The following is a 114,599-nucleotide window of genomic DNA, read 5'->3' on the forward strand; positions in this document are numbered from 1 at the left end:
GTACGTCAGTGGCCGCCCCGGCCGTACGTCAGTGGCCGCCCCGGCCGTACGTCAGTGGCCGCCCCGGCCGTACGTCAGTGGCCGCCCCGGCCGTACGGCAGTGGGGGCCTGGTCGTACGCCGTGGTGCACACGGCGGGTGAGGGGGTCAGTCGGCCGACGGGGCGGGGGACTGGTCCGGGCGCGGTGCCGCTTCGGCATCCGCCTGCGCCCGCTTGATCGCGGCGTCGCGCTTGCGGACGTACCAGATGCCTATGAAGCCGAGCCCGCCGCCGGCCAGGCAGGTCCACAGCCACCAGGTGTGACCGTGGTCGTCGAACCAGCCGTAGAACGGCAACTGCGCCAGGAACAGGGCGAACCAGACGATCGTGCCGCCGATGACGGTGGCGACCACGGGGCCCTCCAGGGGCTCCGGCGCTTCGTGCTGGGTGGGTTCCGAGAAAAGCCCTGTCATGCGGACAGCTTACGAGGGACGGGCCGCGTGAGGTGAGTCGCATCGGCCACACCGGTCTACGCGCGGAGATAGCGGAGTCACTGCTATATGTTCATACTGAAACCGTTTGTCTCTGACCACTTCTGTTCGTAGAAAACACCAAAGGGTTTCGGGGGAGGCCCGCCGGTGATGAGGTCCCTGCATGTCCACGTCGGCCCCCGCCAAGGCCCCCACCCCTGATCAGCCGGGGTCCGGCGCCGCGTCCGGCCTCGACCGCTACTTCCGGATCTCCGAGCGCGGCAGCACCCTGTCCCGTGAGATCCGTGGCGGCTTCGCCACCTTCTTCGCCATGGCCTACATCATCGTGCTGAACCCGATCATCCTGGGCAGCGCGAAGGACATGTACGGCAACCAGCTCGACAACGGTCAGCTGGTCACCGCGACCGCCCTGACCGCGGCGTTCACCACGCTCCTCATGGGAGTCATCGGCAACGTCCCGATCGCGCTCGCCGCCGGCCTGGGCGTGAACTCGGTCGTCGCGCTCCAGCTCGCGCCGCGCATGTCGTGGCCGGACGCCATGGGCATGGTGGTGCTGGCCGGTTTCGTGGTGATGCTGCTGGTCGCCACCGGGCTGCGCGAGCGCGTGATGAACGCCGTCCCGCACGGCCTGCGCAAGGCCATCGCCATCGGCATCGGCCTGTTCATCATGCTGATCGGCCTGGTCGACTCCGGTTTCGTCTCCCGTATCCCGGACGTCGCCCAGACCACCGTCCCGCTCCAGCTCGGCGGCGACGGCCACCTCAACGGCTGGCCGGTCCTCGTCTTCATCCTCGGCGCGCTGCTCACCCTGGCGCTGATCGTGCGCAAGGTGCCCGGCGCGATCCTCATCTCGATCGTCGCGATGACGGTCGTCGCGGTGGTCATCAACGCCGTGGCGGACGTCCCCTCCTGGGGCCTGACCACCCCGAAGTGGCCCGGCAACCCGGTGGCCACCCCCGACTTCGGCCTCGTCGGCGAGGTCAGCCTGTTCGGCGGGTTCGCCAAGGTGGGCGTGCTGACCGGCATCCTGTTCGTCTTCACCGTGCTGCTGTCGTGCTTCTTCGACGCGATGGGCACGATCATGGGCGTCTCGGACGAGGCCAAGCTGACCGACGCGCAGGGTCAGATGCCCGGCATCAACAAGGTCCTGTTCATCGACGGTGTCGCGGTCGCCGCGGGCGGTGCCAGCTCCTCCTCGGCCACCACCGCCTTCGTGGAGTCCACCGCCGGGGTCGGCGAGGGCGCGCGCACCGGCTTCGCCAACGTCGTCACCGGCGGCCTGTTCGCGGTGGCGCTGTTCCTCACGCCCGTCGCCACGATGGTCCCGTCCCAGGCGGCCACGCCGGCGCTGCTCGCCGTGGGCTTCCTGATCCTGGCGGGCTCGGTCAAGGAGATCGACTGGGCGGACCACACGATCGCCATTCCGGCCTTCGTGACGATGGTGATGATGCCGTTCACCTACTCGATCACCAACGGCATCGGCATGGGCTTCATCACCTTCGTGGTGCTGCGCCTGGCGGCCGGCCGGGGCCGGGAGGTCCCGCCGGCGATGTACGTGGTGGCGGGGGTCTTCGCCTTCTACTACCTGATGCCGGCGCTGGGCCTGACCTGACCGCGCTCGCCAAGGGGCTGGGCTCAGGTGACCCCGTAGAACTTCTCCGTCTCCTCGACGGCGGTCCGGAACCGCTGGTCGAAGTCATCGCGCATGAGCGTCCGGACGACATAGTCCTGGACGCTCATGCCGCGTTGGGCGGCATGATGCCGGAGTCGTTCGAGCAGTTCGTGGTCCATCCGCAGGCTGAGCACGTCGGTCCCCATGCGCACGAGCGTTGCCGCACGCTGTGGTGCGGCGTGGGGCGTTTCGCGTACGGATCACTCGTATGGGTGATCTGATGTGACAGTGGCGGGGTTCATGGCGCTGATGCGCACCCCGAGTGGTCTTTAGCGAGAGTAATGAGTTACGCTAAAGAACATGTCGGACCTCAGCCATGGCGACGACGCAGCCGCCGTGAACGCCCTCCGCTCCGCCGTGATGCGACTGTCCCGTCGGCTCAAGCACCAGCGTGTCGACGAGTCGCTCAGCCCCACCGAGATGTCGGTGCTCGGCACCCTGGCCCGCTGCGGGCGGGCCACCCCGGGCGAGCTCGCCCGCAAGGAACACGTCCAGCCGCCGTCGATGACCCGCATCGTGGCCCTGCTGGAGGCCAAGGGACTGGTCCGGCTGGAGCCGCACCCGGACGACCGGCGCCAGAAGGTCGTCACGCAGACCGAGCGGGCCGAGGCGATGCTCGAGGAGAGCCGCCGCAAGCGGAACGCGTTCCTGGCCTCGCTGGTCGAGGAACTCGACGAGGACGAGTGGGCGACACTCCGCGCCGCCGCCCCCGTGCTGGAGAAACTCGCGCACGTCTGACCACGCAGCAGCAGTGACAAGGAGGCGACCCCTTTGAGTTCGGGAACCGGAGCAGCTTCCGCCCCCGCACCTGACCCCCACGACACCGCGTCCGCCCCCGACACCACAGCCCCCAAGAACTCGATGTTCTCCTCGCTGAGGATCAGGAACTACCGCCTGTTCTTCCTCGGCCAGGTGGTCTCCAACACCGGCACCTGGATGCAGCGCATCGCCCAGGACTGGCTGGTGCTCAGCCTCACCGGCTCCTCGGCCGCCGTCGGCATCACCACGGCCCTGCAGTTCCTGCCCATGCTGCTGTTCGGCCTGTACGGCGGCGTCCTCGTCGACCGTCTGCGCAAGCGCCCCACACTGCTCGTCACCCAGACCGCGATGGCCCTCACCGCGATCGCGCTCGCCGCCCTCACCCTCACCGGCCACGTCCAGGTCTGGCACGTCTACCTCGCCGCCTTCGCCGTCGGCCTCGCGACCGTCGTCGACAACCCGGCCCGCCAGTCCTTCGTCTCCGAACTGGTCGGCCCCGGCCAGCTGCAGAACGCGGTCAGCCTGAACTCCGCGAACTTCCAGTCCGCCCGGCTGGTCGGCCCCGCCGTCGCGGGTGTGCTGATCACCGGCGTCGGCACGGGCTGGGCGTTCCTCCTCAACGGCCTGTCGTTCATCGCGCCGCTGACCGGCCTGATGCTGATGCGCGGCCGGGAGCTGCACGCCGTCGAGCGCGCCCCGCGCGGCAAGGGACAGCTGCGGGAGGGCCTGCGCTATGTCGCCGGGCGGCCCGAGCTGATCTGGCCGATCGTCCTGGTCGGCTTCATCGGCACCTTCGCCTTCAACTTCCCCGTCTACCTGTCGGCCTTCGCCGACGACGTCTTCGACGGGGGCGCGGGCGCCTACAGCCTGTTCAACACGCTGGCGGCGGTCGGTTCCGTGTCCGGCGCCCTGCTCGCCGCCCGGCGCGGCACGGCCCGGCTGCGCCTGCTGATCCTCGGCGCGCTGGCCTTCGGCGTCGTGGAGATCGTGGCCGCCGTCTCCCCGGCCCTGTGGATGTTCGCCCTGCTGATGATCCCGCTGGGCCTGTTCGCGATGACGGTCAACGTCACCACCAACACCAGCCTGCAGATGGCGACGGACCCGGCGGTGCGCGGCCGCGTGATGGCCCTGTACATGATGGTCTTCCTCGGCGGTTCCCCGGTCGGCGCCCCGATCGTCGGCTGGATCACCGACACCTACGGCGCCCGGGTCGGCCTCGCGGCGGGCGGCGCGATCGCCGCCCTCGCCGCGGCCGTCATCGGCCTGATCCTCGCCCGGGTCGGCGGCCTGCGCCTGTCGGTCGGCTGGCACGGCGGCCATCCGCGGGTCCGGTTCGTCCCACGGGAGCGGCAGGAGGCGCTGGTGCCGGTGGCGTAGCGGGCTCCGGCAGGCCCGGTCGCCGGGGAACGCGGCCGGTCCTGCGGCCCCGGCCGCCGCTCCATGCCTGCGACCGCGCGGCACCACGACGCGCACGGTGGTCGGGACGTGCGGGAGCGTCCGTACGTTCCACGGTGACACTGGACCCATGAGACTCTTCGCCGCCGTGCTGCCCCCCGACGACGTGGTCCACGAGCTCGCCGTCGAGGTGGGGCGGCTGAAGAAGCTGCCCGGGGCGGAGGGGCTGCGGTGGACCGGGCGGCCCGGGTGGCACTTCACGCTCGCGTTCTACGGCGAGGTCGACGACGGGCTCGTACCGGCGCTGACGACACGGCTGGCGCGGGCCGCGTCCCGTACCGAGCCGTTCGAGCTCGCGCTGCGCGGCGGCGGCCAGTTCGGGCGCGGCAGGGCGCTGTGGGCCGGGGCGGAGGGGGACCTGCGCACGATGCGGCTGCTGGCCGAGCGGGCCGAGGCGGCGGCGCGGAAGGCGGGCGTGCCGATGGAGGAGCACCGCCGCTACAAGGCCCATCTGACGGTGGCCCGCAGCCGGGACGCCGTCGACGTGCGGCCGTATCTGGACGCCCTGGACGGGTTCCGGAGCCGTACCTGGACCGTGGGCGAGCTGGTGCTGGTGCGCAGCAACCTGCCGGCGTCGGGGGTTGTGGGCGAGCAGCCCCGTTACGAGGCGGTCGCCCGCCGGGCACTGGGGGCGGCCGGTTAGGCTCGAAGGCGTGGACCCGAAGACCCGGAACCGGATCATGGCCGGTGCGCTCGTACTGATGTTCGTCGTGGTGGCGCTGGCGGCGGCGCTAGGACCTGTCTGACCATCCGCGTCGTCGCCCGCAGGGCGGCCTCGCGGTGTCAGGTGCGTGCTCTCGGCGTGCCGGGCGTAGAGCCTCGTACGGGATGTACTCGGCTCTGCGCCCGGTGCGGCGAGAGTGCCTGCATGGCGTGGCGTCGCGCGGCAGGCGGGAATTGTCGGACAGGCCCTCTAGGGGGTGGCGCCGCCGCCGGCCGTCGCGGCATGCCCGCTCCTACCAGGCGAACGCCTCCGGGGACGGCCCGGGGCCCGGGAAGATCTCGTCCAGCGAGGTCAGCAGCTCCTCGCTGAGCTCCAGTTCGACGGCCCGGAGCGCGGAGGCCAGCTGCGCGGCGGTGCGGGGACCGACGATCGGGCCGGTCACCCCGGGCCGGGTGAGCAGCCAGGCCAGCGCGGCCTCGCCGGGCTCGATGCCGTGCTTGTCGAGCAGATCCTCGTACGCCTGGATTTGGGCACGGGACGAGGGGTCGGCGAGGGCGTCGGCGGCCCGGCCGGAGGCGCGGCGACCGCCCTCGACCTCCTTCCTGATCACACCGCCCAGCAGACCGCCGTGCAGCGGCGACCACGGGATGACCCCGAGTCCGTAGTCCCGCGCGGCCGGGATGACCTCCATCTCGGCGCGGCGCTCGGCGAGGTTGTAGAGGCACTGCTCGCTGACCAGCCCGATGGTGCCGCCGCGCCGGGCCGCGATCTCGTTGGCCTGGGCGATCTTGTAGCCGGGGAAGTTGGAGGAGCCGACGTAGAGGACCTTGCCCTGCTGGACGAGGACGTCGATGGCCTGCCAGATCTCCTCGAACGGGGTGTTCCGGTCGACGTGGTGGAACTGGTAGACGTCGATGTAGTCGGTCCCCAGCCGCTTGAGCGAGGCATCGACCGCCCGCCGGATGTTCACCGCGGACAGCTTGTCGTGGTTGGGCCAGGCCTCGCCGTCGGCGCCCATGTTCCCGTACACCTTGGTGGCCAGCACGACCTTGTCGCGCCGTCCCTCGCCCTTGGCGAACCAGCTGCCGATGATGCTTTCGGTGCGGCCCTTGTTCTCGCCCCAGCCGTACACGTTGGCGGTGTCGAAGAAGTTGATCCCGGCGTCCAGCGCCGCGTCCATGATGGCGTGACTGTCGGCCTCGTCGGTCTGCGGGCCGAAGTTCATCGTCCCGAGGACGAGCCGGCTGACCTTGAGTCCCGTGCGTCCGAGCTGCGTGTACTTCATGGTCATCCAGCCAACGGCTTGGAGTGCGCTCTATGCAAGTGGTCGGTCTGCCGTGCCCGCGGGGACGACCCCGGCCATCTGCTGTCCGGTGGCCGAGGCGATCATGCCGAGGTCACCGTCGTCGTGCGGGACGACGGCGCCGTGGCGCTCGGCTGTCGCCGCGATGATCAGGTGGAATTGCCCTCCGTTCGCTATCGAGGGGTTTGTTCCCCCTGGCCTCCCCGCGGGCCGCTACGTCCCGTACGGCCCGCCCAGGTCCCAGCCCTGCCGCAGCGCCTCCGCGAAGGCCGCCGCGATCTTGTGTTCGCCGCTTTCGTTGGGATGCGTGCCGTCGTACGTGTCGGTGTGGAAGTCGTACGACGGGGGCGGCGGGACGAGCAGCAGCGAGGAGCCCGGTTCGTCCAGATCGGTGAGGGTCTTCGCCAGCAGTTCGTTGAAGTGGGTGACCTGCTCGGCGAAGGACGGATCGGCCTCCACCCGGATGTTCGGGAGCACGGGCAGCACGGCCACGCGGATGCGCGGGTTGGCCTCCCGCGCCCCGGCGACGAAGGCGCGGACGTTGTCCGCCGTCTGCTCGGCGTTGGTGTAGAAGCCCAGGTCGATCAGGCCCAGCGACACGAGCAGCACGTCCGCGCGGCAGGAGCGCACGGTCCCACCGATCAACGGGGCCATGTGCTGCCAGCCCTCGCCCCAGCCGGCCAGGTGGGAGCGGGGGAAGCCGGGGTCCGCGTACGCGTACGAGGTGGGGGCGTCCGTCGACCGGTCGTGCAGCGCCTCGCGCGGGCCGACCAGCGTGAAGGGGCGGCCGTACGCGGTGTTCAGGTGCTGCCACAGCCGGTAGCGCCAGGTGTGTTCACCCGCGCTCCCGATCGTCATCGAGTCACCTACGGGCATGAACCTGAGCACCCGATCATCATGGATGATCGGCCCCGCCACCGCGATGTGAGTCCCGACACCCGCCGTGAAGTGCGCTGAGTAGTGGCACTCTTGGCTCATGCGCCGACCCTTCGCCCTGATCGCCGCGGCCCTTCTCGTGGGCGCGCTCGCCGTACCCGCCTCCGCAGCCGACGGGGACGAGGGGTTCGCGATCAAGGACCCGCGCATCACCGAGTCCAGCGGTCTCGCCGCCTCCCGCCTCCACCCCGGCATCTACTGGACCCACAACGACAGCGACGACGGCCCCTACCTCTACGCCGTCGACGGCGCGACCGGCGAGACCGTCGCCCGGCTCACCCTCACCGGTATCGGCACGCCCCGCGACGTCGAGGCCGTCTCCATCGGGCCCGGCGACAGGATCTTCGTCGGGGACATCGGGGACAACCTCGGGGGCTCGTGGCCGTACGTCTGGATCTATGAGCTGCCCGAGCCGAAGGAGCTCGAGGACGCGACCGTGCGGGCCACGCAGTACGTCGTGAAGTACTCCGACGGGGCGCGGGACGCCGAGTCCCTCGTCGTGCACCCGAAGACCGGCCGCGTCTACATCATCGACAAGAAGGAAGAGGGCGGGCACCTGTACGAAGGACCCGCCGAGCTCTCGGCGTCCGGGAGCAATGTGTTCCGGCCGGTCGCCCCCGTCGAGCTGTGGGCCACCGACGCCGCGCTCTCCCCGGACGGGCGCCGGCTGGCTGTGCGCGGCTACTTCGGCGGCATCCACTACGCCTGGAACGGCGGGAAGCTCCGGCGCGAGGGCCGGCTGAGCGTGCCGCTCCAGGGGCAGGGGGAGTCCGTGACCTACTCCGCCGACGGGTCCCGGCTCATGTACGGCAGCGAGGGCGCGGAGAGTCCGGTCGAGGCCCGGGACGTGCCCGGCGGCGACGGCGGAGGCGGCGAACGGGGGGCCGGCGCGAAGGGCGGGGAGAACAGCGCCGGTGACGGCGACGGGGACGGCGTCGGTACCGGCACCCTCGTCGCCGTGGCGGTCGTCGTCGCGGCGCTGTTCGGGCTGGGGCGGCTGCGCCGCAGGCGGTGAACCGGCCGGCGGTCACGCCGGCGCAGGTTCCCCACGCGGGCTGTCACCCCGTGGTCCGCCGGGCGACGAACTCCTCCAGCCCGTCCAGGATCCGCTGCAACCCGAACTCGAAGTGGTCGAAGTCGGATCCGAAGGTGTCCTCGGAGAGGCCGGCCAGGATCGGGTAGCGCCCGCTGTTCATGGCCTTCTCCAGGGCCGGCCGCTGCGCCTCCCAGAACCGCGCGTCCGTCAGCCCGGAGCTGCGTTCGGCCTCCTCCTGGTACAGCTGCGTGCGGGCGGCCCCGACGACATATCCGTCGATCATGATGACCGCCGACACCAGCTCGGGGTCGGACAGGCCCATCGGCTTGATCCGGGAGAGCACCTTCTCCATGCCGTCCAGTGCGGAGGGGCCGAGGATCGGGCGGGACTGGTTGACCTGGAGCAGCCAGGGGTGCCGCCGGTACAGGGCGAGGGTGGCCCGGCCCAGGGCCTCCAACGCCGAGCGCCAGCCGCCGTCGCCGAGGTCGGCGGGGTCCTCCGACGGCCGCTGCACCCGGTCCAGCATCAGGTCCAGCAGCTCGCTCTTGCCGGGGACGTAGCGGTACAGGGACATCGTGCCGGTGCCGAGCTCCGTGGCGATCCGGCGCATCGAGAGCGCGCCGATCCCCTCCCGGTCCGCGACCTCGATGGCCGCCTCCACGATGCGGTCCAGCGTCAGGCCCGGTTTCGGTCCCCGGCTGGGCCGCGGGCCCGTGTCCCACAGCAGGTCGAGGGTGCGGGTGATGTCGCCGCTGCCACTGGTCTCCGTGCCGCCCGTACCGCTGCTCATGGGGGCAGTGTAGATCCGCGCGCGAAAAACTGGGTACGACGTACGCGTAATCGGGTACGGTGTACTCGGTTACGTGAGAAGGGGGATCCATGAACGACGGATACGCGGTCCGGGCCGAGGGCCTGGAGAAGCGCTACGGCGAGAAGCGCGCCCTGGACGGCTTCGACCTCGCCGTCCGCGGGGGCACGGTGCACGGACTGCTCGGGCCGAACGGCGCAGGCAAGACCACCGCCGTACGCATCCTGTCGACGCTCGTCCGGCCGGCCGGGGGACGTGCCACGGTGGCCGGACTCGACGTGGCCCGGCAGGCGCGTGAGGTGCGGGCGCGGATCGGGCTCACCGGGCAGTACGCGGCCGTGGACGAGGTGCTCACCGGCCGGCAGAACCTGGAGATGTTCGGCAGGCTGTTCCACCTGGGCGGCAAGCGGGCCAGGGAGCGGGCGGTCGAGCTGTTGGAGCAGTTCGACCTCACCGACGCCGGGGACAAGGGCGTCGACGGCTACAGCGGCGGCATGCGGCGGCGCCTCGACCTCGCCGCCTCGATGATCCTCGCGCCGGCCGTGCTCTTCCTGGACGAGCCGACGACGGGGCTCGATCCCCGCAGCCGGGGTGAGGTCTGGGAGTCCGTACGGGCGTTGGTGGCGGACGGGACGACCGTGCTGCTGACCACGCAGTATCTGGAGGAGGCCGACAAGCTGGCCTCCCGGATCACCGTCATCGACCAGGGGCGGGCCATCGCCGACGACACCCCGGACGGGCTGAAGAACCTCATCGGCGGTGACCGTATCGAGGTCGTGGTCGCCGAGCGCTCCGAGATCCCGCGCGTGGTGAAGGCGGTCGCCCGGGTCGCCGACGGCGAACCCGAGGCGGACGAGACCGAGTTGCGGGTGCACGCCCCCGTGACCGACCGGGTGGCCGCGCTGACCGACGTGGCGCGCACCCTGCAGGACGAGGGCGTGCGGGTGGAGGACATCGGGCTGCGCAGGCCGAGCCTCGACGACGTCTTCCTGCGCCTGACCGGACACCGCACGGAGAAGGAGGCGGCGGCGTGAGCGCCCTCGACCCGACGACCGGGCCCGACGGTCGCGGACGGCTGTACTGGCTGCTCGCCGATGTCGCCAACATCGTCCGCCGCGGCCTGACCCACTACCAGCGCCAGCCCGTCAACATCGCGTGGCAGCTGGGCTTCCCGATCCTCTCCGTGCTGCTCTACGGCTATGTCTTCGGCAGCGCCATGACGGTGCCGGGCGGCGGGGACTACAAGGACTTCCTGATGCCGGGCATGTTCGTGATGACCATGGCGTTCGGCTTCATCAACACCGCGACCGTCGTCGTCCACGACTCCACCAAGGGGGTCATCGACCGATTCCGCTCCATGCCGATGGCCTCCTCGGCGGTGGTGGCCGGCCGCGGTGTGACCGATCTGCTCGTCTCCTGCGCGGAGTTGGGGATCATGATGCTGACCGCGCTGGCCATGGGCTGGCGGCCGGACGGTGGCTGGGGGTTCCTGGCGGCGTTCGGGCTGCTGCTGTGGCTGCGGTTCGCGCTGATCTGGATCGGCGTCTGGCTGGGGCTGCTGGTGCCCAACCCGGAGGCGGCGGGCGGGCTGTTCGCGGTCGCCTTCCCGCTGACGATGATCTCCAGCATCTTCGTCGCCCCCCAGCTGATGCCGGACTGGCTGGGCTGGGTGGCCGCCTGGAACCCGATCTCCTCCACCGCGGCGGCGGCCCGCGACCTGTTCGGCACGCCGGCCGGCGGCGGCGACTCCTGGGTCGAGCAGCACGCGCTGCTGATGGCGGGGGTGTGGCCGGCCGTCCTGACGGTGATCTTCCTGCCGCTCGCGGTGCGGAGGTTCCAGCGGCTCAGCCGGTGAGCTGCGAAGTCCCGGGGTGTGCCCGGGGTATCGCGTCGCGGACTGTGCCACTTCCCGGAGAAGCGTCACGTTCGTGGCCGGGGTACCCCGGGTTTCCGGCCGGCATGTCGACGCCGACGGAGCGTCAAGGTCTCAGGACGTACGGCTGGAGGACGACGCGACCCATATCCGAGAGTGGCAGCCAGTGCTGGTACCCGGCCTGCTGCAAACCCCTGCTTACGCCGAGGCGGTCACCGTCGAGGGCCCCGACTACGTGTCACCTGAGCGCATCGCCCAGTTGGTGAAGATCCGGGAGAGTCGTCAGACGAAGATCCAGGAGGGTGGGGCAACTTACACCGCCATCGTCTGGGAAGCGGTCATCACCCACCCGTTGGTGAGCGTCGACGTTCATCGTGAGCAGCTGTCCGCGATGCTTGCGATCGGGACGCGGAAGAACGTCACGATTCAGGTGTTGCCCTTCGGCGCCGGACTCATGGCCGCTGCGAGCTCGGCATTCTCGACGTTCAGCTTCGACTCGGAGCCGACTGTCGAAGCGGTGACGCTCGAGAATTTGAGGGGCGCATCCGTCCTCGAAGCAGCTGAGGATCTGGCCGCTTACGCACATGTGTACGACCTACTACGATCGTCTGCAATGGCCCCGGAGGAGAGCGCAAAGCTTATCCGGAGCTCACTGGAGACCATCAAGGAAGACACGTCATGACTGAGGTCGTAGGCACGTTCCGCAAGTCGTCGTACTCAGGTCAGGAAAGCAACTGCGTCGAGGTTGCCGATACCGCTGGCAACGGCCGGGCCGTCCGCGACAGCAAGCAGCAGGACGGTCCGCTGCTCACCGTTTCCCGCGACAGCTGGCAGGCGTTCCTGCGCCAGTTCGCGTAGGCGGCGCGCAAGTGAGAGGGCGCCCGGCGGATCACCGCCGGGCGCCCTTCGCTGGCGTGTCGACTGCTCAGAGCTGTTCGATCACGTAGTCGACGCACTTGGTCAGCGCCTCGACGTCCGCCGGGTCGATCGCCGGGAACATCGCGACACGGAGCTGGTTGCGGCCGAGCTTGCGGTAGGGCTCGGTGTCGACGATGCCGTTGGCGCGCAGCACCTCGGCGACGGCGGCGGCGTCGACCTCGTCCGTGAAGTCGATGGTGCCGATGACCTGGGACCGCTTGGCCGGGTCGGCGACGAAGGGGCTCGCGAACTTCACGTCCTCCGCCCAGCCGTACAGCGTCCGGGCGGACGTGGCCGTACGGCGGACGGTGAAGTCCAGGCCGCCCTGGCCGTTCATCCACTCCAACTGCTCGTTGAGCAGGAACAGGGTGGCGAGGGCCGGGGTGTTGTACGTCTGGTTCTTGCGGGAGTTGTCGATCGCCGTGGGGAGCGAGAAGAACTCCGGGACGTGGCGGCCGGACGCGTGGATCCGCTCGGCGCGCTCGATCGCGGCCGGCGAGAACACGCCGATCCACAGGCCGCCGTCGGAGGCGAAGGACTTCTGCGGGGCGAAGTAGTAGACGTCCGTCTCGGCGATGTCGACCGGCAGGCCGCCCGCGCCGGAGGTGGCGTCCACGAGGACCAGGGCGCCCTCGTCGGCACCGGCCACCCGCTCGATCGGCATGGCGACACCGGTGGAGGTCTCGTTGTGGGTGAACGCGTACACGTCCACGCCCGCCTCCGCCTCGGCCTGCGGGTGGGTGCCCGGGTCGGCGGAGATGACGGTGGGCTCGGCCAGCCAGGGAGCCAGCTTGGCGGCCTTGGCGAACTTGGAGCTGAACTCGCCGAAGCTGAGGTGCTGCGACTTGTTCTCGATCAGGCCGTGGGTCGCGATGTCCCAGAACGCGGTGGAGCCGCCGTTGCCGAGGACGACCTCGTAGCCGTCGGGGAGCTGGAACAGCTCGCGCACGCCCTCGCGCACCTTGCCGACCAGGTTCTTCACCGGGGCCTGGCGGTGGGAGGTGCCCAGCAGGGACGTACCGGTCGCGGCCAGCGCGTCCAGCGCTTCCGTCCGCACCTTGGAGGGGCCCGCACCGAAACGACCGTCGGCGGGCTTGATGTCAGCAGGAATCCGGATCTCAGCCACGACGGGAGCCTAGCGGCTGAGTGAAACCGGGGCGAAACATCGTCCGTGCTCTGAGACGGGCGCGTCACCCGCCCCGGCGGCCGTCAGACAGTCCCTGTGGCGGGGGTGGGGGTGAAGGTGACCGGGAGGGCGGACAGTCCGCGCATGAACGGCGACGGGCGGCGGACCAGTGACTCGGCCGGCACCGCCAGGTCGATGTCCGGCAGCCGGTCCAGTACGACCTCGATGCCGGTCCGCGCGATCACCTCGGCGATCTCCTGCGCCGGGAAGGGGCAGCGGTGCTCCCCGTGGCCGAAGGAGAAGTGGGCGTTGTTGCCGCCGGTCAGCGCCGAGCCGTCGGTGCGGATCTGCGGGTCGGAGTTGGCGCCCTGCAGGCCGAGCAGCAGCAGGTCGCCGGCGCCGATGCGGCGGCCGCCGAGCTGGGTGTCGCGGGAGGCCCAGCGGCCGGCCACGTTCTGGTTGGGCGTGTCCTCCCACAGCACCTCGTTCATCGCCTCGGCGACGCTGTTGCGCCCGCCGAACAGGGAGGCGGCGAACCGGCTGTCGGTCAGCATCAGGCGCAGGGAGTTGCCGATCCAGTCGGCGGTGGGCAGGTGACCGGCGCCCAGCATCACCGTCAGGTCGTGCATGACCTCCTCGTCGGTGTAGCCGGCGGGGTCGGCGAGCATCCGGGAGACCACGTCGTCGACGGGCTTCGCGCGCCGGTCGGCCACCAGCCGCGCCATCGAGGTGAGCAGCAGCATCTGCCCCGACTGGTCGTGGTCACGGGCGTCGGCGATGTCGTTGAGGGCGGTGACCAGGCCCGGCCCCTCCTCGTCGGAGAAGCCGTAGACCCAGGCCAGCACCCGCACCGGGAGCCGCATGGCGTACTCGGCGATGATGTCGGCGGCACCCCGGGGGGAGATGGCGTCGATCAGCTCGTCCGCGAACCGTTCCGTGCGGGCGCGCAGTTCGAAGGGGTTCACCGACTCCAGCGCGTCGACGAGCATCGCGGCGCGCCGCCGGTGGCTCTCGCCGACCGTGTGCATGATCGACGGCTGCCTGCGGCCGATCATCGCCAGCAGCGGCCAGTCGTCGGGGATGGCGTCCCACTGGTTCCACAGCTCGGAGTCGCGGCTGAACAGCTCCGGGGCGCCGGTGATCTGGTGCAGTTCGCGGTAGCCGAGCACCAGCCAGGCCGGTATGCCGCCGTCGAGCAGCACCGGGACCACGCTGCCGTGCTCGCGCCGCATCTCGCGGTAGGCCCTGATCGGGTCGTCCTGCAGCAGGGGATCGTTGAGGGGGACGGGGGCGGACGTGGGGGCGGTGCTCACACCAGCTCCTGACGGGGGGCTCGGGCGGGATCGGCGTACAGGGCCCGGAGGTGTTCCACCAGCGTGATCAGGACCAGCTTGCTGGACTCCCGGGACCGCGCGTCGCAGGTGATCAGCGGTACGTGCGGGTCGAGGTCGAGGGCGTCGCGGACCTGCTCCGGGGCGAAGGCGGGGCCGCCGAAGTCGTTGCAGGCCACGATGAAGGGCGTGCCGTTCCGCTCCAGGCGGTCGATGGCGTACCAGGAGTCGTCGATGCGGCGGGTGTCGACGAGGACGACCGCGCCGAGGGTGCCGGAGAACAGCTGGTCCCACAGGAACCAGAAACGTTCCTGTCCGGGTGCGCCGAACAGGTACAGCACGTTGTGCGCGTCGAGCGAGATGCGGCCGAAGTCGAAGGCGACGGTGGTCGTGTGCTTGCCGCGGACCCCGCGGACGTCGTCGACCGCCTCCCCGGCCCGGGTCATCAGCTCCTCGGTGTTGAGGGGACGGATCTCGCTGACCGAGCGGACCAGCGTCGTCTTGCCGGCGCCGAAGCCGCCCACGACCACGATCTTCAGGCCGTTGTCGGCGGACGCGCCGAGCGGTGTGCGCGTCTCAGAGGTTGCGGAGTCCAACGAGCACCTGCTCCAGGATGTCGGGGTCGTACACGGCGGCCTTGCGGGGGTGGCGGGCGCTGACCCGGCCCGCCGCGAGGAGGTCGGACAGCAGGATCCGGGTGATGTTCACGGGCAGCTTCAGTTCGGCGGCGATCTCCACGACGGCCGTGGGGCGTTCGGTCATCCGCAGGATCGCCACGTGCTCGGACTGCATGCCGGGCACCGGATCGCACTCGGCGACCACCAGGGTCACCAGGTCGAAGGGGTTGTCGGGACCGGACCGGCTGCGTCCCTGGGTGAGGGTGTAGAGCCGGTCCGGGGAGTCGTCCCGTCCGGGCCTGCTCATGCGGTGCGCGGCGGGGCGGTCAGGTGTTCGCCGAGTTGCTCCACGAGTTCGCTCATGTTGTGCCCGACGAGGCCGGCGTCCGCGTCGTCGGCGGTGACGACGGCCAGGTGGGCGCCCTCGCCGGCCTCCACGATGAACAGGATGCCGCCGTAGAACTCGGCCATCGCCGAGCGCACGCCGCCGGTGCCGTCGCCGAACTCCACGGAGGCGCCGTGCGACAGCGACTGGATGCCGGCGGCGATGGCGGCGAGCTGGTCGGCCTGGTCGGCGGAGAGCTCCGGGGTGCGGCACAGTTTCAGGCCGTCGCGGGAGAGCACGAGCGCGTGGCGCGCGCCCGGCGTGCGCTCCAGCAGGCCCTCTATCAGCCAGGTGAGCTTCTCGTCGGCGGTCATCGTGCCGGTCATGAGGTGGTGTCGCCTTCCGGGTTCGTGGGGTGGGACTGGGGTGCGGGGGCCTGGCCGGCGGACGCGGTGTCCTTTCCGGTGGACCGGACGGCCTGGCGGAAGCTGCTGAGCCGGGCGGTGCGGGCCCTGGTCTCCTCGGCGGTGGGGGCCGGCCGGCGCGGTGCGGCGGCGCGGTGGCCGGACTGGCCGCGCTCGGCCTCGGCGAGGGTCCGGCCCCTGCGTCGGCGGGGCAGTACCAGCGGGTCCGCCGCGTCGGGGTCCGGGGCAGGGTCCGGGGACTCGTGCGGGGGCACCGGCCCGGAGCGCGGACCGGCCGTGGCGCGGCTTCCCGTGGCGGTGGGGGCGGCGGGACGCGTCGGGGCGGGGACCGCCGGGGTGGTGCGGTCCGGGGCGACCGGGGCGGTGTCGTCGGTGGTGCGGTGACTCGTCTCCGGTTCCGTGCCGGCGGGCACCGTTTTGGCCTTGGCACGGCCGCTCCGGCGGCGCGGCAGGACGGGGGCCGTCGGCTCACCGGGGGCGGGGGTCGCGTCGGCAGCGGCGGTCTCGGGAGCGGCGGGCGTCTCGTCGGCGGCGGGAGCGGTTCCCGACGTCCGGGGCGCGGCGGGGGGTCCGGCCGGGGCGGGCGTCTCGGTGGGCGGGGCCGGGGTGGTGGGGACGGGCGGCGCGGTGCGCGGTGCGGTGGCCGGGGCGGCGGAGCCGGTGGCCGGTGCCGCGGACGCGGCCGGCGGGGCGGTCGTGGGGGCGGCGTCGGTGTCCGGCGTGGTGCCGGCGGACGGGGGCGCGTCCTGCGGTACGAGGATCTCCTGCGGGACGAGCATCAGCACGCCCGTGCCGCCGCGCGCCGAGGGACGGTAGGAGATCTTGAGTCCGTACCGCCGGGCCAGCCGCCCGACCACGGCCAGGCCGAGCCGGGTGCCGGTGAGGCCGCCGAGCTCGGTGGCCTCGCCGGAGACCGCGCGTTCGGCGCGGCGGAGCTGGACCTCGCCCATGACGAGTCCGCTGTCCTCGACGGACAACAGGACGCCGGAGGGGACGTCCTCGACGTAGACGTGCACCTCGGCGGTCGGCGGCGAGAAGTTCGCGGCGTTGTCGAGGAGTTCGGCGAGCGCGTGCATCACGCCCTCGGCGGCGTGTCCGGCGACGGCGGCGTCACTGGTGTGGTGCACGCGGATGCGCTGGTAGCCGCTGATCCGGCCCATGGCGCCGCGCAGAATCGATTCCATGGCGATCGGCCGTGCCCAGCGGCGGCCCGAGCGGGCCCCGGTGAGGACGGCGACGGAGTCGGCGAGCCTGCTTGCCTGCGCGGTGCGGTGGTCGAGGTGGAGCAGGTCGGTGAGGACCTCCTCGTCGTGGTGCTTGTCCTCCATGGCGCGCAGGTCGGCGAGCATGCCGGTGGCCAGGGCCTGCATGCGGCCGGCGGCGTTGGCGGTGGCGGACAGGGCGGCGGCGCGGGCGCCGTCGGCCTCGCGCAGCCGGGCTTCCAGCCGCGCGACGCGGGTGGCGTGCTCCTCGGTGAGACGGGCGGTCTCGGCGGCGTGCGCGTCGGCCAGGCGGGCGGTCTCGGCGGCGTGTTCCTCCGCGAGCCGGGTCCGTTCCCGCAGCAGCCGGCCGTGGTTCTCGGTGACGGTTTCCAGCCGCGTCCGTGCGGTGCGCGCGGACAGGACGGCCCGGGCCGCCACCGTGGCCGCGGCGCACAGCAGCAGGCCGGCGCCCGCCCCGGTCACCGCGAGGGCACCGCGCGCGGAGTCGGGGCCGAGAACCACGGCGGCGGCGACCGCGAGCGCGGCGGTCACCGCGGTGAGCAGCGGCACGGGCAGCAGTCTGCGGAAGGTGATGCGGTCACCGGGGAGCGGGGGAGAGTTCATCGATCAGGTCCTCGGTAGGGTCCGCGGGCATGCGCCGTCGTCCGCACGGCCCGGTGTGTCCTTGCATGGCCGAATCTGTATCCGGGCGCTTTTCGCACGTGGGCCGACAACTACGCGCAACTCGCGGTCACTATATGTGAGTCCCTGATCATCTTGGCAGGGGTCGTGTGGCTGGAATTCTGTCCTCGCCTGTGCGCGCCTTCTGCGACGGGTGCCCTCCCCGGCGGTCCGCGGCGCCGGCGGGGGCATCCTGAGGGCATGACGGATCTCCGGGAACTGCGGGCCGGACTGCGGGCGGCCGTGCGCGGCGACGTCGACTTCGGCACCACCGCACGGGCACTGACCACCATGGACGCCTCCAACTACCGCCGGGTACCGCTCGGTGTGGTGGCGCCGCGGGATGCCGACGACGTGGCGGCGGTGCTGTCGGTGTGCCGCTCCCAGGGGGTGCCCGTGGTGCCGCGCGGCGGCGGGACCTCGATCGCGGGGCAGGCGACCGGCACCGGTGTGGTGCTGGACTTCACCCGGCACATGAACCGTCTGCTCTCCCTCGATCCGGAGGCCCGCACGGCGGTCGTCCAGCCCGGCCTGGTCCTCGACCGACTCCAGGAGGCCGCCGCCCCGCACGGTCTGCGTTTCGGCCCCGACCCCTCCACCCACAGCAGGTGCACCCTCGGCGGCATGATCGGCAACAACTCCTGCGGCTCCCACTCGGTGGCGTGGGGCACGACGGCCGACAGCGTGCGGGAGCTGTCGGTGCTCACCCCGCGCGGGGAGCGGCTACGACCGGGCCGGGGCTGGACGGGGGCCCCGGCCGGCCTGCGCGACCTGGTGGACGGCGAACTCGCCCGCCTGCGCACCGGCTTCCCGGAGCTGCCGCGCCGGATCTCCGGATACGCCGTGGACGCCCTGCTGCCGGAGAAGGGCGCCGACGTCGCCCGCTCCCTCTGCGGTTCGGAGGGCACGCTGGGCGTGCTCACGGAGGCGGTGGTGGACCTCGTACGGGCGCCACGCGCGCGTGCGCTCGCCGTGCTGGCGTACGCGGAGGAGAGCGGGGCGGCCGAGGCGGCAGCGGGCTTGTTGCCGTACGGCCCGCTGACGGTGGAGGGCATGGCGGCGGACCTGGTGCCGTCGGCCGCCGCCGCGGACCTCCCGCGCGGCGGGGCCTGGCTGTTCGTGGAGACGGGCGGGGACACGGAGGGGGAGGCACGCGCGCGTGCGGAGACGATCGTCCGCGCGGCGGACGTCGTGGACTCCCTGGTGGTCACCGACCCGGCCCGGCAGCGCGCGCTGTGGCGGATCCGGGAGGACGCGAGCGGGACGGCGACCAGGATGCCGGACGGCACGGAGGCCTGGCCCGGCTGGGAGGACTGCGCGGTGCCGCCCGCCCGGCTGGGCGCGTATCTGCGGGACTTCCGGGGTCTGCTGGCCGATCACGGTCTGCGCGGCACCCCGTACGGGCACTTCGGGGACGGCTGCATCCACGTCCGGATCGACTTCGACCTGCTGACCGGGCCGGGCGTCGCCCGCTTCCGGCGCTTCTCGGAGGAACTGGCCGACGTGGTCGTGGCCCACGGCGGCTCCCTCTCCGGGGAACACGGGGACGGACAGGCCCGCGCCGAGCTGCTGCCGCGCATGTACGGCGCGGAGACGGTCGCCCTCTTCGCCCGCGTGAAGGGCGTCTGGGACCCGGACGACCTGCTCAACCCGGGCATGCTGGTCCGCCCGGCGCCCCTGGACGCCAACCTCCGCTTCTCCGTCCTCCCGCGTGAACCGGTCGACGTGGCCTTCGGATATCCCGCCGACGGCGGTGACTTCTCGGCCGCGGTGCGCCGCTGTGTGGGCGTCGCCAAGTGCCGTACGACGTCCGTGTCGGGGCCGGCGGTGATGTGCCCGTCGTACCGTGCGACGGGCGAGGAGGAGCACTCCACGCGCGGGCGTGCCCGCCTGCTGCACGAGATGCTCGCCGGTGAGCTGGTGACCGACGGCTGGCGGTCGACGGAGGTACGGGACGCGCTGGACCTGTGTCTGTCCTGCAAGGGCTGCCGCTCGGACTGCCCGGTCGGGGTCGACATGGCCACGTACAAGGCGGAGTTCCTCCACCACCACTACGCGGGCCGCCGCCGCCCGGCGGCGCACTACGCGATGGGGTGGCTGCCGGTGTGGCTGGGGTGGGTGGCGCGGACGAGGTCGGCGGCGGTGGTCAACGGCCTGGCCTCCGTGGGGCCGCTCGCGCGGGCGGCGAAACGGCTGGGCGGGATCGCGGGGGAGCGGGAGATCCCCCGGGTGGCCGGGGAGACGTTCACGCGCTGGTGGCGGGGACGGCGAGTGCCTGACGGCGACGGCGACGGCACGGTGGTGGTCCTCTGGCCGGACACGTTTACGGAGCACCTGTCGCCGTCGGTGGGCCGGGCCGCGGTACGCGTGCTGGAGGCGGCGGGACTGCGGGTGGCGCTGCCTCCGACGCTGCGGCTGGCCGGGCGCCCGGTGGGCGACGCCCGCTCCCGCTCGGCGCTGTCCCTGCTGGCGGCCCGCAGGGGCCGGGTCTGCTGCGGCCTGACGTACATCTCGACGGGCCAGCTCGACCGCGCCCGCGCGGTGCTCCGCCGCACGCTGGACCTGCTGGAACCGGTGCTGGCCACCGACGCTCCGGTGGTCGTCCTGGAACCGAGCTGCGCGGCGGCCCTGCGCGCGGACGCCCCGGAGCTACTGCACGACGACCCCCGCGCCGCACGCCTCGCCTCACGGGTGCGCACCTTCGCGGAGACCCTGGAGCAGTACGCCCCGGACTGGACCCCACCGGCCCTGAACCGCCCCGTCGTCGGCCAGACCCACTGCCACCAGCACGCGGTGCTGGGCGAGGCACCGGACCGCCGGCTGCGCGAGGCCGCCGGCCTCACCGGCGACCTGAGCGGCGGCTGCTGCGGCCTGGCGGGCAACTTCGGCTTCGAGAGGGGCCACTACGAGGTCTCGGCCGCCTGCGCGGAGGACCAGCTCCTGCCGTCGGTGAGAAACGCACCGGAGGACGCGGTCCTCGTGGCCGACGGCTTCTCCTGTCGCACACAGGTGGAGCAGCTGGCGGGGGCGCGGGGGCGGCACCTGGCGGAGGTGCTGGCGGCTGCTCTGGACAACGAGTGAGCAGTCGCCGCCCTCCTGTCTCCCTCGCGCTCAGATGAGCCCCCGCGACCACCGCGACCACCGCGACCACCGCGACCACTGGGACCGCCGCGACCACTGGGACCGCCGCGACTGCCGGGACTGCCGGGACCGCCGTGGCCCCGTGGCCGCTGAAACTGCTGGGACCGCCGCGACCGCCGCGACCGCTGGGACCGTCGTGATCGCCGGGACCGGGGACCGCAGCGACCGCCGGGGCTGCCGGGACCGCCGCGACCCCCGGGGCTGCCGCGACCGCTGGGACCCCCGGGGCTGCCGCGACCGCTGGGACCGCGGGACTGCCGTGATCGCCGGGACCGCCGTGGCTGCTGGGACCGGGGACCGCAGCGAGCGCCGGGACCGCTGGGACCGCTGGGACCGCTGGGACCGTCGTGGCCCCGTGGCCGCTGAAACCAGCCGTGGCCCCCGGGCCGCCGAACCCCCCGCCCCGGCGCTCCGCCACCCGCAGCGCATCCGCATCCGCGTCCGCATCGGCGAGGGCGCTGCGGACGAGCCGGCAGCCGTTTCCCGCGTCCGGCTCAGCAGGGATGCGGGGTAGTCACTCCCTGCCCCTCAGATACTCCACGGCCCTGCGCGCCGAGGCACCGATCACCGCGTCGGCGCGGGGCAGCCGACGGTCGGCGCGGGCGGCCTGGGTGAAGACGGCAGCCGTGTAGGCGCGGCCACCGGCGAGTTCGACCACCCCCACCTCGTGCCGCATGACGCCGAACGTACCGGTCTTCCCGTACACCGCCACGTCGTCGTAGGGGAAGCCCGCCGCGAGCCGGTGCTGCCAGGGCTGGAGTCCCATGGTGCGACGGATGAACGCGCAGCTGTCGGGGGAGGCCGCCGTGTCCGTCCAGATGGCGCGCAGCAGACGCCCCATCTCGGCCGGGGTGGTCGAGGCCACCCACGCGGGGTCGTAGGTGCCGGGCGGCACCTCCTGGTCGTTGTCCGCGATCCGCGCCATCGCCGCGTCCACGGACTCGGCCCCGGTCACCTTCAGCAGCCGGGCCAAGGTGCCCGCGGCACCGTCGTTGAGGTGCGTGCGCAGCAGACCGAGGGCGCGGAAGGTGTCGTCGACCGCCTCGGCGCCCACGTGGTGGAGCACCGCGTCGGCGGCCGCGTTGTCGGAGATGCTCATCATCATGACGACCAGGTCGCGCAGGGACATGGACACCTCGTCGCGCAGTTGTGAGATGCCGGTGGGCCCGGGCAGCCTGCCCCCGGGCGGCAGGGTGACCCGCTGCCGCGGGTCGAGAACGCCGGCGTCCACCTGTCTGCAGTAGGCCACCGTCAGCGGCACCTTGTAGACCGAGCCCATCAGCACCGCCTCGTCCGCGTCGACCACCACCGCCGCCGCGGGTCGGTGCAGTTCGGCCACGTGGAGCCGGCCGTGCACGCCGGCGTCGTCGAACATCGCGCGCAAGGCGCCCTCTATGCCCCTGCCGGGGGCCGTCGCGTTCACCGGGCTGCCCCTGCGCCCGGGAGATGCTCCGATGCCAGCGCGCCGACCAGGACCTCGGCCGCTTCGGCGGCGTGCGCGGCGGCGAGCCGCCGGGCGTCCCACACCACCCGCAGTCGCAGCGGCAGCTCCGGGGCGGTGGTCTCGTGCCGGGTGACACCGTCCGCCGCGAGCGACTCGTCCGCGGTGACGAGCACGGCCTGACCGGCGGCGACGAGGGCCAGTCCGGAGCGCTCGTCCGAGACCACCACCGTCTCGACCCGCCGCCCGCGCCCCGCGAGCGTGTCCAGGAACAGGTCGTGCGCCGCGGGCGCCTCGGCACGCGGCCGGACCGCGTACGGCAATCGCCGCCCCGCCTGCGCCCCGCCGGAACGCGGGCTCGGCCTGCCCGGCCTGTCCTGCGGACGGTTCGGAGCACTCCGGCCGGCGCCCGCCTCGCTCGGCGAGGACCGCCCCGCCCCGGCGCCCACCGTGCCGTCCGGTACCAGCAGCCACGTCGGCAGCAGCGTCACGGGTCCCGCGGACAGGCCGTGCAGTACGGCGGGGTGGCGGACGACGGCCAGGTCGAGCCGTCCCGCGGAGACCTCCGTCAGCAACGTCGCCGTCGGTGCTGTCACCACCGAGACCCTGGCCCGGATGCCGGCCCGGACGGGTGAGGCGGCGACGGTCGCGCCGAGCCGGGGTGGCAGCTCGGGCGGCAGGCCGAGCCGGAGGCGCTGTCCGTCCGCGCCCTCCCTGGTGCCGGTCTCCCGCAGTTCGGCCAGTGCGGAGAGCGCCCGGCGGGCGTGCGGGAGCAGCGCTGCGCCCTCTTCGGTGAGGGAGACCCCGCGTTCCCGGTCGAACAGCCGCACTCCCAGCAGCGCCTCGAGTCGTCGCAGTGCCTGTGAGAGGGGCGGCTGAGTGATGCCCACGCGCTGTGCGGCGTCGCCGAAGTGCCCTTCCTCCGCGATGGCGACGAAGATCTCCAGATGCCGCTCGGTCAGCATGCGTCCCCTGTGGTCTGCGGTGATATGCCGAACGAATCGGCACGCGGCCGAGAGTGTATTCGACACAGGACGGGCGCCGAGGTTTGACTCCTGGCTCAAGGGCCGTGCCGGAAAAGGCAGTTGAGGCCCGCATAGGGTGAAGGAGTCCGTCATGTTCTCTCAGCAGTCCCCAGCCGCCCCGCGACCTGTGAGCCGGCGCAGTGTCCTGAGGACGAGCGTCGTCGCGGGCGCGGCAGGAGTCGCGGGGGCAGCCGGGACCGCCTCGGCCGCAGTGCCGCGCGGCGGTCCTGCCCGGGACGGGGTCCGCCCGGGGCGCAATGGTGTGCGGCTGCGCTGGCTCGGCGTCGCGGGCTGGGAGCTGAGCTTCGATGGTCACCGGGTCCTGATCGACCCGTATCTCACCCGGCAGCCCTACACGGACTCGGACGGCAAGGCCGACATGACGCGGGAACTGCGGGTGAACCACCGGATCATCGACTGGGTGCTGCGCGAACACCTCACCTCGGCGCCCGAGTTCATCCTGCTGACCCACGGACACTGGGACCACCTCGCCGACGTGCCGTACCTCCTGGATCACCCCGCCTGGCGGGACCGGGAGATCAACATCCTGGGCACCGAGACGCATCTGCACCTGCTGACCGCCATGGGCGTCCCCGGCACAGGGCGCAAGCACCGTCTGGTGGCGGTCTCGGGGGACGAGGTGCTGCGCCATCCCCTCCAGTCGTCCAGCAAGCCGTCCCGCCCCGACTACACCATCGAGGTGGTACGCAGTCTGCACAGCCAGCTCGGCGGCTACGGCTTCGACCCGTACGGCACCCTGACCGCACCCCCGGCCCGGCCCCGGTCGCTGGGCGATCTGGTGGAGGGCGGCACGCTGGGCTACCAGGTCACGGTGAGCGACCGGTTGAGCGTCATGTTCCTCAGTGGATCGGCCAACTTCGCGGCCCGCGAAGTCGCCGGAGCCACCCCCGACGTCCTGGTGCTGGGCGCCAGCGGACACGCAGCCGTACACGACTACTTCGAGCGCGCCGTCCGCACGCTGGGCCGGCCCCCGGTCATCGTCCCGAGCCACCACGACGACTTGGTCACGGCCCTGGACGACCCCATGCTCCACGACACGGTGAACCGCGGCGTGGTCGACCGGCTCCAGCAGGTGATCGGGGCCGACGGCCGTGTCCTGGACCCCCGCCATCTCGAACAGCTGGAACTCTGACCCCCGGCGCCTCGGCCTGCCGTGCGCCACGTGTCGCACATCCGCCTCCGCGGCGGGGCCGGCCGGGGCGCGGCGCCCGACTACGGTGAGTGTCGGTCGGGCGACGCGGCGCATCATGCATTCCTCGCAGACCCGCCCCTCCCACGTCCCCCACGGTGCCGCCGGTTCGGCTCCCGGCCGTTCTCGGGATGGCTGCCGGGTGCCGTGCTCTCCCGGAGCCAGTACGGATCGCTCCGGTCGGGCCCGGTCCGCCGATCGGGAGGGGGCGCGCGAGCCCGTGGCTCATGGGCGCACCTCGTGAGGTTCACAGGTCATCTCGCCGGCGCGCCACGCGGTAGCGGAGGTGGACGACTTTCGAGCCGAAGGTGCGGGTGTCGACGAGTTCGAGATCCACCCGGCGCTCGTCCCGGGGGAAGAACGGAATGCCGCCGCCGACCAGCACCGGGTGGACCATGGCCCGGTACTCGTCGATCAGACCCGATGCGGCCGCCTCGGCGGCGAGAGTCGCGCCGCCGATCGCGATGTCGCCCTCCCCCGGCGCGGCTCGCAACCGCTCGATCTCCTCCGCCAGGCCGCCGGAGGCGAGGCGGGCATGGCCCTGCACCGCCGACAGCGTGGTGGAGAAGACCACCTTCGGGAGCGGCTTCCAGAGCGCGGTCCACTCGAGCTTGGCGTCGTCGAGCGAGGGGTCCTGGTCGGCGGTCTCCCAGTACAGCATCGTCTCGTACAGCCGTCGTCCCATCAGGTGGACGCCGACCTCCCGGATATCGTCGATCCAGAAGCGAAAGACGTCGTCGTCGGGTGCCGTCCAGTTGAAGTCGCCGTCCGGCCCGACGATGTAGCCGTCGAGTGAGATGTTCATCGAATAGGTCACGCTGCGCATCAGAGGTCCTCCTCGTCCGGGTTCGACAGAACGACCGCCGGACGCCGCGAAACTCATCGCGGCTCGCGGGATCCCCTGGGCGAGTGGCCTCACGAGCCCCTTGCGTCGGGAATCCCGGCCGCCGGAAGAAAGGCTGTCGGTACCGTCTTCGGCAGCGGAGGTGCCGAAGCGGAGCGCGCGGCGCCGATCGGCCCTGGTTCCGCCCCGAGGCCGGACAGAACAGAATCGTTTCGCCTGTGTACGTTTCGCCCGCGTACTTCGAGGCGGGCGCGGTGGTGCGCCGCCTCCCCGCCCGGACTCGTTCCGCCAAGCCGGGCGACGGACGCGGACGCGCCGGGTGGTGTGCGGTCCACGTGACGGACGGACATTGACCGTGGCGGGGCGCGGATCGCATGGTCAGGCATATGAGTGCTTCACGGTACTGACCAAGTCCACTATGATGGACTGGACAGTGCATCACGATGCACAATTCGCGTACAGGTCAGTTCTCGCACCCACGTCCCTGGAAGGCCCCGTGACCACCCCCAGCGCCGCCACCCCCTCCACCGCACCCGGTACGGGGCACGGTCGGACGCCGCCGGCGGGCGCCTCGCGCGGGCGGGGCTCGCTCGGGCCGGTGGGTCTGGTGCTCGCCGGCGGGATCTCCGTGCAGTTCGGCGGGGCACTGGCGGTGACGCTGATGCCGCGGGCCGGTGCGCTCGGGGTCGTCACGCTGCGGCTGCTGGTGGCCGCGCTCGTGCTCATGGTGCTGTGCCGGCCCCGGCTGCGGGGGCACTCGCGCGCCGACTGGGGCACGGTGATCGTCTTCGGCATCGCCATGGCGGCGATGAACGGCCTCTTCTACCAGTCCGTCGCGCGCATCCCGCTCGGCCCGGCGGTCACGCTGGAGGTCCTCGGACCGCTCACGCTGTCCGTGCTGGCCTCCCGGCGCGCCGTCAACCTCGTCTGGGCGGCCCTCGCCCTCGCCGGCGTGTTCCTGCTCGGCGGCGGAGGCTTCGGCAGCCTCGACCCCCTGGGCGTCGCCTTCGCCCTGGGCGCGGGGGTCATGTGGGCGGCGTACATCCTCTTCAGCGCGCGCACGGGCCGCCGTTTCCCCCAGGCCGACGGACTCGCCCTCGCGATGGCCGTGGCGGCGGTGCTCTTCCTGCCGCTCGGCGTCATCGAGTCCGGTACGAAGCTCATCGACCCGACGACGCTCGCCCTGGGCGCGGCGGTCGCGCTGCTGTCCTCCGTGCTCCCGTACACCCTCGAACTCCTCGCCCTGCGCCGCCTGCCCGCCTCCACCTTCGCGATCCTGATGAGCCTGGAACCGGCCCTCGCGGCCACCGCGGGCTTCCTGATCCTCGACCAGGCCCTCTCCGCCACCGAGGCCGCCGCCATCGCCCTGGTCATCGGGGCGAGCATGGGTGCGGTACGGACCCAGGTGGGGCGGGGGCGCGCGAAGGGGCCGGCGGCGGCCTCCTGACCGTCGTCGGCGTGGCGCGGCGCGGGCCGGTGCCCCCCACCGAGCACTCCGCCCGGATCGCCACCACGGCCGATGAGGCACGCAGGACCACGAGCACGGCGGGTTCCCCCTCCCGCGACGCCGCCCGGGCGGCGTCCCCGAGGTCCCGCACCGCGTGAGGACGTCGTCCCGTACCCGGAGGCCGTGGTGATGCGGAGGGCCGGGCTGCGGCGGAACGGGCGGCGGGTGTCCCGCCCCGGCGGCTGCTGCCGCGGCGAGTACGGAACGTGCGCATCAGTGAGTGCGCGGAGCACCGGCGGCACCTCCCCCGAATTTCATGCAAGCACGCTTGCTTGTTTCTGGGCCCGCTGCCATGCTCCGAACAACCGCGCCACACCGCCGTGTCCGTGTCCCGAGGGGAGCGCCTCGTGTCCGATCCGACGCCCGTGATCGACGACCTGCGTGAGGAGAGCGAGGAGCTCGACCGGCTGGTGGCCGGGCTGAGTCCCCAGCGGTGGGCGCTCGCGACGCCCGCCCCCGGCTGGACCGTGGCCCACCAGATCGCCCACCTCACCTGGACCGACCGCGCCGCGCTGGTCGCCGTCACCGACGCGGACGGGTTCCGGGCGCTGGTCGAGAGGGCCCTCGCCGCCCCGCACACCTTCGTGGACGAGGGCGCCGAGGAGCAGGCCCGGCTCACCCCCGCCGAACTCCTCACGCGGTGGCGTGAGGGGCGTGCGGCGCTGGAGAAGGCGCTGCGGGAGGCTCCGTCCGGCGCGCGCTTCCCCTGGTACGGGCCACGCATGTCCGCCGCCTCCATGGCCACCGCCCGTCTCATGGAGACCTGGGCCCATGGACTGGACGTGGCGGACACGATCGGTGTGATGCGGCCACCCACCGACCGGCTCAGGCATGTGGCCCGGCTCGGGGTGCGCACCAGGGACTTCGCCTTCGGGGTGCACGGGCTCACCCCGCCCGCCGACCCCTTCCGGGTCGAGCTCGTCGCACCGGGCGGCGGCGAGCCGTGGGTCCACGGCCCCGAGGACGCCCCCCAGCGCGTCACCGGCCCCGCCCTCGACTTCTGCCTCCTGGTCACCCAGCGCGCCCACCGCGCCGACCTCGCCCTCACCGCCGAGGGCCCCGACGCCGACCGCTGGCTGGACATCGCCCAGGCCTTCGCCGGCCCGCCCGGCGACGGACGGACGCCGAAGGGGGACACCGCGCGGTGACCGCCTCGGCCCTGCGCGTCGGCAACGCCTCCGGCTTCTACGGCGACCGCTTCGACGCCATGCGCGAGATGCTCACCGGCGGCCCGCTGGACGTCCTCACCGGCGACTATCTCGCCGAGCTGACCATGCTGATCCTCGGCCGTGACCGGCTGAAGGACCCGAACGCCGGGTACGCCCGCACCTTCCTGCGCCAACTGGAGGAGTGCCTCGGCCTCGCCCACGAGCGGGGCGTCAAGATCGTCGCCAACGCCGGCGGGCTCAACCCCGCCGGACTCGCCGACGCCGTGCGTGCCCTCGCCGACCGGCTCGGCATCCCCGTACGGGTCGCGCACGTCGAGGGCGACGACCGCACCACCGCCCACCCGGGCAGCCTCGCCGCCCACGCCTACCTCGGTGGCTTCGGCATCGCCCAGTGCCTGCGCGCGGGAGCCGACGTCGTCGTCACCGGGCGGGTCACCGACGCGGCCCTGGTCACCGGGCCCGCCGCCGCCCACTTCGGCTGGGCGCCCACGGAGTACGACCGGCTCGCGGGCGCGGTCGTCGCCGGGCACGTGCTGGAGTGCGGGGCGCAGGCGACCGGCGGCAACTACGCGTTCTTCGGCGAGGGCGGGGCCGTGCGGCCCGGCTTCCCCCTCGCCGAACTGCACCAGGACGGCAGCAGCGTCATCACCAAGCATCCCGGCACCGGCGGCCTGGTCGACGTCGGCACGGTGACGGCCCAGCTGCTCTACGAGACGGCCGGGGCCCGGTACGCGGGCCCGGACACCACGGCTCGCCTGGACACCGTACGGCTCACCCAGGAGGGCCGGGACCGGGTGCGGATCGACGGCGTCGTGGGCGAGGCCCCGCCCCCGGCCCTCAAGGTCGGCGTCAACCGCCTCGGCGGCTTCCGGAACGAGGTCGTCTTCGTCCTCACCGGACTGGACATCGAGTCCAAGGCGGCGCTCGTCCGGCGGCAGATGGGCGCCGTCTTCGCCGAGTCCCGGCCCGCCCACGTCGACTGGGACCTGGTGCGCACCGACCGGCCCGACGCTCCGACCGAGGAGACGGCGAGCGCACTGCTGCGGCTCGTCGTGCGGGACCCCGTCCAGGAGAAGGCCGGACGGGCACTGAGCGGAGCCGCGGTCGAACTGGCGCTGTCCAGTTATCCCGGCTTCCACGTGCTGGCACCTCCGGGCAGGGGCACCCCGTACGGCGTCTTCGAGACCGCCCACGTTCCGCAGGACGCCGTCGGCCACGTGGCCGTCCTCCACGACGGCCGCCGCGTGCCCGTGCCCGCCCCCCGGGACACCGCCGCACTCGACGCCGTACCGGAACCGCCCCTGCCCGAGCCGCTCCCGCCGGGGCCCGTCCGCCGCGCCCCGCTCGGCCTCGTCGCCGGCGCCCGCAGCGGCGACAAGGGCGGCGACGCCAACGTCGGCGTGTGGGCGCGGACCGATGACGCCTGGCGCTGGCTCGCGCACGAGCTGACCGCCGACCGGTTCCGGGAGCTGATCCCCGAGGCCCGCGACCTGCCCGTCACCCGGCACACACTCCCGAACCTGCGCGCCCTGAACTTCGTCGTCGAGGGGATCCTCGGCGAGGGCGTCGCCGCGCAGGCCCGTTTCGATCCGCAGGCCAAGGCGCTCGGCGAATGGCTGCGCTCCCGGCACCTCGACATCCCGGAGGCCCTGCTGTGACGGTCCTCGACTCCGCCCTCGACACGACCGGCCCCGACTACCGGGAGCACCGCGAGGCCATGCTCGCCAAGCTCGTCGAACTCGACGCCGAACACGCCAAGGCCCTCGCGGGCGGCGGCGGGAAGTACGTCGAGCGGCACCGCGGGCGCGGCAAACTTCTCGCCCGCGAGCGCATCGAACTGCTCCTCGACCCCGACACGCCCTTCCTGGAACTGTCCCCGCTGGCCGCCTGGGGGAGTGAGTACGCGGTCGGCGCCTCGCTCGTCACCGGCATCGGTGTCGTCGCGGGCGTGGAGTGCCTGATCACCGCCAACGACCCGACCGTACGCGGCGGTGCCAGCAACCCGTGGAGCCTGAGGAAGGCCCTGCGCGCCAACGACATCGCGCTCGCCAACCGGCTGCCCTGCGTCAGCCTGGTGGAGTCCGGCGGCGCCGACCTGCCCTCGCAGAAGGAGATCTTCATCCCGGGCGGCGCGATCTTCCGGGACCTGACCCGGCTGTCGGCGGCCGGCATCCCGACCATCGCCGTCGTCTTCGGCAACTCCACGGCCGGAGGCGCGTACATCCCCGGGATGTCCGACCACGTGATCATGGTGAAGGAGCGGGCGAAGGTGTTCCTCGGCGGCCCGCCGCTGGTGAAGATGGCCACCGGGGAGGAGAGCGACGACGAATCCCTGGGCGGCGCCGAGATGCACGCGCGCGTGTCGGGCCTCGCCGACTACTTCGCCGTCGACGAGCCGGACGCGCTGAGGCAGGCCCGCCGGGTCGTGGCCCGCCTCAACCACCGCAAGGCGTACGGCGATCCGGGACCCGCCGCCCCGCCCGCGTACGACGAGGACGAGCTCCTGGGCATCGTCCCCGGCGACCTGAGGCTCCCCTTCGACCCGCGCGAGGTCATCGCCCGGATCGTCGACGCCTCCGACTACGACGAGTTCAAACCGCTGTACGGGACCAGCCTGACCACCGGCTGGGCGACGCTTCACGGCTATCCCGTCGGCATCCTCGCCAACGCCCGGGGGGTCCTCTTCAGCGAGGAGTCCCAGAAGGCCGCCCAGTTCATCCAGCTCGCCAACCAGCGCGACATCCCGCTCCTCTTCCTGCACAACACCACCGGCTACATGGTCGGCAAGGAGTACGAGCAGGGCGGCATCATCAAGCACGGCGCGATGATGATCAACGCGGTGAGCAATTCGCGCGTCCCGCACCTGTCCGTCCTCATGGGCGCCTCCTACGGCGCCGGGCACTACGGCATGTGCGGGCGCGCGTACGACCCGCGGTTCCTGTTCGCCTGGCCCGGCGCCAAGTCCGCCGTCATGGGCCCGCAGCAGCTCGCCGGCGTGCTCTCCATCGTCGCCCGGCAGTCGGCGACGGCGAAGGGACGGCCGTACGACGACGAGGCGGACGCGGCGCTGCGCGCCATGGTGGAGCAGCAGATCGAGTCCGAGTCGCTGCCCATGTTCCTGTCGGGGCGGCTGTACGACGACGGCGTCATCGACCCGCGCGACACCCGCACCGTCCTCGGCCTGTGCCTGTCGGCCATCCACACCGCGCCCTACGAGGGCGCGCGCGGTGGCTTCGGCGTCTTCCGGATGTGAGGCCCATGATTACTTCCGTTCTGGTGGCGAACCGGGGCGAGATCGCCTGCCGTGTCGCCCGCACCTGCCGTGAGCTGGGCATCCGGACGGTCGCCGTGCACTCGGACGCCGACGGGAACGCGCTCCACGCGCGCGTGGCCGACACGGCGGTACGGCTGCCGGGGTCGGCGCCCGCCGACACCTATCTGCGCGGCGACCTGATCGTGAAGGCGGCCCTCGCGGCCGGCGCGGACGCCGTGCACCCCGGCTACGGCTTCCTCTCCGAGAACGCCGGCTTCGCGCGTGCCGTCCGCGACGCCGGCCTGGTGTGGATCGGGCCGCCCCCGGAGGCGATCGAGGCGATGGCGTCGAAGACGCGCGCCAAGGAGCTGATGGGGATCGCGCCGCTCGGCGAGGTCACCGAGGCCGATCTGCCGGTGCTGGTGAAGGCGGCGGCGGGCGGCGGCGGGCGCGGGATGCGCGTCGTACGGCGCCTCGCGGACCTGGACGGCGAACTGGCCGCCGCCCGCGCGGAGGCCGCCAGTGCCTTCGGCGACGGCGAGGTGTTCACCGAGCCGTACGTGGAGGGCGGGCGCCACGTCGAGGTGCAGGTCCTCGCCGACACGCACGGCACCGTGTGGGCGCTCGGCACCCGCGACTGCTCCCTCCAGCGCCGCCACCAGAAGGTGATCGAGGAGGCCCCGGCACCCGGGCTGTCCGGGCGGCTCACCGGCGAACTGCACGCCCTCGCCGTACGGGCCGCCCGCGCCGTCGGCTACGTCGGTGCCGGCACCGTCGAGTTCCTCGTCGCCGGCGACCGGGCGCACTTCCTGGAGATGAACACCCGCCTCCAGGTGGAACACCCGGTCACCGAGGCCGTGTTCGGCGTCGATCTCGTCGCCGAGCAGATCCGGGTCGCCGAGGGCCACGCCCTGGACGACGACCCCCCGCGCGCGCGGGGGCACGCCGTCGAGGCGCGCCTCTACGCCGAGGACCCCGCCCAGGACTGGGCCCCGCAGACCGGCCGCCTGCACCGCCTCGCCGTCCCCGACGCCGTCCGCCTGGACACCGGCTACACCGACGGCGACGACATCGGCGTCCACTACGACCCCCTGCTCGCCAAGGTCGTCGCCCACGCCCCCACCCGCGCGCAGGCGCTCCGCAAGCTGGCGTCCGCCCTGGAACGCGCGGTGATCCACGGCCCCGTCACCAACCGGGACCTCCTCGTCCGCTCCCTGCGCCACCAGGAGTTCGCGGAGGGCCGCATGGACACCGGCTTCTACGACCGTCACCTCCCCGAGCTGACCCGACCGGTCCCGGACCCGTACGCCCCGCTGGCCGCCGCCCTCGCCGACGCCCACGGCCGCTCCCGCTTCGGCGGCTGGCGCAACCTGCCGGCGCAGCCGCAGATCAAGCGGTACCTGATGGCGGGCGAGGAACACGAGGTGCGCTACCGGCACACACGGGAGGGCCTCGCGGCCGACGGGGTGCGGGTGGTGCACGCCGATGCCGGTCTCGTCGTCCTCGACGTGGACGGCGTACGCCGCAGGTTCGCCGTCGGCCGCTACGGCGACCGGGTGTACGTGGGCGCCACCGCCCTCACCGCCCTGCCCCGCTTCCCCGACCCCGCCGCCCAGCACGCCCCGGGCTCCCTGCTGGCCCCCATGCCGGGCACGGTCGTCCGCATCGCCGACGGGCTGGCGGAGGGGGCCGTGGTCGAGGCCGGACAGCCCCTGCTCTGGCTGGAGGCCATGAAGATGCAGCACGGGATCACGGCCCCGGTCGCGGGCACCCTGAGCGCCTTGCACGCCGTGACGGGACAGCAGGTGGAGCCGGGCATGGTGCTGGCTGTGGTGCAACCCCCCCAGGAGCGCGGGGCCGTGCCCGATGGGCGGCTACCGCCGCGTGGGCGCGAGTAACCACAGACCGCCCGCCCCCTCCACGCGACGCGAGGCCCCTCCCTCTTAGGAGCGCTCATGCCCGTCATAGAGACCGAAGAGCACAAGGCTCTCCGCGCAGCCGTCGCCGCCCTGGGCGGGAAATACGGCCGCGCCTACCTCACCCGCACCGCCGCCGAAGGCCGCCACCCCCACGAACTCTGGTCGGAAGCCGCCGGGCTCGGCTATCTCGGCGTCAATCTGCCGGAGGCACACGGCGGCGGGGGCGGCGGCATATCCGAACTCTCCATCGTGCTGGAGGAACTCGGCGCGGCCGGCTGTCCCCTCCTCATGCTCATCGTCTCGCCGGCCATCTGCGGCACCGTCATCGCCCGCTTCGGCACCGAGGCCCAGAAACAGCAGTGGCTCCCGGCGCTGGCCGACGGCACCCGCACCATGGCCTTCGGCATCACCGAACCGGACGCCGGCTCCAACTCCCACCGCATCACCACCACAGCCCGCAAGGACGGCGCCGACTGGCTCCTCACCGGCCGCAAGGTGTTCGTCTCCGGAGTCGACATCGCCGACGCCACCCTCATCGTCGGCCGCACGGAGGACGCCCGCACCGGACGCCTCAAGCCCTGCCTGTTCATCGTCCCGCGTGACACCGAGGGCTTCCGTCGGCGGCCCATCGACATGGAACTGAACGCCGCCGAGAAGCAGTTCGAGCTCGTCCTCGACGACGTACGGCTGCCCGCCGACGCGCTCGTGGGCGACGAGGACGCGGGCCTGCTCCAGCTCTTCGCCGGCCTCAACCCCGAACGCGTCATGACCGCCGCCTTCGCGATCGGCATGGGGCGTTACGCACTGGCCCGCGCCGTGGAGTACGCGCGTGAGCGCACCGTCTGGGACGCCCCCATCGGCGCCCACCAGGCCATCGCCCACCCCCTCGCCCAGGCGCACATCGACCTCGAACTGGCCCGCCTGATGACGCAGAAGGCCGCCCACCTGTACGACGCCGGTGACGACACGGGCGCGGGCGAGGCCGCCAACATGGCCAAGTACGCGGCCGCCGAGGCCTGTGTGAAGGCGGTCGACCAGGCCGTGCACACCCTGGGCGGCAACGGCCTCACGCGCGAGTTCGGGCTCGCCTCGCTGATAACGGCCGCGCGCGTGTCCCGTATCGCCCCGGTGAGCCGGGAGATGATCCTCAACTACGTCTCCCACCAGACCCTGGGTCTGCCCAAGTCGTACTAGGGCCGCCGTGGCCGCCTTGGAGGAACCATGTTCCGCAGCGAGTACGCAGACGTCGAGCCCGTCGAACTTCCCATCCACGACGCGGTGCTCGGCCGGGCCGCCGAGTTCGGCGGCACCCCGGCACTGATCGACGGCACCGACGGCACCACTCTCACGTACGAGCAGGTCGACCGGTTCCACCGGCGTGTCGCCGCCGGTCTCGCCGAGGCGGGCGTGCGCAAGGGGGACGTGCTCGCCCTGCACAGCCCCAACACGATCGCCTTCCCGACCGCCTTCTACGCGGCCACCCGCGCGGGGGCCTCCGTGACCACCGTGCACCCGCTGGCGACCGCCGAGGAGTTCGGCAAGCAGCTGAAGGACTGCGCGGCCCGCTGGATCGTCACCGTCTCGCCGTTGCTGGACACCGCGCGCCGGGCCGCCGAACTGGCCGGCGGGGTCGAGGAGATCCTCGTCTGCGACAGCGCGCCCGGACACCGCTCCCTGATCGACATGCTGGCCTCCGCGGCCCCCGAGCCGGTGGTCGACATCGATCCGGTCGAGGACGTCGCCGCCCTGCCGTACTCCTCGGGCACCACCGGCACCCCCAAGGGCGTGATGCTCACCCACCGGCAGATCGCCACCAACCTCGACCAGCTCCGGCCACTGATCACCGCGGGCCCGGGCGACCGGATCCTCGCCGTGCTGCCCTTCTTCCACATCTACGGTCTTACGGCGCTGATGAACGCCCCCCTGCGGCAGGGCGCCACCGTCGTCGTCCTGCCCCGCTTCGACCTGGAGACGTTCCTCGCGGCCATCCAGAACCACCGCATCACCGGCCTGTACGTGGCCCCGCCCATCGTCCTGGCGCTCGCCAAGCACCCGCTGGTCGCCCGCTACGACCTGAGCTCCCTGAAGTACATCGTCAGCGCCGCCGCGCCCCTGGACGCGCACCTCGCCGCCGCCTGCTCACGGCGGCTCGGGCTGCCGCCCGTCGGCCAGGCGTACGGCATGACGGAACTCTCGCCCGGCACCCACGTCGTCCCCCTGGACGCGATGCGTCAGGCGCCTCCCGGCACCGTCGGCAAGCTCATCGCCGGCACGCAGATGCGCATCGTCTCCCTGGACGACCCCGGCAGGGACCTCGGCCCCGGCGAGTCCGGCGAGATCCTCATCCGCGGCCCCCAGGTGATGAAGGGCTACCTCGGGCGCCCCGACGCCACCGCCGCGATGATCGACGCGGACGGCTGGCTGCACACCGGGGACGTCGGGTACGTCGACGGTGGAGGCACCTCCCGCTCGAGCGAAGCCGAGCGTGGGGGAGGCTGGCTCTTCGTCGTCGACCGCGTCAAGGAACTGATCAAGTACAAGGGCTTCCAGGTCGCCCCCGCCGAACTCGAGGCGCTGCTCCTCACCCACCCCGGCATCGCGGACGCCGCCGTCATCGGCGTCTACGACGAGGACGGCAACGAGGTCCCGCACGCCTGCGTCGTCCGCGTGCCGTCCGCCCCGGAGCTCTCCGAGGGCGAGGTCATGATGTACGTCGCCGAACGCGTCGCCCCCTACAAGAGGGTCCGGCACGTCACCTTCATCGACGGCGTCCCGCGCGCCGCCTCCGGAAAGATCCTGCGCCGTGAACTGCGCGCGGCGCACCAGGAGCCCTCGTGACCCTGATCGGCCGCACCCGCGCGCGGGGCGTCGAGACGCTCACCCTCGACGCCCCGCACCACCGCAACGCCCTGTCCGCCGCCCTCGTCGGCGAACTGGCCGACGCGCTGACCGACGCCGGCGAGGACACCGGCGTCCGCGCGGTGCTCCTCACCCACACCGGCACCACCTTCAGCGCCGGCGCCGACCTGCGCGACCCGCCCGCACCGCACGCCCTGGTCGGGCTGCTCCGGCAACTCGTCGAGCTGCCCAAGCCGGTCGTCGCGCGGATCACCGGGCACGTTCGCGCGGGCGGCATCGGGCTGGTCGCCGCCTGTGACATCGCCGTCGCCTCCCACGCGGCGACCTTCGCCTTCACCGAGGTGCGCATCGGTGTCGCGCCGGCCGTCATCTCCCTGCCGCTGCTGCCGCGCACCGATCCGCGCGCGCTGGCCCGCTACTACCTCACCGGCGAACGCCTCGACACCGCGGAAGCCGCCCGCATCGGCCTGCTCACGGCGGCCGGCGACGACGTGGACGAGGTCCTCGCGCCCGTCCTCGACGGCCTGCGCAGAGCCGCGCCCGAAGCCCTGGCCGAGACGAAACGGCTGCTCACGGCTAGGGTGCTGGAAACCTTCGACCGGGACGCGGCCGACCTGACCGCGCTCTCGGCGCGCCTGTTCGCCTCCGCGCACGCGCGCGAGGGAATGACGGCCTTCCTCGAACGACGGGATCCGCGATGGGTGGTGTGAGCACGGCCGACCGTGCCGAGCGGGTGCCCAAGCAGGACCGCAGCCGGGCCACCCGGCGGCGGCTCCTGGAAGCCGCCGTGGCCTGCCTCGCCGAACACGGCTGGGCCGGATCCACGGTCTCCGTGGTCGCCGAACGCGCCGGCGTCTCCCGGGGCGCCGCCCAGCACCACTTCCCGACCCGCGAGGACCTGTTCACGGCCGCCGTCGAGTACGTCGCCGAGGAACGCTCCACCGCCCTGCGCGCCCTCTTCCCCGAGGGCGCCGGGGCCGACGACCGCCGCGCGGTGATCGCGGCACTGGTCGACCTCTACACCGGCCCCCTCTTCCGCGCGGCCCTCCACCTGTGGGTGGCCGCCTCCAACGAGGAGCAGCTGCGCCCGCGCGTGACCGAGCTGGAGTCACGCGTCGGCCGCGAGACCCACCGCATCGCCGTCGACCTCCTCGGCGCCGACGAGTCCCGCCCCGGCGTCCGCGAGACCGTCCAGGGCCTCCTCGACATGGCCCGCGGCCTGGGCCTGGCCAACCTCCTCACCGACGACGCGACGCGCCGCGACCGGGTCGTGCGGCAGTGGGCGGCACTGCTGGACGAGGCGCTGGGCTGAGAGGGTCGCCCCCCGGGGTCGGTACCCGGGCCACCCCCTACCGGGGTATCACTCCCGACGTGGCTCCCCGGCGTGACGCCCCACCCCCCACCGCCTTCCTACCCTCCTCCCCGTCACCACGGACACGACGGAGGGAGACGGACGGATGCGCCGCTTCCGGCAGCCGCCGACCACCGCCGCTGTGCTGAACCGGCCCTGTTCCCCGGCGGCTTGCTCGCACAGTCGCCCCGACCGCCGGGCGTCTCCTGACGCCGTCCCGCCACCCATAGGCTGGTGCCCATGACCTCAGTGGAGGAGGAACGCCCGCGCGCCCTGCTCGCGGGGGCTTCGCGGCGGTGGGTGCGACTGCTGCCGTGGGGCGTGGCGTTCGTGCTGTGTGTCGCGCTGCTGCCCACCACCATCCAGGTGCTCAGCGCCGACTACGGCCTGAACGGCGGCATCGCGAGCGCGCTGGCCGTCGCGCAGGCGGCACCGCTGCTGCTCGCCGTCGTCCGCCCGCTGCGGGCCTGGTACGTGATCTTCACCGCGGACGTGGCGGGGGCGCTCGCCCTGCTCACCGTCGACTTCGAGGAGCGGCTGCTGTGGCCGTTCCCGCCGATGGAGATCGTCGGGTACGTCGGCCTCTGCCTCGCCCTCGCCGGGCGCGAGCGACGCCGGACGCTGCTGCTGGTGTGGCTGGCGACGGCGGGCGCGAACATCGGCCTGGGGTTTGCCGCGCCCTACGGCACCAGCGCCAAGAGCGTCCTGCTCACCATGCTCAGCGGCGTCGCACTCCTGCTGGGCGGTGCGCTCCGCGAGCGGTACGAGGTGCAGCGCAGGCTGGCCGAGCAGGAGACGATCAGCGAGGCCGAGCGCGAACGGCGGACGCTGCTGGAGGAACGCGCCCGTATCGCACGCGAGTTGCACGACGTGGTGGCGCACCACATGTCCGTCATCACGGTGCAGGCGGACACCGCGGCGTACCGTCTCGACGGGCTGCCGCCGGACGTGCGGGAGGAGTTCACCTCCATCGCGGCGACCGCGCGCGAGTCGCTCGGCGAGATGCGACGGCTCCTCGGCGTGCTGCGGAACGAGGAGGCGCACGGCGAGCTCGCGCCGCAGCCGGGCCTGACGCGGATCGGACAGATGGTGGAGGCGACGATGAGGGCGGGCGTGCCGGTGGAGTTCACCCCCTGCGACACCGACGTGCCCGAGGCGGTGGGCCTCTCCGCGTACCGCATCGTCCAGGAGGCCCTGGCGAACGTCGTCCGGCACGCACCGGGTGCTCCGACGCGGGTGTCGGTGACGGCGTCCGTTGCGCAGGACGGCGCGCGGCTCACCGTCCTCGTCGTCAACGGGCCGCCGCCCGAGCCGCCCGGCGCGCCGCTAGAGGAGGGCGGCACCGGGCACGGCCTCGTCGGCATGCGCGAGCGGGTGCGGCTCGCCGGCGGCAGCCTCGACGCGGGGCCGCTGCCGGACGGCGGCTTCCGGGTGGCCGCCCAACTACCCCTGCCAGGAGAGGACTTCACGTGACGACGCGCGTCATCATCGTCGACGACCAGGCCATGGTGCGAGCCGGCTTCGCCGCGCTGCTGTCCGCCCAGAGCGACATCGACGTGGTGGGCGAGGCCCCCGACGGTGCGCAGGGCGTCGAGCTGAGCCGGCGCACCCATCCCGACGTCGTGCTGATGGACGTCCGCATGCCCGAGATGGACGGCCTCGAGGCCGCCCGCCGCATCCTGGCGCCCCCGCCGGGCGTGACCCACCGGCCACGCGTGCTGATGCTCACCACGTTCGACGTCGACGACTACGTCTACGAGGCGCTGCGGGCGGGCGCGAGCGGCTTCCTGCTGAAGGACGCGCCGCCGGCCGACCTCATCGCGGCGGTACGCGTCGTGGCCTCGGGCGACGCGCTGCTCGCCCCCTCCGTGACGCGCCGCCTCATCGCGGACTTCGCCCGGCAACGTCCCGCCAGCCGAGGCAAGCCCGCGCTGCGGCTCAAGGCCCTGACACAACGCGAGAGCGAGGTCCTCACCCTGGTGGCCCGCGGCCGGTCCAACGCGGAGATCGCGGCGACGCTGGTGCTGGCCGAGCAGACGGTGAAGACGCACGTGAGCCGCGTCCTCACCAAGCTCGACCTGCGCGACCGCGCCCAAGCGGTGGTCTTCGCGTACGAATCGGGGCTGGTGACCCCGGGCGAGTAGGACGGCCCCCCGGGGCCGCGCCCCGGACCCCGGGTACGTCGCCGGCGGAGGCGAAGGGGCCTGCGGCCCCTGCTGCTCGCACGGTGCTCGGTGCCGGCCGTGTCCCTGAGCCGCGTCGGGTGAGTTGTGGCTCGCGTCGGGCGGGTCGGGGTGTCGTCGGGGGCGGTTCGCTCCATGGCCGGCCGTGTCCCTGAGCCGCGTCGGGTGAGTTGTGGTCTCGTGCCGGGCGGGTTGGGGTGTCGTCGGGGGCGTCTCGCTCCACGGTCCCGGACGGCGCAGGCGGCCCTCCACCCGGCAAAGCGGCTCCCTCGCCGGGGCTGTGTTCCGTCCGTCGGGCCCTGGCCCCTGTCCGTCGGGCCCCGGCCCCGTCCTTCGGCCCCCGTCCCCGTCCCGCCGGCCCCGTCCTTCGGACCCCGGCCCTCGCCCCCCGCCACCCGTCCCTCGCCCCCGTCACCCGGGCACAGGGCGGCAACGGTGTGGAGCCCCCCGCATGCCGCGCCGGCGGCAGCCGGCCGGCCCGCCCACCGGCGCAGGCCGGGGCTTCGCCCCCAGGCCCCGGGCGGTGGCCCCCGGCGGAGGGCAGGGCCTGGCCCTCCTCCACCACCCCCTACCGCGGTAGCACCTCCACATGGGCTCCCGGGTATGACGCCCGGCGCGCAGCCGCCCCCGCACTCTCCACCCATCGGTACGAGGAGCTCGCGAGAGGGCGGAACATGAGGCTACGCAGCGGCAAGCGGCAGAAGGCGGACGACCGACCGGAGGCTCCGGCCACCACACCCGGTCCCGCCGTCGAACTGCGCGGTGTCCGGCGGCAGTACGGCCGGGGCGCGGGCACCGTGCACGCGCTCGCGGGCGTCGACCTCGCCCTCCCGCGCGGCACGTTCACCGCCGTCATGGGCCCGTCCGGGTCCGGCAAGTCCACCTTCCTGCAGTGCGCCGCCGGGCTCGACCGGCCGTCGGCGGGATCCGTGCGCCTCGGCGGTACGGAGATCACCGGGATGAGCGAGAACCATCTCACCGAACTCCGCCGCAGCCGCCTCGGCTTCGTCTTCCAGGCGTTCAACCTGCTGCCGTCGCTGACCGTGGAGCAGAACGTCCTGCTGCCCCTGCGTCTCGCCGGGCAGCGCCAGGACCGCGGCCGGGCTGCCGCCGTGCTCGCGCGGGTCGGGCTCGCCGACAAGGCGCGGCGCCGGCCCGGCGAGCTCTCCGGCGGCCAGCAGCAGCGGGTGGCCGTCGCCCGCGCCCTGGTCACCAGCCCCGACGTGATCTTCGCCGACGAGCCCACCGGAGCCCTCGACACCAACACCGCCGCAGAGATCCTCGGCCTGCTCCGGCACGCGGTGGACACCCTCGGCGCCACCGTCGTCATGGTCACCCACGACCCGGCCGCGGCCGCCTGGGCCGACCGCGTGCTGTTCCTCGCCGACGGCGCCTTCGCCGGCGGCCTGGAGCGCGGCTCGGCGGAGCGGATCGCGGCGCGGATGGCGACGCTCGCCGGCCGCACGGGCGTGATGGCGGGGGTCGCGGCATGAGGAGCTTCGCCCCGAACGGCCTCGCCCGCGCGGCCGTACGCTTCAAACCCGCCTCGTTCGTCGGCACGTTCGTCGCGCTGATGATGTCGGCGCTGATCGTCGCGGCCTGCGGCGTCCTGCTGGAGACGGGCGCCCGCGCCTCGGTGCCCGCGGAGCGGTACGCGAACGCGCCGGTCGTCGCGGCGGCCGACCAGTCCGCGCGACTCGTCAGCGACACCATCGACGGCCCCGAGGAAACGGCGTACCCGCTGCCGGACACCGCCCGCGTGGATGCGGGACTCGCGGCGAAGGCCGCCCGGGCGCCGGGCGCCGAGGCCGCCGTGCCGGACTTCACCTTCCCGGTGCGGCAGGGCGACGGAGCGCTCACCGGCCACGGCTGGGGCTCGCACGCCTTCACCGGTACCGCGCTGTCCGCGGGCGCCGCGCCGGGCGCGGGCGACGTCGTGCTCGACGCCGCCGCCGCCCGTACCGCGAAGGCCGCCGTCGGCGACACCGTCGCGCTCGAAACGGCCGCAGGCCGCGCCGGCTTCCGGGTGTCCGGACTGGCCGAGGCCGGGGCGGGTGACACCGCGGCGGCGGGCACGGCGGCCGGCGGCGGGGCCACGGCCTGGTTCGCCGACGCGGAGGCACCCGCGCTGGCCGGCCACCCCGGCAAGGCCGACGCCATCGCCGTGCTGGCCGCGGACGGCGCCGACACGGGCGCCCTCGCCGCCGCCGTGGAGAAGTCCCTCGCCGGCTCCGGCGTTCAGGTGCTCACCGGCGACGACCGCGGCGAAGTCGAGGACCACGGCCTCGCCTACGCCAAGGAGACGCTCCTCGCGCTCGGCGGGTCCTTCGGCGGGATCGCCACCCTGGTCGCCGTCTTCACCGCGGCCGGCACGGTCGCCCTCTCCGTCGGCCAGCGCACCCGCGAGTTCGCGCTGCTGCGCGCCGTCGGCGCCACCCCGCGGCAGATCCGCCGCGCGGTCGCCGCCGAGGCGCTGCTGGTCGCGCCGCTCGCCGGGCTGGTCGGGTGCCTGCCGGGGATCGCGCTGGCGACCTGGTGGTTCGGGCAGCTGAAGGACCGCGGGGCCGTCCCCGAGGCGGTCGATCTGCACATCTCGTGGATCCCGCTGCTCGCCGCCGTCGGGACCGGGCTGCTCACGGCGCTCGGCGCCGGCTGGCTGGCCGGGCGCAGGCCCGCGAGGATCAAGCCGGGGCAGGCACTCGCCGAAGCCTCGGTGGAGCGGCTGCGGCCGGGCATCATCCGTACCGTCCTCGGGCTGGCCGCCGTCGGCGGCGGTTCGGTTCTCGCCGGTGTCGCCGCCTCCGCCGCCGGTGCCGACGCGGCCAACGCCTCCCTCGGCGTCGTCATGCTCTTCATGCTCGCCGTCGCGCTGCTCGGCCCGCTGGTGGCCCGGCTGTGCGCGTCCCTCTTCGGCCTGCTGCTGCGCGGCGGCGGCGCCGCGGCGTCACTGGCCGCCGCCAACTCCCGTACGAACTCGCGCCGGTTGGCCTCCGCGATCACCCCGATCGTGCTGGCCATGGCCTTCGCCTCGACGCTCGTCTTCATGCACACGAGCGAGAGCCACGTCGCCGCGGAGCAGCTCCGCGACGGCATCACGGCGGACCACGTCGTCACGGACCCGGCGGGCCTGCCCGCCGGCACCGCCGGCCGGGCCGCCCGCGCTCCCGGCGTCGAGGCGGCCGTGAGCCTGCTCGACACGCAGGTGCTGGTGCCCGTCGACTCCGGCGGCGAGACGTCGCTGCAGGGGTCGGCGACCCAGGGCATCTCGGGCTCCGGCGCCCAACTCGCCGAGGTGCAGGACCTGGACGTACGCAGCGGCAGCCTGGACCGCGTGGGTGCGGGCCGTATCGCCATCGACACCACCCTGGCCACCGCGGCGAAGGTCGAGGTCGGCGACGAGTTGCCGCTCTACCTCCCCGACGGCACGAAGGCCCGCCCGGAAGTCGTCGCGGTCTACGGCCGAGGCCTGGGCCTGGCGGCGGTGACCATGGACCGCGCGTCCCTGGCCGGCCACGTCACGTCGGGCTTCGACAGCACGCTGCTGGTACGCGGCGGCGACGCCGAGCCGCTCGCCGCACTCGGCGAGGTCACCGACGCCTCGGGCTACGCCGTCGAGCAGAACGTGGACCGCGAACTCGGCGCCTGGGCCAACTACATGATGGCCGCCGTCCTGGGCGGCTTCGCCGCCGTCGCCGCCGTCAACACCCTGGTGATGACGGTCCTGGACCGCCGCCGCGAACTGGTCACCCTCCGCCTCGTCGGCTCCACCCGCCGCCAGGTGCTGCGCATGCTCCGCTGGGAGAGCCTGCTGGTGTCGGCAGCGGGCGTGGCCCTGGGCACGGCCATCGCCATGATCACCCTGACCCCGATGATGCGTGGCCTGACGGGCGAGTTCCCCCACGTACCCCCGCTGCTGTACGCCACGTTCGCCGCGACCGCGGTATCCCTCGGCCTCCTCGCCGTCACCCTCCCGGCCCGCGCGGCACTGCGCGACCGGGAGTCCTGAGAAGCCGAGCCGAGCCGAGCCGCGTCGGGCGGGTCGCGTCGGGCGGGTCGCGGTCCCGTCGGGGGCGTCTCGCTCCACGGCCCCGGACGGCGCGGGCGGCCCTCCCACCCGGCCGTGCGGCTCCTTCCCCCGGCGGAGGGCGGGGCCCGCCTCTCCGCCGCCCCCTACCGCGGTAGCACCTCCCCATCGGCTCCCGGGTACGACGCCCGGCGCGCAGCCACCCCCGCACCCTTCACCCCGTCGCGGAAGCGGACGGATGAGACGCACTGAGGAGTTCTTGATGCGGCAGAGCCGTACCGGAAGCACAGACACCGCACTGCACACGAGATGGAACGGGCGGCTCATCGGCCTGGTGGCCGTCCTCGCCCTGGTGAACTTCGTGGTCGACTCGGCCATCACCGCGCCGCTGGTCGTCCTGCCCGAGATGCTCGACCATTTCGGCACCGACCAGGCGGGGTGGCTCAACGCCACCGCGATGCTGGCGGGAGTGCTGTGGGCACCCCTGCTCGGGAGGAGTGCCGACATCCACGGCAAGCGCAGGGTGCTCGTGCTGACCCTGCTCCTCAGCTGCGCGGGCGCCCTCTTGTGCGCCGTGGCCCCCAGCGTCTGGGTGTTCGTGCCGGGGCGCGTGCTGCAGGGAGCGGCTCTGGCCGCCGTATTCCTCTCCGTGGCCATCGTTCGAGGTGTCTGCGCACCCCGCATCGCGATGATCATCGTGGGTATCGTGACCTCCGGCTCCGCGGTGCTCAACATCGCGTCCCGTTTCCTCATCGAGGAACTGGCCAAGGAGTTCGGCTTCCAGATCCTGTTCGTCGCATCGGCCCTCGTCGCCGTCGTGATGGCGGTGTGCGTGCACAAGGTCGTGCCCGAATCCCTGACCAGGACACCGGGCAGGATCGACGTCGGCGGTGCCCTCCTCCTCGGCGGAGGGCTCGCCGGGGTGCTCGGCCATGTCAGTCTGGGCCCGGACCTCGGCTGGCTCGCCGCCGGCCCGCTGGCTCTCCTCGCCGGCGGCGTCGCGGCATTGGCCAGGTGGTTCCTGGTGTCGAGCCGAAAGCCCGACCCCCTGATCGACATCAGGGACATCAGCAGGCCGTTGGTGCTCACGCTCCTCGTCGTCTTCCTCTCGGCCGGTTCGTACCAGAGCATGCTCCAGCTCGTCTCTCTCATCGGTGACGTCTCGGCGGATCAGCAACTCGGCTACGGACTGGCCGACCAGGGATCGGTGGCACTGCTGCTCGCGGCGCCGGGAGTCGGCGTCACGCTCGGAGGTCCGGTGGCCGGATGGCTCGCCGCACGCGTCGGACCGGCCTCGACGCTGGCCGGGGCGATCATGCTCGGAACGGTGGTGACCATCGGCATGTTCCTCGGGGCTTCCCGGCTTCCCGTCGCGCTCTGCTGCGGACTCCTGCTGGGCATCACGGTGGGAGCGCTCGGGACATCCGGCTTCAACATGGCGGCCGGCCTGGCGACCCCCGAACGACAGGGCATCGTGACCAGCCTGGTCATGGTCATGGTCTCGATCGGGGCGGTGGTCATGGACTTCGTGGGCGCGGCCGTGCTCAAGTCGACCGCCGCGGTCGTCGACGGCGAAACGACGAACTCGGCCACCGGCGTCTTCAGCTATATCGGGATCGCTTCCGCGGCGTTCGCGATCGCCGCCGTGCTGGCCGTCATCCTCGTGCGCAGCACACGCCCCCACCGCGACTCGCCGTCGCCCGACCTCCAGCGGGACGCGGTGTGACGGACCTCCGCAGAGGGCGACAGAAGCCGACCGCGCCCTCGCGCACGAGGCGATCCCGGTCGGTCGGCGCATTCCTCGCTACGAACATGGGAGTTGACGCATGAACATGAGAAACGCATCGAAAGGTACGGTCCTGATTTCCGGCGCGAGCATCGCGGGTCCCGCCACGGCGTTCTGGCTGCACCGGTACGGATTCGCGGTGACGGTGGTGGAGAAGGCCCCCGGGCTGCGGGGCGGTGGGTACCCGATCGACGTCCGGGGCACCGCGGTGGAGGTGGCTCGCCGGATGGGCATCCTGCCGCGGCTCCGGGAAGCGCATATCGAGTCACGCCGGCTGACCTTCCTCGACGCCGACGGCAGCCAGGCGGCGGTGGTCCATCCACAGGCGGTGGCCGGCGGGGTCGAGGGACGTGACCTCGAGGTGACGCGCGGGGATCTGGCGGACATCCTGTACGGGGCCGTCCGCGACGAGGTGGAGTTCGTGTTCGACGACTCCATCGATGAGCTCACGGAACACGAGCACGGCGTCGACGTCACCTTCCGCAGCGGCGCCCGGCGCGGCTTCGACCTGGTCCTGGGCGCGGACGGGCTGCACTCGCGTACCCGGGAGCTCGTATTCGGCCCCGAGCAGCCGTTCCACCGCTATCTCGGGTACTGCTTCGCCATATTCACCATGCCCAACACCTTCGGGCTCTCCCATGAAGTACTCATCTGGAACACTCCCGGAAGGGCCGCGGCGCTCTACGCGGTCGGAGACAGCGACGAGCTGCACGCGTTCCTCAACTTCGCTCACCCCGCACCGCCACGCGAGATCCTCCGCGACCCCGAGGCCCAACGTGACCTCGTCGCCCGCACCTTCGCCGGCGACGGATGGGACATCCCGCACATGGTCGCCGCCCTGCGCCACGCGGACGACGCCTTCTTCGACACCGTGAGCCAGGTCCGCATGCCGTGCTGGTCCAGCGGCCGGGTCGCGCTCGTCGGCGATGCCGCCTACGCCCCGTCGTTCCTGACCGGGCAAGGGTCCAGCCTCGCCCTCGCCGGCGCCTACATGCTCGCCGGCTCGCTGGCCGCCCACCGCGACCACACCGCGGCCTTCGCCGCCTACGAACGCGAGACCCGCGGATTCGTCGAACTGAACCAGGCACAGGTCGGTGAAGGCGACGCGGCGCTCTTCCCCACCACCGCCGAAGCCCTCGAGAAACGCAACAACCAACTCCGCGGCCTCACCACCTTGCCACCGGCAACCGGGCGCCCGGCCCACACAGCCCTCACCCTGCCCGAACACATCGAACCCATCGAACACATCGGGGACCGCCCCGGGAACGGGTGAGACCCTTCGGCGGGCCGCGGTGTTCCTCGCCCGGGACATCGCCCCGGAACGACAGGGGTGCGCCGCTCAGTGGCGGGGGCCGCGGTCTTGGCACCAGGCGCGTGCGGGACAGGCTGTGAGACCCGCACGGTCACGCCCGTTCACGGGCTCAGCCGCTCCACCCGCCAGCCCCCGCCCGCCTCCGCCACGTACCGGAGACGGTCGTGCAGCCGGTTCTCCCTGCCCTGCCAGAACTCCACCGCCGTCGGAACCACCCGGAACCCGCCCCAGTGGGGTGGCACCGGCACCCGCTCGTGCTCCGGATAGCGGGCCGCCAGCTCGGCGTACGCGGCGTCGAGCTCCGCGCGGCCGCTGATCACCGACGACTGGCCGCTGGCCCACGCGCCCAGCTGGGAGCCGTGCGGACGGGTGCGGAAGTAGGCCGCCGTCTCGTCCCGGCCGGTGCGCCGCGCGGTGCCGGTGACGATGACCTGCCGGGCCATCGGATGCCACGGGAACAGCAGCGAGACATGCGGGTTCCCGGCCAGGTCACGGGCCTTTCGGGAGTCGTAGTTCGTGTAGAAGACGAACCCGTCGTCGTCGAAGTGCTTCAGCAGCACCGTGCGGGAACCGGGCCGTCCCTCCGCGTCCGCCGTCGAGACGATCATGGCGTTCGGCTCGAACAGACCGCCGTCCGTCGCGGCCTGTTTGAACCAGCGCGCGAACTGCTCGACGGGAGTGGCGGCCAGGTCGGTCTCGGAGAGCCCCTCGGCCCGGTACTGCTTGCGCATCGAGGCGAGATCGAAGGGGACGGCGTCGCGGTCGGTCACGCCGTCATCCTGCCGCATGCGCGGGGGCTCCGGGAGAAACGGTGTCCCGCGTCACGGCGGAAGCCCTGTGGCACTGAGTGCCGCACCCCCTCCCCAAGGATGGCACTCGGGGATATCGTGCTTGCCACTGATCCGGTTGGGTGACCGCCAGCCGGGCATCACAGGGGTGACGTCCCGGACCGCGAGTCCTCGCACACCAGACCGCGGATCCACCGGACGCGCGCCCGTACCGCACCGATCTGAGCGACACATGGTCGTCCCACTCCACAACACCATCTGTCACCCACCTCACGAGGAGCCGCCTGATGTCCGACTTCGTACCCGGGCTCGAAGGAGTCGTCGCGTTCGAGACGGAGATCGCCGAACCCGACAAGGAGGGCGGCGCCCTGCGGTACCGGGGCGTCGACATCGAGGACCTGGTCGGTCACGTCTCCTTCGGCAACGTCTGGGGGCTGCTCGTCGACGGGGCGTTCAACCCCGGACTGCCGCCCGCCGAGCCGTTCCCGATCCCCGTGCACTCCGGTGACATCCGCGTCGACGTGCAGTCCGCGCTGGCCATGCTGGCGCCCGTCTGGGGCCTGAAACCGCTCCTGGACATCGATGCCGGGCGGGCCCGCGACGATCTCGCCCGCGCCGCCGTCATGGCGCTGTCCTACGTCGCCCAGTCCGCGCGCGGCCAGGGCCGGCCCATGGTGCCGCAGCGCGAGATCGACAAGGCCGACTCCATCGTCGAACGCTTCATGGTCCGCTGGCGCGGCGAACCCGACCCGCGGCACGTCGCGGCCGTCGACGCCTACTGGACGTCGGCCGCCGAGCACGGCATGAACGCCTCCACGTTCACCGCCCGGGTCATCGCGTCGACGGGCGCGGACGTCGCGGCGGCCCTCTCGGGTGCCGTCGGCGCGATGTCCGGACCGCTGCACGGCGGTGCCCCGTCCCGTGTGCTGCACATGATCGAGGAGATCGAGCGCACCGGGGACGCCGAGGCGTACGTCAAGCGGGCCCTCGACCAGGGTGAGCGCCTCATGGGCTTCGGCCACCGCGTCTACCGCGCGGAGGACCCCCGCGCCCGCGTCCTGCGCCGTACCGCCCGTGAGCTGGGCGCGCCGCGCTTCGAGGTCGCCGAGGCCCTGGAGAAGGCCGCCCTGGCCGAACTGCACGCCCGCCGCCCCGACCGGGTCCTCGCCACCAACGTCGAGTTCTGGGCCGCCATCGTGCTGGACTTCGCCGAGGTCCCGGCCCCCATGTTCACCTCGATGTTCACCTGCGCGCGTACGGCGGGCTGGTCGGCGCACATCCTGGAGCAGAAGCGCACCGGCCGCCTGGTCCGGCCCTCGGCGCGCTATGTCGGCCCCGGCAGCCGCGACCCGCGTGAGGTCGAGGGATACGCGGACATCGCCCACTGAGCGGAGGCTCCCCGAAAACGCAGGCGACCCGCGAGTCTGGTTCCTCCCTGGGGAGGAGCCGGCCGGACGTTACCGGCGACTCGCGGGTCGGGTGACTGCGTTGGGTTAGGCCGGCTGCGTGTATCTCGCACACGCTGGCCCGGCGCCGAACCGAGTACGACGGCGGGCCACTAGCCCGCAGCCACCTCTTCCGTCCGGTGTGCATACATCTGCCGAACCACCTCCTTTCCGAAGTACCGCCACTCTAAGAAGCGTTTCTCCTCGGATCAACCACTTTTTTCTCCGTACGGGCCGCCGGAGGAGGTCCGCCGAGGTCAGATGCCCAGGAGCTGTTTCACCGGCTCGATGGCGAAGTAGGCGAGGAAGAGCGCCGCGGTGCCCCAGAGCAGCCAGTGCACCTCGCGGGCCTTGCCCAGGCACGCCTTGATGACCACGTAGGAGATGAAGCCGGCTCCGATGCCGTTGCTGATGGAGTAGGTGAACGGCATGACGACGATGGTCAGGAACGCGGGGACGGCGAGGTCGTAGCGATTCCAGTCGATGTGCCTGACCTGCGTCATCATCAGGAAGCCCACCGCGATGAGGGCGGGGGAGGCGGCCTGCATCGGCACGATGGTCAGCACGGGGGTGAAGAAGAGGGCCAGGGCGAACAGGCCGCCGGTGACGAGGTTGGCGAAGCCGGTCCGGGCACCCTCGCCGACACCGGCGGCGGACTCGATGTAGGTGGTGGCGGACGAGGACGAACTCGCTCCGCCCGCGACGGCCGCCGCGCTGTCGATGAGCAGGACCCGGCCCAGACCGGGAACCTGCCCGCGCTCGTCGAGCAGTCCGGCCTCGGCGGTGACGCCGACGACGGTGCCCATGGTGTCGAAGAAGTCGGACAGGATGAGCGTGAAGATCAGCAGGACGACGGTGAGGACGCTGATCTGGCCGAACGAGCCGAGCAGGTCGAACTGTCCCAGGAGCCCGAAGTCGGGCGCGGCGACGGGCTTGTCCGGCAGTTCGGGCGCGGTCAGGCCCCAGGACTTGACGTCGGCCAGCTCGTTGATGAGGACGGCGAGGACGGTCATCGCCACGATGCTGATGAGGATGGCGCCCCGCACCTTGCGGGCCATGAGGACGACCGTCAGCAGCACGCCGAGGCAGAACACGAGCATGGGCCAGCCGGTGAGGCTGCCGGTGCCGAGCTGCACGGGCACGGTGGTGTTGGCCGCGTCCGGGATGCGCGTGACGAATCCGGAGTCCACGAAGCCGATGAAGGCGATGAACATGCCGATGCCGACGCTGATGGCCTGCTTGAGGGGTTGCGGGATGGCGTGCATGACGGCCTCGCGCAGACCGGTCAGCACCAGGACGCAGATCAGCAGACCCTCGAGCACGACGAGCCCCATCGCGTCGTCCCAGCTCATCAGGGGAGCGATCTGGAAGGCGACGACGGCGTTGAGGCCCAGGCCCGCGGCCAGGGCGAGCGGCAGGTTGCCGGCCACGCCCATGATGAGGGTCATCACGGCGGCCACCAGGGTCGTGGCGGTCGCCAGCTGGGCCGGGTCGAGCTTGTCGCCGAACTTGTCCTCGGTGCTGCCGAGGATGATCGGGTTGAGCACGAGGATGTACGCCATCGTGAAGAACGTGGCGAATCCACCGCGTATCTCACGGCCGTACGTCGAGCCGCGTTCGCTGATGCGGAAGAACCGGTCGAGGGTGCCGCCGCCTCTGGGGGGTGCGGGGTCGGCCGGGCCGGTCGTCATGGTCTTCATGGGACATTCTCCTGGGCGTGCGCGGGGGACGAATGCACGACGATGCCGCCGGGGAGCGTGGCAGTCGGTATGCGGTCACACCTGCGGCAGCCTGCGAGCGGATCCTACGGAGCGGTGGTCCAACGTCAACACCCTTGCAGGAAAAGGAAGTTGCGAGCGCAATGATCTCCGTTGCTTCCTACAGAATCGGCGGTGACCTTCCCGCCATAACGGGATGCAGGCGACAGTGGCCGTGGTGCTCACCCTGCGTCGCTCCCTACTCTCGCACCGTGCATCCTCCACTCCCCTTCAGCGCACGCGCCGCCCGCATCCTGCGCGAGAAAGTCGGGATGGCCCCCGGCCACGTCGCCTACGGCATGCGCGCCTCCTACGGATTGACCCACGTCACCCCCGACCACATCACCGCCTGGGAACGCGGCCTCGCCGTGCCCGACGCCCACGAACTCACCGCCCTGGCCGGCGCCCTGTGGTGCGCGCCCCGCGACCTCATGGGCGCCCCCCGCACCCTGCGGGAACACCGCATCGCCCGCGGGGTCGCCCCCGAGGACGTCGCCCGTGCCACCGGTCTCACCCTCAACGCCTACCTCACCATGGAGGAGACCGGCCGCTGGGTCGGTGGCCGACGGGAGTCGGCCCTCCTCGGAACCGTCCTCGGGCTCCCGCCACGGGCCCTGCTCTCCATCACCGGCGGCGAGCGGGAACTGGCCCGGCTGCTCACCGAGGCCGTCTCCACCCGCTGGCAGGCCCACATCCGGGAGATCGCCGACCTGCTCTCCCTGGAGCGCCGCGACCTGAAGAGCACGCTGCGCGTCATGCACGACGAGTACCAGACCCTCATGGCGGCGACTCTCAGCCGGGCCGGCGGCGCCGCCTCCGGCGAGAACGGGCGGCGCTATCTCGACGAGATCGTCCACCACTTCTGGACACGGTTCGAGAACCGCTGAGCCGGCCGGGCCGCGGACGGCGCGCCATCGACCGACCGCCGGGACGGGCGCGGTCGGCCGGCCGCATCAGCGGCCCTCGCGCCGAGGCCGTACGGGAGCGGTGGCGCGCGGCGGGCGCCGGGCGGTGCCGGCCGCCGGTGAGGACCGTCCGGTTCCCTCACGCGCGGGGCTTCATCGAGGTCGAGCGGTATGTTCTGCCGGGCGGGAACGATCTCGGGCCGACGCTGCGACGGGCGTCTTTTCCCTCGTGGACGGGCCGGGAGGGGCGCGCCGTACAACGATTCCCTCAATCTTGTGGGAACTCGATGTGCGCTGAGTCACGTTCAAGTTGAATGATTGCAAGTGAGCGAACCGTCGTGCCGTACGCACGGACGCAGCCTGCAGGGGGTTCCAGGTGAGTGCTTCCCGGCATAGTGGGATCACCGACGAGCTGGGGCCGGACGAGCCCGAGCCCGCGCGGGAGGGTTCGGACGGCTCCGATCTCCTCGCCGCGCTGCTGGACGGCATGGACGCCGCCCTGTGCGCCTTCGACGCGGACGGGGTCGTGACGCACTGGAACCGTGAGGCGGAGCGGATCCTCGGGTGGACCGCGGCCGAGGCGGTGGGCCGGCCCGGGTTCGCCGGGTGGGCCGTGCGCAGCGCGGACGCCGAGGAGGTCGAGGCGCGGCTGATGTCGGCCATGGACGCGCCGGGCCGGCAGGTGAACGAGTTCGCGCTGCTGACGAAGGACGGCGGCCGGGTGCTGGTGCGCACCCAGTCCGCCGCCGTGCGCGGGCCGGACGGGAAGCCGGCGGGGGTGTACTGCGCGTTCAGCGAGGTGCACGCGCAGATCGATCTGGAGCGGTCGATCGCGCTGAGCGAGGCGCTGCTGGAGGACGCGAGCTGGGGTGTCGTCCTGGTCGACGCCGATCTGCGGCCCACGGTGGTGAACGCGCACGCCGCGCGGGCGCTGGGCGCGGGGCGGACGTCCGTACTGGGGCGGCCGCTGGGGGAGCTGCTGGCGCAGGGCGTGGAGGAGCTGGAGAGCGCGCTCACCCATGTGCTCGCCGAGGGCGCGCCGCCCGCGCCCGCCGAGCTGTGGGTGAGTGTGCGCACGCCGGAGGGCGAGCGGCGGCGGTGCTGGCGCAGCGGGTTCGTGCGGCTGGCGTCACCGCTCGCGGAGGAGCCGGTTCCGCTCGGGGTCGGCTGGATGTTCCAGGACGTGACCGAGTCCCGGCAGGGTGAGCAGGACGCGTCGCTGCTGCGCTTCCGCGCGCAGCAGCTGCACCGCGCGGCGCGCGCGGCGGCGGAGTGCGAGGACCCGGCGGAGGCGGTGACGGTCCATCTGGACTTCGCGCTCGCCGGGTTCGCCGACCACGCGCTGATCGACCGTGTGGCCGACGGCACGGCGAACACGGAGGCGGAGGGGGCCGCGCGGGTGCGGCTGGTGCGGATCGCCGCCACCCCGTCCGGCGCCCCGGGGCCCAGCCGGCTCGCCGGGCAGGCGGGACTGCCGGTGCGGTACGGCGAGGGGCATCCTGCGGTGCAGAGCGTGGAGCGGTCCGGGTCGGTGCGGGCGAGCGCGGGGTCGGTGGGCGCCGAGAAGGCGCGGGCCTGGGCGCTGTCCCGGCAGTGGCCGGCGGACACGGTGCACGCCCTGTGCACGGTGCTGCGCAGCCGGGGCCGCACGCTCGGTGCCGTGACGTTTCTGCGCGGCGCGGGCCGCACCGCGTTCGAACGCTCCGACGCCATGTACGCGGAGGACGTGGCGGCCCACATCGCCACGGCCCTGGACCTGTCGGCCCTCCTCGGCGACGACCACTGACCCACGCCGCGGGCGGCGACGCCGCGGATCGTCCCGCCGCGGTCGGCCGGACCGGTCCTCGCGCGGCGGCGGGCTCAGTGCTGGTAGAAGATCCGGTCCTCGTACTGCTGCAGGATGCGGGCGTTCCACTCGTGGCCGCCGTCCACGTTGCCGGAGCGCAGGAGCGGGGGCTCGATGCCTCGGTCGGCGAGGGTGGCGGCGGCGGTGGCCACGACGGCCTGGAGGAGCGCCGCGGTGACGACCGTGGAAGCGGGCGCGAAGGGCGCGGGCACGTCGTCGAGCGTGAGTTCCGCGTCACCGACCGCGATCCCGGAGTCCAGGACGAGATCGCAGTGGTCCCTCAGATACGTCCCGGAGGAGTGCCGCGACGTCGTCTGCGTCGCGTACGCCACCGAGGTCACGCCGATGACCTGCACGCCCAGCTCGCGGGCCTTCATGGCCATCTCCACGGGCAGCGCGTTGCGCCCGGACAGGGAGATGATCACCAGGGTGTCGCCCGCGCGGAGCGGTGAGGCTTCGAGCACGACGCTCGCCAGCCCGTCGACGCGTTCCAGCGCGGAGCCCAGCGTGGCGGGCATCACGTCGACCCCGACCATGCCCGGCACGGTCAGCAGATTCATCAGGGCGAGCCCGCCCGCGCGGTAGACGACGTCCTGCGCGGCGAGCGAGGAGTGCCCGGCGCCGAAGGCGAAGAGACGACCGCCGCCCTCGACCGTGTCGGCGAGCAGTGTGCCCGCTGCCGCGACGGACCCGGCCTCCTCGTCGCGGATCCGCTGCAGCAGGCCGATCGCGGCGTCGAGGTACCGACCTGCCGGCGTGCGGTCGCTCATGCGGTATCCCTTCGGGGTGAGAGTGTTGCGGATCACCGTGCGGTCTGGACCAGCGCCGTGTCAATACGGCGCCCGGCGGCGCGGTTTCCTGCCGCGAAACCCCTCGCTTCCATGGCGCGGCCCGGTTGTCGGCCTCATGCGTCAGAATTGACTCCTGGGCCAGCGCACACGCCGGTGAGCCGTCCAGCCTCCGGCAGAGCCATCCGCAGATCTCATCGAGGGGCATGTATGTCCGGACTGATCGACACCACGGAGATGTATCTCCGCACCATCCTCGAGCTGGAGGAGGAAGGTGTGGTCCCCATGCGCGCCCGGATCGCCGAGCGGCTCGACCAGAGCGGGCCGACGGTCAGCCAGACGGTGGCGCGGATGGAGCGCGACGGCCTGGTGTCCGTCGCCACCGACCGGCACCTGGAGCTCACGGAGGAGGGCCGCCGCCTGGCCACGCGCGTGATGCGCAAGCACCGCCTCGCCGAGTGTCTGCTCGTCGATGTGATCGGCCTGGAGTGGGAGCAGGTCCACGCCGAGGCCTGCCGCTGGGAGCACGTGATGAGCGAGGCCGTCGAGCGCCGCGTGCTGGAGCTGCTGAGGCACCCGACCGAGTCGCCGTACGGCAACCCGATCCCGGGCCTGGAGGAGCTGGGTGAGAAGGACGGCGCCGACCCGTTCCTGGGCGCGGGCATGGTCTCGCTGGCCGATCTCGACCCGGGCGCCGAGGGCAAGACGGTCGTGGTGCGCCGGATCGGCGAGCCGATCCAGACCGACGCCCAGCTGATGTACACGCTGCGCCGGGCCGGCGTACAGCCCGGCTCGGTGGTGAGCGTGACGGAGTCGGCGGGAGGGGTGCTGGTGGGCAGCGGCGGCGAGGCCGCCGAGCTGGAGTCGGTCGTGGCCTCCCACGTGTTCGTCGCCAAGCCCTGACCGGGCGGGACGACGGGGGCGGGCCCGCCGGTGCGAACGCGCCGATTCCAAGATCCATCCGTGGAACCGCAGCGCTCGCCCGGTTCGCGTGCGACGCTGTCGCGTGAGGCATATGACCTGAGGGGCTCTTGGCCGGGCCGACAGCGATGTCACCCCGGCCGGGGAGGGGCGGGACGATGTGCCGTGACCACGTGAGGAGCCCCGGCGCCGTACGGCGCCGGGGCCTGTCCTCCCCTGTGCTGACCCGGAGCCCCGAGCTCTCAGGGTCATTCCCCTCGGACCGTTTTCCCCGAGCGGTCCGCCTCCCGTTGAAGATCTCCCCTGAGCCACGGCGATCAATCCCCGAAGCGGGTCACTCGAACGAGCGGTGTTGCCGGGCGAAAAGCCATCTTCGAATGCGCATTCGATAATCTGCGGGCAGGAGCAACAGGCAGGGCCGTACACGGGCAGCAGGCAGTCAGCGGGCAGGCAGCGAGCTTGGGGGTGCCAGGCACATGGCGCGACGCATCGACGTGACCGGGGCGGACGGCGTAGGGCTCGCCGCCTGGGAGTTCGGCGACCCGCCCAAGGACGGGGCCGACCCGGAGGAGGGTGCCGCGCGGAACACCCCGAGCGTGCTGTTGCTCCACGGACTGATGGGCCGCGCCTCGCACTGGGCGTTCACCGCCCGCCGGCTCTCCGCGCGGTACCGCGCGGTCGCCCTGGACCAGCGCGGCCACGGCCGCAGCGACAAGCCACCGCAGGCCTCCTTCACCCGCGACGCCTATGTCGACGACGCCGAGGCGGCCCTCGAACAGCTCGGCCTCGGCCCCACCGTCCTCATCGGCCACGCCATGGGCGCGCTGACCGCCTGGCAGCTGGCCGCCAAACGCCCCGACCTGGTCCGCGGACTGATCGTGTGCGACATGCGGGCCTCCGCCCTCGGGGCGGCCTCGCAGCGCGTGTGGGCCGAGTGGTTCAAGGCCTGGCCGGTCCCGTTCGCCACGCTCGCCGACGTACGCAAGTGGTTCGGGGAGGACGACCCCTGGGTGGAGCGGCCCCATCCCGCCCGCGGCGAGTTCTACGCCGAGGTGATGGCCGAGTCCCCCGACGGCTGGCGTCCGGTCTTCGACCCGGACCAGATGCTCCGCTCCCGCGAGACGTGGGTGTACGACGCGCACTGGGAGGAGCTCGCCCAGGTGCGCTGCCCCGCCCTGGTGGTCCGCGGCCTCGACGGCGAACTGGGCCGCGCGGAGGCCCAGGAGATGGTGCGCGTCCTGCCCCACGGCCAGTACGCGGAGGTCGCCGACGCGGGCCACCTGGTCCACTACGACCAGCCGGAGGCCTGGCTGGCCGCGATCGAACCCTTCCTGGACGCGCTCAGCGAGCGCTGAGCGGCCGCCCGCGCGGGGCGCGGCTCACCCCTTGCTGACCGCCGTGAGGATCTCCGGCAGCCGGCGTGCCGTCAGCGGGGCGGCCAGCCGCAGGCCCAGCAGGGCCAGGGCCGCCCCGTAGACCGTGCCCGCCGGCAGCAGCAGCCAGAGCGGGTCGTGGCCGGTCCCGCTCACGTTCAGCCAGATCGTGAGGGCGATGACCGGTGCGCACAGGACCGCCGCCGCGACCATGCCGCCGAAGATCGAGATCCAGGCCAGCCCGGTCTGCCCCGGGGCGACGTTCTTGTACCCCTCCTGCGGGATGGAGTAGGGGAAGCGGGCCGAGGTCCAGGCGCCCGTCGCCAGCATCGCCCCCAGCACGGCGAAGGACAGGCCCAGCGTCTCCGGCAGCCGGGACCAGTCGCCCAGCATCGCGGTCGTCAGGACCGTGACGAGCGCGGCGTAGGGCAGGGTGATCAGCAGCAGGGCCAGCGCGCGGGCGCGCAGTTCGACGTACGCGTCCCGGGTCGAGGAGATCGTCATCGCGACCATCCAGAACGCGGAGGTGTCCTGCCCGAACTGGTTGTACATCTGGAGGCCGAGCATCCCGGCGGCGAAGCAGGCGAAGTAGACCGAGCCGGTGCCCTGCCAGGCGTTGAACACGGGCACGATCAGTCCGACCGCCAGCGAGGTCACCCACGCGGCCTTCGTCTTGGGGTCGCGCCAGACGTACCGCAGGCCGCGCTCCATGGCCGTACCGGTGCGGCCCGCGGGCAGCAGCCGGGAGAGGCCCGTCGACGTACGGTCGCGCACCCTCGTGTCCCCGGCCGCCTGGAGGGTGGAGCCGTCCGGCGAGGTCATCAGCCGGGTCAGCGACCGCGACCACAGCACCAGCAGCCCCGCCAACGCCGCCGCGCTCAACGCCAGTTGCGTCGCGGCGACGCCGTACGACCCCTCACCCGCCGCGTGCACCGCGCCGACCGCCGACGCCGGCGGGAGCCACCGCAGCACGTCCGCCGCCGGGTCGAGCTGCTCCAGGCCGGACGAACCCAGCCGCTGCGCCCCGAAGTTGACCAGCTGCGCCCCGACCGCGATCACCAGCCCGCTGAGCACCGCGAGATCCCGCCCCTTACGGCTGGTCAGCAGCCGTACGTTGGCGGCGGCGACCGCCCGCGCGAGCACCACGCACACCAGCAGCGCCAGGGGAACGGCGAGGACACCCACGGCGAACGCGGCCCCGCCGTGCGCGACCGCGATCACGGAACCGGCGAGCAGGCACAGCGTGAACAGCGGTCCGATGCCGACCAGCGAGCCCACGAGCAGGGCCCGCACCAGCGGCCGCGGCCGCAGCGGCAGCATCACCAGCCGGGTCGGGTCGAGCGTCTCGTCCCCGCCGGGGAAGAACAGCGGCATCACCGCCCAGCCCAGCGCCAGCACTGCCACGAGGAGCACCGCCGGCGACTCGACGTGATCGAAGCCGCGCAGCGCGATCAGCCCGATGAGCTGGAGCGCGGCGAACAGCAGCGCCACGACCGCGGAGGCGATGTACGCCGCCCTGCGCCCGCCCGACTGCCGCAGCCCGTTGCGCAGCAGGGACAGCTTCAGCCGGACGACGACAGGGGTGATCGCGGGGGCGCTCACCGGGAACCCCCGCCCAGCCAGTCCAGGTCGGAGCCGGTGTCGCGGCCGTCCGCGCCGACGAGTTCCAGGAACGCCCGCTGCAGGGACGGCGCGTCACCGCGCACCTCGGCGAGCGGACCGTGGGCGCGGATCCGGCCCGCGGCCATCACGGCCACCCAGTCGCACAGCGACTCGACGAGCTCCATGACGTGGGAAGAGAACACGACCGTGGCGCCGGACGCCGTGTACCGCTCCAGGACGCCCCGGATGGTCTGCGCGGAGACCGGGTCGACACCCTCGAACGGCTCGTCCAGGAAGAGGACCTCGGGATTGTGCAGGAGAGCGGCGGCGAGGCCGATCTTCTTGCGCATGCCGGTCGAGTAGTCGACGACGAGTTTGTGCTGGGCGCCCGCCAGGTCGAGGACGTCGAGAAGCTGGGTGGCCCGCTTGTCGACCTCGGCACCGGGCAGCCCGCGCAACCGGCCCGTGTAGGCCAGCAGTTCACGTCCGGACAGCCGCTCGAACAGCCGCAGTCCCTCCGGCAGCACCCCGATCCGGGCCTTGACCTCCACCGGGTCCCGCCACACGTCGTGCCCGACGACCTCGACGCTGCCCTGATCGGGCCGCAGGAGCCCGGTCACCATGGACAGCGTGGTGGTCTTCCCGGCCCCGTTCGGCCCGACCAGCCCGATGAACCGCCCCGCGGGCAGCTCCAGATCGACCCCGCCCACGGCGACCTGCTGCCCGAACCGCTTCCAGAGCCCCCGCACACTTACGGCGACAGTCCCCACCACGTCTCCCTCCGGTCAGCACGAAGCCTACGGTGGGACGGCACGCCCCTCAGGGGCGCGGGACCGTGCCGATGTGCGGGGACCGCCGCGCGCACACCGAGCCGCAACGCACCAGCAGCCGCCGGACAACAGCGACCGGGCAGGACAGCGGGCGCGCCTACCGGTCCCTCCCGCAGGCATACGCCAACGGCGAGATCAACTCCTCCGAGTCCGGCAGCCACCGATTCGCCGCCGTCGGCCGGCGGGCCCACTGCACCGCCCCCCGGCACCCGAACCGGGTGGGAGGCGCCGCGACGTAGTCGCCCTCCCCCCGCACCGTCAGATCGAGCGAGGACGGCGTCCAGCCCAGCTTCCGCACCAGATCCGGCACCTTCGCCGACGCGCCCGGCAGCACGAAGAACTCCATGCGCCGGTCCGGCGTCAGCGTCACCGGCCCCAGCGTCAGCTCCATCCGCTCCATCCGGGCGAGCGCCAGGAACCCGGCCGTCTCCGGGACGGAGACCGCGTCGAACGTCAGGCCCGTGGGCAGCAGGATGGAGGCGTTCGGCTGCTTCTGCCACATACGGCGGGCGACGGTGGCGCTGCCGGTCGCCTGGGTCTTCCAGTCCGGGCGGGACGGGTGCGCGCCGGGTGCCGGGCACGCGGCGTCACCGCACGAGCAGCGGTGCGCCCCGTCGACGGCTTCCAGCCAGGTGCCCGGAAACACGTCCCAGTGCCGCTCCTCGGCGTAGCGAACGGCGGTGTCCAGCAGCGATTCCCCGCGCTGCTTCGGGATCTGTACGGCGTCGGTGCCCGCGGTCGTCTCTTCCACGATGAACACAACTACGGCCGTCACCAGGGGTTACGCCCGCGCGCATGCGCGGGGGAGGAGCATCGGTTCCGTGTTCGGGGCGCATGGGTGCATCCGTGGGGGCGCGCAGGAGGATCCCCATCCGCGCGTGGGTAACCACGAGGAGGGCCGGCAACAGCCGTTACCCCGGCAATCCTCACATGTCCCGCATTGTCGTCACTTGAGCGGGGCATTGATCTTCACGGCCGGATCTTTCTGCCGGGACGTGAGAAGTACGGCCGCGGAAGAACGTCAACCCGGTGCGTGGGCAGGCACCGCAGCCTCAGGGGGTACGCCATGGCCGCAAGGCCTCTCGTCGCGCGGCAGCCGAACGAACGGCTGCAGGCGCTCATCCAGGAAGCCGGATGCTCCAACGCCGGACTGGCCCGCAGGGTCAACATGTGCGGCGCGGAGCACGGCCTCGATCTGCGCTACGACAAGACGTCGGTGGCCCGTTGGCTGCGCGGGCAGCAGCCGCGGGGCCGGGCACCGGCGATCATCGCCGAGGCACTGGGCCGCAAGCTGGGCCGCACGGTCACGATCGACGAGATCGGCATGGCCAACGGCAAGAACCTCGCCTCGGGTGTCGGTCTCCAGTTCTCGCCGACGGTACTGGGGGCCATCGAGCAGGTCTGCGAGCTGTGGCGCAGCGACGTGGGCCGGCGGGACTTCCTGTCCGGCTCCTCCGTCGCCGCCTCCGCGCTGGTGGAGCCGAGCCGCGACTGGCTGATCTCCGCCCCCGACGCGCAGGTGGCCCGAACCGGCGGACCACGCGTGGGGCAGTCCGACGTGAGGGCCGTGCGGTCCATGACGCAGGCGCTGGTGGACCTGGACCACCAGTACGGCAGCGGGCATGTGCGCCCGGTCGTGGTGCACTACCTCAACAGCGTCGTCTCGGGGCTGCTGGCGGGGTCGTACCGGGAGGCCGTGGGGCGTGATCTGTTCGGGGCGGTCGCGCGGCTGACCGAGCTCGCCGGGTACATGGCCGTCGACACCGGGCAGCCGGGCCTCGCCCAGCGCTACTACATCCAGGCGCTGCGGCTGGCGCAGGCGGCCGGGGACCGCGGCTACGGCGGGTATGTGCTCGCCGCCTCCATGAGCCACCTGGCCGCGCAGCTCGGGAACCCGCGTGAGATCGCGCAGTTGGCGCGCGCGGCACAGGAGGGCGCGCGGGGGCGGGTGACTCCCCGGGCGGAGGCGATGTTCCACGCGGCGGAGGCGCGCGGGCACGCGCTGATGGGCGACGCGCTCGCCGCGCAGACGGCGGCCGGGCGCGCGGTGAGTGCCATGGAGGCGGCCGATCCGGCCTCCGGGGACGACCCGGCGTGGATCGCGCACTTCGACGAGGCCTACCTCGCCGACGAGTTGGCGCACTGCCACCGTGACCTCGGTCAGGCGGAGGCCGCCGCGCGGTGCGCCCGGGACTCCCTGAACGGGCATCCCGCGTCGCGGGCGCGGCGGCGGGCGATCGGCTATGTGCTGCTGGCCACCGCACAGGTGCAGCAACGTGAAATCGAAGAGGCCTGCAGTACGGGCCTGAGGGCGGTGGAACTGCTCGACGGGCTCCGCTCCAACCGGGGTGCCGAGTACCTGGAGGACCTCCAGCAGCGGCTCGAGCCGTACCGCGAGGAATCGGTGGTGCGGGAGTTCGGGGCGCGGATGGAGCTCCAGACGGCGGCGTGACGCCGTTGAGGTGGCGTGGAGGTGTGGAGGGGGTGATGTCATCAGCGTGCGGTGACCCGGTTTTGTTACCGCGCTCACAGGGCATGAGGTCGGGTTCTGTGCTGCGTGGCACCGGGCTCCGGGGACCCGGTAGCGTGAGCCGACGATTCACAAGGTCCCCCATTAGTAGGAGTCCCGGTGACGCAGAGTGGACAGGGCGAGGAGCCCTCGGCGCGCCCCGCGCGCGAAGGCATCGTGCTGCCCTCCGACGGTGGTGAACCCCTGCTGCCGGGCATGACGACCGGACCGGTCGCGCCCGGCGGCAGCGCGGACGGCCGGCACTCCGGCGGAGGGTTCCCGGCCTCGGCCCCGCCCGGCGGCCAGACCTGGGGCACTCCGTGGGGCCCCGACCAGCAGACGCCGGCCCCGCCGCCCGGGCAGGACTGGCAGTCCCCTTCCGACCGGCAGTGGAGCACCCCGGAGCAGTCCTCCTGGGGCGCGCAGGCTCCGTCCGCTCCGTCCCCGGGCCCCGGCGCGCTGCCCCCCGAGGGCGCGCCGGCCCCGCCCTACGGCGGCCCGTACGACGGCCACGGCAGCACACCGCCGCCACCGCCGGGTGCGGGCTACGGCGGCCCGCAGGGCGCCGGTGACGCGTACGGCCGCCCGGGTGCCGGGGGAGCGGGGAACGGTGCGGCACCCATGCCCCAGTTGGGCGCGGGGTACGGCGGGGGAGCCGGGCCCGCCTCGCACGGCGGCGACGCGTACGGTCCGGGCGCCGGGCCGCAGCCGGACGCGGGCTACGGCGGCCACCCGGGCCCCAACGGCGCGCCCGGCCCGCACGGTTCCCCTGACGGCTACGGAGCCCCGCTGCCCCCGGCGAACGGCGGCGGTGCCTACGGTGCACCCGCGCAGGGCGGATACGGCTCCCCGTCCGGTGGCGCACCCCTGCCGCCCGCCGCGTCCGACGGGCCGGAAGATGCCACCCAGTACCTGCCGCCGGTGGCCGCCGGCGGTCCCGACGAGGGGGCGACGCAGTACATACCCCCGGTGGGCCCGGGCGCGCTGCCGCCCGAGATGCCCGCCGCGCACGACTCCGAGACGACCCGGTTCCTGGGCCGCTCCCCGCAGGGCGCACCCGGTGCGGGCGCCGGCCCCCTGCCGTCCGCCGGCCACCCCGACGCCGAGGCCACCCAGTACATCGCTCCCGTCACCGACCAGCCCGCCGGGCAGCCCTACGGCACCCCGCCGCCCGGTGAGGGCAACCGGCAGCCGCCCGCCGAGTTCGACAACCTCTTCCGCAGTGACGACGGTCCGGCCGGATCCACCCAGCGGCTCCCGCGCGTGGGCTACGGGCAGCCCGCCCGGGGCGCCCACACCCCACCGGCCCCACCGGCCCCGGCCGTCGGCGGCAGGGGCGGTCGCGGCGGTGGCCGTTCCGGTTCGCGGGTGCCGCTCATCGCGGCGGTCGGCGTCGGCATCGCGATCCTCGGCGTCGGCGCGGGCGCCCTGCTCGGCAGCGGGGACGACGACGGCGGCGACGACCAGACGGTGTCCGCCACCGCGTCCGCGGGCGAGGAGGCCTCCGCCTCGCCGTCCGTCGACCCGGTCCGCCGGCAGGCCGTCGAGCTGGACAAGCTGCTGGCCGACAGCGGCGACAGCCGCACCGCTGTGATCAACGCGGTGGGCGATGTGAAGGCCTGCCGCGACCTCGGCCAGGCGGCCGAGGACCTGCGGGACGCGGCCGAGCAGCGCAACCAGCTGGTGACCGACCTCTCCGGCCTGTCGGTGGACAGGCTGCCCGACCACGAGGCGCTGACCACCGCGCTCACCAAGGCGTGGAAGGCGTCGGCCTCGGCCGACGACCACTACGCGGCCTGGGCCGACGAGGTCGCCGGTGCCAAGGGCAAGCACTGCAAGAAGGGCCAGGCCCGTACGACCGGCCAGACCCAGGCCGGCAACCGGGCCAGCGGCACCGCGACCGCCGAGAAGGCGAAGGCCGCCAAGCTGTGGAACGCGATCGCCCGGCAGTACGGCCTGACCGAACGCCAGCCTACCCAGCTGTGACCTGACGGCGGAGAACGACCGATCCGCCCGGCGGCCGGCCGGGCGGATCAGGCCGGATCAGGCCGGATCCGCGTCCCGCAGCGTCTTCGTCACATCGGTGAAGCCCTCGCGGGCCGCCACCAGCCGGCCGTCCTTGACCACCTGGAGGGTCACGTTCGCGTTGACCAGCCGGGGGAAACCGACGGCGGCGAGCTCGTCCTGGAACTTCCACCGCAGGGTGGGGGTGAGGCCGCCCGTGGTCACCTTCAGCCCGCCGTCCAGGGCATCGCTCACGGTGTCGGCGCTCACCTCGCCGTCGCCGATCGACTCGACGACCTGCTGGAACACGGTGTAGGCGATCCAGGTGGTCTGCACCCCGGCGTCGGCGGCGTCGATCCGGTTGTCGCCGAACGCCTCCTGCTTGATCACCTTCTTCATCGGGTTCCAGCGCGCGTCGCTCGCCGCGGGGTACCAGCCGGTGACGTACGACCCCTCGTACGGTCCCGACGCCCCGCCGGACGCGTCGATCGTCGTCTGGTCGACGCTGCCCAGCACGGTCGCGGTGCGCACCTCGGGGTAGTCGGCGCGGGCCCGCCGGAAGGAGTCCATGAAGGTGTTCGTGCGGTCGCCGAGGGCGGGCACCACGCAGCCCTGCTCGGCCGGGTCGGTGGTGGTGCGCTGCAGTGCCCGCTGGGCCTGGCCGCCGTACGCGGTGGCGTCCTCGGCCGCCCGCTGGTCGCCGGAGAGCGCGTGCCCGCCCGCCTTCAGACCCGAGTCCAGCAGCGGAGGCAGTTGGTCGCCGGCGATGGTGTCGGGCCGGACCAGGGTGACCGGCCCGCAGGTGTCGGCGAGGGTGCGGCCGAGGCCGGCCAGCAGCGTCGGCTGCCCGCCGTTGACCGGGTAGGACAGGGGGCTGGTGAACTCGTCGGTGGTGATGCCGTAGCCGCCGATGTACGGGATGCCGGCACCCTCCAGGGTGGGCATGAAGGAGTCGGTGTGCTGGCTGTAGGAGCCGACGACCGCGACGGCGTGCTCCTGGACCGCGCGCCGGGCGCACCGCGCGGCGGTCACGTTGTCGTTCTTCTCGTTGCAGGTCAGCACGTTGATCCGGCGGCCGTTGATACCGCCCCGGGAGTTGATCCAACGGGCGTAGGCCTGGGCGAGGGCCGGCATTCCGGGCTTGTTGGTGGCTCTGGTGTCCTGGGGCGCCCAGGTCATCACGGTGATGGTGTCGTCGCCGGAGCCGCCCGAGACGCCGGGGACGACACCGCAGCCGGCGGCGAGCGACGCGCACGCCACCACCGCGCCCGCGGCCAGGGCGCCGGTTCTGACGGGCCGGGGGAGGAGGCGGGGGAGAAGAGTGCTGCGCGTGAGTCGCCTGCCGGTCATGCCTCCGCACACTTCCGCCACACGGCCAATCCCGGAGTGACCCTTGGTCAACGGCGGGTGACGTGGAGGTGAATTGCGGGGTCCGGTGTGTCGGGCGGGCCGGGAAAACGTACGATCGATGACCGTGCAAGGTTCGGAGAACTCTTCCCGTCGCGGCCGTCGCTCCTCCACCATGGGCGGCATGCCACTCAACGACATGCCGTGGTGGCGCTGGCGCAGCAATGTGCGCTCCGCGCTGCACATGCTCTCCGACCCCGTGTTCCAGCGCGACGTCTGGCTGGCCGGGGTGCCCGGCTACGGTGACGTCACCGACGCCGTCTACCGGCTGGTCGAGGACACCTGGCTGGACAACTGGTCCGCCGAGAAGTACGTCGGCACGATCTTCCGCGACTCCCAGGAGGCGGCGCTCGTCGACTCCGCGGTGCTGCGCGTGCTGCGGATCATGCACCAGGTCGGCCCGGACGCGCCGGTGACCGCCTACCTGGAGCACGAAGGGTGGCCGGAGGCGGTACGGGCGGCGCGGGACGCGCATGTGCGGATGGCGGCGAGCGACGGCGAGGACCCCGACGTCCCGCCGAGCACGCTCGAGGTGCTGCGGATCCTGACGCGCTCCGCCTAGGGTCTGTCCGACCCTTCCCGCCCGCCCCTTCGGGCGACGACGGCAAGGGACGGACAGAACCTGACGGAACGGACGGCCGGTCCGTGACCCCGTGTGTGGGACCCTGTTCTGCATGAGCGAGCAGTCCACCCGAGCCGCGGCCCCCGCCGATCAGTACGTCCTCACCCTGTTCTGTCCCGACAAGCAGGGCATCGTGCACGCCGTGTCGAGCTATCTGTTCATGACCGGATGCAACATCGAGGACAGTCAGCAGTTCGGCGACCACGACACGGGACTGTTCTTCATGCGGGTCCACTTCTCGGCGGACGCCCCGGTGACCGTGGAGAAACTGCGGGCGAGCTTCGCGGCGATCGGTGACTCCTTCCAGATGGACTGGCAGATCAACCGGGCCGACGAGAAGATGCGCATCCTGCTCATGGTCAGCAGGTTCGGGCACTGCCTGAACGACCTGCTGTTCCGCGCACGGACCGGCGCGCTGCCCGTGGAGATCGCCGGCGTGGTGTCCAATCACACCGACTTCGCCGAGCTGGTGTCTTCGTACAACATCCCCTTCCATCACATCCCGGTGACCAGGGACAACAAGCCGGAGGCCGAGGCGAAGCTGCTGGAGCTCGTGCGCGAGGAGGACGTCGAGCTCGTCGTCCTCGCCCGCTACATGCAGGTCCTCTCCGACGACCTGTGCAAGCAGCTCTCCGGGCGGATCATCAACATCCACCACTCCTTCCTGCCGAGCTTCAAGGGCGCGAAGCCGTACCACCAGGCGCACGCGCGGGGCGTGAAGCTCATCGGTGCCACCGCGCACTACGTGACGGCCGACCTCGACGAGGGCCCGATCATCGAGCAGGAGGTCGAGCGGGTGGGACACGACGTCACGCCGGATCAGCTCGTCGCCATCGGACGGGATGTCGAGTGCCAGGCGCTGGCGCGGGCGGTGAAGTGGCACGCGGAGCGGAGGATCCTGCTGAACGGCCGCCGCACGGTGGTGTTCGCCTGAGCACTCGGGGGGCTTCTGCTTCGTCGGCGGCCGCGGGTGGTCGGTGGCCGGTCGCGCCCTTCGCCGCGCCCCTTCCCGGCCGGCGCGGCGGACCCGCCTCGAGGGGCGCGGGGAACCGCGCCGGTCACCGGGAGCCACCCGCGGCCGCCCGCGCTGTCGCCACCCGCCCCCCTACATCCGGCTCATGCTCGCCGCCGCGAACAGCACGTCCTTGATCGCCTCACGGTCGCCGACCTGACCGACGGCCGCCTCCAGCGGCGGCACATGGCCCGCGGCCAGTCGGCAGAACTCCGCGCCGTCCAGCGCGACATGGGCCACCTCGTGCTCCGCGGACCCCTTCGCGGCGGGGGAGTCCAGCGGGATCAGCCACTCCCCTCCGCCGGATCCCTCGATCTCCAGCCGCAGGCTGCGCCCCGGTTCGCCGGCGGCGACCAGATGCCGCTCCACGGGGGAGGCCAGTCCGTTGAGGCGGCGGTGCTCCAGCACGGCCGGGAGCATCCGCGCGGCCAGGTCGACGATGCGGTGCAGATGCCGCCCGGTGGGTGGTTCGTAGGGGTAGTCCACCGCCTCGGCGATGTCCTCCGCGTGCACCCAGCACTCGAAGGCACGGTCCAGCATCGCGTCGTGCAGCGGCAGGTCGTAGTCGCCGTACGACACCGCCATCCGCCCGGTGCCGCCGCCCGTGAAGGACACCGTGCGTACGAGGTTGTGGCTCTGCTCCCGCCAGGGCGTCCGCACGGAGCGGGTGGGCGGGGAGGGGGCGGCCCGCCAGTACGCCTCGGTGCGGTCCCACGGGGTGGGCCGGGCGGCGGTGACGTCGCCGAGCGGGTCGTCGAGGCCGAGGGCGACCGCGACCAGCCCGTCCACCGTCATCAGATGCGCGATGACCCCGGCGACGGTGGTCCGGCGGGTGGTCGCCTCGTCGGCCTCGTACCAGCGCAGCCGCACCGGCGCGTGCCACTCGGAGGCGCCGAAGTCCTGGAGCAGCGCGTCCAGACGCGCCGTCTCGGTGTCGTAGGCGGCGGCCCACTCCGGGACGGGGATGCGCGGCGGGCGCCGCTCCAGGCACGACTCCAGGACGCGGGCGCGCAGACCGGGGTCCAGGTCGAGGGTCTCGGACCGCTGGAGGAGGCCGACCGCCTCGCGCAGCCGCAGCGCCTCGTCCGCGCAGGGCCCGCAGCCGCCGAGGTGCTCCTCGACGGCCTCCGCCTCCGCCGGCCCGCAGGCGGCCAGGGCCCAGGCGCCCAGCAGCGACTTCAGCACGTGGTGCTCCAGCACGAGAGGCATACCGTCCGGCCCGTCCGAGGGGTGCGATTCCGTGGCCGTGTGCTCGTGGTGCTCCCCGGCTTTCTCATGATCGTCGACGTACGGCTCGCATCGGTCGTCGTAGGGCTCGAATCGGTCGTCGTAGGGGTCGGCGGTGCCTTCGTAGGGTTCGGCGTGGTCGTCGTACGCATCGGCGGTGTCGTCGTGAGGCTCGGTGTCGGTCCCGTACGGCTCGCGGCGGTGCTCGCTCATGCGGCGCCTCCGATACGGGGCGGAGCACCCGGGGCCTCGGTGTCGTGGGCGGTGGCCAGCAGTTGCAGGCCCAGGCGGAGCCGGCGGCGGGCCTCGTCGTCGGTGACGCCCAGGTCGACGGCGGTCTGGTGGTAGTCCCGGCGCTGGAAGTACGCCAGTTCCAGCGCGGCCCGCAGCGGCGCCGGCATGGACTGGACGATGTAGTCGGCGCGGGCGGCCACCGAGGCGTGGCGCACCGTGCGCTCGAGGTCCTCCGTGGTGCCGGGGCCGCCCCGGGCGAGCGCCGCCGTCCCGGTGGTGCGCAGCCGCTGCACGGCCAGCCGGCTGGTCAGCGTGGCGAGCCAGGTGCGCAGCGGCTCCCGCCGGGGGTCGTAGGCGTCCGGGTGTTCCCAGACGTGGGCGAAGACGTCGCGGGTGAGGGCGTCGGCCGCGTGTTCGTCGCCGACGACGCGGTGGGCGAGACCGTGCACGAGGGAGGCGAACCGGTCGTAGAGCTCGCCGAGGGCCGCCGCCTCCCCGCGCGCCAGCCGCTGCTGCATCTTGCGGTCCCAGCGGGGCGGTACGTCCCTGTGCGCCATGCGGCCCCTCACCCCCTGTTCCTCCACGTCCCGGGCCGGTCGTGCCCGGTTCCAGCGTGTGGCCGGCAGCCTTACGAATGTAGTCGGCACGTACAAGGACGCACGCCCCTTTGTAGCAAGGTGCGCCCCCGGCGGAGCCGCAGGTGATATGGGGCCGCCCGCGCGTGTCGGCCGTCGTTCGCACCGCCTCTACCCTTCCACTCGCCGATCGGAACCGATCGAATTGGATCGAAGGCGACTAGAACAAGCCCTTTACGTTTGGTTTCCGTTTCTGGGGCCGTGTTTCAGGGAACGGCCGGTGGGCAGCCGCGCTGCAAGGAAGCGTAGGTACTGCTTCCGTTTCGGCGAGCGAGGGGCGTGGTGGTGACCTTCACAGTGACCGACCAGGAGCACGACGAATGGACCGTGCTCCGGGTGTCGGGCGAGCTCGACCTGGTGACGTCCCCGGTGCTGCGCCAGCGCGTGCACGACGTGGTGGCCGAGGGCGGCCACCGTCTCGTCCTCGATCTCTCCGAGGTGTGGTTCTGCGACTCCAGCGGGGTCGGCGTGCTCATCGCCTCCCGCCGGCTGCTGCGCTCCTGCCAGGGCAGCCTGCGGCTGATCCTCCCCGCCCGGGGAGCCGCCGACGGCAGCCACGTCAACAAGGTGCTCGGCGCCCTCGGCGTCCGCCGCCTCTTCGACATCCACCCGGACGTCCCGTCCGCGGTCGACGAGGACTCCCGCCCGCTGTCGGCCTGAGGGGTTACGTCCGCTCACACGTGTCACACGATTGTTCCGTTCTTCCCCCCGTCTTGGTGCAGGCGTCGATTTCGGGCTACCCGACGGCCCGCCACCCCGTACGCTCCCAGCGAGACGACCCACTGACCTAAGGCGGCCTGAAGAGACATGGTCACCAGCGAGTACGAGCGCAGGATCGCGGCCCGGTTCGCCACCTTCGACCAGGACGGCAACGGCTACATCGACCGCGAGGACTTCAGCGGAGCGGCCAAGGCGCTGCTCGCCGAGTTCGACACCGCGGCCCGCTCCGACCGGGGCCAGGCCCTGTACATCGGGGCCGAGGCGTTCTGGCAGGGCATGGCGGGGATCGCGGACCGGGACGGCGACCAGCGCATCACCCGCGAGGAGTTCGTGAACGGCGCGGTCAAGCGCCTGCGGGACACCCCGGAGCGGTTCGCCGACATCGCCCGCCCCTTTCTGCACGCGGCGCTCGCCGTGGCCGGCACCGATGGTGACGGCACGGTGACCGTCGAGGCCGCCGCGCGGATCCTCGGGGCGCTCGGTGTCCCCGCGGACGCCGCCCGCGCGGCAGCCGCCTCGCTGGACACGGACGGCGACGGCAGGATCGGCGAGGAAGAGGTCGTGCGGGCCTTCGCCCGCTACTTCACCGTCCCCGAATAGCCGTCCTGAACGGCCATCGTCGAGGTGCGTCCCGGAACAGCCGTGCCGGCGTGCGGATGTCACGGATCGTGGCATTTACGTGATCACGGAGCGTTGATACCGGCTTGTGTCCTGTGCGTGAGTCGTCACGGCCTGGAGTCGGACGTCCGCTCCGGTACCTTGTGTGGGATGCGAGTCGTTGGGAGCACGCACCGCGGCGGAGTCGCCCCCGAGGCGACTCCGTCACGCTGGTGCCTGCGGCCACTCGCCGTGTGGCCAGGCGAAACGCCGCCGACTGTTCGACTTCCCGCGGCGGGCGTCGCACAGTATGCCGCACATGCACTCCTTCGCGCTGGAATATGCCCGAAGCGCTTGTTGGCGTGACTGTACGTCAACCATGCTGTTTCACAAGGGATTCACGTTCCGTGACTCCTGTCCCGGCCGTTGTTCTGGCCATGCAGCTAGTGGCTACGATCGTGGCCCTCGTGAGGCGCGAGCCTAAGTGTCCGCCGGTTCGGATGGTGTGAGCGGTGCAGGTGCTTCAAGTGCAGCTGGAGATCCGGCCCGACCCCGCTGAGGTGGGACGGGCCCGGCGGTGGGCCCGCTCGCGTCTGGCCGTGTCCGGCATAGAGGCCGACGAACCACTCGCCGAGACGCTGATCCTGCTCGTCTCGGAGCTCGTCACCAACGCCGTGGTGCACACCGGCCGTCCTGCCGTGCTGAGGCTGTCCCTGCCGGGCACGGAGGCGGCCGGTGAGGTCACCGTCCGCCTGGAGGTGTCCGACCGCAGCGACCGGGCGCCGGTGCCGCGCTGCGTGGACGGAGAGGCGACCGGGGGGCGCGGGCTCGCCCTCGTGGACGGACTGGCCGACCGCTGGGGCTGGAGCTCGGAGGGTGCCGGCAAGCGCATCTGGTGCGAACTGGACCGCTGCGCGCGGACATCCGGGGCCGCACAGGCCTGCGGCGGCGGCACGGCGGCGTACGGCGGGCTGACCTACGAAGCGGTGTGACGCGGGGCTGCGCGTGTCCGCGTGTGCGCGGATGCGGGTCGGTCGTGGTCGACCGCGCGGCTGCCCGCGCCCTGTGGTCGACCGCGCGGCTGCCCGCGCCCTGCAGGTGCAGGGGGTGCACGGTCGGCCGGCCGTGCCGGCCGCACGTGAGTCCATGCGCCGGGTGTGCTTCCGTGCGCGGTGCCGACGAACAGGGCGTATGCCGCATCCCTCTCCATCTCACCCAAATCAGTGTTGACCCACCGTGATGGTTTGGTCACGCTGTTCGTCAGCGATTCGCCGCGAGGGGACGGCGAGGGCTCGGCGACCGGAGTCCTCGACGAGTGTGGGTCGTGATTCGGCGTTGGTTCCCTCGGGGTCGAGGGGAACCCGGGCGGGAGCGCCGAAGCCGGAAAGGCGGTGCGGCGCTGCCGTGCTCGGGGCGGACGGCGCCGCACCGCAGTCGACGGCGGGAGCGTGTGACGCCCCGCTCGTCCACAGCCTGTGGACAACTCTGCGCGTGCTTCGGCGGGCCATGAGGTCCGCCGTGCCGCTCATGTCCCGGCCGTCGCGGGAGCGCCGGTCCGCTGCCGCCCGCCGGCCCGGAAGGTCCGCCGGTACGCCGTCGGCGTCACCCCCAGCGCCGCCTGAAGGTGCTGCCGCATCGACTGGGCCGTGCCGAAGCCGGCGTCGCGGGCCACCTGGTCCACCGACAGATCGGTGGACTCCAGCAGATGCCGGGCCCGCTCCACCCGCTGCTGCGTCAGCCACTGCCCCGGGCTGACACCGGCCTCCTCCCGGAAACGGCGTGTGAAGGTGCGTACCGACATCGCCTCCCGCGCGGCCATGTCGCGCAGCTGGATCGGCTCGTGCAGCCGGCCCAGCGCCCACGCGCGGGCACCGCTCGTGGACGCCTGCTGCGGATCGGGCACCGGTCGCCGGATGTACTGGGCCTGCCCGCCGTCGCGGTGCGGCGGTACGACCGTGCGCCGGGCCACGTCGTTGGCGACGACGGCACCGTGGTCGCGCCGCACGATGTGCAGGCACAGGTCGATACCGGCCGCGACGCCCGCGGAGGTCAGGATGTCGCCGTCGTCGACGAACAGCACGTCCGGGTCGACCTCGACACGGGGGAAGAGCCGCTGGAGGCGCTCGGAGTCGGCCCAGTGGGTGGTGGCCGGGCGGCCGTCGAGGTAACCGGCGGCGGCGAGGACGTACACGCCGGTGCAGATGGAGGCGAGCCGGGTGCCGGGGCGGATGAGGGCGAGGGCGGCGGCCAGGTCGTCGGTCAGCTCGCCCCGCTCGTACACCGGGCCGAGCTCGTAGGAGGCGGGGACGATCACCGTGTCGGCGGTGGCGAGGGCCTCCGGGCCGTGGGCGACGTGGACGGCGAAGTCGGCGTCGGTCTCGACCGGGCCGGGCGGCCGGACCGAGCAGGTGATCACCTCGTACAGGTGCCGCCCCCGCCCGTCCCTCGGCCGGCCGAAGATGCGATGCGGGATGCCCAGCTCGAAGGGGAGCAGCCCGTCCAGGGCGAGGACGACGACGCGGTGGGGCCGCGGGCCGGCGGACGAAGGGGTGGGCTCGACCGGATCCATAGCCCGATCCTAGCGAATGCTGTCCTTCCGGCCACTCGATGCGGCGTGCTCGGCACCGGAAGCTCTAGGACGTGACCCGGACAACCGAGACCGCCGCCGCCCCGGAGCCGCCCGCGGGCGGCCGCACGCCGACCCGCACCCGCGTCCACCGCGCGTGGTTCGTCGCCGCCGTCACGTTCGTGACGATCATCGGCGCCGCCGCCTTCCGTTCCGTACCGGGCCTGTTCATCGACCCGTTGAACGACGAGTTCGGCTGGTCGCGCGGCACCGTCGGCGCGGCGGTCTCCGTGAACCTCGCGCTGTACGGCCTCACCGCACCCTTCGCCGCGGCGCTGATGGACCGCTACGGCATCCGGCGGGTGGTCGCCGTCGCCCTCACCGTGATCGCGCTCGGCTCGGGCCTGACGGTGTGGATGACCGCGGCCTGGCAGCTGATGCTGTGCTGGGGCCTGCTGGTGGGCCTCGGTTCCGGCTCCATGGCACTGGCCTTCGCCGCGACCGTCACCAACCGCTGGTTCGCCGAGCGGCGCGGCCTGGTCAGCGGCATCCTCACCGCCGCGTCCGCCTCCGGACAGCTGATCTTCCTGCCCGTGCTGTCCTGGATCGTCGACACGTACGACTGGCGTCCGGCGGCCGTCACCGTGGCGCTCGCCGCCCTCGCGGTGGTCCCGTTCGTCTGGCTGCTGCTGCACGACCACCCGGCCGACGTGGGCCAGAAGCCGTACGGCGCGAAGGAGTTCGTGCCCAAGCCCGCGCCCGTCCCCGGCGCCGCCCGGCGCGCGCTCGAGGTCCTGTCCTCGGCGGTGCGCACCGGCCCCTTCTGGCTGCTCGCCGGGACCTTCGCGATCTGCGGTGCCTCGACCAACGGCCTGATCCAGACCCACTTCGTGCCCGCGTCCCACGACCACGGCATGCCGATCACGACCGCCGCCTCCCTGCTGGCCGTCATCGGCGTCTTCGACGTCGTCGGCACGGTGGCCTCCGGCTGGTTCACCGACCGCTTCGACTCCCGCCGCCTGCTCGCCGTCTACTACGCCCTGCGCGGTGTCTCGCTGCTCTTCCTGCCCATCCTGCTGGCGCCGGGCGTCCACCCGCCGATGCTCTTCTTCATCGTCTTCTACGGCCTCGACTGGGTCGCGACCGTGCCGCCCACCCTCGCCCTGTGCCGCGAGCACTACGGCGACGACAGCCCGATCGTCTTCGGCTGGGTCCTCGCCTCCCATCAGGTGGGCGCCGCCGTCGTCGCCTTCCTCGGCGGCGTCGCGCGGGACACCTTCGGCTCCTACGACGTGGTCTGGTACGCCTCGGGAGCGCTGTGCGCGGCGGCGGCGCTGATGGCGCTGGTGATCCGCCGCCGGCCGGCCGCGCGGGTTCTCGCGACCGCCTGACCGCCGGCCGCGTGACACGCCCCCTCGGGGAGTACCGCGATCACCCCGCGCGTACGCTGCGCGCATGGGACGGGGGGAGGGCGGCCGGCGGAGCGATCTGCACACGGCCGCGGCGCTGGGCGCGGGGCAGCTGCCCGCGGCCGGTCTGCTGTGGTGGATCATCGCCGACAGCGGCACCGACGACTACGGCGCCGGATACGGCGGAGCGTTCGGGCTGCTCTGTGTGCTCCTCTTCGCCCCGCTCGTACTGCCCTGCCTCGGCCTGCTGCACGCGGTCCTGCACCCGCTGCCGGCCCTGGCCCTCGCCCGCCGCGCCGCCCGGCACGTCCGGGGGCCCGAGTGGGCGCGGCACCTCGGGGGCGTGGTGCTGCTCGGGACGGCCTGGGCGGCACCGGTCACCCTGCTGTGGGGCGGGTCGTTCCCGGCCACGGCCCTGGCGCTGTCCCTCCTGGGCGTGCTGCCCGTGCTCGGCATCGCCTCCGGGCGCGGGCGGACCCGGCGCACGGGGCGGGCGTGGGGGACCTGGGGCATCTGGCTGGGCGCGGCGCCGGTCTCCGCCGCCCTGTTCGTGGCGGCCTTCCTCGGTGCCCTGCTGGCCTCCTTCACCGGAGTGCTCGCCGAGTACGAGCCGCCGAAGCTGTCCGCCGGGCAACTCGCCGGGGTCTGGCGCGGGGACGACGGCGCGGTCCTGCGGCTGCTGCCCGGCGGCCGGGCGGAGAGCACCGCACTGCCGGCCCGGGGCGCGTTCGACGATGCGCCGGACGCGGAGGACTTCGTGGTCTGTGAGGGGTCCGGCACCTGGAGTCCCGACACGCCGGATCGCGCGGGGGAGCGGGACGGCGTCCTCCTGAGCCTCGACGGGGACTGCGGCCGGGAGACGGTGTGGACGATCGGCGGTACGGCCGACGATCCCGAACTGTTCGTGCTGTTCGGCGACCCGGACGCCGGTGACCTGCGCGTCCTGACGCGGAGCTGACGGGCCGTCACCGCTCCGTCGTAGGCGCCGCGCACGGCCGTCACCCGGGCAGCCGGGAGACTCCCCCCGTCCCCGAGCGGGACACCGCTCGGGCGATGCGCCGGGCGTCGAGGGCGAGTTCGCGCAGGTTGCCGCTGATCGGGGTGGTGAAGCCGGTGAAGTAGAGGCCGGGGGCGTTGTCCGGGGTGCGGGCGCCGTGGACGACCGGTCGGCCGCGGTCGTCGAGGACGCCGAGGCCGCCGACCAGGCCCTCCAGGCCGCGGACGTAGCCGGTGGCCGCGATGACCGCGTCCGGGCGGACGCGCTCGCCGTCGGCCAGGACGACCGCGCCGTCCTCGAACCCCTCCACCGCGGCCACGATCTCCACCGCCCCCGTGCGTACGGCGTCGATGAGGCCGACGTCCTGCACGGGGATGGCCCCCTCCTTCACCCGGCTGTAGAGACCGGTGCCGGGAAGGGGGAGGCCCTGGGCCGACAGGTCCGGCAGTGCCACCCTCGCCTGGGCCCGGGACAGCCGGTCGACGAGGCCGGCCGGCAGGCGGCGCACCAGGAGGCCCGAGTACTGCGCGGGCCAGCCCGCGGTCGAGCGGCGCACGATGTGCGGAGGGGTGCGCACCGCCAGCCGCACCCGGGAGGCGCCCCCCTCCACCAGGTCCACGGCTATCTCGGCCCCCGTGTTGCCGACGCCCACGACGAGCACGTCCCGGCCGGCGAAGGGCTTCGCGTTGCGGTAGGCGCAGGCGTGCAGGAACTCGCCGGTGTACGCGTCCCGGCCGGGCCAGTCGGGGATGCGGGGCGTGTGGTTGAAGCCGGTGGCGACGACGACCGCGGCGCCGGTCAGTTCGCGGCCCCCGGTGGCGTGCAGCAGCCAGCCGGTGCCGTCGGGGGCGCGCTCGACCCGGGAGACCTCGACCCCGGTGACGATCTCCAGGCGGTGGTGCTCGGCGTACTTCTCCAGGTACCGGACCACGTCGTCCCGGGCCACCCACCGCCCGAACCGGCGCGGCATCGGCAGACCGGGCAGGGCGGACAGCCGCCGGGTGGTGTGCAGGCGCAGCCGGTCGTAGTGGCGCCGCCACGAGTCCCCCACACGGTCCGACCGCTCCAGGACCACGGCCCGTATCCCCCGGGCGCGCAGGGCGTACGCGACGGCGAGTCCGCCCGGCCCGCCGCCGATGACGTAGACGGGGCGCTCTGCCCGGTGGGGCGCGGTGGGCTGCGCGGAGGTGGTGGAGTCGGCCATGAGCGCGAGCGTAATCCCGCACCTGGTTGATGGGTCTCGGTCAAGACCGGAATTGATTGCGGATTGATCACGTGTGTAGGGATCGCGGGTTTGAATGTCCCCATGTCCTCCTCAGGCGAGCGCAATCGGATGTCCCCTCCAGGCGAGCGCAATCGGATGTCCCCTCCAGTCGAGCGCGACCGGATGTCCTCCCCGGGCGAGCGCGGCCGGCCCGGGCCCCTCCCCGAACTCCGCGGTCACGGTCTGCGCCTGCGCCCCTGGGACCCCGAGTCCCGGGCCGACGTGGAGGTGTGGCTGCGCGGCCTCACGGACCCGGAGTTCCGGCGCTGGAACACTCCGTTCCGGCCGATCACGGATACGGACAGCGCCCGGGAGTCGCTGCGCCGATGCGCACGGTACGACGCGGACGGCACGGGGGCGTCCTTCCGGATCGCCGACGCCGGCAGCGGTACGGCGCTCGGGCACATCGGCGTCAACGACATGCACCCCGTGCTGCTGCGCGGCACGGTCGGCTACTGGGTGCTCCCCGAGGCGCGCGGCCGGGGGGTCGCCGGACGGGCGCTGCTGCTCGCCGCGCACTGGGCCCTGACCGAACGCGGCCTGCACCGGCTGGAGCTGAACCACGCCCTGGGGCACGAGGCGTCCTGCCGGGTCGCCGAGCGGTGCGGGTTCCGCCACGAGGGGACCATGCGCGGGGCGATCTTCGAGGCCGGCCGCCACGACGCCTTCCGCGACGCCCATCTGCACGCCCGCCTCGCGACCGACCCGGAGCCCGGCCCCGGCACGGTCACGGCCACAGCAGCTCCCTGACCCACCCCCGCGCCTCGCGGCGGTAGCGCAGCCGGACGTGCCGCCGCCGGGCGTCGCCCTGGAAGAACTCCACCTCGTCCGGGAGCAGCCGGTACAGGGTCCAGGACGGCGCCGGGGCGTCCGGCTCCCGCCGCGCCCGTTCCCAGGCTTCCTCCGAGGCCCGGGCCAGCTCCTCCACCGAGCCGAGGACGGCGCTCTGCCTGCCGGTCAGCGCGGCGGCCAGCGCCCCGGTGGAGCGGACCCGCAGATCCGCCCGCGCCTCCTCGGCCGGTGCGGCACCGACGGGTCCGCGCACCCGCACCTGGCGGCCCAGCACCGGCCAGTAGAAGGCCAGCGCGGCATACGGGCGGTCGGCGAGCTGGCCGCCCTTGCGGCTGTGCGCGTGGGTCGCGAAGGACCAGCCGTCGGCGTCCGCGCCGTGCAGCATCACGATCCGCGCGTCCGGCAGCCCTCCGGCGTCCGCGGTGGCCAGGGACATGGTGTGCGGCTCGGGCTGCCCGGCCGCCACCGCCTCGGCGAACCACCGCGTGAACAGCGCCAGCGGCTCGGCGGGTGCCGCGTCCGGGTCGAGCGGGGGCAGGTCGGTGACCGCCGGGTCCCACACCCGCAGGGACCTCAGCAGCTCGTGGAGATCGGGTTCCATGTCCCGATTGTCGGGCGTGCGGCACGCTCACGCCGACCCGAGGTCCGACGGCACCCACCGCTCGGGCGGCATGCGCACGATGACCTGCCCGCCGTGGTCACCTCCTGCGAGTCGGCGCGCGGGGCTCACCCCGTGCCGGCGCACCACGCGACGGGCGGCGGCCCACCGGAGTGAACCGCCGCCCGCATGACAGGACTTGGATGGAGGAGGACCGCCGAAGAGGGTGCGCCGCCGGGCGGTTACCTGGACGGCTTCCTGCCGGTGACTCCCAGGTGCACCAACAGCGCCAGGTTGGGTTTGAGTTCGGCCTGCTTCACGCCCCAGGAGGAGACGGCCTTCTGGTGCGAGGCCACGGCCGCGAGCATGGCGACCAGCGAACCGGCGATCGCCGCCGGGTTCACGTCCTTGTCGACCCGCCCCTTGGACTGCAACTCGGCCACGGACTCCGCCAGCGAGTTGTTCACGGAGTTCAGGATCTTCGTACGGAGCTTGGAGAAACGTTTATCGCCCTCGGCCGCACCGAGATCCACGACGCGCAGGATGGCGTCGTTCTTCCGCCAGAACTCCAGGAAGCCGTCCACGAGTTGCTGCGCCGTCTGCCAGCCGGCCTTGCCGGCCCAGGAGCGGCCCTCCAGCAGCTCGGTCAACCCGGCGCCCTCCGCGGCCATTTGCTCGGCGATCTCCAGAACGGCGCCCTCGACGTCCGGGAAGTACTGGTAGAACGTGGCCGGCGAAGTCCCGGCGCGGCGGGCGACATCGATGACTTTGACATCCCGGTAGGGGGACGAGCTGAGCATCTCGCTGAGGCAGTCGAGCAGCTTCTGCCGGGTCGCCTGCCCACGCCGGCCGGCCACGCGGCCGTCGACGGTACGCACTTGTCCTGTCATGACGTCAGCTTACCGACGGGTGATCGGAGCGCGATTCGGCCGACTGCAAATGGGGTGTGGGGGTTCCCGGAGGCTGGTGTGCCTGGTCTGCGGGGTGCGGGCGACGAGGTTACTTTGGCGGCATGGCCGAAAACAGGGCATCGGATTACCCGGAGGGCACCCCCTGCTGGGTGGACGCGCAGCTTCCCGACGTGGCGGCGGGCAGGCGGTTCTACGGTGAGCTCTTCGGATGGACCTTCGAGGACCAGCCCCAGGGAACCGTCCGCGCGCTGAAGGACGGAGAGCCCGTCGCCTCCCTCGCGCGCAAGACGGACGGCCGGCTGCCCACCGTGTGGACGGTGTCCTTCGCCACCCCCGATGCCGAGGCGCTGTGCCGGCGGATCCGCGTGGGCGGCGGACAGATCGTCTCGCCGCCGGCGCGGTTCGGCGACCTGGGCGTCACCGCGCTCGTCACCGACCGCGAGGGCGCCGTGTTCGCCCTCTGGCAGGCCGGGGAGAGCCGCGGCTTCGGCCGCCGGCACGAGCCGGGCACCTTCGCCTGGGTCCAGCTGTACACCCGGGACACCGAGACGGCCGACACCTTCTACGGCGGCCTCTTCCACGACGCCCTGTTCGGTCCGGACGCCGACCCCGACTTCGGCCGCGCACCGGTCTCGGACGTCTTCCCCGCCGAGATGCCGCCGCACTTCCTCGTCCACTTCGCCGTCGAGGACCCCGAGGCGGGCATGCGGGAGGCGGCCCGGCTCGGCGGCCGGGTCCAGGTTCCGCCCTTCGAGACGTCCTACGGCGCCGCGGCCGTGGTCACCGACAATCAGGGGGCGTCCTTCGCCCTGCTGCACCGCTGAACCGCCCACCGAGCCGTCCATGGACCCACCCGTCCGCCCATGGTGTCGTATGTAAACCTGGACACCCTATTTGTCGGCCGGTTCGCAACCGGGCGCCCGGACAGGAAGAATCGGGGTGCGTGGCGCCGCGGCGGTGCGGTGGTGAGACGCTGCACTTCGGTCGCGTGCACAGGTGGTGGCGCGACTCGTACGGGGAGGTGGCAGGCAAGTGGTGGATCAGCTGACGCAGCACGATCCGCGGCGTATCGGGCCGTTCGAGGTGCTGGGACGGCTGGGAGCCGGCGGCATGGGGCTGGTCTATCTCGCGCGCTCGGCGTCCGGACGGCGTGTGGCGATCAAGACCGTCCGGACCGAACTGGCCGAGGACCAGCTCTTCCGCGTCCGCTTCACGCGCGAGGTGGAGGCGGCCCGCGCGGTCTCCGGCTTCTACACGGCGGCCGTCGTGGACGCCGATCCGCGCGCGGCCGTGCCGTGGCTGGCCACCGCGTACGTGCCCGCGCCCTCCCTCGAGGAGATAGTGAACGAGTGCGGGCCGCTCCCGGCCCAGGCGGTGCGCTGGCTCGCGGCGGGCGTCGCGGAGGCGCTGCAGTCGATCCACGGCGCCGGGCTGGTCCACCGCGACCTGAAACCCTCCAACGTCCTCGTCGTCGAGGACGGCCCCCGGGTGATCGACTTCGGTATCGCCTCCGGTGTGTCGAACACGCGTTTGACGATGACCAACGTCGCCGTCGGCACCCCCGCCTACATGTCCCCGGAGCAGGCCAAGGACTCCCGCAGCGTCACCGGCGCGAGTGATGTGTTCTCGCTGGGCTCGATGCTGGTCTTCGCCGCCACGGGGCACCCGCCCTTCCACGGCGCCAACCCCGTCGAGACCGTCTTCATGCTGCTGCGCGAGGGCCCCGACCTCGACGGCCTCCCGGACGAGCTGCGTCCGCTCATCGAGGCCTGCATGCAGATGGAGGCGACGGCCCGGCCCAACCCCGCCGACCTCCAGGCCCAGCTCGCCCCGCACCTCTTCGGCTCCGGATCCGACGACAGCGGTACGGCCTCGGCCTGGCTGCCCGAGCGGGCGGTGAGCCTGATCGAGGCGCGCCGGGGCGGCCGGCCGGCCCCCAGGCCCGCCGGAGCGGGCCGCAGCGCCGGCGGCGCCCGTCCCCCCGTGCCTCCGCCGCCGCCGCACGACCCCGTCGTCCCGCCGCCGCCCCCGTCCATGCCCGCACCCGTGGGCGCGGGCGTGGGCGCCCCCGCGGGCACCCCCGACACCGGTCCGGTACGCCTGGCGGGTGCGGCGGTGCCCATCGGGCCCGGCCCGCGCGTCGCCGACACGCGCGCGGCCGCCGTCAAGGCACCCCCGCCGGCGGCCGCCCTGGCCGCCACCTGGTCCAAGCCGCGCCCCGGCGTCAACGGCGCCGACCCGGCCGTACCGGCGCCGGCCGCGCCCACCGTGCCGCCGGAGCAGCCCGGGGGCTGGCGCCCGTGGCGTTTCCGCATGTCCAACGACGTCTGGGGCACCCCGTCCGTCGACGGCGACCTGGTCTACGTCACCTCCTTCGAGGTGCACGCCCTGGACGTCGCCACCGGCCGGCGCCGCTTCAAGACCCGGGACGTCGCCTGGTCGATGGCGGTCGCCGACGGCCGTATCCACGCCTCCGACGGCCCCACCCTGTTCGCCCTGGACGCCCGTGAGGGCGGCGACCTGTGGCGGCTGTCCACGGACGCCTGGGTGTACGCCCTCAAGGCCGACCGCGGCACCGTCGTCACCGGTACGCGCGGGGGCGGCGTCCAGGCGTGGGAGGCGTCCACCGGGCAGAAGCTGTGGGAGGTCACCGGCTGCCAGACCGACTTCGAGTCCCCGGAGGCGGGCCCGGCCGTCCACGACGGCACCGTCTACGTGTGGCAGGACGCCCGCCTGCGCGCCCTGGACGCGCGCACCGGCGACGAGCGCTGGTCGTACCCCATCGGCGACGCGGCCTCCTGCGGCGGCGTCCCGGTCCGCCTCACCCACGCCCCCGACGGCCACGTCTACGTCTGTGCCGGCACCCGCGTCCTCGCGCTGGACATCGCCGGCGGCCATGTGCGCTGGCACTTCGAGGCGCCGGCGGTCTTCCTCGCCCCGCCCGCCTTCGTCCCCGGCCCGGCCGTCACCGGCGGCGGCATCTACCTCGCCGACTACCTCGGCACGGTCTACGCCCTCGACGCCACCGACGGCCGCGACCGCTGGCGCATCGCCACCGAGTCCCGCGCCTCCATCGAGCCGGTCCTGGTCGCCGCCGGCCATGTCCACGTGGGCAGCGGCAAGGGCCTGTACACCCTGGACGCGGTCACCGGCACGCCCAAGTGGCGCTTCCAGTCGGGCGGCGACATCGTGGGCGCTCCCACGGTCGCCGAGGGCCGCATCCACTTCGGCTCCAGCGACCACCTGCTGTACACCCTGAAGGCCGACGACGGCCGCCTGCGCTGGAAGCTGGCGACCGGCGGCGAGATCACCGGCTCCCCGGTGGTGCGGGACGGCGTGGTGTACGCGTGCAGCAAGGACCGCTGTGTGTACGCGCTGGACGCGGAGAAGGGGACGGGCACGGCGCGCACGAGCTAAGCACCCAGCACGCGTGTCACCAACGTCCCGGGACAGCACACCTGGGCGCGGTGCGGACGGCCGTCGTGCGGGACGGCCGTCGTGCCGGTGCGCGGAAGGGGTGCCGGACGGCGGCCGCCGCTGCGGGGAGCGGCTCGCTCGCCGCTCTCACCGCAGACGCTACGCCGGGTACGCGACGGTCGCCACGTAGTGACATGCTCGTGACACGAAGATCGCTAGGCTGTCGGGCATGATTCCTCGGGGGAACACACTCAGGCTCACAGCGGTCTCGGCACTCGTCGTCCTCACCCTCACCGGCTTCTCGACCGGCCGGGGCGGCAGCGGCGGCGGCGACGGGTCGGGCGGCGGCGGGTGCAGCAGCTCCGGCCAGAACCACGACTCGTCGAGTTCCGGAGGCTCGCACCACGATTACGACGACGACGACTACGACGACACGGGCAGCGGCGACGCCGGTGCGGACGCGTCGTCGCCCGATCTGGGCGCCACGGTGGAACTGGTGAGCTGCGCCTCGCAGACGGCCCCGTACGCGACCGTCGAGGTCAGCAACCCCAACACCGCCTCCGGCTCCTTCACCGTCACCGTGACCTTCGTGGACGCCTCCGGTACGGAGGTCACCGCCCCGGCGGAGGACGTCTTCGTGCCGGGCGGCGACACGGTGACGGCCCGGGTGGAGATCGGCGACAGCCAACTCGTCCCCCGGGTGGCCGACTGCGACCCGGACCCGTACGCTCCGCCCGCTGCCTGACCAAGGACCGCCGGAAGACCCGCGGACACACGTCGGCCGCGGCGGCTCCCCCTCCGCGCCGCCGCGGCCGATCCCCGTGTGAGAAGGACGGCTACTTGCCGCCGTCGAGGTCGAGGGCCGGCGGGGCCGGCATGCTGTTGTCCAGCGTGGTGATGGCCTCACCCTTGGCCGGTTCGCTCGGCATGCTGTTGTCCAGCGTCGCGGCGTCCCCGTCCGCCGGCGGCGTGGGCATGCTGTTGTCCTGCGTGGTGGCGTCCGCGTCCTTCTTCGTGTCGCTCATCGACTTGACTTCCTGTGGTCGTAACGAGTCGGTCGGGCCCGTCCGGTAGCTCCCCCGAGGGCTACCGGACGGGTGTTCGGAGCCGCACATCACCGGTCCGGCCCCGGTCGGACTGCCTGCCCCCCGACGCGACGGTCCGACTGGTTCGAGAGTGCCGGGTGCCGATAAACGAATGCTGAACGTCCGCGCGTGCCGCGTGCGCAGGCGGCTCCCTCACGCCGCCGTCGTGCCCTTCAGCAGGTTGCGGATCTCGCCGGCTTCGGCGACGCCGCACTGTTCGTACAGGTTGAGGGCCTCCTGCCAGCAGGCCTTGGCCCGGTCCGCCTGGCCGAGTTCGGACAGTGCCCGGCCCAGGAGGGCCACGACGTTCCCCCGCATCCTGTCCCCGCCGACGCAGCCCAGCGCAAGGGCCTGCTCGGCGTGTTGAGCGGCCTGCGCGGGGCGAGCGGCACCGAGATGCACCTCGGCCATCCGGAAGTGGGTGTTGCCCACCCAGAGTCGCTGGCGGTGCTCGGTGAAGATGCCCTGGGCGTCGACGAACTGGCTCAGGGCCTCGGCGTGACGGTTGGCCTTGGCCAGGGCCAGGCCGAGGGCGAAGTGGGCGCTGGCGCGCCGCATGGGCCTGCCCAGCTCCGAGTGGACGGCGAGACTGTGCCGAGCGATGGAGACGGCCGTGGAGACGTTGCCCAACCCCAGGTAGGCCCGGGAGAGATTGGCGAGCGTGACGGCCTCACCGAGCCGGTTGCCGGCGATGCGGTGTCCCTCGATCGCCTGGTTGAAGAAGGACTCGCCGTCGGCATAGCGACTTTGGTGCAGGCAGATGAGTCCCCGGTCGTTGGCGACCCAGCTGACCGCGGTCGCGTCCCGCACCGAGGCCGCCAGCTCCATGGCCCGGTGCGCCTGCTCCTCGGCCTGCTGGATACGGCCGTAGACCAGGAGGACGTTGGTGAGCGTGGTCCGCGCCCTTCCCTCCGCGCGGGCGTCGCCGGAGTCCCGCGCCGCAGCGCACATCGCCCGGGCCGTCGTCTCGTACTGGTGCGAGTTGGCCCCCGACTCGGTCAGATCCTTGGCCGCCCACAGAAGATCCACCGCCCGCCGCAGCCGATCGGTGCCCGCGGCCTGCTGCACGCAGGCCAGCAGGGGTGACGCTTCGCTGTACAGCCAGTCCAGAGCCGCGGACCCGTTGGCGAAGCGCAGCCCCGGATACTCGGTGAGTTCCAGGTCGTCCACCAACCGGTCCCCCGGCCGCTCGATCGCGTACACGCCCGCCGCCGTGGCCAGGTAGAAGTCCAGCACCCGCGACAGCGCCGCCTCCCGTTCGGCGGGCGGCTGTTCGTCGCGTTCGGCGCACGCACGCGCGTAGAGCCGCACCAAATCGTGGAGGCGGTAGCGGCCGGGGGCCGCCGACTCCAGCAGCGACGTGTCCACCAGGGACTCCAGCACGTCCTCGGTGTCCTCCGGCGGCAGGTCCAGCACCGCCGCCGCCGCAGCCACGGAGATGTCCGGGCCGTCCGCCAGTCCCAGCAGGCGGAACGCCCGGGCCTGGGCGGGCTCCAACTGTCCGTAGCCCAGCTCGAACGTCGCCTTGACCGCGAGGTCGCCCGCCTGGAGTTCGTCCAGACGACGGCGTTCGTCGGCCAGCTTGGCGGCCAGCACGGACACCGTCCACGTCCTGCGCGCCGCCAGTCTGGACGCCGCGATCCTGATCGCCAGCGGCAGGAAGCCGCAGGCCGCCACCACGTCCAGCGCGGCCTCGCGTTCCGAGCCCACCCGTTCCTCGCCGACGATCCTCGTGAACAGGGCCAGCGCCTCGTCCGGCGACATCACGTCCAGGTCGACCAGGTGGGCGCCGGCCAGGTCCACCATCCGGACCCGGGAGGTCACCAGCGCCGCGCAGCCCGCCGTCCCGGGCAGCAGGGGGCGTACCTGCGCCGCGTCGCGCGCGTTGTCCAGCAGCACCAGGACCCTGCGGCCGTCCAGCACGGAGCGGTACAGCGCCGCCCGTTCCTCCAGCGAGTCCGGGATCGCCGAGTCCGCCGTGCCCAGGGCGCGCAGGAAGGAGCCCAGGACCGTCTCCGGTTCCGCCGACCGGGCGCCGGCGCCCTGGAGGTCGACGTACAGCTGGCCGTCGGGGAAGGCGGTCCGTGCCTGGTGGGCCACGTGCACCGCGAGGGTCGTCTTGCCGACGCCGCCGATGCCGGCCAGCGCCGACACCGCCATCACCTGCCCCTCGGCGCCGGACGCCGACGCGAGTACCTCGCTCAGATCCCGTACGAAGGACACCCGGCCCGTGAAGTCCGGCACGGTCGCCGGGAGTTGCGCCGGGCGGACCTGGACCGCCACCGGTTCCGCCATCGGGGCGGAGGGCTCCGCCAGGCCCGGGTCGGCCCGCAGGATGCGCTGCTGGAGCTCCTGGAGTCCGGGGCGCGGGTCCACGCCCAGTTCGTCGGCGAGCAGACGGCGCGTGTCCGCGTACACCGCCAGCGCCTCCGCCTGGCGTCCGCTGCGGTACAGGGCCAGCATCAGCAGCTCGCGCAGGCGCTCCCGCAGGGGGTGCGCGGCCGTCAGCGCCGTCAGCTCCGAGACCGCCTCCGCGTGGCAGCCCTGCTCCAGGTCCATGTCCAGGCGGGTCTCCAGCAGTTGGAGCCGCCACTCCTCCAGGCGCACCCGCTGGGCCTCCGCGTACGGCCCCGGCACCCCGGCCAGCGTCTCGCCGTCCCACTGGGACAGCGCCCGGTTCAGCACGTCGCGCGCGTGACACAGGTCCCCGGTGTTCCGCGCCTTCTCCGCCTGTGCCGCCCGCTCCTGCGCGACCGCGAGATCCAGCGCCCCCTCGCCGAGCCCGCGCACCGCGTAGCCGCCGGACTCGCTGACCAGGACGCCGGGATCCAGCACCTTCCGCAGCCGCGAGGCGTACGTACGGACCGCCGCCAGCGCCTGGGACGGCGGCTCCTCGCCCCACAGCGCGTCGATCAGCTCGGCCGCCGTGGCCGTACGGCCCTCGCGCAGTAACAGGGCGGCGAGCAGCGCGCGTTGTTGCGGGCTGCCGGTGGCGACCGGTTCGGCGCCGCGCCAGGCACGCACCGGGCCGAGCACGCTGAAGCGCAGTGCCTCCGGCTCCGGCGAGGAGCCGGGACGCCGCTGCTCCGGTACCCGCGGCACACCGTCCATGCAGTCCCCCTATGCATCCTCAGCAACTAGGCCAGTTTGCCTTCTTCGGGCCGGACGCGTCAGCCGTGCGAGACGGCGATCACATGGGGCGCGACGGGCCGTCACCGAGCCCACACATCTTCGCCCTCAGCCGTCCAGATCCACCCGCACCGTCAGCAGCCCCGCCCCGAAGGCCCGCACGGCGGCGCTGTTGAAGCGGGGCAGGGCGCGCAGCCGGGCGTGGGGATCGTCGTCGGGCAGGAGACGGGCGGTGCCGGTGTGCCAGCGGCCCCGGATGCGCACCCGCACCCGGGGGTCCGCCTTGATGTTGCGGACGTACTGCGAGCGCTCGCCGAACTCCGACACCAGCCAGAAGGCATCCCCGACCCGCCGGCCGCCCACCGGGGTGGTCCGGGGCAGGCCCGAGACCCGGCCCCTGGTCTCCAGCAGGGTCTGGAACGGCAGCCGGCGCAGGAGGGGGTTCCCGATCCGGCGCTGGAAGGCGGTGGCGGCCCGGTACTTGCGTTCGGCGCGAGAGGTCATCGTGCGACGAGCCTACCGGCGGACCAGGGGGGAGGGGCCTACCGGTGGCCCAGGAAAATCGGGTTGGTGAAGGCGGCCGGAACGCCGGGCAGCGGTCCGGCGGCGGTCTCGTGCCGCAGCTCGGCGCGCACGTAGGCGGCGTACGACGCGGTGGTCCGCCACTCCACCACCCCCGCCCCGGACACCGGCAGTGGCGCGCTGGTGTGCAGCAGGCCCTGGTCGGTCACGAACCGGACGGTGCAGCGCGGGGCGCCGGTGACCTCCAGGCGGACGGTGACCGGGGTGTCGTTGTCCACCCGCAACCGCTCGCCGATTCCGGCGTGTTCACCGTGCCCGCCGGACGCGGTGAAGGCGAGGGAGACGTGCTGGGACTCGGCGATGTAGGAACGCCCCGCGCGGATGCCGTCCTGGATGGCCCGACGGGTCAGGTCGTCGGCGAGGACCACGGTCTGCGGGTGGCCGACGACGTCCGGGTCGCGGTGGGCGTCGCTGCCGCCCATCGCCGGGATCCAGTCGCGCCCGTCCCGCTCGTCCTTCGCCTCCCGTCCCTCCCGTCCTCCGCGTCCTCCCCGTCCTCCCCGTCCTTCCCGTCCTTGCCGCACGGACGCGACCAGCAGGGCGTCCCAGTCGGCGAGCGCCACCTCGTCGTCGGGCGTCCAGGGGCCGTTCCACACCTCCACGGCGTCCGCCTCGCCGAAACCGAACTTCCAGTTGCAGCCGATGCAGGTGGCGTGCGGATGGGCGGGGACGACCAGGCCCCCGGCGCGGCGGATCTGCCGGGCGAACCGGCCGAAGCGGTTGTCGCGGGCGCGGTAGCGCCAGTCGACGAAGGTGCCGGGATCCGTGCCGAGCGCCACGACGTGCCCGTTGCGGGTGGTGACCTCCTCGCCCAGCAGCACCAGCAGGTCGTCCCCGGCGGCCTCGGCCCACTGGGCGTGCGCGGAGTGCGTGTTGTGCTCGGAACTGTTGATGAAGTCCAGCCCGGCCGCGCGGGCGAGCGCGGCGATCTCGGCGGGGGTGCGGCGGCCGTCGGAGTACCAGGAGTGCAGATGGCAGTCGCCCCGGTACCAGGCCCGCCCCCGCCCCGTGGCCCGCTCCGGCGGATACACCGGCCGCACCGTCTCGCCGGGCTCCCCGTAGGTCAGCGTCACGGTGATCTCGTACGACAGCCCCCGGGGGGCCACGGTGTACGGGCCGAGGACGATGTGCCAGGTGCCCTCGCGCACGGGGCCGGGGAGGTAGCCGGGGGTGGCGTCGTCGGCGCGCAGGAAGAACTCCGTGCGCGCCCCGCCCGACCAGCCACGGAAGCCCCGGCCGCCCAGCTCGATGCCGCGCTCGTCGAAGATGCCGATGTCGAGGGCGTTGCCCGTGGTGCCGGCCGGCACGGTCGGTCTGTCGTAGGAGTAGGCGACCTTGATCTCGCGTACGCCGTCGGGAACGTCGACGGGGACGTACACGAAGTCGGGGGCGCCCGGCGGGAGGGTGCCGCGCACCGTCCTCGTCTCCTGGCCGTCACGGCCCGCCGCGGAAGCGAAGCTCACGCTTCCCAACGTAAGCGCGGCGGCGGCGCCCGTCAGGAAGACGGCGCGCCGTCCGATCCCGCTGTGGTGCTCCTCGCACATGCTGCTGCTCCCAGGGTGTCGGTGATGACAGGGCGTGGGTGACGCAGGGGTGGTGCGGTGCAACCTTTGTATGGAGCGGTGAACTGCCGCGTAAGGGAAGGGAACGGGCGGACACCGCCGCTCCGGCCGACTCGCCCCGCGCTGATCGGGGGCCGTCACCCTGGGGCGGCGTGTGCGTCCGGAGCGAGCCCACGATGCCGACCGGTCGGTATGGACAGATGGGGTCCGCCCCGGTATTGATGAGGTGCCGCCCGTGCCGGTGGGCGTCGCCGGTACCGGGGAGGTTCGCGGTACCGGTGGGTGTCGCCGGCAGGGGCGAGCGCAGCCGGTGTCGGCGGGACCTCGCCGGTATCGACGAGTCGTCGTCCGCGTACGAAAGGCCGTCCATGCGTATCGCCGTCACGATCTTCCTCACCGACGAGACGATCACCCCCACCCGGCTCGCCCGTGAGCTGGAGCAGCGCGGTTTCGCCGGGCTGTATCTGCCCGAGCACACTCACATCCCCGTCGAGCGGACCACCCCCTACCCGGCGGGCGGCGAGCTGCCCCGTGAGTACGGCCGCACCCTGGACCCCTTCGTCGCGCTCGGGCAGGCGGCGGCCGTCACCGAGCGGCTCGGCGTCGGCACCGGCATCACGCTCGCCGCGCAGCACGACCCGATCGACCTCGCCAAGCAGATCGCGACCCTGGACCACCTCTCCGGCGGCCGGTTCACGCTGGGGCTGGGCTTCGGCTGGAACGTCGAGGAGGCCGCCGACCACGGAGTGCGGTGGCGTACCCGGCGTGAGCTGGTCCGGGACCGGATGGGGCTGATGCGGGCGCTGTGGGCGGAGGAGCCGACGGCGTACGAGGGGGAGTTCGGCGGCGTACGCGCCAGCCTCGCGCACCCCAAGCCGGTGCAGAAGCCGCGCGGCCCGGTCGTCGGACCGCGCACCCTGGTCGGCGGGGCGGCCGGGCCGAAGCTGTTCGCGCACATCTGCGAGTACGCCGACGGCTGGCTGCCCATCGGCGGGCGCGGCCTGTCGGAGTCGCTGCCCGCGCTGCGCACCGCCTGGGCCGACGCCGGCCGCGATCCCGGCGCCCTCCAGGTCGTTCCGTACGCCGTCCGTCCCAGCGCGGGCAAGCTGGCCCACTACGCCGAACTCGGCATCGGGGAGGTCGTGCTGCAGTTGCCGCCCGAGGGGGAGGCGGAGGTGCTCCGGGTACTGGACGGCTACCAGCCCTTCCTGGACGGCGAAGACGGCGAAGGGGCCTGATCACCCCGAACGTATGCTCAAGGGATGACGACTTCCGCGACCCACGGAACCGGCGGCCCGACCGAGAACAGCCTGCGGCGCGCCCTCAAACGCGCCCGGGACGGCGTCTCCCTGGACGTCTCCGAGGCGGCGGTCCTGCTCCAGGCACGCGGTGCGCACCTCCAGGACCTCTCCGCCTCGGCCGCCCGGGTCAGGGACGCGGGGCTCGAGGCCGCGGGCCGGCCCGGTGTCATCACGTACTCGAAGAGCGTCTTCATCCCGCTGACCCGGCTGTGCCGGGACAAGTGCCACTACTGCACGTTCGTCACCGTGCCCGGCAAGCTGCGCCGGGCCGGGCACGGGATGTTCATGTCGCCGGACGAGGTGCTGGACATCGCCCGCGAGGGCGCCGCCCTCGGCTGCAAGGAAGCCCTCATCACCCTCGGCGACAAGCCCGAGGACCGCTGGCCCGAGGCGCGCGAGTGGCTCGACGCGCACGGCTACGACGACACGATCGCGTACGTCCGCGCGATCTCCATCCGGATCCTGGAGGAGACCGGACTCCTCCCGCACCTCAACCCCGGCGTGCTGACCTGGACCGACTTCCAGCGCCTGAAGCCGGTGGCGCCCTCCATGGGCATGATGCTGGAGACCACCGCGACCCGCCTGTGGTCCGAGCCCGGCGGCCCGCACCACGGCTCCCCGGACAAGGAACCGGCCGTGCGCCTGCGCGTCCTGGAGGACGCCGGCCGCTCCTCCGTCCCCTTCACCTCCGGCATCCTCATCGGCATCGGCGAGACCTACGAGGAGCGGGCGGAGTCCCTCTTCGCCCTGCGGAAGATCTCCCGCGCCCACCACGGCATCCAAGAGCTGATCATCCAGAACTTCCGCGCCAAGCCGGACACCGCGATGCGCGGCATGCCGGACGCGGAGCTCGACGAACTGGTCGCCACGGTCGCCGTCGCCCGGCACGTCCTCGGCCCGTCCGCCTGCCTCCAGGCCCCGCCGAACCTGGTCGACTCCGAGTACGAGCGGCTGATCGCGGCCGGTATCGACGACTGGGGCGGGGTCTCCCCGCTCACCATCGACCACGTCAACCCCGAGCGCCCCTGGCCGCAGATCGACGAGCTCGCCGAGAAGTCCCGCGCGGCCGGCTTCGAGCTGCGCGAACGCCTCTGCGTCTACCCGGAGTTCGTCACGCGCGGCGAGCCCTGGCTGGACCCGCGGCTGCGCCCGCACGTCGCCGCGCTCGCCGACCCCGGGACGGGCCTGGCCCGCCCCGACGTCCTCCCGGCGGGGCTGCCCTGGCAGGAGCCGGACGAGGCGTTCACCGCCGCCGGCCGCACCGACCTGCACCGCACCATCGACACCGAGGGCCGCACCGCCGACCGCCGCGACGACTTCGACGAGGTCTACGGCGACTGGGACGCCCTGCGCGAGGCCGCCGCCCCCGGAATGGTCCCGGAACGCATCGACACCGACGTACGCCAGGCCCTGCGCACGGCGGCCGACGACCCGACGCGGCTCACCGACGCGGAGGCGCTCGCGCTGCTGCACGCCGACGGCCCGGCGCTGGACGCCCTGTGCCGGGTGGCCGACGACGTGCGGAAGTCGGCGGTGGGCGACGACGTGACGTACATCGTCACCCGCAACATCAACTTCACCAACGTCTGCTACACCGGCTGCCGTTTCTGCGCCTTCGCGCAGCGCCGCACGGACGCCGACGCGTACACGCTCTCGCTGGACCAGGTGGCCGACCGCGCCCAGCAGGCGTGGGACGTGGGCGCGGTGGAGGTCTGCATGCAGGGCGGCATCCACCCGGACCTGCCCGGGACGGCGTACTTCGACATCGCGCGGGCGGTGAAGTCCCGCGTCCCCGGCATGCACGTGCACGCCTTCTCCCCGATGGAGGTGGTGAACGGCGCGACCCGCACCGGCATGTCCATCCGCGAGTGGCTGACGGCGGCGAAGGAAGCGGGCCTGGACACCATCCCCGGCACGGCGGCGGAGATCCTCGACGACGAGGTCCGCTGGATCCTGACCAAGGGCAAACTGCCGGCGGCCACCTGGACCGAGGTGGTGACCACGGCCCACGAGCTGGGCATCCGCTCCTCCTCGACGATGATGTACGGCCATGTCGACCAGCCCCGCCACTGGCTGGGCCACCTCAGGACGCTGGCGGGCATCCAGCAGCGGACGGGCGGTTTCACGGAGTTCGTCACCCTTCCCTTCGTGCACACCAACGCCCCGGTCTACCTGGCCGGCATCGCCCGCCCCGGCCCGACGATCCGCGACAACCGCGCGGTCACGGCGATGGCGAGGCTGCTGCTGCATCCCTGGATCCCGAACATCCAGACGAGCTGGGTCAAACTGGGCGCGGAGGGTGCGGCCGACATGCTCCGCTCCGGCGCGAACGACCTGGGCGGCACGCTGATGGAGGAGACGATCTCCCGCATGGCGGGCTCCTCCTACGGCTCCTACAAGTCCGTCAAGGACCTCATCGCGGTGGCGGAGGCGGCAGGCCGCCCGGCGAAGCCCCGCACGACCCTGTACGGCGAGGTCTCCGAGGAGCGCCGCCGCACGGCACAGGCCTCCGACGGCCATCTGCCGGAACTGCTGCCGGTGCTGGACTGAGAGCGGGCGGGGGCAGCCGCTGGCAGTAGGATGATCCGACCCGCGTTCCATGGGTTCCGTGGCTTCCATGGATCTCGTAGCTGAGGAGATGCGTACCGGTGTCTGCCCGTCTTCCTTCGTGGGCCTGGGTGACCGGGCTGACCACGGGGGCGATAGCCGTGGTGGCCGTGCTGGCCGTCCAGGCGGACCAGGGGACGAAGCCCACCGCCGCCACGAGCCGGCCGAGCGCGTCGGCGACGGCGGACGCGAAGCCGTCCGCGAAGCCGGAGGAGAAGAAACCGGCGGTGGTACCGGCCGACTCGGGCGCCGGCCGCCGGATCGTCTACTCCCTCGACCAGAAGCGCGTATGGCTGGTCGACGCCAGCGACGCCCCCCGCCGTTCCTTCACGGTATGGCCGGGCACGGTGTCCCCGGACCCCGGCGCCTACGCCATCGGCGCCCGCACGGAGGCCACGACCGGCAGCGACGGCGTGGCGGTCGAGCACATCATGTACTTCGCGGCGAAGTCCGGCGTCTCCGTCGCCTTCTCCAACGCGGTCGACGGCTCCTCACCCCCGCCCCCGGCCCCCGACGCGCAAACCGGCGGAATCCGCGTGGCCAAGGACGACGGCAAGGCCCTGTGGACCTTCGGCACGGCGGGCACGCCGGTCAGGGTCGTGAAGTAGCCGCGCCGACTCGGATCCACGCGCAGTCGCGCGAGCGTCCGTCGCGGCGCGGCGCCGCGGTCCCTCAGTGGGCGTCGCGCCCTTCCGTGTGAGTCCCCGGAAGGTGGTTCACCAGCAGCACCACGCCGCTGAAGACGAACACCCGCAGGGCCGCGTCCAGGCCGTTCCAGTCCTGCGACTGCCACATCGCGAACCACTCGCCGCCGATCGCCATGAAGCCGGCGCCGAACAGGAGCATGGTCATCAGCAGGCCGTAGGTGGAGAAGCGGCGGGCGCGCGGGTGGTCGTGGCGGGCCCAGAGCCAGGTGCCGTAGACCAGGACCAGCGCGGCGGCCGTCTCCCAGGCGATGATCGCGACGTACGCGGCGTCCTGCACGCCCTCGTTCGTGATCGCGCGCCACATCAGGTCGTCGTCCTTGAACGTGGTGTCCATGGCCAGGACATGCCGGACGAACTCCTGGTTCGTGCCGAAGTCAGTGATGTTCCCGAAGGCGACGAGCGCCATGTAGAGGGCGACCGATGCGGTGAGGAGCGCGGCGGTGAGGGGCAGCGCGCCGCGTGCGGTTGTGGTGGGCATGGCGGTTCCTTTCCCCGTACGGCAGCCCGTATCCCGTACGGGGTGAGCCAGAACGGGGCGTGTCGGGTTCCCGGGGGGGGCGGGGGGACGCGCGCGGCGCGGGCACAGCCGTCGATGCGGCAGCTCGTCCAGCGGCGCCGACGTGCCGGGCTGGTGGCCCGCAGCGTCGAACGCGGGCTGTTCCGGGCGGACTTCGACACACCGCCCGGGACGAACGCCACCGCTTCCTGTTCCACGTGCACGGCGACGCGGGCGTCGGGAGGATCTTCCCGCTCCGGGAGTTGGAGCAGATCGCCCGGGAGCGGGGCGCGTTGACGGCGTACGTCGACGAGGGCGCGGACAGCGTGCCCGAGGTCCCGGCGGTGATGAGCCGTCAGTTCGCCGACCGGGGGGCCCGTTTCAAGGAACTGGACGAGGTACCGGCCGCTCGTCGCGAGCGGCGCCACGAGGCTGAGTCGGCCGCGCCCGCCGCGTCGGACCCGGAGCCGGAGGGCGGCCCGTCGGCGGGCAGCATGGCGGTCGCCGGGGCGGGACCGGCCGGGCTCGGTCCCGCGCGTGGGCGCGTGCCCAGCGGGACGCGGTCGTACGTCATCGGGACGGCTGATTCCCGGCCACTTCCGCTCACTCGGGTCACACTCCGCATACCGATCAGCCCCCTGAACCGACCGTCCCCGTTCGATTAGGGTGCTGGGCGTCGTACGTACGGACGGTGCCTGGGAGGTCTGGGTGGCTGGTACTGCCGGGCCCGTGTGGGGGCGCCGTGAGCAGCAGGACTTCCGCAGCCGGGTGCGCGGGACGTTGCTCGGGGTGGCCGTCGGGGACGCGCTGGGCGCGCCCGTGGACGGGGTGGGGATCGACGGGATACGGGCGGCGCACGGCGCGGGGGGCATCGCCGACCTCGCCCCCGCGTACGGGCGGCGCGGTGCCGTCACGCACCACACCCAGCTCACCCTCTTCTCCGTGGACGGCCTGATCCGGGCCCAGGTGCGGCGCGACACCGGGGCCTGGCATCCGCCGACCGATCTGCACCGGGCGTATCTGCGCTGGGCGACCACCCAGCGGGACTGGGGCCCGGACGAGCGGCGCAAGGACGACGGCTGGCTGGCCCGGGAGGAGTGGCTGTACGCCCGCCGGGACCCGGCCCGCGCGCTGCTGCTCGGACTCGGCGACGACACGATGGGGACGCCGGCGGCGCCCAAGAACCCCGGTGCGGCGGGACCGGAGGCCGCCGCGCGTTCCGCGCCGTTCGGACTGCTCGTCGGCTGGGAACCGCAGCTCGTCGCCCAGCTCGCCGTGGAGTGCGCGGCGCAGACCCACGGCCACCCGGTCGCCTGCCTCGCGGCGGGCGCGTACGCCGTGATCGTGCACACGCTGGCCCGGGGCGAGAGCCTGGACACGTCGGTGCAGCGGGCGCTCGCGCTGCTGGCCGCGCGGCCGGGGCACGAGCCGGTGTCGGACGCGCTCCAGCACGCGCTGGGTGCCGTACGGCAGGGGATACCCACCCCCGAGCGGGTGACGGAGCTGGCCGGGAACGCCACCGCCGAGGGGCTGCTCGCCGCCGCCGTGTACTGCGCGCTGGTGGGGGAGGACGTACGGCACGGGCTGTGTCTGGCCGTCAACCAGGACGGGCCCAGCGCCGCGGCCGGTGCGCTGACCGGCGGGCTGCTCGGGGCCCTGCACGGCGAAACGGCCCTCCCGCCGGCCTGGCTGGCCGAGCTGGAGGGCCGTCCCACACTCCTGGAACTGGCCGACGACTTCGCCATGGAGATGACCCAGGGGCCCGCACTGCACGGGCCCGCGGGGTCGTCCCCGGCGTGGCTGGCCAGGTATCCGCGCGGAGCGTCGGCCCTGGAGGCCTGAGCCGCCCTGGGGGCCCGAGCCGCCGTGGGGGCCCGAGCCGCCGTGGGGGCCCGACAAGGCCCCGGCCGGCACCTGGTCCTTCCCTAGTCCTTCACCGGCGCGCGCGTCGTGCCCGGGACCTCCTCCGCCGGGGCCGGGACCGACGCCGCGGCCGAGTCGTCGTCGGTGTTGAGGCGCTCGATGATCGCCAGCCGCTCGGGGGTGTCCTCCGGCTTCAGGAAGCCGATCAGGATGTACAGGACGAGCGAGACCGCCAGCGGGATCGAGACCTGGTACTCCAGCGGCACGCCGCCGTCGACGGCCCAGTGGATCGGGTAGTTCACCAGCCAGAAGGCCAGCAGGCCCGTTCCCCAGCTGACGATCGCCGCCGTCGGGCCGGAGCGGCGGAAGGGCCGCAGCAGACCCAGCATCATCGGGATGGCGATCGGGCCCATCAGACCGGCCACCCACTTGATGACGACGGTGATGATGTCCTTGAAGGCCGGCGAGTTGACCTGGGTCGCGACCGCCATGGACAGGCCGAGGAAGACCACCGTCGTGACCCGGGCCGCGATCAGACCCGACCGCTCGCCCCACATCCGGGCCTTCGCCGACAGCACCGGCGCCACGTCACGCGTGAACACCGCCGCGATGGCGTTGGCGTCCGAGGAGCACATGGCCATCGTGTGGGAGAAGAAGCCGACGATGACCAGGCCCAGCAGGCCGTGCGGCAGCAGCTGTTCGGTCATCAGGGCGTAGGAGTCGGAACCGTCCGGCTTCTGGGACTCCACCAGCAGCGGCGACATCCACATCGGGAAGAACAGCACGAGCGGCCAGACCAGCCACAGAATCGCCGACAGTCGCGCCGAGCGCTCCGCCTCGCGGGCGTTGGGGGTGGCCATGTAGCGCTGGGCCTGGTTGAGCATGCCGCCGTTGTACTCGAACAGCTTGATGAACAGGAACGCCAGCAGGAAGATCGTGCCGTACGGCCCGACCAGCGGCTTCTCGTGCCCCTGGAGTTCCGGCTGGTCCCACACGCCGAAGAAGCCGCCGTGGTCGCCCAGCTCGACGAGCACGGCGAAGAACATGGCGAGACCGGCGAGCAACTGGATGATGAACTGGCCGAGTTCGGTCAGCGCGTCCGCCCACAGGCCGCCGATGGTGCAGTAGATCGCCGTGACCACGCCGGTGATGAGGATGCCCTGGTTGAGCGAGACACCGGTGAACACGGAGAGCAGGGTGGCGATCGCGGCCCACTTCGCGCCCACGTCCACGATCTTCAGCAGCATGCCGGACCAGGCCAGTGCCTGCTGGGTCTTCAGGTCGTACCGGTTCTTCAGGTACTCGAGCGGCGAGGCCACGTGGAGCCGGGAGCGCAGCCGGTTGATCCGCGGCGCGAACAGCTTGGACCCGATGGCGATACCGAGGGCGATGGGGAAGGACCAGGTGACGAAGGACGTCACACCGTAGGTGTAGGCGATGCCGGCGTAGCCGGTGAACATCACCGCGCTGTACCCCGACATGTGGTGGGAGATGCCGGAGAGCCACCACGGCATCTTGCCGCCGGCGGTGAAGAAGTCACTGACGTTGTCCACCCGCTTGTGGGACCAGATGCCGATGCCGACCATCACGCCGAAATAGCCGATGAGCACCGCCCAGTCGAGACTGTTCATGTCCCCCCTTCCAGGGTCCGCCTTGTGAACTCCACTCAGCTGATTGACACTTCGCCTGAGCGGGGTAGGGACGAGGAAGGCCGCGAAGTGCCCGCTCATCGTGGGCGGGGTGGCGCGGGCACGACAAGGAAGCGTCAGGTCAAGAGGGAGTAAAAAAGTTCGCCTTGCTGACCTGAGTTCACGTTCATGAACGGCTGGGAGTGGTCCCGCGAAGGGTCCCGCTCCGGTGGATCAGCGCAGCTCGTCCGGGCACGGAGTGCCCCGCTGCCACTCGTACGGAGCCGCCAGGCGGTACGTCCCCGGCTCCGGCGCGAGCAGCATCGTCCACTTGTCGCCGTTCACGTCCTCCTCCGTCTCCATCAGGCAGCCGTGGACGTTCGCGTACGTCTTCGGCTCGTCCTCCGGACGGCTCTTGGACGCCTCCGTCTCCTGCGGCGGCTCCAGCTTGTTGCCCTCGGCGTCGACGAGGCTCAGCCACGGCGAGTACGGGATGCGGACCAGGATCCGGCCCGCCTTCTCCACCCGCATCGTCATCCCGCCCTGCTCGGCCCGCTCCACGACCGTGTCCGGCTCCGCCATCGGCGTCGGCTCGTCCACCTCGAACAGCTGCCAGTTCGCGTCGCCCCAGATCTGCTTCAGATACGGCAGCCCCCGCTGCACCAGCTCCCGCTCCCGCTGACCGCCGTCACCGTCCGGCTCGTCCTTCGGCAGCACCACGAAGTGCACGGCCCAGCGCTTCAGCCACTCGCGGTAGTTCGCCGAGTTGAGGGTGTCGTCGTAGAAGAGCGGATTGCGCTCCATGTCGGCCTGCCGGTTCCAGCCGCGGGCCAGGTTGACGTACGGAGCGAGGGCGGACGCCTCACGGTGCGAGCGGGCCGGGACGACCTCCACCCGGCCCCGCCCGGCGCCGACCTCCTGCAGCTCGTTCACCAGCGGCGCCAGTTCGCGCGCCCAGGACGCGGCCGGTGTGGTGTGCACGACGTCGTCGACCGACTTGAAGCCGATCCAGCCGGTGAAGCCGACGAAGGCCACGACGATCGCGTACCACTTGAGGGACTTCGGCACCGCGAACGGCAGCGCGGCCACCAGCAGCACCCCGCCGAACAGCATCGCCAGCCGCGTCATGTTCGAGCCGATCTGCGAACTGATCACCCAGACCAGCACCACCCCGAGCCCGTACACCGCGGACGTGATGCGCACGGTCTTCCACTCCCGCGGCACCAGCACGCACACCAGGACCGAGTACAGCAGCGGCAGGATCACCGAACCGATGCCCATCGGCTGGGTCCCCGAGAACGGGAACAGCCAGGCCGACACCGCCACCACCGCGGTCGGCGCCAGCCCCAGCGCCCACGCCCCCGGCCGGCGCCTCTGCAGGAACAGCGCCACCGCCACCAGCCCCACGAACAGCCCCGCCACCGGCGAGGCCATGGTGGCAAGCGCCGCCAGCGGGGCCGCGCACAGCGCCTTCGCCCAGCGCTTGTACCGCCACCGGTACGGCCAGCAGAAGACGACGGCGACCGCGCCGAGCGCGAACATCGTGCCCAGCCCGAACGTCACCCGCCCCGAGGCCGCGTTGCACAGCAGCGCGAACACCCCCGCGAGCGCCGCCCACAGGGGGTTGCGCACCGCCCGGCTGCGCATGAGCACCATCATCAGCAGCCCGGCCGACACCGTGCCCGCGATCATCATCGTGGTCCGCACACCGAGCAGCGACATCAGATACGGCGACACCACGCTGTACGACACGGGGTGCATACCGCCGTACCAGGCGAGGTTGTACGCGGAGTCCGGGTGCCGGCCGACGAACTCGGCCCACGCGTCCTGCGCCGCGAGATCACCGCCGCTGTTGGCGAACGTGAAGAACCAGACGATGTGCAGCAGGCCGGCGAGCGCGGTGACGGACAGCACCGGATGCCGCACCATGCGGGCGCGCACGGCGAGGACGGCGGCCCAGGCGGCGCCGGGGGTGTCCTCGGTGCCGTCAGCGTCCCCCGGGGGCCGCGGTGACTCGGGCGGGGGTATTCGAGGGCCGGATCCCGGACCCGGATCGGCGTCGTCGGCGCGTGTCGGCTCCGCTGTGGCCACCTGAAGGCACTCCCCGTGTCCCGTTCCTTGCCCGTTCTTGCCCGAATCGTGACGCTAGCACGCGCCCCGCCGACCGTCGCCCGGGCGGGCGTCGGCCGACGGGGCGCACGCATCCGTCCGCTCGCCGGACCGTCTCCGGACCGGCTGCGAACCGGCTGCGTACCGGCTCCGGATCAGGCGATGCGCGTCAGCTTGTCCGTGAAGCCGGGCTCCACGAGGTCGTCCTGAAGGGCCACCGGGACCTTGACGGCGCTGCTCGTGCCGTCGCCCACGGTGAGCGTGCCCACCGTCGTACCGGCCTTGGCGGTGTGCGGCAGGTCGGCCCCGGCGAACGTCAGCTTCACCGACAGCCCCGCCCAGCCGACGGCCTTGACGTCCTCCGTGACGGCGACGGGCGTACGGCCGCCGAGACCGTCGTCCACATAGCCGACGACGGTGCCCTTCTTCAGCAGCGTCGCCGACTCCAGAGCCCCCTGCGCGGCCCGGATCAGCTCGTCGCCCGCGGTGAGGGCGGCGGACAGGATGGTGTTGTCCTTGCCGCCCGCCGGCTGGCGCACGACGGCACCGACGACGGTCCGCGTCTCGCCGCCGACCTCCTTCTTCGCCGCGAAGACGAGGTTGCCGAGCGCGGAGGTGGTGGTGCCGGTCTTGATGCCGACGACGCCGTTGCTGCCGACCAGCTGGTTCCAGTTGGAGTGGTTGTCGCCCTTGTAGTCGTCGTACGACATCATCGCGGCCACCTCGCGGAACGCGGGCTGCTTCATCGCCGCCCGGGCCAGCTTCACCTGGTCCACGGCGGTGCTCACGGTGGTGTCGTTCAGGCCCGAGGGGTCGGTGTACGTCGTGTTGGTCATGCCGAGGTCCTCGGCGGCGGCGTTCATCTTCTCGACGAACGCCTTCTCGGAGCCGGCGTCCCAACGGGCCAGCAGCCGCGCGACGTTGTTCGCGGACGCGATCAGGATGCTCTCGATCGCCTCCCGCTGGGAGATCTCGTCACCGGCGGTGACGTTGACGGTCGACTCGTCGCCGGCGTCGGACTGCTTCTCGGCGGTGGGGTCGATCTCGATCATCGGGCCCTCGGCGCCGCTCTTGAGCTGGTGGTCGCGCAGGATCACGTACGCCGTCATGACCTTGGCGACACTGGCGATCGGCACCGGCTTCTGCTCGCCGGAGGAACCGAACGTGCCGATGCCGTCGACGTCCAGCGCGGCCTGACCCGCGTCCGGCCACGGGATCTCGGGCTTGTCGCCCTCGAAGGTGAAGCCGTCCTCGGCGGTGAGTTCCAGGGTGGGCGCCGGGAGCGGGCGGACGTTCTGCGCGACCGCGAAGACGACCAGCAGCAGCAGGACCAGCGGCGTCCAGATCTTGACCCGCCGCACGGCCGTGCGCAGGGGGGTCTGCGGGGGCGGCGGGGTGTTGGTCAGCTCGGCCAGCAGGTCCAGCGGCGGCTTGGGCGGCAGCGGCTGCTGCGTCGTCCGCTCCGGTCCGATCTGCGGGACGGCGGTGGTGACGTCCCCGCCGCGCGGCGGCGTACGGACACCGGGGTCGTCGTACGCCTTCAGCGCCACGAACTTGCTGGTCCGCTCGGACTCGGACTCGGACTCGGACTTGGCCCCGGCCCTCGCGTCGCCCAGCTTGAGCATGGTGGTGGGCTGATCGACGGCGGGCGCCGAGGGACGCCCGGTCCGGAAGACGGCGGTGGGCTGATCGACGGGACCCTTGGGCTTCGCGCCGGCTCCGGACTCGGTGGCTCCGGACTCGGTGGCTCCGGGCTTGGAGGCTCCGGGCTTGGAGGCTCCGGACTTGCCCTCGGGCTCGGCGGGCCCTGACCCGGTTCCGGGCTCGGCGGGCGCGTCATCGGCCTTCGGGCCGCCGTCCTCGCCTGCCCGCGACCCCGCACCGCCGGACCCCGCCCCGGGGGCCTCGTCCGCGTCGTCCGCGTCCTCCACGGCCGGGGCGGGGCTGCCCTCGTCCCCGGACGCGCCGGCTGCGGCGGCGGGCTCCGACGTGCCGCCGGACGCCTCCCGCCCGGCATCCCCGGACGACGACAGCCCCTCGTCCCCGTCCGCGGCGTCCTCGGCCTTCGTCGCCCCGCTGGGGGCAGCTGCCGCCACGGGGCCGTCCTGGGCGTCCGTGGGGGCCTTCGTGGCGGTGTCGCGGCCGGTGTCGTCCGCGCCGGTGTCCGTGTCGGTTGCCGGGGCTTCCTGCCGGGCGTCCGCGGACGGTGCGCCCTCGTCCTCGGTCCCGTCCTCGGTCCCGTCCTCGTGCGCGCCGCTCCCGGCCTTCGTCGCCCCGGTGGGGGCAGTGGCCCCTGCGGAGCCGTCCTGGGCGTCCGTGGGGGCCTTCGTGGCGGTGTCGCGGCCGGTGTCGTCCGCGCCGGTGTCCGTGTCGGTTGCCGGGGCTTCCTGCCGGGCGTCCGCGGACGGTGCGCCCTCGTCCTCGGTCCCGTCCTCGGTCCCGTCCTCGTCCGCGGCGCCCCCGGTCTTCGGCTCCCCGTCGGCGGCAGCCGTCCGCTCGGCGCCGGTCCTCGACCGGCCGCCCCCGGCGGAGGCGTCCTCCGCCCGCGCCGCCCCGTCCGCGTCCTCCACCGATTCCACCGAGTCCGCCGAACGCACCCACGAGGCCGCCACCTCGCGGAGCCGGTCGTCACCCTCCGCTGCGGAATCGTCACGCCCGTCCGCTGCGGAATCGTCACGCTCGGCGGAGGATTCGTCCTCGGCCTCCGCGGTGTCCTCCGTCGCCTCGCGCGCCGACAGCACCCGAGTGGCCGTATCGACGCTCCCTCGGCTCCCCGACGGCGAGCCCTCGCGGGCCACCGCCAATCGGGGATCCCGCTTCTCGGGAACCGGACCCGCGCTCCCCGACGTCGGTTCTGCCGACGACTCGCGCTGCTTCGACCTGTCGGGGGACTCGCCCGCCACCGATGCCTCCTCCATGCGACGCACGCCCCGCGTGCGCCAACCGAACCGTGAACCGCCGCCCGCCACAACGCTCCAGAGCGCTGTCCGAACCATGTACCAGTGTCCTGTGTGCGGGCTTACCCCACGCGGTAGACGAGAACGACATACCTACTGGTTCCCTTACGAACCGGTCACGCACCCTCGACAGACCAATGTGAGAGGGGTCACCCTGTCATTCATCCACGCGGGGAGGCTTGGATGGGCAGGAGCCGCAGAACACTTCCGGAGGAGCTTCTGCTGCTGGCATTGGACCCGACCACGGGTACCACTGCGCAGCCGCAGTCGCTCGACCTCGGTCTGGCCGGAGCACAGCTAGTGGAGCTGGCGCTGGCCGGACGGATAGCCCCAGACGGGGATCGTATCGCCGTGGTCGTGCCACGGCCGACTGGAGACCCAACACTGGACTGCGCGTTGGAGTTGCTGCGAAGGCGTGGCGCTCCCGTGCGGGCGGTCCACTGGATCGGCGGGCCGCGTCTCGGGCTCCGCCAGACCTACCTCTCGCATCTGGAGCGGTGCGGCATGGTGCACGCCGTGGCCGGACAGATGTGCGGGGTGCTGCCGACGACTCGCTACCAGGCGACGGACACCGAGATCAGCCGGGAGATCAGGGCCCGGCTGGACTCCGCGATCCGCACCGGCGTTCCGCCGGACCCGCGGACCGCGGCGCTCGCCGCACTGGCGCACGCGGTGGGTCTCGGCAAGCACCTGTATCCGGGGAACGAGGGACGCTCTTCGCGTTCCCGGTTGCGGGATCTGATCCGGCACGACCCCATGGGCGGACTCGTCGCGCACGCCGTGATGGACGTCCAGAACGGCGTGGCGGCCCAGCCGCGCCGAAGCCCCGCTCCGGCAGGCCGGCAGGCCCCCGCCGGCGGCAGGGCCGCACCGGAACCCGCCCGTGGCGTTCCGGCGCAACCACGCCGCGGATCCATGGCGCGTGCCGTGGCCCACTGAGCACCACCCCCAGGGCCAACGGCACGGCACCCTCGGATCCACGGCACCGCAGACCCGGTCACGGGAGCCGCAGTCCGAGCGGGGCGGAGAGAGCACACGAACTCTCCCCGCCCCGCTCGGCGTGCCCCGGGCCGGTGTCCGTACCCGCCGCCGACCGGTGAACTGGCGTGTACCCGTCGTATATCCACCGTTTCCCAGCGGTGGAAAGCACCTTGGTGGCAGTCTGCTCACCAGCAGACACGCAAAGTGGCAAGTACGAGGCACGCAGCCGGAGGTGCACGTCCCGTGGCGTCCAATGTCAATCCCACCGTCAGGCGGCGCCGGCTGGGCCAGGAGCTGCGCAGGCTTCGTGAGCTCAAGGGCATGACGGCCGAGGAAGTGGCGGAACGACTGCTGGTCTCGCAGTCGAAGATCAGCCGCCTGGAGAACGGCCGGCGCAGCATCAGCCAGCGCGATGTCCGCGACCTGTGCGGGGTCTACGAGGTCGAGGACCAGCGGATCGTCGATTCGCTGATGCAGATGGCCAAGGACTCGCGCCAGCAGGGCTGGTGGCACGCCTTCGGCGACATCCCGTACAGCGTCTACATCGGCCTGGAGACGGACGCCGAGTCGCTCCGCGTCTACGAACCGCAGATCATCACCGGGCTGTTGCAGACCCGCGCGTACGCCGACGCCATCATCCGGGGCGGTTCGCCGGAGGCGTCGGAGCAGGAGAACGACAAGCGGGTCGAGGTCCGGCTGCGCCGGCAGAGCCGGATCACCGCGGAGAAGGATCCGCTGCGGCTGTGGGTGGTCCTGGACGAGGCGTCGCTGCACCGGGTGGTCGGGAGCCGGCAGGTGATGCGGGAACAGCTGGAGCACGTCATGGAGCTGTCCCAGCTGCCGCACATCACCGTGCAGGTGCTGCCGTTCGACGTCGGGGCGCACGCCGGGATCAACGGCCAGTACTCGATCCTGGAGTTCGCCGACGCGGCGGATTCGAGCGTGGTGTACATCGAGGGCGTGACCAGCGACCTGTACCTGGAGAAGCCGCACGACGTGCAGAAGTACACGGTGATGTACGAGCACCTGCGGGCCCAGTCGCTGAACGTGGAACAGTCCCGGCAGCTCGTCGAACGCCTCGCGAAGGACTACGCGCGCTGAGTTCTCCTCAGGCGGGGCGGGATAGTACACCGCTGACATGCCTGACTGTACGTGTCGTCTGGAATATGCCATCCGGTCGAGTGAACGAATGCTCCGGAAGAGGATGTTGGCGAGTAGCGTCGATCACGCCAACCGCCCAGCGGGGGTTGGCGCAATCCGTTCTGCGGGTCCATGCCGGAATGCGCAGGCCGGTGACAGCAACTCAGCATCTGGCTACGGAGCGAACATGGCAATTCGTCTGGGCGCCACGGAAACGTGGACGACGTCCTCCTACACCAACAACAACGGCGCGTGCGTGATGGTCAGGTCGATCACCGAGGAAGCGCTGGAGCTCGGGGACACCAAGGTCCCCGAGGGCCCCAAGCTGGCCTTCCCCGCGGGCGCGTGGAGCGTCTTCGTGGCCTCGGTCAAGGACTGACCGGACCGGTTGCCGGCCGTCGGCACCACCGACGGGGCCCTCTCGACCTGTTCGCCGTCCTGGCCGAGAGGGCTCGGCCGTGGCCTCCCGGCTCAGCCCGCCGGGAGCGCCGCCGGGAGGGATCCCGGGACCGCCACCGGGACGTTCACCGGGAGGCCACCGGGAAGGCCACGTCACACACCGGGTCCTCGGGGCCCGCGGCCGACCAGTCGGCGAAGTACACCTCCCGGCAGGGACCCGCGGGTGTCAGCCCCTCGGCCGCCATCCACTGCTCCACCGCCTCGAAGGCGGCCAGGATCTGCGGATGCGCCACCTGCGCCTTGGTGATCCGGGTGTAGGCCAGCCGCCGGGCCGGCTCCACCCGTACCGTCGTCTCCCGGGCCCGGCCGTGCCGCTCGGCCCACTCCCGCGCCGCCGCCTCGTCGGCGACCGGCAGACACGCCTCCGCGGGACCGTCGCTCTCCATCGACACCTCGGCGTGGTACGCGACGAACGGCGCCCCCGTCACACCCCCGCACTCCGGGGCCGCCGCCTCCAGCCGCCCCAGCGCGGCCCCGATCCACGTCGGCAACTCGTCGGCCAGCGTGTGCCGCGACTCGGTGATCAGCACCTGCCCCGGCACGTCCACCGTCTCGACCACGAACTTCCCGTACATCTCGGAACTCCTCCCGGACAACCGGCCACGGAGGTAGTCGGCGAGCGTCCGCCGCGCGGCGTGCCGCGCCTCGACGTCCGCCCAGTAGGCGGTGAGCCGTTCGGCCGCCATCGCACCGTCGTCCGCGTCGGTGCATTCGACGACCTCGGCGATCCGGGCGAGCGGCATGTCCAGCTGCCGCAACAGCGCCACCAGCCGGGCCCGTTCGACCTGACCGGCCCGGTAGAACCGGTAACCGGTGGCCTCGTCGACCCGCGCCGGGGCCAGCAGCCCCAGCCGGTCGTACAAGCGCAGGGCCTTGGCCGACAGCCGGGCCCGCGCAGCGAACGCCCCGATGCCGATCAGTTCCTCGTCCACGCCGACATCCTCCGTCGCCGGGCGGCCCTTCCGCCCGGCGACGAAGACACTCACCCCTGCCCCAGGGGCAAGGTCAACGGGGGGACGTCAGGCGAGGGCGCTCTCCACCGCCGCCACGACCTCCGCCGACTCCGGCTCGGTCTGCGGCGAGAAGCGGGCGACGACCTCGCCGTCCCGCCCGATCAGGAACTTCTCGAAGTTCCAGCGGATGTCCCCGCTGTGGCCCTCGGCGTCGGCGAAACCGACCAGCCGCTCGTACAGCGCGTGCCGCCCCTCCCCGTTGACCTCGACCTTCTCCGTCATCGGGAAGGTCACCCCGTACGTCGCCGAACAGAACTCGGCGATCTCCTGCGCGCTGCCCGGCTCCTGCCCGAGGAACTGGTTGCAGGGCACGCCGAGCACGGTGAAGCCCCGCTCCGCGTAACGCTCGTGCAGCCGCTCCAGGCCGGCGTACTGCGGGGTCAGCCCGCACTTGGAGGCCACGTTCACGACCAGCACCGCCCGGCCCGCGTACTGGGCCAGGCCGGCGGAACCGCCGTTCAGGGCGCCGATCTCGACATCGAGGGGAGAGGTGTCGTTGTTCTCTGCGTTCTCTGCGATCGTCATGAACCGACCCTAGACCGAGGACGTGACGCTTTCGTGACCGGCCTCGGCCGACACCTTCAGCGCACGGCCCGAGGTCACTGCTGCTCCGGAGCGTCCTGCGGATCCTCGTCCCGGGGATCCTCCCCCTCCACCAGCCGCTCCGCGATGTCGTCCGCCCACGCCTGCGCCCAGCGACGCAGGTCCTCGATGGCCGGGGCGTCGAGCCCGTGGGCGCGGAACCCGCCGTCGTCGAGCCACTCGGCGCCGGTCAGACGGGACTGGAGCTCGGTCAGGTCGAAGGTGTCCGGGGCGTGACGGCGCCCCAGCTCCTCGAGCTCCGGGGGGCTCCACCGCCGGGAGGCGGCGTGGACGTCGACGAGGTCACGGGGCAGCCCACGGTCCGCCAGCGCCCGTACGGTCGTACCGACGAGATCCTCCAGGGAGAGCGCCGGACCGGCCGGCGTCCTGACCGCCGGACGCCACAGCACCTCCTTGCGGAGGTCGACCCGGTACTCGGCACCGGACGCGGGATCACCGACGGTCAGCCGCGCGGCCAGCGGATCGGCCTCCAGGCCCTTGACCGCCCAGCCGCGCCCCTCGAGACCGGCCCGCACCGCCTCGGCGATCTCCGCCATGGCCGCGGGATGCTCGGTGGCCAGGTCCACACCCCGGCTGAGCCGGGCGTCCACCAGCCGGTGCGCCCGCACGGCGTCACCACCGGCCAGGACGAGGGCATACGGCGTCCCGACGGCGAGCAGATCGCCCGCCAGCCGCTCATGCACGGCGCCCGCGTCGACCGGAGGTGAGGCCATGCCCCGATTATCGCCCGCGCCGAGGGCTCAAACCTTGCGTCCCACTCCGCAGTAGGCGTCCACGGACTCGTCGCCCCCCGCCGCGGCAGCGTCCGGCCGCCACTCCGGCACCCGTACGACACCCGGCTCCACGAGCTCCAGCCCTTCGAAGAACCCGGCGATCTCCTCGACGTCCCGCACGTAGTACGGCACCGCGCCGCTCGAGTTGTACGCGTCGGACGCCGCGATCATGCCCTCACTGGTGGCGGTGCTGTCACTGATCACGAGGTAGCTGCCCGGGGCCAGCCCCGCCATGAGCCGGCGCACCAGGTCACGGGCCCGCTCGTAGTCGGCGACATGGCCGAGGGTGTTGAGGATCATCAGCGCGACGGGCCGGGAGAGGTCGAGCGTTTCGGCGGCGGCCCGCAGCACGGCCTCGGGGTCGTACAGATCGGCGTCGAGGTACGCCGTCTCGCCCTCGGGCGTGCTGGTGAGCAGGGCCTGCGCGTGGGTGAGGACGATCGGGTCGTTGTCCACGTACACGATCCGCGCGTCGGGGGCGACCTGCTGCGCCACCTGGTGCGTGTTGTCGGCGGTCGGCAGTCCGGTGCCGACGTCCAGGAACTGCCGTATCCCCTGCTCACCGGCGAGATGACGGACGGCCCGTCCGAGGAACCGCCGGCTGGTGAGCGCCACGTCGACGAGCCCGGGGAAGATCCCCTTGATCTGCTCGCCTATCTCCCGGTCGACCTCGTAGTTGTCCTTGCCGCCGACGAAGTAGTTCCAGAACCGCGCCGAGTGCGGTGTGGTCGTATCGATGCGCGCACGAACCGCGAAGCCGGCGCTGTCCTGGGCTATGTCCTCCGACACGCGGAGCCTCCTGTTGCTGGGCGGTGACCAATACCCCCAACCTATGCGAACAGGTCCTGACGCGCGCCGAATCGCAGGCCACGGGCGGTACGGCCCGGGAGCGGGGCCTCCCGGGCCGACGGCGGGTCACGACGGGCCGACGGCGGGTCACCGCGCCTGCACGGCCTCCCGCTTCTCCACCTGCGCGGCCACCCGCGCCTGCCGGGTCCGGGGGCCGAACACGGCCAGGACGACGGCCCCGACCAGCCACGTCCCGGCGATGAAGTAGAAGACGCTCCGGTAGCCGTCGCTCTGATAGAGCGCCGCGACGATCAGCGGGCCGACGGCGTTCGACAGCCGGCCGAGGCCGCGATCAAGTACGCGGGCCCCGGCGCCACCATCACGCTCGGCTGCACCACCGAGGGCCCCTTCGTGGTGCTCACGGTGACGGACGACGGTCCCGGCCTGAACGCGGAGGAAATCGCCCAGGCCACGACACGCTTCTGGCGCGCGGCCCGGCAGGCCGGAACGACGGGTACGGGCCTGGGCCTGGCCATCGCCGAACAGCTCCTGGCCGGCCGGGGAGGCCGACTGGAACTCGAACCGGCACGGCCCCGGGGACTGCGGGCCAGGGCACTCGTCCCGCGCCCGGCGGCCGACGGCGGTGCGTCATGACCCCGCCCGATGACCGCCGTACGGCCGACCGTCGTGCCGGTGAACGTGGTTTCTCCGACCGTCGTACGGCCGACCGTCGTGCCGATGATCGCCGTACGGGTGACCGTGGTACCGCCGACCGTCGTGCCGCGGACCCGCGTGTCCTCGACCGCCCTGTCGTCGGCCGCCGTACCGCCCTGCGTGCCGCCGTCGGCTCGGCGGCCGTCGTCGCCCTCGGGGCCGCCCTCGCCGGTGACGCCTCACGGCAGGACCCCGGGCCGAGCGGTGAGCCGCTCCTCGCGACGGGGGAGCCCACGGCGTTCTACCCGGCCTTCGGCCGCCTCCTCGCCGCCGAGATCGAACGCGCACACCCCCGCCTGAGCTGCCGCCTCCGCACCACCGCGGGCAGCATCGCCAACATCGAGCTGCTGCGCGACGGCCACGCCGACCTCGCGCTCGTCCGCTCGCTGCACGGGTGAGCCACGAGCGCGGATCGGGTGGGAGCCGGGTGGGACCGTTCGTGATCAGTCGCCGTGACCGAGCACGGCGGTGACACGGATCTCGACCCGCATCCCCGGCGCGCCGAGTGCCGACATCCCGACCTGCGTCCAGATGGGCGCGCGGTCGCCCATGCGGCGGCGGAACTGCTCCACCATGACCCGGTTGTGGTCCTCACCGATGGAGTCCGCGGCGGTCGGGAGGTGATACGAGTTCACGGCGATGACATCGCGCCACGTGGCCCCGGCCGTCGCGAGGGTCCGCTCGACGTTGTCGAACGCCCGGACGATCTCGTCCTCCAGGGCCTCGGGGAAGGTGAAGTCGTCGTCCCACCCGCCCTGCCCCGAGATCTCGACGCGGTCGCCGGTCCGCACGGCCTGGCTGTAGCGCAGGTCGGCCAACAGCGTGTCGCCGTAGCCGGGGGTGACGAAGAACTCGGGCCTGCTCGTGGTGGAAGGGGTGGCAGTCATGGTGATCGATCCTCTCCTGTGACTTCAAGCGTGAAGTGAAGCTACCACGCCTTCACTTCACGTGTGAAGTGAAGGCCGCTTGGTAGGGTGTGCCCATGACCAGCCCCTCACCCCCGAACACCGGCGGTGGCGCCCCCGACGAGCCGCAGTGGCTCACCCCGGAGGAGAAGGAAGCCTGGACCGGGCTGGCCTCCTTGGTCCTGCTGCTGCCGGGCCGGCTGGAGTCGCCGCTGCAGCGTGAGGCGGGCCTGACGCTCTTCGAGTACCTGACCCTCAGCCACATCTCCGAGACCCCGGAACGCCGCCTGCGGATGAGCGAACTGGCCTACCTGACGAACGGCTCGCTCTCCCGGCTGTCCAACGTCGTCAAACGGTTCGAGCAGCGGGGATGGGTGGAGCGCTTCCCCGACCCCGAAGACGGCCGCTTCACGATCGCCGCCCTGACCGAGGCCGGCTACGAGGTGGTCGTCGCCGCGGCACCGACCCATGTGCGCGCGGTGCGCCGGCTGGTCCTCGACCCGCTGACCGCCGCCGACCAGCGGGCGCTGGCCCGCATCGCCGCCAAACTCCGCACGCGCCCGGTGGACCTGGCCTAGGCCCTGTCGTCAAACTCCCGTCTGCCCCGCGACGCCATGCACGCACTCTCGCCGCACCGGGCCCTGACCCGAGTACATCCAGTACGAGGGCCAGGGCCCGGCACACCGAGAGCACGCACCTGACGCCGCAGGGCCGCCCTCCGGGCGACGACGGGAGTTTGACGACAGGACCTAGGGGCCTGGCGCCTGCTGCCGCCGGCGTCGGCCGCGCCGGTGATGCCCACCCGGTGGCGCTTTGCGACGGCGGGACGTCCGGCTGCGAACGTGCGGCTCAGTGGTCGTCGCGGATGGTCCTCGCGATGCCGTTGCGCGTCGCCCGGCCACTGCCATGACCTCGGGCCATGTCGGCCTCCGGCAGGCTGCGTGCGGGCGTCGCGCTCGGCGGTGGGAAGGGCATCGGCCATGGCCGATCCGATCGGGCACAGGATGTCGGGTCGGGCAGGGGGTCTGCTTCCTAGCGTGGTGATCGCGAAAGAGGAAGGAGACCGGACGTGCTGGAGCGTCTCAACCAGGCCCTGGAGTACATCGAGGGCCGTCTCGACCAGCAGCTCGACGTGACCGAGCTGGCGCGCATCGCGGCCACCTCGGAGTACCACCTGCGCCGGATGTTCTCCGCGCTCGCGGGCGTGCCGCTGTCGGAGTACGTACGGCGCCGTCGGCTCACTGTCGCGGGCGCCGAGGTGCTGGCAGGGCGGGAGTCGCTGCTGGAGATCGCGGTGCGCTACGGCTACGGCTCGGGCGAGGCGTTCGCGCGGGCGTTCCGTGCCATGCACGGCATCGGACCGGGTGAGGCCCGGCGCACCGGTGCCGCACTCGTCTCCCAGCCCCGGTTGGCCTTCCGCCTCACTGTCGAAGGGAGCAGCAGCATGCGCTATCGCGTAGTGGACAGGCCGGATTTCGACGTCGTCGGGCTCAAGACCCGGGTGCCACTGGTGCACACGGGACCGAACCGGGCGATCATCAACTTCGTCCGCGGGATCGGACCGCGGATGCTGGAACGCCTGGAGAAGTTGTCGGACCAGGAGCCGCAGGGCATCGTCGCGGTCTGCGACGACCTGGACCCGAGCCGCGCCGAGGGCACCGAGCTCGACTACTACCACGGGGTGATCACGACAGCGTCCGCCCCGGAGGGCACCACCGCGCTGTCCGTCCCGGCCGGCACCTGGGCGGTCTTCACCACCTCGGGGCCGGCCCCGCAGGCCATCCAGGAGCTGTGGCGGGACGTGTTCACCCAGTGGTTCCCGTCCAACCCGTACCGCAGCCGCCCCGGCCCCGAGATCCTGCGCACCCGCCTGTCCCCGGACGGGACCGAAGCCGATGCCGAGCTGTGGCTCCCGGTGGAACGCGACCGGAGCTGAACACGACGCCGGGCTCATAGGCGTGGGGGAGGCGGCATGCGGGTGCGGAGCCCGTCGGCCGCCTCGTCCACTGTGGCCGCGCCGCGACCGCGGCCGGAGGCGGGCGACACGGCCAGTGGAACCGGTCTGGACCCGAGGAGCATTCGCGCGCCGCAGCCCTGCCGTGCGCGGGTGTGAGGGCCCGCCGATACCGGCGGGCACGCTCACCTCAGGCTGCGGCCGACGGGCCGGACGATCCGCCGGCGCGGCGGTATTCGGCGTTGATGCGCTGGGCTTCTTCGAGCTGGTCTTCGAGGACGATGATCCGGCATGCCGCCTCGATCGGGGTGCCCTTGTCGACGAGCTCGCGCGCGCGGGCCGCGATGCGCAGTTGGTAGCGGGAGTAGCGGCGGTGTCCGCCCTCGGAGCGCAGTGGTGTGATCAGTCGTGCTTCGCCGATGGCGCGGAGAAAGCCGGGAGTGGTACCGAGCAGCTCGGCGGCCCGGCCCATCGTGTAGGCGGGGTAGTCGTCGTCGTCCAGACGGCTTGGCGATGCGTCTGCTGTCATCTCACCTCTCTGCGGAACGCGTGGAGGGGCCTTGGTGCCGTACGGCACCAAGGCCCCGAAGGAACTGCAACACCATCTGCCGGCCCTAGTGCTGCGCCGGCCTTCTGTTTCCGCACGGCCGCCCGATACTCCGGCGGGGGTGCGGGGATCGCGGATGCGTGACCGGAGACCACCTACCTATCGATGTCCTGCGGTACCCGGGCTTCGTGCCTTCCGCCCGGGCGATCCTGATGGCGCTCGACTCCTCCGTTCTTCCCTCTGAACCAATCACTTGCACAACGGGTACTGCGTACCGCTTGTACTGCTGATACCGCACTTGCTGGTGGCCTCACACAGCGCCACCGTCCGCCAGCCGGTCCCGTCGCCCGTCCTGCGGCTCGGAGACCCCACTGTCGAACTCCCCGGCGCGCGCGTCCGCAGCCCGACGCCTTCACCGAGGGCACCTCTCGATACCGCACTGCTGGTACTGCGACCGCGTCAAGCGCGGGTCTTGCTCACGGCGGCCCCTCATCACCGCGGGCCACCCAATCCGGTCGTCAGTCCCGTCGCCGTCCTGCAACACACGTGGCTTCGAAACTCCACCACCGGACCGTCCTGCGTGTACTGCTGCCCGGCAGTTCGTGTCTGCCGGGCCTTGCTCGATCCCGGTTACGAGAGAAACCATAATCATGCGGGCGACGAATGTCTACTCCGGCGAGCACAGATTTAGTGCGTTCGGTGATGGGTCCCTCTCGGCCGGTCCGCGCATGCCGGGACCGTCCGCAGCGCGGGTCCGGCGCACGGGTGAGACCCGGAGCCGCACGCCGGCTTCCCGTGACGCCGCCGACCGGCGCGGCGCGTCGGCTGCGGTTCTCGGTCCACCCGGGCCGTCACGGCGGTTCCAACGGGTGGCCGGAGCGGTGGGCGGGGTCACCGGGGTCGGGCAGGCGAGGGCCGGGCAGGGACGGTCAGGAGACCGGGGCGACCCCGATGGGCGCGATGGTGTCCACGACCCCGGCTCGCAGGCGGCGCACACGCGCGCACCCCGACGGGTATCGCGGCACCGGGGGAGCGCCGTATGCGCCCGTCGTGCCCGGCAGTGCCACCGCCCAGGGCGCCCGGGCGGTCCGGTGCATAGAATCCGATCTCATGCCGAAGCCTGACGAGCTGATCATTGACATCGCCGCCCTAGTGGAGTCCGGGCAGAGCAGTCAGATGTCCCTGACCGTGGTCACCGGAGGTGCTGTCATCACCGGTCGCCTCGCTCCCGAAGCCGTATGGAAGCGCAGGGTGTTGGAGGTACTGACGGATTCCGCCCGCCTGGGCGAGTTCTCCGCCGTATTCGACACCCCCACGAAGAAGAAGGACGGGCCGCCCACGCATCTGCACTTCCATGTCGCCCGGATCCTCCAGGGCACGGTGGGGATCCCGGAGACGGGCGGGATGTACCGCGTTGCGATCGAGGACGTCAGCGCCTGGACCGTGGGCGACTTCAGCTACTCCGACCACTGACCCACTGGCCCACTGACCCTCGTGCCGTGCCGGGAGCGGCACGGCACGCAGTGAGGGCCCTACCGGCGCGCGCCGGTAGGGCCCTCACTGGTCTGTTCGGCTCGCGCCTGGACCGTCGTCAGACGGACAGGGGGGTGCCGAGCATCGCGGAAGCCCGCTGCAACGGGCTTTCGATGTGCGCGGGTGCGGCCTCGGGGAGGGCGCGACAGGTGAAGCCGAGCCGGGACATGGCCCGCAGGACTTCGCCGGCACTGAAATCGCGCCGGTCCTGGCGGGTGATGACCTGGCCGACCTGCTTGACGGGGTAGTGGCGTCGTCCGATGATCACGGACTCACCGGTGATCGGTTCGGGCTTGACGCCCTTCATCGATTCCAGCACGCCGCTCTTGGTCAGGTCGAACGGGAAGCGGGCGATGACACAGCGCATGATGCCTCACAGGTTCAAGGAGAGACGGGACCGACCGCGGTGAGGCGGTTCAGCGGGAGAGGGCGAGGACGCCCAGAGCGCTGCCGTGTTCGTCGACCACGGGCAGGGCCCCGAGCCGGCGGAAGCGCATCGCCCGCTCGGCTTCGGCCCTCGTGGCCAGCGGCGAGGCGAAGGGCCCGATGACGTCGGCGATCTCACGCAGACGGACCCGGTCCGTGTATCCGGAGCTGTCACGAACGGCCGTGAGCCGGGCTCGGGTGACCAGGCCGGTGCACTGGCCGTCCTCGTCGCAGACGACCAGATGACCCGTACGGGCCGCGGCCATCACGGACAGCGCCACCTCCGCGGTCATGTCCTCCCAGACCTGCGGTCCGGCCGCGTCCATGGCGTCGGCCACCGTGCTCTGCACGGGGTGGGCGCTCGCCGGGCGGGTCTGCCTCTGGACCAGCGTCAAAGGGTGCCTCCTGCGGAGTTGGGTCGGCTTCCTGATCTCGAAGGTCCTATGCGGCCGCACCGACCGTGGGCTGCCGTACGGAGGCGCGGCGGGCCGCCGAGACGGGGCGGCGTCGGCCGCGTGAGGTGGCGCCGCGCTTCTTGGGGCGCTCGGACACCGGTGCGGTGATGACGACCGGGATGCCGGAGGGGGCCTGGGCGCCGGTGATGCGGCGCAGGGCCTCCTCGCCGACACGGACCTGGGTGGTCTGCGGGACGATGCCGGCCGCTGTCATGAGGCGGGTCATACCGCGGCGCTGGTTCGGGGTGACCAGGGTGACGACGCTGCCGGACTCACCGGCACGGGCCGTACGGCCGCCGCGGTGGAGGTAGTCCTTGTGGTCGGTCGGCGGGTCGACGTTGACGACGAGGTCGAGGTTGTCGACGTGGATGCCGCGCGCCGCGACATTGGTCGCCACGAGCACGTTGACGTGCCCGGTCTTGAACTGCGCCAGCGTGCGGGTGCGCTGCGGCTGCGACTTGCCGCCGTGCAGGGCGGCGG

At 72.8% G+C, this 114,599-nt stretch carries 102 protein-coding genes and 1 pseudogene (1 of these 103 running past the window's edge); 58 read left to right on the forward strand and 45 right to left on the reverse strand.

Annotation, left to right across the window (positions count from 1 at the left end; genetic code table 11):
- Positions 1-146: 146 nt before the first annotated feature.
- On the reverse strand, positions 147-452 hold the full coding sequence (locus tag IE178_RS21240) for a DUF2530 domain-containing protein (RefSeq protein WP_193513399.1): 306 nt from the start codon (positions 450-452) through the stop codon (positions 147-149).
- Positions 453-633: 181 nt separating this feature from the next.
- Here IE178_RS21240 and IE178_RS21245 point away from each other — a divergent pair, with 181 nt between their 5' ends.
- Entirely contained in the window at positions 634-2,082 is a 1,449-nt protein-coding gene (locus tag IE178_RS21245; protein ID WP_184763870.1) for an NCS2 family permease, read from the forward strand.
- 23 nt (positions 2,083-2,105) lie between these two features.
- Here IE178_RS21245 and IE178_RS21250 read toward each other — a convergent pair whose 3' ends face one another.
- Complete coding sequence (locus tag IE178_RS21250; protein ID WP_184763869.1) at positions 2,106-2,288, reverse strand: ribbon-helix-helix protein, CopG family; 183 nt, start codon at positions 2,286-2,288, stop codon at positions 2,106-2,108.
- 154 nt (positions 2,289-2,442) lie between these two features.
- On the opposite strand from IE178_RS21250, the gene IE178_RS21255 reads away from it, so the two are divergent.
- From IE178_RS21255 to thpR, 3 genes are all read left to right on the forward strand, one after another.
- The gene (locus IE178_RS21255) at positions 2,443-2,880 is read left to right on the forward strand and encodes a MarR family winged helix-turn-helix transcriptional regulator (RefSeq protein WP_184763868.1); all 438 of its coding nucleotides are present in this window, start codon (positions 2,443-2,445) and stop codon (positions 2,878-2,880) included.
- A 33-nt stretch (positions 2,881-2,913) separates the two neighbouring features.
- Complete coding sequence (locus IE178_RS21260) at positions 2,914-4,278, forward strand: MFS transporter (RefSeq protein ID WP_193513400.1); 1,365 nt, start codon at positions 2,914-2,916, stop codon at positions 4,276-4,278.
- Positions 4,279-4,426: 148 nt separating this feature from the next.
- Positions 4,427-4,999, forward strand: coding sequence for an RNA 2',3'-cyclic phosphodiesterase (thpR, locus tag IE178_RS21265; protein ID WP_184763866.1), 573 nt, complete (start codon positions 4,427-4,429; stop codon positions 4,997-4,999).
- A gap of 313 nt (positions 5,000-5,312) precedes the next feature.
- On the opposite strand, the gene IE178_RS21270 is transcribed toward thpR, so the two are convergent.
- Positions 5,313-6,305, reverse strand: coding sequence for an aldo/keto reductase (locus tag IE178_RS21270; protein ID WP_193513527.1), 993 nt, complete (start codon positions 6,303-6,305; stop codon positions 5,313-5,315).
- Positions 6,306-6,536: 231 nt separating this feature from the next.
- The gene (locus IE178_RS21275) at positions 6,537-7,211 is read right to left on the reverse strand and encodes an SGNH/GDSL hydrolase family protein (protein WP_184763860.1); all 675 of its coding nucleotides are present in this window, start codon (positions 7,209-7,211) and stop codon (positions 6,537-6,539) included.
- A gap of 88 nt (positions 7,212-7,299) precedes the next feature.
- On the opposite strand from IE178_RS21275, the gene IE178_RS21280 reads away from it, so the two are divergent.
- Positions 7,300-8,274 (forward strand): WD40 repeat domain-containing protein, encoded by a 975-nt coding sequence (locus tag IE178_RS21280; protein WP_193513401.1) that lies wholly within the window; start codon positions 7,300-7,302, stop codon positions 8,272-8,274.
- Between the two features lie 43 nt (positions 8,275-8,317).
- Here IE178_RS21280 and IE178_RS21285 read toward each other — a convergent pair whose 3' ends face one another.
- Positions 8,318-9,085, reverse strand: coding sequence for a TetR/AcrR family transcriptional regulator (locus tag IE178_RS21285; RefSeq protein ID WP_184763858.1), 768 nt, complete (start codon positions 9,083-9,085; stop codon positions 8,318-8,320).
- A gap of 89 nt (positions 9,086-9,174) precedes the next feature.
- On the opposite strand from IE178_RS21285, the gene IE178_RS21290 reads away from it, so the two are divergent.
- The 4 genes from IE178_RS21290 to IE178_RS21305 all read left to right on the forward strand — a co-directional run bounded on the left by IE178_RS21290 (position 9,175) and on the right by IE178_RS21305 (position 11,834).
- On the forward strand, positions 9,175-10,137 hold the full coding sequence (locus IE178_RS21290; RefSeq protein WP_193513402.1) for an ATP-binding cassette domain-containing protein: 963 nt from the start codon (positions 9,175-9,177) through the stop codon (positions 10,135-10,137).
- Positions 10,134-10,958 carry an ABC transporter permease gene (locus IE178_RS21295; protein WP_193513403.1) on the forward strand — a complete coding sequence of 275 codons (825 nt, stop codon included), beginning with the start codon at positions 10,134-10,136 and terminating at the stop codon, positions 10,956-10,958. Before IE178_RS21290 ends, IE178_RS21295 begins: the two co-directional genes overlap by 4 nt.
- A gap of 73 nt (positions 10,959-11,031) precedes the next feature.
- Entirely contained in the window at positions 11,032-11,658 is a 627-nt protein-coding gene (locus IE178_RS21300) for a DUF5753 domain-containing protein (protein ID WP_193513404.1), read from the forward strand.
- Positions 11,655-11,834, forward strand: coding sequence for a DUF397 domain-containing protein (locus IE178_RS21305; protein ID WP_193513405.1), 180 nt, complete (start codon positions 11,655-11,657; stop codon positions 11,832-11,834). Before IE178_RS21300 ends, IE178_RS21305 begins: the two co-directional genes overlap by 4 nt.
- Positions 11,835-11,901: 67 nt before the next feature.
- On the opposite strand, the gene serC is transcribed toward IE178_RS21305, so the two are convergent.
- From serC to IE178_RS21335, 6 genes are all read right to left on the reverse strand, one after another.
- A complete protein-coding gene (gene serC / locus IE178_RS21310) occupies positions 11,902-13,020 on the reverse strand; it encodes a phosphoserine transaminase (RefSeq protein ID WP_193513406.1) in 1,119 nt (372 codons plus the stop codon).
- Positions 13,021-13,103: 83 nt separating this feature from the next.
- On the reverse strand, positions 13,104-14,333 hold the full coding sequence (locus IE178_RS21315) for a cytochrome P450 (RefSeq protein ID WP_193513407.1): 1,230 nt from the start codon (positions 14,331-14,333) through the stop codon (positions 13,104-13,106).
- The gene (locus IE178_RS21320; protein ID WP_184763853.1) at positions 14,330-14,947 is read right to left on the reverse strand and encodes a GTP-binding protein; all 618 of its coding nucleotides are present in this window, start codon (positions 14,945-14,947) and stop codon (positions 14,330-14,332) included. Before IE178_RS21320 ends, IE178_RS21315 begins: the two co-directional genes overlap by 4 nt.
- Positions 14,928-15,275 carry a DUF742 domain-containing protein gene (locus tag IE178_RS21325; protein WP_184763852.1) on the reverse strand — a complete coding sequence of 116 codons (348 nt, stop codon included), beginning with the start codon at positions 15,273-15,275 and terminating at the stop codon, positions 14,928-14,930. Before IE178_RS21325 ends, IE178_RS21320 begins: the two co-directional genes overlap by 20 nt.
- Positions 15,272-15,679 (reverse strand): roadblock/LC7 domain-containing protein, encoded by a 408-nt coding sequence (locus tag IE178_RS21330; RefSeq protein WP_184763851.1) that lies wholly within the window; start codon positions 15,677-15,679, stop codon positions 15,272-15,274. The genes IE178_RS21325 and IE178_RS21330 overlap by 4 nt, the downstream gene beginning before the upstream one ends.
- Entirely contained in the window at positions 15,676-17,544 is a 1,869-nt protein-coding gene (locus IE178_RS21335; RefSeq protein ID WP_193513408.1) for an ATP-binding protein, read from the reverse strand. Before IE178_RS21335 ends, IE178_RS21330 begins: the two co-directional genes overlap by 4 nt.
- A gap of 258 nt (positions 17,545-17,802) precedes the next feature.
- On the opposite strand from IE178_RS21335, the gene IE178_RS21340 reads away from it, so the two are divergent.
- A complete protein-coding gene (locus tag IE178_RS21340) occupies positions 17,803-20,682 on the forward strand; it encodes an FAD-binding and (Fe-S)-binding domain-containing protein (protein WP_193513409.1) in 2,880 nt (959 codons plus the stop codon).
- A 34-nt stretch (positions 20,683-20,716) separates the two neighbouring features.
- On the forward strand, positions 20,717-21,256 hold the full coding sequence (locus IE178_RS21345) for a hypothetical protein (RefSeq protein WP_193513410.1): 540 nt from the start codon (positions 20,717-20,719) through the stop codon (positions 21,254-21,256).
- Here IE178_RS21345 and IE178_RS21350 read toward each other — a convergent pair whose 3' ends face one another.
- Together IE178_RS21350 and IE178_RS21355 are read right to left on the reverse strand one after the other, a co-directional pair.
- Complete coding sequence (locus IE178_RS21350) at positions 21,257-22,165, reverse strand: serine hydrolase (protein ID WP_229875737.1); 909 nt, start codon at positions 22,163-22,165, stop codon at positions 21,257-21,259.
- A complete protein-coding gene (locus IE178_RS21355) occupies positions 22,162-23,148 on the reverse strand; it encodes a LysR family transcriptional regulator (protein WP_193513411.1) in 987 nt (328 codons plus the stop codon). The genes IE178_RS21350 and IE178_RS21355 overlap by 4 nt, the downstream gene beginning before the upstream one ends.
- Positions 23,149-23,299: 151 nt before the next feature.
- Between IE178_RS21355 and IE178_RS21360 the strand changes: the two genes are divergently transcribed.
- Positions 23,300-24,361, forward strand: coding sequence for an MBL fold metallo-hydrolase (locus IE178_RS21360; protein WP_193513412.1), 1,062 nt, complete (start codon positions 23,300-23,302; stop codon positions 24,359-24,361).
- Between the two features lie 304 nt (positions 24,362-24,665).
- On the opposite strand, the gene IE178_RS21365 is transcribed toward IE178_RS21360, so the two are convergent.
- Positions 24,666-25,244, reverse strand: coding sequence for a dihydrofolate reductase family protein (locus tag IE178_RS21365; RefSeq protein ID WP_193513413.1), 579 nt, complete (start codon positions 25,242-25,244; stop codon positions 24,666-24,668).
- Between the two features lie 514 nt (positions 25,245-25,758).
- On the opposite strand from IE178_RS21365, the gene IE178_RS21370 reads away from it, so the two are divergent.
- The 15 genes from IE178_RS21370 to IE178_RS21440 all read left to right on the forward strand — a co-directional run bounded on the left by IE178_RS21370 (position 25,759) and on the right by IE178_RS21440 (position 46,586).
- On the forward strand, positions 25,759-26,709 hold the full coding sequence (locus IE178_RS21370; RefSeq protein ID WP_193513414.1) for an EamA family transporter: 951 nt from the start codon (positions 25,759-25,761) through the stop codon (positions 26,707-26,709).
- 407 nt (positions 26,710-27,116) lie between these two features.
- Positions 27,117-27,917: a TIGR03084 family metal-binding protein gene (locus IE178_RS21375; RefSeq protein WP_193513415.1), complete on the forward strand. Its 801-nt coding sequence runs from the start codon at positions 27,117-27,119 to the stop codon at positions 27,915-27,917.
- Positions 27,914-29,596 (forward strand): acyclic terpene utilization AtuA family protein, encoded by a 1,683-nt coding sequence (locus IE178_RS21380; protein ID WP_193513416.1) that lies wholly within the window; start codon positions 27,914-27,916, stop codon positions 29,594-29,596. The genes IE178_RS21375 and IE178_RS21380 overlap by 4 nt, the downstream gene beginning before the upstream one ends.
- Positions 29,593-31,191, forward strand: coding sequence for an acyl-CoA carboxylase subunit beta (locus IE178_RS21385; RefSeq protein ID WP_193513417.1), 1,599 nt, complete (start codon positions 29,593-29,595; stop codon positions 31,189-31,191). Before IE178_RS21380 ends, IE178_RS21385 begins: the two co-directional genes overlap by 4 nt.
- A 5-nt stretch (positions 31,192-31,196) precedes the next feature.
- Entirely contained in the window at positions 31,197-33,089 is a 1,893-nt protein-coding gene (locus tag IE178_RS21390) for an ATP-binding protein (RefSeq protein WP_193513418.1), read from the forward strand.
- A 57-nt stretch (positions 33,090-33,146) separates the two neighbouring features.
- Entirely contained in the window at positions 33,147-34,304 is a 1,158-nt protein-coding gene (locus IE178_RS21395) for an acyl-CoA dehydrogenase family protein (protein WP_193513419.1), read from the forward strand.
- A gap of 27 nt (positions 34,305-34,331) precedes the next feature.
- Positions 34,332-35,948, forward strand: coding sequence for a 4-coumarate--CoA ligase family protein (locus IE178_RS21400; protein ID WP_193513420.1), 1,617 nt, complete (start codon positions 34,332-34,334; stop codon positions 35,946-35,948).
- Complete coding sequence (locus IE178_RS21405; RefSeq protein ID WP_193513421.1) at positions 35,945-36,679, forward strand: enoyl-CoA hydratase family protein; 735 nt, start codon at positions 35,945-35,947, stop codon at positions 36,677-36,679. The genes IE178_RS21400 and IE178_RS21405 overlap by 4 nt, the downstream gene beginning before the upstream one ends.
- Positions 36,667-37,281: a TetR/AcrR family transcriptional regulator gene (locus tag IE178_RS21410; RefSeq protein WP_193513422.1), complete on the forward strand. Its 615-nt coding sequence runs from the start codon at positions 36,667-36,669 to the stop codon at positions 37,279-37,281. Before IE178_RS21405 ends, IE178_RS21410 begins: the two co-directional genes overlap by 13 nt.
- Before the next feature lie 279 nt (positions 37,282-37,560).
- Positions 37,561-38,793, forward strand: a complete 1,233-nt coding sequence (locus IE178_RS21415) for a sensor histidine kinase (RefSeq protein WP_193513423.1) — start codon at positions 37,561-37,563, stop codon at positions 38,791-38,793.
- A complete protein-coding gene (locus IE178_RS21420; protein ID WP_184763835.1) occupies positions 38,790-39,464 on the forward strand; it encodes a response regulator in 675 nt (224 codons plus the stop codon). The genes IE178_RS21415 and IE178_RS21420 overlap by 4 nt, the downstream gene beginning before the upstream one ends.
- A gap of 713 nt (positions 39,465-40,177) precedes the next feature.
- A complete protein-coding gene (locus IE178_RS21425) occupies positions 40,178-40,996 on the forward strand; it encodes an ABC transporter ATP-binding protein (protein ID WP_193513424.1) in 819 nt (272 codons plus the stop codon).
- Positions 40,993-43,509: an FtsX-like permease family protein gene (locus tag IE178_RS21430; RefSeq protein ID WP_193513425.1), complete on the forward strand. Its 2,517-nt coding sequence runs from the start codon at positions 40,993-40,995 to the stop codon at positions 43,507-43,509. Before IE178_RS21425 ends, IE178_RS21430 begins: the two co-directional genes overlap by 4 nt.
- Before the next feature lie 280 nt (positions 43,510-43,789).
- On the forward strand, positions 43,790-45,253 hold the full coding sequence (locus tag IE178_RS21435; protein ID WP_193513426.1) for an MFS transporter: 1,464 nt from the start codon (positions 43,790-43,792) through the stop codon (positions 45,251-45,253).
- Between the two features lie 100 nt (positions 45,254-45,353).
- Positions 45,354-46,586: an FAD-dependent monooxygenase gene (locus IE178_RS21440; protein WP_193513427.1), complete on the forward strand. Its 1,233-nt coding sequence runs from the start codon at positions 45,354-45,356 to the stop codon at positions 46,584-46,586.
- A gap of 140 nt (positions 46,587-46,726) precedes the next feature.
- On the opposite strand, the gene pdxH is transcribed toward IE178_RS21440, so the two are convergent.
- Positions 46,727-47,413 (reverse strand): pyridoxamine 5'-phosphate oxidase, encoded by a 687-nt coding sequence (gene pdxH, locus IE178_RS21445; protein ID WP_184763831.1) that lies wholly within the window; start codon positions 47,411-47,413, stop codon positions 46,727-46,729.
- Between the two features lie 287 nt (positions 47,414-47,700).
- On the opposite strand from pdxH, the gene IE178_RS21450 reads away from it, so the two are divergent.
- Positions 47,701-48,801, forward strand: a complete 1,101-nt coding sequence (locus IE178_RS21450) for a citrate synthase 2 (protein ID WP_184763830.1) — start codon at positions 47,701-47,703, stop codon at positions 48,799-48,801.
- 314 nt (positions 48,802-49,115) lie between these two features.
- Here the strand turns inward: IE178_RS21450 and IE178_RS21455 are convergent, their stop codons facing one another.
- A complete protein-coding gene (locus tag IE178_RS21455; RefSeq protein WP_193513428.1) occupies positions 49,116-50,558 on the reverse strand; it encodes an NCS2 family permease in 1,443 nt (480 codons plus the stop codon).
- 269 nt (positions 50,559-50,827) lie between these two features.
- Here IE178_RS21455 and IE178_RS21460 point away from each other — a divergent pair, with 269 nt between their 5' ends.
- Positions 50,828-51,502 (forward strand): helix-turn-helix transcriptional regulator, encoded by a 675-nt coding sequence (locus IE178_RS21460; protein ID WP_184763828.1) that lies wholly within the window; start codon positions 50,828-50,830, stop codon positions 51,500-51,502.
- Between the two features lie 394 nt (positions 51,503-51,896).
- On the forward strand, positions 51,897-53,306 hold the full coding sequence (locus tag IE178_RS21465) for a PAS domain-containing protein (RefSeq protein WP_193513429.1): 1,410 nt from the start codon (positions 51,897-51,899) through the stop codon (positions 53,304-53,306).
- Between the two features lie 74 nt (positions 53,307-53,380).
- Here IE178_RS21465 and IE178_RS21470 read toward each other — a convergent pair whose 3' ends face one another.
- Positions 53,381-54,136, reverse strand: coding sequence for an SIS domain-containing protein (locus IE178_RS21470; RefSeq protein ID WP_193513430.1), 756 nt, complete (start codon positions 54,134-54,136; stop codon positions 53,381-53,383).
- 228 nt (positions 54,137-54,364) lie between these two features.
- Here IE178_RS21470 and IE178_RS21475 point away from each other — a divergent pair, with 228 nt between their 5' ends.
- Together IE178_RS21475 and IE178_RS21480 are read left to right on the forward strand one after the other, a co-directional pair.
- Positions 54,365-55,057 carry an iron-dependent transcriptional repressor DtxR gene (locus IE178_RS21475; protein WP_184763825.1) on the forward strand — a complete coding sequence of 231 codons (693 nt, stop codon included), beginning with the start codon at positions 54,365-54,367 and terminating at the stop codon, positions 55,055-55,057.
- Positions 55,058-55,551: 494 nt separating this feature from the next.
- A complete protein-coding gene (locus tag IE178_RS21480) occupies positions 55,552-56,430 on the forward strand; it encodes an alpha/beta fold hydrolase (RefSeq protein ID WP_184763824.1) in 879 nt (292 codons plus the stop codon).
- 24 nt (positions 56,431-56,454) lie between these two features.
- On the opposite strand, the gene IE178_RS21485 is transcribed toward IE178_RS21480, so the two are convergent.
- The 3 genes from IE178_RS21485 to IE178_RS21495 all read right to left on the reverse strand — a co-directional run bounded on the left by IE178_RS21485 (position 56,455) and on the right by IE178_RS21495 (position 59,640).
- On the reverse strand, positions 56,455-58,050 hold the full coding sequence (locus tag IE178_RS21485) for a transporter (RefSeq protein WP_193513431.1): 1,596 nt from the start codon (positions 58,048-58,050) through the stop codon (positions 56,455-56,457).
- A complete protein-coding gene (locus tag IE178_RS21490; protein ID WP_193513432.1) occupies positions 58,047-58,823 on the reverse strand; it encodes an ABC transporter ATP-binding protein in 777 nt (258 codons plus the stop codon). The genes IE178_RS21485 and IE178_RS21490 overlap by 4 nt, the downstream gene beginning before the upstream one ends.
- Before the next feature lie 154 nt (positions 58,824-58,977).
- Positions 58,978-59,640, reverse strand: coding sequence for a bifunctional DNA primase/polymerase (locus IE178_RS21495; protein ID WP_184763821.1), 663 nt, complete (start codon positions 59,638-59,640; stop codon positions 58,978-58,980).
- A gap of 306 nt (positions 59,641-59,946) precedes the next feature.
- Here IE178_RS21495 and IE178_RS21500 point away from each other — a divergent pair, with 306 nt between their 5' ends.
- Together IE178_RS21500 and IE178_RS21505 are read left to right on the forward strand one after the other, a co-directional pair.
- Positions 59,947-61,332 carry an NsdA family TPR-like regulatory protein gene (locus IE178_RS21500; RefSeq protein ID WP_184763820.1) on the forward strand — a complete coding sequence of 462 codons (1,386 nt, stop codon included), beginning with the start codon at positions 59,947-59,949 and terminating at the stop codon, positions 61,330-61,332.
- Between the two features lie 177 nt (positions 61,333-61,509).
- Positions 61,510-63,375 (forward strand): hypothetical protein, encoded by a 1,866-nt coding sequence (locus IE178_RS21505; RefSeq protein ID WP_193513433.1) that lies wholly within the window; start codon positions 61,510-61,512, stop codon positions 63,373-63,375.
- A gap of 57 nt (positions 63,376-63,432) precedes the next feature.
- Here the strand turns inward: IE178_RS21505 and IE178_RS21510 are convergent, their stop codons facing one another.
- Complete coding sequence (locus IE178_RS21510; RefSeq protein ID WP_193513434.1) at positions 63,433-64,743, reverse strand: ABC transporter substrate-binding protein; 1,311 nt, start codon at positions 64,741-64,743, stop codon at positions 63,433-63,435.
- A 118-nt stretch (positions 64,744-64,861) separates the two neighbouring features.
- Here IE178_RS21510 and IE178_RS21515 point away from each other — a divergent pair, with 118 nt between their 5' ends.
- Complete coding sequence (locus tag IE178_RS21515) at positions 64,862-65,362, forward strand: SCO4402 family protein (protein ID WP_184763817.1); 501 nt, start codon at positions 64,862-64,864, stop codon at positions 65,360-65,362.
- A gap of 112 nt (positions 65,363-65,474) precedes the next feature.
- Positions 65,475-66,356, forward strand: a complete 882-nt coding sequence (gene purU, locus IE178_RS21520; protein ID WP_184763816.1) for a formyltetrahydrofolate deformylase — start codon at positions 65,475-65,477, stop codon at positions 66,354-66,356.
- Between the two features lie 171 nt (positions 66,357-66,527).
- Here purU and IE178_RS21525 read toward each other — a convergent pair whose 3' ends face one another.
- Entirely contained in the window at positions 66,528-67,874 is a 1,347-nt protein-coding gene (locus IE178_RS21525; protein WP_318280156.1) for a zf-HC2 domain-containing protein, read from the reverse strand.
- A complete protein-coding gene (locus IE178_RS21530) occupies positions 67,871-68,452 on the reverse strand; it encodes a sigma-70 family RNA polymerase sigma factor (protein ID WP_193513435.1) in 582 nt (193 codons plus the stop codon). The genes IE178_RS21525 and IE178_RS21530 overlap by 4 nt, the downstream gene beginning before the upstream one ends.
- A 357-nt stretch (positions 68,453-68,809) precedes the next feature.
- Between IE178_RS21530 and IE178_RS21535 the strand changes: the two genes are divergently transcribed.
- From IE178_RS21535 to IE178_RS21545, 3 genes are all read left to right on the forward strand, one after another.
- Positions 68,810-69,190, forward strand: coding sequence for an STAS domain-containing protein (locus IE178_RS21535; RefSeq protein WP_184763814.1), 381 nt, complete (start codon positions 68,810-68,812; stop codon positions 69,188-69,190).
- Between the two features lie 147 nt (positions 69,191-69,337).
- The gene (locus tag IE178_RS21540) at positions 69,338-69,850 is read left to right on the forward strand and encodes an EF-hand domain-containing protein (RefSeq protein WP_184763813.1); all 513 of its coding nucleotides are present in this window, start codon (positions 69,338-69,340) and stop codon (positions 69,848-69,850) included.
- A 524-nt stretch (positions 69,851-70,374) separates the two neighbouring features.
- Positions 70,375-70,839: an ATP-binding protein gene (locus IE178_RS21545; RefSeq protein WP_184763990.1), complete on the forward strand. Its 465-nt coding sequence runs from the start codon at positions 70,375-70,377 to the stop codon at positions 70,837-70,839.
- Positions 70,840-71,372: 533 nt separating this feature from the next.
- Here IE178_RS21545 and IE178_RS21550 read toward each other — a convergent pair.
- Positions 71,373-72,416, reverse strand: a complete 1,044-nt coding sequence (locus IE178_RS21550; protein WP_193513436.1) for a GlxA family transcriptional regulator — start codon at positions 72,414-72,416, stop codon at positions 71,373-71,375.
- Positions 72,417-72,487: 71 nt separating this feature from the next.
- Here IE178_RS21550 and IE178_RS21555 point away from each other — a divergent pair, with 71 nt between their 5' ends.
- Positions 72,488-73,804: an MFS transporter gene (locus IE178_RS21555; protein ID WP_193513437.1), complete on the forward strand. Its 1,317-nt coding sequence runs from the start codon at positions 72,488-72,490 to the stop codon at positions 73,802-73,804.
- Positions 73,805-73,868: 64 nt separating this feature from the next.
- Positions 73,869-74,780 (forward strand): hypothetical protein, encoded by a 912-nt coding sequence (locus IE178_RS21560; protein WP_193513438.1) that lies wholly within the window; start codon positions 73,869-73,871, stop codon positions 74,778-74,780.
- A 40-nt stretch (positions 74,781-74,820) separates the two neighbouring features.
- On the opposite strand, the gene IE178_RS21565 is transcribed toward IE178_RS21560, so the two are convergent.
- Positions 74,821-76,023 carry a flavin-containing monooxygenase gene (locus IE178_RS21565; protein ID WP_193513439.1) on the reverse strand — a complete coding sequence of 401 codons (1,203 nt, stop codon included), beginning with the start codon at positions 76,021-76,023 and terminating at the stop codon, positions 74,821-74,823.
- 156 nt (positions 76,024-76,179) lie between these two features.
- On the opposite strand from IE178_RS21565, the gene IE178_RS21570 reads away from it, so the two are divergent.
- Complete coding sequence (locus IE178_RS21570) at positions 76,180-76,833, forward strand: GNAT family N-acetyltransferase (protein ID WP_438874398.1); 654 nt, start codon at positions 76,180-76,182, stop codon at positions 76,831-76,833.
- On the opposite strand, the gene IE178_RS21575 is transcribed toward IE178_RS21570, so the two are convergent.
- Both IE178_RS21575 and IE178_RS21580 read right to left on the reverse strand, forming a co-directional pair.
- Entirely contained in the window at positions 76,811-77,476 is a 666-nt protein-coding gene (locus tag IE178_RS21575; protein ID WP_193513440.1) for a pyridoxine/pyridoxamine 5'-phosphate oxidase, read from the reverse strand. The genes IE178_RS21570 and IE178_RS21575 overlap by 23 nt on opposite strands.
- Positions 77,477-77,715: 239 nt before the next feature.
- On the reverse strand, positions 77,716-78,351 hold the full coding sequence (locus IE178_RS21580; protein WP_184763989.1) for a TetR/AcrR family transcriptional regulator: 636 nt from the start codon (positions 78,349-78,351) through the stop codon (positions 77,716-77,718).
- A gap of 134 nt (positions 78,352-78,485) precedes the next feature.
- On the opposite strand from IE178_RS21580, the gene kbpA reads away from it, so the two are divergent.
- From kbpA to IE178_RS21595, 3 genes are all read left to right on the forward strand, one after another.
- The gene (gene kbpA, locus IE178_RS21585; RefSeq protein WP_193513441.1) at positions 78,486-79,208 is read left to right on the forward strand and encodes an AfsK-binding protein KbpA; all 723 of its coding nucleotides are present in this window, start codon (positions 78,486-78,488) and stop codon (positions 79,206-79,208) included.
- Between the two features lie 208 nt (positions 79,209-79,416).
- Positions 79,417-81,801, forward strand: coding sequence for a protein serine/threonine kinase AfsK (afsK, locus tag IE178_RS21590; RefSeq protein WP_184763805.1), 2,385 nt, complete (start codon positions 79,417-79,419; stop codon positions 81,799-81,801).
- 229 nt (positions 81,802-82,030) lie between these two features.
- Complete coding sequence (locus IE178_RS21595) at positions 82,031-82,546, forward strand: hypothetical protein (protein ID WP_193513442.1); 516 nt, start codon at positions 82,031-82,033, stop codon at positions 82,544-82,546.
- A 91-nt stretch (positions 82,547-82,637) separates the two neighbouring features.
- On the opposite strand, the gene afsS is transcribed toward IE178_RS21595, so the two are convergent.
- The 4 genes from afsS to IE178_RS21615 all read right to left on the reverse strand — a co-directional run bounded on the left by afsS (position 82,638) and on the right by IE178_RS21615 (position 88,141).
- A complete protein-coding gene (gene afsS / locus IE178_RS21600) occupies positions 82,638-82,826 on the reverse strand; it encodes a regulatory protein AfsS (RefSeq protein WP_193513443.1) in 189 nt (62 codons plus the stop codon).
- Positions 82,827-83,039: 213 nt separating this feature from the next.
- A complete protein-coding gene (gene afsR / locus IE178_RS21605) occupies positions 83,040-85,997 on the reverse strand; it encodes an SARP-family global regulator AfsR (RefSeq protein ID WP_193513444.1) in 2,958 nt (985 codons plus the stop codon).
- 126 nt (positions 85,998-86,123) lie between these two features.
- Positions 86,124-86,519 carry a nitroreductase family deazaflavin-dependent oxidoreductase gene (locus IE178_RS21610; protein ID WP_193513445.1) on the reverse strand — a complete coding sequence of 132 codons (396 nt, stop codon included), beginning with the start codon at positions 86,517-86,519 and terminating at the stop codon, positions 86,124-86,126.
- A gap of 38 nt (positions 86,520-86,557) precedes the next feature.
- On the reverse strand, positions 86,558-88,141 hold the full coding sequence (locus tag IE178_RS21615) for a CehA/McbA family metallohydrolase (RefSeq protein WP_193513446.1): 1,584 nt from the start codon (positions 88,139-88,141) through the stop codon (positions 86,558-86,560).
- A 386-nt stretch (positions 88,142-88,527) separates the two neighbouring features.
- Here IE178_RS21615 and IE178_RS21620 point away from each other — a divergent pair, with 386 nt between their 5' ends.
- From IE178_RS21620 to IE178_RS21630, 3 genes are all read left to right on the forward strand, one after another.
- Positions 88,528-89,397 carry an LLM class F420-dependent oxidoreductase gene (locus IE178_RS21620; RefSeq protein WP_193513447.1) on the forward strand — a complete coding sequence of 290 codons (870 nt, stop codon included), beginning with the start codon at positions 88,528-88,530 and terminating at the stop codon, positions 89,395-89,397.
- A gap of 24 nt (positions 89,398-89,421) precedes the next feature.
- Positions 89,422-92,010: a bifunctional FO biosynthesis protein CofGH gene (locus IE178_RS21625; RefSeq protein ID WP_193513448.1), complete on the forward strand. Its 2,589-nt coding sequence runs from the start codon at positions 89,422-89,424 to the stop codon at positions 92,008-92,010.
- Between the two features lie 98 nt (positions 92,011-92,108).
- Positions 92,109-92,675 carry a hypothetical protein gene (locus IE178_RS21630; protein ID WP_193513449.1) on the forward strand — a complete coding sequence of 189 codons (567 nt, stop codon included), beginning with the start codon at positions 92,109-92,111 and terminating at the stop codon, positions 92,673-92,675.
- Positions 92,676-92,739: 64 nt separating this feature from the next.
- Here IE178_RS21630 and IE178_RS21635 read toward each other — a convergent pair whose 3' ends face one another.
- The gene (locus tag IE178_RS21635; RefSeq protein ID WP_193513450.1) at positions 92,740-93,252 is read right to left on the reverse strand and encodes a DUF2165 domain-containing protein; all 513 of its coding nucleotides are present in this window, start codon (positions 93,250-93,252) and stop codon (positions 92,740-92,742) included.
- 236 nt (positions 93,253-93,488) lie between these two features.
- Between IE178_RS21635 and IE178_RS21640 the strand changes: the two genes are divergently transcribed.
- Both IE178_RS21640 and IE178_RS21645 read left to right on the forward strand, forming a co-directional pair.
- Positions 93,489-93,935, forward strand: coding sequence for a hypothetical protein (locus IE178_RS21640; RefSeq protein ID WP_193513451.1), 447 nt, complete (start codon positions 93,489-93,491; stop codon positions 93,933-93,935).
- 43 nt (positions 93,936-93,978) lie between these two features.
- On the forward strand, positions 93,979-95,112 hold the full coding sequence (locus IE178_RS21645; RefSeq protein WP_193513452.1) for an ADP-ribosylglycohydrolase family protein: 1,134 nt from the start codon (positions 93,979-93,981) through the stop codon (positions 95,110-95,112).
- Positions 95,113-95,195: 83 nt separating this feature from the next.
- On the opposite strand, the gene IE178_RS21650 is transcribed toward IE178_RS21645, so the two are convergent.
- The 3 genes from IE178_RS21650 to IE178_RS21660 form a co-directional block, all read right to left on the reverse strand.
- Positions 95,196-96,764 (reverse strand): sodium:solute symporter family protein, encoded by a 1,569-nt coding sequence (locus tag IE178_RS21650; RefSeq protein WP_193513453.1) that lies wholly within the window; start codon positions 96,762-96,764, stop codon positions 95,196-95,198.
- Between the two features lie 231 nt (positions 96,765-96,995).
- Entirely contained in the window at positions 96,996-98,852 is a 1,857-nt protein-coding gene (locus tag IE178_RS21655; RefSeq protein ID WP_193513454.1) for a DUF8823 domain-containing protein, read from the reverse strand.
- Between the two features lie 173 nt (positions 98,853-99,025).
- Positions 99,026-101,611: a serine hydrolase gene (locus IE178_RS21660; RefSeq protein WP_438874399.1), complete on the reverse strand. Its 2,586-nt coding sequence runs from the start codon at positions 101,609-101,611 to the stop codon at positions 99,026-99,028.
- A 399-nt stretch (positions 101,612-102,010) separates the two neighbouring features.
- On the opposite strand from IE178_RS21660, the gene IE178_RS21665 reads away from it, so the two are divergent.
- The 3 genes from IE178_RS21665 (at position 102,011) to IE178_RS21675 (ending at position 104,327) form a co-directional block, all read left to right on the forward strand.
- On the forward strand, positions 102,011-102,766 hold the full coding sequence (locus IE178_RS21665; RefSeq protein ID WP_184763790.1) for a GOLPH3/VPS74 family protein: 756 nt from the start codon (positions 102,011-102,013) through the stop codon (positions 102,764-102,766).
- Between the two features lie 285 nt (positions 102,767-103,051).
- Positions 103,052-103,909: a helix-turn-helix domain-containing protein gene (locus IE178_RS21670; RefSeq protein ID WP_184763789.1), complete on the forward strand. Its 858-nt coding sequence runs from the start codon at positions 103,052-103,054 to the stop codon at positions 103,907-103,909.
- A gap of 226 nt (positions 103,910-104,135) precedes the next feature.
- Positions 104,136-104,327, forward strand: coding sequence for a DUF397 domain-containing protein (locus IE178_RS21675; protein WP_193513456.1), 192 nt, complete (start codon positions 104,136-104,138; stop codon positions 104,325-104,327).
- Between the two features lie 145 nt (positions 104,328-104,472).
- On the opposite strand, the gene IE178_RS21680 is transcribed toward IE178_RS21675, so the two are convergent.
- The 5 genes and pseudogenes from IE178_RS21680 to IE178_RS36095 form a co-directional block, all read right to left on the reverse strand.
- Positions 104,473-105,339, reverse strand: a complete 867-nt coding sequence (locus tag IE178_RS21680; RefSeq protein ID WP_184763787.1) for a MerR family transcriptional regulator — start codon at positions 105,337-105,339, stop codon at positions 104,473-104,475.
- A gap of 87 nt (positions 105,340-105,426) precedes the next feature.
- Positions 105,427-105,945 (reverse strand): glutathione peroxidase, encoded by a 519-nt coding sequence (locus IE178_RS21685; protein WP_229876325.1) that lies wholly within the window; start codon positions 105,943-105,945, stop codon positions 105,427-105,429.
- 74 nt (positions 105,946-106,019) lie between these two features.
- Positions 106,020-106,736 carry a nucleotidyl transferase AbiEii/AbiGii toxin family protein gene (locus IE178_RS21690; protein ID WP_193513457.1) on the reverse strand — a complete coding sequence of 239 codons (717 nt, stop codon included), beginning with the start codon at positions 106,734-106,736 and terminating at the stop codon, positions 106,020-106,022.
- A gap of 27 nt (positions 106,737-106,763) precedes the next feature.
- Complete coding sequence (locus IE178_RS21695) at positions 106,764-107,585, reverse strand: SAM-dependent methyltransferase (protein ID WP_193513458.1); 822 nt, start codon at positions 107,583-107,585, stop codon at positions 106,764-106,766.
- A gap of 147 nt (positions 107,586-107,732) precedes the next feature.
- Positions 107,733-107,933, reverse strand: a pseudogene (locus tag IE178_RS36095) (MFS transporter); the annotation flags it as partial.
- A 30-nt stretch (positions 107,934-107,963) separates the two neighbouring features.
- Here IE178_RS36095 and IE178_RS36100 point away from each other — a divergent pair.
- Positions 107,964-108,239 (forward strand): sensor histidine kinase, encoded by a 276-nt coding sequence (locus IE178_RS36100; RefSeq protein ID WP_318280177.1) that lies wholly within the window; start codon positions 107,964-107,966, stop codon positions 108,237-108,239.
- Positions 108,236-108,697 carry a hypothetical protein gene (locus IE178_RS21705; RefSeq protein ID WP_193513459.1) on the forward strand — a complete coding sequence of 154 codons (462 nt, stop codon included), beginning with the start codon at positions 108,236-108,238 and terminating at the stop codon, positions 108,695-108,697. The genes IE178_RS36100 and IE178_RS21705 overlap by 4 nt, the downstream gene beginning before the upstream one ends.
- Before the next feature lie 45 nt (positions 108,698-108,742).
- Here the strand turns inward: IE178_RS21705 and IE178_RS21710 are convergent, their stop codons facing one another.
- The gene (locus tag IE178_RS21710) at positions 108,743-109,186 is read right to left on the reverse strand and encodes a RidA family protein (RefSeq protein WP_193513460.1); all 444 of its coding nucleotides are present in this window, start codon (positions 109,184-109,186) and stop codon (positions 108,743-108,745) included.
- 95 nt (positions 109,187-109,281) lie between these two features.
- On the opposite strand from IE178_RS21710, the gene IE178_RS21715 reads away from it, so the two are divergent.
- A complete protein-coding gene (locus IE178_RS21715; protein ID WP_193513461.1) occupies positions 109,282-109,782 on the forward strand; it encodes a MarR family winged helix-turn-helix transcriptional regulator in 501 nt (166 codons plus the stop codon).
- A 491-nt stretch (positions 109,783-110,273) separates the two neighbouring features.
- On the forward strand, positions 110,274-111,140 hold the full coding sequence (locus tag IE178_RS21720; RefSeq protein WP_193513462.1) for an AraC family transcriptional regulator: 867 nt from the start codon (positions 110,274-110,276) through the stop codon (positions 111,138-111,140).
- Between the two features lie 208 nt (positions 111,141-111,348).
- On the opposite strand, the gene IE178_RS21725 is transcribed toward IE178_RS21720, so the two are convergent.
- Positions 111,349-111,687, reverse strand: a complete 339-nt coding sequence (locus tag IE178_RS21725) for a MerR family transcriptional regulator (protein ID WP_184763781.1) — start codon at positions 111,685-111,687, stop codon at positions 111,349-111,351.
- 1,128 nt (positions 111,688-112,815) lie between these two features.
- On the opposite strand from IE178_RS21725, the gene IE178_RS21730 reads away from it, so the two are divergent.
- Positions 112,816-113,178, forward strand: coding sequence for a hypothetical protein (locus IE178_RS21730; RefSeq protein WP_184763780.1), 363 nt, complete (start codon positions 112,816-112,818; stop codon positions 113,176-113,178).
- A gap of 118 nt (positions 113,179-113,296) precedes the next feature.
- Here IE178_RS21730 and IE178_RS21735 read toward each other — a convergent pair whose 3' ends face one another.
- The 3 genes in view from IE178_RS21735 to IE178_RS21745 are tightly spaced (at most 49 nt apart) and all read right to left on the reverse strand, a layout consistent with a single transcriptional unit that may run on beyond the window.
- Positions 113,297-113,605 carry an SCO5918 family protein gene (locus IE178_RS21735; RefSeq protein WP_193513463.1) on the reverse strand — a complete coding sequence of 103 codons (309 nt, stop codon included), beginning with the start codon at positions 113,603-113,605 and terminating at the stop codon, positions 113,297-113,299.
- A 49-nt stretch (positions 113,606-113,654) separates the two neighbouring features.
- The gene (locus IE178_RS21740; RefSeq protein WP_193513464.1) at positions 113,655-114,059 is read right to left on the reverse strand and encodes a CBS domain-containing protein; all 405 of its coding nucleotides are present in this window, start codon (positions 114,057-114,059) and stop codon (positions 113,655-113,657) included.
- A 46-nt stretch (positions 114,060-114,105) separates the two neighbouring features.
- Positions 114,106-114,599, reverse strand: partial view of a DEAD/DEAH box helicase gene (locus IE178_RS21745; protein ID WP_193513465.1) — the end only. It continues 1,003 nt past the right edge of the window; 494 of the gene's 1,497 nt are visible here — the last part of the coding sequence; its start codon lies beyond the right edge, outside the window; the stop codon is at positions 114,106-114,108.

Source organism: Streptomyces griseoloalbus (genome assembly GCA_014650015.1).
Taxonomy (GTDB): Bacteria; Actinomycetota; Actinomycetes; order Streptomycetales; family Streptomycetaceae; genus Streptomyces; species Streptomyces griseoloalbus.

Excerpts from the sequence above, each read along its gene's own strand:
- IE178_RS21245 (WP_184763870.1), top strand. The coding sequence starts at position 634 with ATGTCCACGTCGGCCCCCGCCAAGGCCCCCACCCCTGATCAGCCGGGG.
- IE178_RS21530 (WP_193513435.1), bottom strand. The coding sequence starts at position 68,452 with ATGGCGCACAGGGACGTACCGCCCCGCTGGGACCGCAAGATGCAGCAG.
- IE178_RS21595 (WP_193513442.1), top strand. The coding sequence starts at position 82,031 with ATGATTCCTCGGGGGAACACACTCAGGCTCACAGCGGTCTCGGCACTC.
- IE178_RS21400 (WP_193513420.1), top strand. The coding sequence starts at position 34,332 with ATGTTCCGCAGCGAGTACGCAGACGTCGAGCCCGTCGAACTTCCCATC.
- IE178_RS21705 (WP_193513459.1), top strand. The coding sequence starts at position 108,236 with ATGACCCCGCCCGATGACCGCCGTACGGCCGACCGTCGTGCCGGTGAA.
- IE178_RS21340 (WP_193513409.1), top strand. The coding sequence starts at position 17,803 with ATGACGGATCTCCGGGAACTGCGGGCCGGACTGCGGGCGGCCGTGCGC.
- IE178_RS21475 (WP_184763825.1), top strand. The coding sequence starts at position 54,365 with ATGTCCGGACTGATCGACACCACGGAGATGTATCTCCGCACCATCCTC.
- IE178_RS21440 (WP_193513427.1), top strand. The coding sequence starts at position 45,354 with ATGAACATGAGAAACGCATCGAAAGGTACGGTCCTGATTTCCGGCGCG.
- IE178_RS21565 (WP_193513439.1), bottom strand. The coding sequence starts at position 76,023 with ATGGCCGACTCCACCACCTCCGCGCAGCCCACCGCGCCCCACCGGGCA.
- IE178_RS21510 (WP_193513434.1), bottom strand. The coding sequence starts at position 64,743 with ATGACCGGCAGGCGACTCACGCGCAGCACTCTTCTCCCCCGCCTCCTC.
- IE178_RS21730 (WP_184763780.1), top strand. The coding sequence starts at position 112,816 with ATGCCGAAGCCTGACGAGCTGATCATTGACATCGCCGCCCTAGTGGAG.
- IE178_RS21540 (WP_184763813.1), top strand. The coding sequence starts at position 69,338 with ATGGTCACCAGCGAGTACGAGCGCAGGATCGCGGCCCGGTTCGCCACC.
- IE178_RS21620 (WP_193513447.1), top strand. The coding sequence starts at position 88,528 with ATGCGTATCGCCGTCACGATCTTCCTCACCGACGAGACGATCACCCCC.
- IE178_RS21270 (WP_193513527.1), bottom strand. The coding sequence starts at position 6,305 with ATGAAGTACACGCAGCTCGGACGCACGGGACTCAAGGTCAGCCGGCTC.
- IE178_RS21345 (WP_193513410.1), top strand. The coding sequence starts at position 20,717 with ATGAGCCCCCGCGACCACCGCGACCACCGCGACCACCGCGACCACTGG.
- IE178_RS21715 (WP_193513461.1), top strand. The coding sequence starts at position 109,282 with ATGACCAGCCCCTCACCCCCGAACACCGGCGGTGGCGCCCCCGACGAG.
- IE178_RS21435 (WP_193513426.1), top strand. The coding sequence starts at position 43,790 with ATGCGGCAGAGCCGTACCGGAAGCACAGACACCGCACTGCACACGAGA.
- IE178_RS21250 (WP_184763869.1), bottom strand. The coding sequence starts at position 2,288 with ATGGGGACCGACGTGCTCAGCCTGCGGATGGACCACGAACTGCTCGAA.
- kbpA (WP_193513441.1), top strand. The coding sequence starts at position 78,486 with ATGGCCGAAAACAGGGCATCGGATTACCCGGAGGGCACCCCCTGCTGG.
- IE178_RS21280 (WP_193513401.1), top strand. The coding sequence starts at position 7,300 with ATGCGCCGACCCTTCGCCCTGATCGCCGCGGCCCTTCTCGTGGGCGCG.
- IE178_RS21675 (WP_193513456.1), top strand. The coding sequence starts at position 104,136 with ATGGCAATTCGTCTGGGCGCCACGGAAACGTGGACGACGTCCTCCTAC.
- IE178_RS21685 (WP_229876325.1), bottom strand. The coding sequence starts at position 105,945 with ATGACGATCGCAGAGAACGCAGAGAACAACGACACCTCTCCCCTCGAT.
- IE178_RS21570 (WP_438874398.1), top strand. The coding sequence starts at position 76,180 with ATGTCCCCTCCAGTCGAGCGCGACCGGATGTCCTCCCCGGGCGAGCGC.
- IE178_RS21425 (WP_193513424.1), top strand. The coding sequence starts at position 40,178 with ATGAGGCTACGCAGCGGCAAGCGGCAGAAGGCGGACGACCGACCGGAG.
- IE178_RS21625 (WP_193513448.1), top strand. The coding sequence starts at position 89,422 with ATGACGACTTCCGCGACCCACGGAACCGGCGGCCCGACCGAGAACAGC.
- IE178_RS21365 (WP_193513413.1), bottom strand. The coding sequence starts at position 25,244 with ATGCGCAGCGTGACCTATTCGATGAACATCTCACTCGACGGCTACATC.
- IE178_RS21615 (WP_193513446.1), bottom strand. The coding sequence starts at position 88,141 with ATGTGCGAGGAGCACCACAGCGGGATCGGACGGCGCGCCGTCTTCCTG.
- IE178_RS21480 (WP_184763824.1), top strand. The coding sequence starts at position 55,552 with ATGGCGCGACGCATCGACGTGACCGGGGCGGACGGCGTAGGGCTCGCC.
- IE178_RS21415 (WP_193513423.1), top strand. The coding sequence starts at position 37,561 with ATGACCTCAGTGGAGGAGGAACGCCCGCGCGCCCTGCTCGCGGGGGCT.
- IE178_RS21560 (WP_193513438.1), top strand. The coding sequence starts at position 73,869 with ATGGGACGGGGGGAGGGCGGCCGGCGGAGCGATCTGCACACGGCCGCG.
- IE178_RS21360 (WP_193513412.1), top strand. The coding sequence starts at position 23,300 with ATGTTCTCTCAGCAGTCCCCAGCCGCCCCGCGACCTGTGAGCCGGCGC.
- IE178_RS21355 (WP_193513411.1), bottom strand. The coding sequence starts at position 23,148 with ATGCTGACCGAGCGGCATCTGGAGATCTTCGTCGCCATCGCGGAGGAA.
- IE178_RS21470 (WP_193513430.1), bottom strand. The coding sequence starts at position 54,136 with ATGAGCGACCGCACGCCGGCAGGTCGGTACCTCGACGCCGCGATCGGC.
- IE178_RS21285 (WP_184763858.1), bottom strand. The coding sequence starts at position 9,085 with ATGAGCAGCGGTACGGGCGGCACGGAGACCAGTGGCAGCGGCGACATC.
- IE178_RS21690 (WP_193513457.1), bottom strand. The coding sequence starts at position 106,736 with ATGGCCTCACCTCCGGTCGACGCGGGCGCCGTGCATGAGCGGCTGGCG.
- IE178_RS21330 (WP_184763851.1), bottom strand. The coding sequence starts at position 15,679 with ATGACCGGCACGATGACCGCCGACGAGAAGCTCACCTGGCTGATAGAG.
- IE178_RS21335 (WP_193513408.1), bottom strand. The coding sequence starts at position 17,544 with ATGAACTCTCCCCCGCTCCCCGGTGACCGCATCACCTTCCGCAGACTG.
- afsS (WP_193513443.1), bottom strand. The coding sequence starts at position 82,826 with ATGAGCGACACGAAGAAGGACGCGGACGCCACCACGCAGGACAACAGC.
- IE178_RS21515 (WP_184763817.1), top strand. The coding sequence starts at position 64,862 with ATGACCGTGCAAGGTTCGGAGAACTCTTCCCGTCGCGGCCGTCGCTCC.
- IE178_RS21710 (WP_193513460.1), bottom strand. The coding sequence starts at position 109,186 with ATGACTGCCACCCCTTCCACCACGAGCAGGCCCGAGTTCTTCGTCACC.
- IE178_RS21455 (WP_193513428.1), bottom strand. The coding sequence starts at position 50,558 with ATGAAGACCATGACGACCGGCCCGGCCGACCCCGCACCCCCCAGAGGC.
- IE178_RS21290 (WP_193513402.1), top strand. The coding sequence starts at position 9,175 with ATGAACGACGGATACGCGGTCCGGGCCGAGGGCCTGGAGAAGCGCTAC.
- IE178_RS21575 (WP_193513440.1), bottom strand. The coding sequence starts at position 77,476 with ATGGAACCCGATCTCCACGAGCTGCTGAGGTCCCTGCGGGTGTGGGAC.
- IE178_RS21725 (WP_184763781.1), bottom strand. The coding sequence starts at position 111,687 with ATGACAGCAGACGCATCGCCAAGCCGTCTGGACGACGACGACTACCCC.
- IE178_RS21325 (WP_184763852.1), bottom strand. The coding sequence starts at position 15,275 with ATGAGCAGGCCCGGACGGGACGACTCCCCGGACCGGCTCTACACCCTC.
- purU (WP_184763816.1), top strand. The coding sequence starts at position 65,475 with ATGAGCGAGCAGTCCACCCGAGCCGCGGCCCCCGCCGATCAGTACGTC.
- IE178_RS21525 (WP_318280156.1), bottom strand. The coding sequence starts at position 67,874 with ATGAGCGAGCACCGCCGCGAGCCGTACGGGACCGACACCGAGCCTCAC.
- pdxH (WP_184763831.1), bottom strand. The coding sequence starts at position 47,413 with ATGCGGCAGGATGACGGCGTGACCGACCGCGACGCCGTCCCCTTCGAT.
- thpR (WP_184763866.1), top strand. The coding sequence starts at position 4,427 with ATGAGACTCTTCGCCGCCGTGCTGCCCCCCGACGACGTGGTCCACGAG.
- IE178_RS21240 (WP_193513399.1), bottom strand. The coding sequence starts at position 452 with ATGACAGGGCTTTTCTCGGAACCCACCCAGCACGAAGCGCCGGAGCCC.
- IE178_RS21665 (WP_184763790.1), top strand. The coding sequence starts at position 102,011 with ATGGGCAGGAGCCGCAGAACACTTCCGGAGGAGCTTCTGCTGCTGGCA.
- IE178_RS21430 (WP_193513425.1), top strand. The coding sequence starts at position 40,993 with ATGAGGAGCTTCGCCCCGAACGGCCTCGCCCGCGCGGCCGTACGCTTC.
- IE178_RS21255 (WP_184763868.1), top strand. The coding sequence starts at position 2,443 with ATGTCGGACCTCAGCCATGGCGACGACGCAGCCGCCGTGAACGCCCTC.
- IE178_RS21390 (WP_193513418.1), top strand. The coding sequence starts at position 31,197 with ATGATTACTTCCGTTCTGGTGGCGAACCGGGGCGAGATCGCCTGCCGT.
- IE178_RS21610 (WP_193513445.1), bottom strand. The coding sequence starts at position 86,519 with ATGACCTCTCGCGCCGAACGCAAGTACCGGGCCGCCACCGCCTTCCAG.
- IE178_RS21410 (WP_193513422.1), top strand. The coding sequence starts at position 36,667 with ATGGGTGGTGTGAGCACGGCCGACCGTGCCGAGCGGGTGCCCAAGCAG.
- afsR (WP_193513444.1), bottom strand. The coding sequence starts at position 85,997 with ATGGACGGTGTGCCGCGGGTACCGGAGCAGCGGCGTCCCGGCTCCTCG.
- IE178_RS21305 (WP_193513405.1), top strand. The coding sequence starts at position 11,655 with ATGACTGAGGTCGTAGGCACGTTCCGCAAGTCGTCGTACTCAGGTCAG.
- IE178_RS21735 (WP_193513463.1), bottom strand. The coding sequence starts at position 113,605 with ATGCGCTGTGTCATCGCCCGCTTCCCGTTCGACCTGACCAAGAGCGGC.
- IE178_RS21635 (WP_193513450.1), bottom strand. The coding sequence starts at position 93,252 with ATGCCCACCACAACCGCACGCGGCGCGCTGCCCCTCACCGCCGCGCTC.
- IE178_RS21395 (WP_193513419.1), top strand. The coding sequence starts at position 33,147 with ATGCCCGTCATAGAGACCGAAGAGCACAAGGCTCTCCGCGCAGCCGTC.
- IE178_RS21550 (WP_193513436.1), bottom strand. The coding sequence starts at position 72,416 with ATGGATCCGGTCGAGCCCACCCCTTCGTCCGCCGGCCCGCGGCCCCAC.
- IE178_RS21500 (WP_184763820.1), top strand. The coding sequence starts at position 59,947 with ATGGCCGCAAGGCCTCTCGTCGCGCGGCAGCCGAACGAACGGCTGCAG.
- IE178_RS21650 (WP_193513453.1), bottom strand. The coding sequence starts at position 96,764 with ATGAACAGTCTCGACTGGGCGGTGCTCATCGGCTATTTCGGCGTGATG.
- IE178_RS21450 (WP_184763830.1), top strand. The coding sequence starts at position 47,701 with ATGTCCGACTTCGTACCCGGGCTCGAAGGAGTCGTCGCGTTCGAGACG.